This is a genomic window from Amycolatopsis pittospori, from assembly GCF_013870525.1.
GTDB classification, from domain to species: domain Bacteria; phylum Actinomycetota; class Actinomycetes; order Mycobacteriales; family Pseudonocardiaceae; genus Amycolatopsis; species Amycolatopsis pittospori.
In genome coordinates this window covers 56,972-151,400 of record NZ_JACBXD010000007.1, presented here as the reverse complement: position 1 = coordinate 151,400, position 94,429 = coordinate 56,972, and the positions used below count along the sequence as shown (strand labels likewise).

General features: G+C 69.3%; 84 protein-coding genes, 1 pseudogene and 1 riboswitch (1 of these 86 only partly in view). Of the genes and pseudogenes, 38 read left to right on the top strand and 47 right to left on the bottom strand.

The features are described 5' to 3' along the window. On the bottom strand, positions 1 to 2,224 hold a 2,224-nt coding region (locus H5J31_RS06180), incomplete at its 3' end, for a Tex family protein (RefSeq protein ID WP_181771482.1). A gap of 162 nt (positions 2,225 to 2,386) precedes the next feature. On the opposite strand from H5J31_RS06180, the gene H5J31_RS06175 reads away from it, so the two are divergent. Next, entirely contained in the window at positions 2,387 to 3,883 is a 1,497-nt protein-coding gene (locus H5J31_RS06175) for a chitinase (protein WP_181771481.1), read from the top strand. A 142-nt stretch (positions 3,884 to 4,025) separates the two neighbouring features. Here the strand turns inward: H5J31_RS06175 and H5J31_RS06170 are convergent, their stop codons facing one another. The 3 genes from H5J31_RS06170 to H5J31_RS06160 all read right to left on the bottom strand — a co-directional run bounded on the left by H5J31_RS06170 (position 4,026) and on the right by H5J31_RS06160 (position 8,340). After that, positions 4,026 to 5,693 (bottom strand): GMC oxidoreductase, encoded by a 1,668-nt coding sequence (locus H5J31_RS06170; RefSeq protein WP_181771480.1) that lies wholly within the window; start codon positions 5,691 to 5,693, stop codon positions 4,026 to 4,028. Beyond that, complete coding sequence (locus H5J31_RS06165; RefSeq protein ID WP_181771479.1) at positions 5,690 to 7,159, bottom strand: flavin-containing monooxygenase; 1,470 nt, start codon at positions 7,157 to 7,159, stop codon at positions 5,690 to 5,692. The genes H5J31_RS06170 and H5J31_RS06165 overlap by 4 nt, the downstream gene beginning before the upstream one ends. 77 nt (positions 7,160 to 7,236) lie before the next feature. Then, positions 7,237 to 8,340 (bottom strand): winged helix DNA-binding domain-containing protein, encoded by a 1,104-nt coding sequence (locus tag H5J31_RS06160; RefSeq protein ID WP_181771478.1) that lies wholly within the window; start codon positions 8,338 to 8,340, stop codon positions 7,237 to 7,239. A gap of 77 nt (positions 8,341 to 8,417) precedes the next feature. Here H5J31_RS06160 and H5J31_RS06155 point away from each other — a divergent pair, with 77 nt between their 5' ends. After that, positions 8,418 to 9,446 carry an AraC family transcriptional regulator gene (locus tag H5J31_RS06155; protein ID WP_181771477.1) on the top strand — a complete coding sequence of 343 codons (1,029 nt, stop codon included), beginning with the start codon at positions 8,418 to 8,420 and terminating at the stop codon, positions 9,444 to 9,446. On the opposite strand, the gene H5J31_RS06150 is transcribed toward H5J31_RS06155, so the two are convergent. After that, positions 9,373 to 10,038 (bottom strand): TetR/AcrR family transcriptional regulator, encoded by a 666-nt coding sequence (locus H5J31_RS06150; protein ID WP_181771476.1) that lies wholly within the window; start codon positions 10,036 to 10,038, stop codon positions 9,373 to 9,375. The genes H5J31_RS06155 and H5J31_RS06150 overlap by 74 nt on opposite strands. Before the next feature lie 124 nt (positions 10,039 to 10,162). Between H5J31_RS06150 and H5J31_RS06145 the strand changes: the two genes are divergently transcribed. Then, entirely contained in the window at positions 10,163 to 10,441 is a 279-nt protein-coding gene (locus H5J31_RS06145; RefSeq protein WP_181771475.1) for a hypothetical protein, read from the top strand. Positions 10,442 to 10,445: 4 nt separating this feature from the next. Here the strand turns inward: H5J31_RS06145 and H5J31_RS06140 are convergent, their stop codons facing one another. Genes H5J31_RS06140 through H5J31_RS06130 form a run of 3 tightly spaced genes read right to left on the bottom strand, consistent with a single transcriptional unit; the run spans position 10,446 to position 12,744 of the window. Beyond that, a complete protein-coding gene (locus H5J31_RS06140) occupies positions 10,446 to 11,039 on the bottom strand; it encodes a TetR/AcrR family transcriptional regulator (RefSeq protein WP_181771474.1) in 594 nt (197 codons plus the stop codon). Beyond that, on the bottom strand, positions 11,036 to 12,319 hold the full coding sequence (paaK, locus tag H5J31_RS06135) for a phenylacetate--CoA ligase PaaK (protein ID WP_181771473.1): 1,284 nt from the start codon (positions 12,317 to 12,319) through the stop codon (positions 11,036 to 11,038). The genes H5J31_RS06140 and paaK overlap by 4 nt, the downstream gene beginning before the upstream one ends. A gap of 2 nt (positions 12,320 to 12,321) precedes the next feature. Next, positions 12,322 to 12,744, bottom strand: coding sequence for a hotdog fold thioesterase (locus H5J31_RS06130; RefSeq protein ID WP_181771489.1), 423 nt, complete (start codon positions 12,742 to 12,744; stop codon positions 12,322 to 12,324). Between the two features lie 204 nt (positions 12,745 to 12,948). On the opposite strand from H5J31_RS06130, the gene paaZ reads away from it, so the two are divergent. The 6 genes from paaZ to paaE are packed head-to-tail and all read left to right on the top strand — an operon-like array spanning position 12,949 to position 18,614. Further along, positions 12,949 to 14,979, top strand: coding sequence for a phenylacetic acid degradation bifunctional protein PaaZ (gene paaZ, locus H5J31_RS06125; protein WP_181771472.1), 2,031 nt, complete (start codon positions 12,949 to 12,951; stop codon positions 14,977 to 14,979). Beyond that, positions 14,976 to 15,920, top strand: coding sequence for a 1,2-phenylacetyl-CoA epoxidase subunit PaaA (gene paaA / locus H5J31_RS06120; protein ID WP_181771471.1), 945 nt, complete (start codon positions 14,976 to 14,978; stop codon positions 15,918 to 15,920). Before paaZ ends, paaA begins: the two co-directional genes overlap by 4 nt. Continuing rightward, complete coding sequence (gene paaB / locus H5J31_RS06115) at positions 15,917 to 16,201, top strand: 1,2-phenylacetyl-CoA epoxidase subunit PaaB (RefSeq protein ID WP_005168080.1); 285 nt, start codon at positions 15,917 to 15,919, stop codon at positions 16,199 to 16,201. The genes paaA and paaB overlap by 4 nt, the downstream gene beginning before the upstream one ends. Before the next feature lies 1 nt (position 16,202). Then, positions 16,203 to 17,060, top strand: a complete 858-nt coding sequence (gene paaC / locus H5J31_RS06110; RefSeq protein WP_181771470.1) for a 1,2-phenylacetyl-CoA epoxidase subunit PaaC — start codon at positions 16,203 to 16,205, stop codon at positions 17,058 to 17,060. After that, positions 17,054 to 17,542 (top strand): 1,2-phenylacetyl-CoA epoxidase subunit PaaD, encoded by a 489-nt coding sequence (paaD, locus tag H5J31_RS06105; RefSeq protein WP_181771469.1) that lies wholly within the window; start codon positions 17,054 to 17,056, stop codon positions 17,540 to 17,542. Before paaC ends, paaD begins: the two co-directional genes overlap by 7 nt. A 1-nt stretch (position 17,543) precedes the next feature. Further along, the gene (gene paaE / locus H5J31_RS06100; RefSeq protein WP_181771468.1) at positions 17,544 to 18,614 is read left to right on the top strand and encodes a 1,2-phenylacetyl-CoA epoxidase subunit PaaE; all 1,071 of its coding nucleotides are present in this window, start codon (positions 17,544 to 17,546) and stop codon (positions 18,612 to 18,614) included. A gap of 61 nt (positions 18,615 to 18,675) precedes the next feature. Here the strand turns inward: paaE and H5J31_RS06095 are convergent, their stop codons facing one another. After that, positions 18,676 to 20,247 carry an ABC-F family ATP-binding cassette domain-containing protein gene (locus H5J31_RS06095; protein WP_181771467.1) on the bottom strand — a complete coding sequence of 524 codons (1,572 nt, stop codon included), beginning with the start codon at positions 20,245 to 20,247 and terminating at the stop codon, positions 18,676 to 18,678. Between the two features lie 127 nt (positions 20,248 to 20,374). Here H5J31_RS06095 and H5J31_RS06090 point away from each other — a divergent pair, with 127 nt between their 5' ends. Continuing rightward, on the top strand, positions 20,375 to 21,463 hold the full coding sequence (locus H5J31_RS06090; protein ID WP_181771466.1) for a dihydrofolate reductase family protein: 1,089 nt from the start codon (positions 20,375 to 20,377) through the stop codon (positions 21,461 to 21,463). A 201-nt stretch (positions 21,464 to 21,664) separates the two neighbouring features. On the opposite strand, the gene cobN is transcribed toward H5J31_RS06090, so the two are convergent. Continuing rightward, the gene (gene cobN / locus H5J31_RS06085) at positions 21,665 to 25,285 is read right to left on the bottom strand and encodes a cobaltochelatase subunit CobN (RefSeq protein WP_181771465.1); all 3,621 of its coding nucleotides are present in this window, start codon (positions 25,283 to 25,285) and stop codon (positions 21,665 to 21,667) included. Between the two features lie 53 nt (positions 25,286 to 25,338). Continuing rightward, a riboswitch (cobalamin riboswitch) is annotated at positions 25,339 to 25,414 on the bottom strand. A 550-nt stretch (positions 25,415 to 25,964) separates the two neighbouring features. Here cobN and H5J31_RS06080 point away from each other — a divergent pair. Next, positions 25,965 to 26,605 (top strand): annotated as a pseudogene (locus tag H5J31_RS06080) (IS5 family transposase); the annotation flags it as partial. A 114-nt stretch (positions 26,606 to 26,719) separates the two neighbouring features. On the opposite strand, the gene H5J31_RS06075 reads toward H5J31_RS06080, so the two are convergent. From H5J31_RS06075 to H5J31_RS06055, 5 genes are all read right to left on the bottom strand, one after another. Further along, on the bottom strand, positions 26,720 to 27,988 hold the full coding sequence (locus H5J31_RS06075; protein WP_181771464.1) for an HNH endonuclease signature motif containing protein: 1,269 nt from the start codon (positions 27,986 to 27,988) through the stop codon (positions 26,720 to 26,722). 441 nt (positions 27,989 to 28,429) lie between these two features. Continuing rightward, positions 28,430 to 29,098 (bottom strand): hypothetical protein, encoded by a 669-nt coding sequence (locus H5J31_RS06070; RefSeq protein ID WP_181771463.1) that lies wholly within the window; start codon positions 29,096 to 29,098, stop codon positions 28,430 to 28,432. Next, complete coding sequence (locus H5J31_RS06065; protein WP_181771462.1) at positions 29,095 to 29,337, bottom strand: helix-turn-helix transcriptional regulator; 243 nt, start codon at positions 29,335 to 29,337, stop codon at positions 29,095 to 29,097. Before H5J31_RS06065 ends, H5J31_RS06070 begins: the two co-directional genes overlap by 4 nt. A 3-nt stretch (positions 29,338 to 29,340) precedes the next feature. Further along, on the bottom strand, positions 29,341 to 30,192 hold the full coding sequence (locus tag H5J31_RS06060) for an ABC transporter permease (protein ID WP_181771461.1): 852 nt from the start codon (positions 30,190 to 30,192) through the stop codon (positions 29,341 to 29,343). After that, positions 30,189 to 31,094 carry an ABC transporter ATP-binding protein gene (locus H5J31_RS06055; RefSeq protein ID WP_181771460.1) on the bottom strand — a complete coding sequence of 302 codons (906 nt, stop codon included), beginning with the start codon at positions 31,092 to 31,094 and terminating at the stop codon, positions 30,189 to 30,191. Before H5J31_RS06055 ends, H5J31_RS06060 begins: the two co-directional genes overlap by 4 nt. Before the next feature lie 99 nt (positions 31,095 to 31,193). Between H5J31_RS06055 and H5J31_RS06050 the strand changes: the two genes are divergently transcribed. The 4 genes from H5J31_RS06050 to helR all read left to right on the top strand — a co-directional run bounded on the left by H5J31_RS06050 (position 31,194) and on the right by helR (position 36,686). After that, positions 31,194 to 32,273 carry a precorrin-3B synthase gene (locus tag H5J31_RS06050; RefSeq protein ID WP_181771459.1) on the top strand — a complete coding sequence of 360 codons (1,080 nt, stop codon included), beginning with the start codon at positions 31,194 to 31,196 and terminating at the stop codon, positions 32,271 to 32,273. Further along, positions 32,270 to 32,893, top strand: a complete 624-nt coding sequence (locus H5J31_RS06045; RefSeq protein WP_181771458.1) for a precorrin-8X methylmutase — start codon at positions 32,270 to 32,272, stop codon at positions 32,891 to 32,893. The genes H5J31_RS06050 and H5J31_RS06045 overlap by 4 nt, the downstream gene beginning before the upstream one ends. Then, positions 32,890 to 34,395 carry a precorrin-2 C(20)-methyltransferase gene (locus H5J31_RS06040; protein WP_181771457.1) on the top strand — a complete coding sequence of 502 codons (1,506 nt, stop codon included), beginning with the start codon at positions 32,890 to 32,892 and terminating at the stop codon, positions 34,393 to 34,395. Before H5J31_RS06045 ends, H5J31_RS06040 begins: the two co-directional genes overlap by 4 nt. A gap of 116 nt (positions 34,396 to 34,511) precedes the next feature. After that, positions 34,512 to 36,686 carry an RNA polymerase recycling motor ATPase HelR gene (helR, locus tag H5J31_RS06035; RefSeq protein WP_181771456.1) on the top strand — a complete coding sequence of 725 codons (2,175 nt, stop codon included), beginning with the start codon at positions 34,512 to 34,514 and terminating at the stop codon, positions 36,684 to 36,686. A gap of 325 nt (positions 36,687 to 37,011) precedes the next feature. On the opposite strand, the gene H5J31_RS06030 is transcribed toward helR, so the two are convergent. Genes H5J31_RS06030 through cbiE form a run of 5 tightly spaced genes read right to left on the bottom strand, consistent with a single transcriptional unit; the run spans position 37,012 to position 43,800 of the window. Further along, positions 37,012 to 40,131, bottom strand: coding sequence for an arabinosyltransferase domain-containing protein (locus tag H5J31_RS06030; protein WP_181771455.1), 3,120 nt, complete (start codon positions 40,129 to 40,131; stop codon positions 37,012 to 37,014). Positions 40,132 to 40,164: 33 nt separating this feature from the next. Beyond that, entirely contained in the window at positions 40,165 to 40,908 is a 744-nt protein-coding gene (locus H5J31_RS06025; RefSeq protein WP_181771454.1) for a cobalt-precorrin-6A reductase, read from the bottom strand. Next, on the bottom strand, positions 40,905 to 41,900 hold the full coding sequence (locus H5J31_RS06020; RefSeq protein ID WP_181771453.1) for a Gfo/Idh/MocA family protein: 996 nt from the start codon (positions 41,898 to 41,900) through the stop codon (positions 40,905 to 40,907). The genes H5J31_RS06025 and H5J31_RS06020 overlap by 4 nt, the downstream gene beginning before the upstream one ends. Further along, positions 41,897 to 42,658: a precorrin-4 C(11)-methyltransferase gene (cobM, locus tag H5J31_RS06015; protein ID WP_181771452.1), complete on the bottom strand. Its 762-nt coding sequence runs from the start codon at positions 42,656 to 42,658 to the stop codon at positions 41,897 to 41,899. Before cobM ends, H5J31_RS06020 begins: the two co-directional genes overlap by 4 nt. Further along, positions 42,655 to 43,800, bottom strand: a complete 1,146-nt coding sequence (gene cbiE, locus H5J31_RS06010; protein ID WP_181771451.1) for a precorrin-6y C5,15-methyltransferase (decarboxylating) subunit CbiE — start codon at positions 43,798 to 43,800, stop codon at positions 42,655 to 42,657. Before cbiE ends, cobM begins: the two co-directional genes overlap by 4 nt. A 61-nt stretch (positions 43,801 to 43,861) precedes the next feature. Between cbiE and H5J31_RS06005 the strand changes: the two genes are divergently transcribed. The 5 genes from H5J31_RS06005 (at position 43,862) to H5J31_RS05985 (ending at position 49,543) form a co-directional block, all read left to right on the top strand. After that, positions 43,862 to 45,835 (top strand): putative cobaltochelatase, encoded by a 1,974-nt coding sequence (locus H5J31_RS06005; protein ID WP_181771450.1) that lies wholly within the window; start codon positions 43,862 to 43,864, stop codon positions 45,833 to 45,835. Then, positions 45,835 to 46,449: a cob(I)yrinic acid a,c-diamide adenosyltransferase gene (gene cobO, locus H5J31_RS06000; protein WP_181771449.1), complete on the top strand. Its 615-nt coding sequence runs from the start codon at positions 45,835 to 45,837 to the stop codon at positions 46,447 to 46,449. Before H5J31_RS06005 ends, cobO begins: the two co-directional genes overlap by 1 nt. Continuing rightward, a complete protein-coding gene (locus tag H5J31_RS05995; protein ID WP_181771448.1) occupies positions 46,443 to 47,777 on the top strand; it encodes a cobyrinate a,c-diamide synthase in 1,335 nt (444 codons plus the stop codon). The genes cobO and H5J31_RS05995 overlap by 7 nt, the downstream gene beginning before the upstream one ends. Beyond that, positions 47,770 to 48,777, top strand: coding sequence for an Rv2231c family pyridoxal phosphate-dependent protein CobC (cobC, locus tag H5J31_RS05990; RefSeq protein ID WP_181771447.1), 1,008 nt, complete (start codon positions 47,770 to 47,772; stop codon positions 48,775 to 48,777). The genes H5J31_RS05995 and cobC overlap by 8 nt, the downstream gene beginning before the upstream one ends. 133 nt (positions 48,778 to 48,910) lie before the next feature. After that, entirely contained in the window at positions 48,911 to 49,543 is a 633-nt protein-coding gene (locus tag H5J31_RS05985; protein WP_181771446.1) for a hypothetical protein, read from the top strand. Here H5J31_RS05985 and H5J31_RS05980 read toward each other — a convergent pair. From H5J31_RS05980 to H5J31_RS05965, 4 genes are read right to left on the bottom strand one after another with little or no spacing between them, the layout of a single operon-like run. Next, positions 49,524 to 49,886 (bottom strand): hypothetical protein, encoded by a 363-nt coding sequence (locus H5J31_RS05980; RefSeq protein ID WP_181771445.1) that lies wholly within the window; start codon positions 49,884 to 49,886, stop codon positions 49,524 to 49,526. The genes H5J31_RS05985 and H5J31_RS05980 overlap by 20 nt on opposite strands. A 52-nt stretch (positions 49,887 to 49,938) precedes the next feature. After that, positions 49,939 to 50,685, bottom strand: coding sequence for an adenosylcobinamide-GDP ribazoletransferase (locus H5J31_RS05975; RefSeq protein ID WP_236004741.1), 747 nt, complete (start codon positions 50,683 to 50,685; stop codon positions 49,939 to 49,941). Continuing rightward, a complete protein-coding gene (gene cobT / locus H5J31_RS05970; RefSeq protein ID WP_181771444.1) occupies positions 50,682 to 51,701 on the bottom strand; it encodes a nicotinate-nucleotide--dimethylbenzimidazole phosphoribosyltransferase in 1,020 nt (339 codons plus the stop codon). The genes H5J31_RS05975 and cobT overlap by 4 nt, the downstream gene beginning before the upstream one ends. Positions 51,702 to 51,710: 9 nt before the next feature. Beyond that, a complete protein-coding gene (locus H5J31_RS05965) occupies positions 51,711 to 52,316 on the bottom strand; it encodes a bifunctional adenosylcobinamide kinase/adenosylcobinamide-phosphate guanylyltransferase (RefSeq protein ID WP_181771443.1) in 606 nt (201 codons plus the stop codon). 36 nt (positions 52,317 to 52,352) lie between these two features. On the opposite strand from H5J31_RS05965, the gene H5J31_RS05960 reads away from it, so the two are divergent. Together H5J31_RS05960 and H5J31_RS05955 are read left to right on the top strand one after the other, a co-directional pair. Then, positions 52,353 to 53,285: a cobalamin biosynthesis protein gene (locus H5J31_RS05960; protein WP_181771442.1), complete on the top strand. Its 933-nt coding sequence runs from the start codon at positions 52,353 to 52,355 to the stop codon at positions 53,283 to 53,285. After that, complete coding sequence (locus H5J31_RS05955) at positions 53,282 to 54,739, top strand: cobyric acid synthase (protein ID WP_181771441.1); 1,458 nt, start codon at positions 53,282 to 53,284, stop codon at positions 54,737 to 54,739. The genes H5J31_RS05960 and H5J31_RS05955 overlap by 4 nt, the downstream gene beginning before the upstream one ends. Positions 54,740 to 54,806: 67 nt before the next feature. On the opposite strand, the gene H5J31_RS05950 is transcribed toward H5J31_RS05955, so the two are convergent. Together H5J31_RS05950 and H5J31_RS05945 are read right to left on the bottom strand one after the other, a co-directional pair. Beyond that, on the bottom strand, positions 54,807 to 55,574 hold the full coding sequence (locus H5J31_RS05950) for a CbtA family protein (RefSeq protein ID WP_181771440.1): 768 nt from the start codon (positions 55,572 to 55,574) through the stop codon (positions 54,807 to 54,809). A 15-nt stretch (positions 55,575 to 55,589) separates the two neighbouring features. Beyond that, the gene (locus H5J31_RS05945) at positions 55,590 to 55,799 is read right to left on the bottom strand and encodes a CbtB domain-containing protein (protein WP_181771439.1); all 210 of its coding nucleotides are present in this window, start codon (positions 55,797 to 55,799) and stop codon (positions 55,590 to 55,592) included. A 342-nt stretch (positions 55,800 to 56,141) separates the two neighbouring features. Here H5J31_RS05945 and H5J31_RS05940 point away from each other — a divergent pair, with 342 nt between their 5' ends. The 5 genes from H5J31_RS05940 to H5J31_RS05920 are packed head-to-tail and all read left to right on the top strand — an operon-like array spanning position 56,142 to position 60,652. After that, complete coding sequence (locus tag H5J31_RS05940) at positions 56,142 to 57,050, top strand: ABC transporter ATP-binding protein (protein WP_181771438.1); 909 nt, start codon at positions 56,142 to 56,144, stop codon at positions 57,048 to 57,050. Between the two features lie 10 nt (positions 57,051 to 57,060). Continuing rightward, entirely contained in the window at positions 57,061 to 57,801 is a 741-nt protein-coding gene (locus tag H5J31_RS05935; protein WP_181771437.1) for an ABC transporter permease, read from the top strand. A gap of 3 nt (positions 57,802 to 57,804) precedes the next feature. Next, positions 57,805 to 59,088 (top strand): sensor histidine kinase, encoded by a 1,284-nt coding sequence (locus tag H5J31_RS05930; protein ID WP_181771436.1) that lies wholly within the window; start codon positions 57,805 to 57,807, stop codon positions 59,086 to 59,088. After that, positions 59,085 to 59,714, top strand: coding sequence for a response regulator (locus H5J31_RS05925; protein ID WP_181771435.1), 630 nt, complete (start codon positions 59,085 to 59,087; stop codon positions 59,712 to 59,714). The genes H5J31_RS05930 and H5J31_RS05925 overlap by 4 nt, the downstream gene beginning before the upstream one ends. A 44-nt stretch (positions 59,715 to 59,758) precedes the next feature. Next, positions 59,759 to 60,652 (top strand): ROK family protein, encoded by an 894-nt coding sequence (locus H5J31_RS05920; RefSeq protein ID WP_181771487.1) that lies wholly within the window; start codon positions 59,759 to 59,761, stop codon positions 60,650 to 60,652. On the opposite strand, the gene H5J31_RS05915 is transcribed toward H5J31_RS05920, so the two are convergent. The 4 genes from H5J31_RS05915 to gltB form a co-directional block, all read right to left on the bottom strand. Continuing rightward, positions 60,642 to 61,427 (bottom strand): DeoR/GlpR family DNA-binding transcription regulator, encoded by a 786-nt coding sequence (locus H5J31_RS05915; protein ID WP_181771434.1) that lies wholly within the window; start codon positions 61,425 to 61,427, stop codon positions 60,642 to 60,644. The two genes, H5J31_RS05920 and H5J31_RS05915, sit on opposite strands and share 11 nt — an antisense overlap. Before the next feature lie 309 nt (positions 61,428 to 61,736). Continuing rightward, the gene (locus H5J31_RS05910) at positions 61,737 to 63,140 is read right to left on the bottom strand and encodes a Dyp-type peroxidase (RefSeq protein WP_181771433.1); all 1,404 of its coding nucleotides are present in this window, start codon (positions 63,138 to 63,140) and stop codon (positions 61,737 to 61,739) included. 258 nt (positions 63,141 to 63,398) lie between these two features. After that, complete coding sequence (locus tag H5J31_RS05905; protein WP_181771432.1) at positions 63,399 to 64,850, bottom strand: glutamate synthase subunit beta; 1,452 nt, start codon at positions 64,848 to 64,850, stop codon at positions 63,399 to 63,401. Continuing rightward, the gene (gene gltB / locus H5J31_RS05900) at positions 64,843 to 69,399 is read right to left on the bottom strand and encodes a glutamate synthase large subunit (RefSeq protein ID WP_181771431.1); all 4,557 of its coding nucleotides are present in this window, start codon (positions 69,397 to 69,399) and stop codon (positions 64,843 to 64,845) included. The genes H5J31_RS05905 and gltB overlap by 8 nt, the downstream gene beginning before the upstream one ends. A 550-nt stretch (positions 69,400 to 69,949) precedes the next feature. Here gltB and H5J31_RS05895 point away from each other — a divergent pair. After that, entirely contained in the window at positions 69,950 to 70,585 is a 636-nt protein-coding gene (locus tag H5J31_RS05895; RefSeq protein WP_181771430.1) for a YigZ family protein, read from the top strand. A gap of 22 nt (positions 70,586 to 70,607) precedes the next feature. Here the strand turns inward: H5J31_RS05895 and H5J31_RS05890 are convergent, their stop codons facing one another. The 3 genes from H5J31_RS05890 to H5J31_RS05880 all read right to left on the bottom strand — a co-directional run bounded on the left by H5J31_RS05890 (position 70,608) and on the right by H5J31_RS05880 (position 72,111). Continuing rightward, a complete protein-coding gene (locus H5J31_RS05890) occupies positions 70,608 to 71,174 on the bottom strand; it encodes a GNAT family N-acetyltransferase (RefSeq protein ID WP_181771429.1) in 567 nt (188 codons plus the stop codon). Positions 71,175 to 71,215: 41 nt separating this feature from the next. Further along, positions 71,216 to 71,500, bottom strand: a complete 285-nt coding sequence (locus tag H5J31_RS05885) for a hypothetical protein (RefSeq protein ID WP_181771428.1) — start codon at positions 71,498 to 71,500, stop codon at positions 71,216 to 71,218. A 131-nt stretch (positions 71,501 to 71,631) separates the two neighbouring features. Further along, positions 71,632 to 72,111: an Lrp/AsnC family transcriptional regulator gene (locus H5J31_RS05880; protein ID WP_181771427.1), complete on the bottom strand. Its 480-nt coding sequence runs from the start codon at positions 72,109 to 72,111 to the stop codon at positions 71,632 to 71,634. A 111-nt stretch (positions 72,112 to 72,222) separates the two neighbouring features. On the opposite strand from H5J31_RS05880, the gene H5J31_RS05875 reads away from it, so the two are divergent. Then, entirely contained in the window at positions 72,223 to 73,281 is a 1,059-nt protein-coding gene (locus tag H5J31_RS05875; protein ID WP_181771426.1) for a Glu/Leu/Phe/Val dehydrogenase, read from the top strand. Here the strand turns inward: H5J31_RS05875 and H5J31_RS05870 are convergent. From H5J31_RS05870 to H5J31_RS05835, 8 genes are all read right to left on the bottom strand, one after another. Next, positions 73,223 to 74,473 carry an ABC transporter substrate-binding protein gene (locus tag H5J31_RS05870; protein WP_181771425.1) on the bottom strand — a complete coding sequence of 417 codons (1,251 nt, stop codon included), beginning with the start codon at positions 74,471 to 74,473 and terminating at the stop codon, positions 73,223 to 73,225. The two genes, H5J31_RS05875 and H5J31_RS05870, sit on opposite strands and share 59 nt — an antisense overlap. Beyond that, a complete protein-coding gene (locus H5J31_RS05865; RefSeq protein WP_181771424.1) occupies positions 74,470 to 75,627 on the bottom strand; it encodes a branched-chain amino acid ABC transporter permease in 1,158 nt (385 codons plus the stop codon). The genes H5J31_RS05870 and H5J31_RS05865 overlap by 4 nt, the downstream gene beginning before the upstream one ends. Continuing rightward, a complete protein-coding gene (locus tag H5J31_RS05860) occupies positions 75,620 to 76,498 on the bottom strand; it encodes a branched-chain amino acid ABC transporter permease (protein WP_181771423.1) in 879 nt (292 codons plus the stop codon). The genes H5J31_RS05865 and H5J31_RS05860 overlap by 8 nt, the downstream gene beginning before the upstream one ends. Further along, positions 76,495 to 77,271 carry an ABC transporter ATP-binding protein gene (locus H5J31_RS05855; protein WP_181771422.1) on the bottom strand — a complete coding sequence of 259 codons (777 nt, stop codon included), beginning with the start codon at positions 77,269 to 77,271 and terminating at the stop codon, positions 76,495 to 76,497. Before H5J31_RS05855 ends, H5J31_RS05860 begins: the two co-directional genes overlap by 4 nt. Continuing rightward, complete coding sequence (locus H5J31_RS05850) at positions 77,268 to 78,077, bottom strand: ABC transporter ATP-binding protein (RefSeq protein WP_181771421.1); 810 nt, start codon at positions 78,075 to 78,077, stop codon at positions 77,268 to 77,270. The genes H5J31_RS05855 and H5J31_RS05850 overlap by 4 nt, the downstream gene beginning before the upstream one ends. Before the next feature lie 556 nt (positions 78,078 to 78,633). Further along, on the bottom strand, positions 78,634 to 79,392 hold the full coding sequence (locus tag H5J31_RS05845; protein ID WP_181771420.1) for a lytic polysaccharide monooxygenase auxiliary activity family 9 protein: 759 nt from the start codon (positions 79,390 to 79,392) through the stop codon (positions 78,634 to 78,636). A 31-nt stretch (positions 79,393 to 79,423) separates the two neighbouring features. Continuing rightward, positions 79,424 to 80,050, bottom strand: coding sequence for a response regulator transcription factor (locus tag H5J31_RS05840; RefSeq protein WP_328701389.1), 627 nt, complete (start codon positions 80,048 to 80,050; stop codon positions 79,424 to 79,426). Then, complete coding sequence (locus tag H5J31_RS05835; protein ID WP_181771419.1) at positions 80,035 to 81,213, bottom strand: GAF domain-containing sensor histidine kinase; 1,179 nt, start codon at positions 81,211 to 81,213, stop codon at positions 80,035 to 80,037. The genes H5J31_RS05840 and H5J31_RS05835 overlap by 16 nt, the downstream gene beginning before the upstream one ends. 95 nt (positions 81,214 to 81,308) lie before the next feature. Here H5J31_RS05835 and H5J31_RS05830 point away from each other — a divergent pair, with 95 nt between their 5' ends. Further along, positions 81,309 to 84,074 carry an FAD-binding and (Fe-S)-binding domain-containing protein gene (locus tag H5J31_RS05830; RefSeq protein WP_181771418.1) on the top strand — a complete coding sequence of 922 codons (2,766 nt, stop codon included), beginning with the start codon at positions 81,309 to 81,311 and terminating at the stop codon, positions 84,072 to 84,074. On the opposite strand, the gene H5J31_RS05825 is transcribed toward H5J31_RS05830, so the two are convergent. Further along, positions 84,054 to 84,602 carry a hypothetical protein gene (locus H5J31_RS05825; protein ID WP_181771417.1) on the bottom strand — a complete coding sequence of 183 codons (549 nt, stop codon included), beginning with the start codon at positions 84,600 to 84,602 and terminating at the stop codon, positions 84,054 to 84,056. The genes H5J31_RS05830 and H5J31_RS05825 overlap by 21 nt on opposite strands. A gap of 52 nt (positions 84,603 to 84,654) precedes the next feature. Here H5J31_RS05825 and H5J31_RS05820 point away from each other — a divergent pair, with 52 nt between their 5' ends. Then, the gene (locus H5J31_RS05820; protein WP_181771416.1) at positions 84,655 to 85,215 is read left to right on the top strand and encodes a TetR/AcrR family transcriptional regulator; all 561 of its coding nucleotides are present in this window, start codon (positions 84,655 to 84,657) and stop codon (positions 85,213 to 85,215) included. A 109-nt stretch (positions 85,216 to 85,324) separates the two neighbouring features. Here the strand turns inward: H5J31_RS05820 and H5J31_RS05815 are convergent, their stop codons facing one another. Both H5J31_RS05815 and H5J31_RS05810 read right to left on the bottom strand, forming a co-directional pair. After that, on the bottom strand, positions 85,325 to 86,242 hold the full coding sequence (locus H5J31_RS05815; RefSeq protein WP_181771415.1) for an aminoglycoside phosphotransferase family protein: 918 nt from the start codon (positions 86,240 to 86,242) through the stop codon (positions 85,325 to 85,327). A gap of 40 nt (positions 86,243 to 86,282) precedes the next feature. Continuing rightward, positions 86,283 to 86,849: a TetR/AcrR family transcriptional regulator gene (locus H5J31_RS05810; RefSeq protein ID WP_181771414.1), complete on the bottom strand. Its 567-nt coding sequence runs from the start codon at positions 86,847 to 86,849 to the stop codon at positions 86,283 to 86,285. A 112-nt stretch (positions 86,850 to 86,961) separates the two neighbouring features. Between H5J31_RS05810 and H5J31_RS05805 the strand changes: the two genes are divergently transcribed. Genes H5J31_RS05805 through H5J31_RS05795 form a run of 3 tightly spaced genes read left to right on the top strand, consistent with a single transcriptional unit; the run spans position 86,962 to position 89,644 of the window. Beyond that, positions 86,962 to 88,152, top strand: a complete 1,191-nt coding sequence (locus tag H5J31_RS05805) for a cytochrome P450 (RefSeq protein WP_181771413.1) — start codon at positions 86,962 to 86,964, stop codon at positions 88,150 to 88,152. A 2-nt stretch (positions 88,153 to 88,154) separates the two neighbouring features. Beyond that, on the top strand, positions 88,155 to 88,370 hold the full coding sequence (locus tag H5J31_RS05800) for a ferredoxin (protein WP_181771412.1): 216 nt from the start codon (positions 88,155 to 88,157) through the stop codon (positions 88,368 to 88,370). A 53-nt stretch (positions 88,371 to 88,423) separates the two neighbouring features. Then, positions 88,424 to 89,644: a GNAT family N-acetyltransferase gene (locus tag H5J31_RS05795; protein WP_181771411.1), complete on the top strand. Its 1,221-nt coding sequence runs from the start codon at positions 88,424 to 88,426 to the stop codon at positions 89,642 to 89,644. On the opposite strand, the gene mtnA is transcribed toward H5J31_RS05795, so the two are convergent. After that, the gene (gene mtnA / locus H5J31_RS05790) at positions 89,641 to 90,606 is read right to left on the bottom strand and encodes an S-methyl-5-thioribose-1-phosphate isomerase (RefSeq protein ID WP_181771410.1); all 966 of its coding nucleotides are present in this window, start codon (positions 90,604 to 90,606) and stop codon (positions 89,641 to 89,643) included. The two genes, H5J31_RS05795 and mtnA, sit on opposite strands and share 4 nt — an antisense overlap. Before the next feature lie 62 nt (positions 90,607 to 90,668). Between mtnA and H5J31_RS05785 the strand changes: the two genes are divergently transcribed. After that, positions 90,669 to 91,067 (top strand): RidA family protein, encoded by a 399-nt coding sequence (locus tag H5J31_RS05785; RefSeq protein WP_037346722.1) that lies wholly within the window; start codon positions 90,669 to 90,671, stop codon positions 91,065 to 91,067. Between the two features lie 53 nt (positions 91,068 to 91,120). On the opposite strand, the gene H5J31_RS05780 is transcribed toward H5J31_RS05785, so the two are convergent. After that, the gene (locus H5J31_RS05780) at positions 91,121 to 91,579 is read right to left on the bottom strand and encodes a YfbM family protein (RefSeq protein WP_236004737.1); all 459 of its coding nucleotides are present in this window, start codon (positions 91,577 to 91,579) and stop codon (positions 91,121 to 91,123) included. A 9-nt stretch (positions 91,580 to 91,588) separates the two neighbouring features. Next, positions 91,589 to 92,386 (bottom strand): PIG-L family deacetylase, encoded by a 798-nt coding sequence (locus H5J31_RS05775; protein ID WP_181771408.1) that lies wholly within the window; start codon positions 92,384 to 92,386, stop codon positions 91,589 to 91,591. Positions 92,387 to 92,742: 356 nt separating this feature from the next. On the opposite strand from H5J31_RS05775, the gene H5J31_RS05770 reads away from it, so the two are divergent. From H5J31_RS05770 to H5J31_RS05760, 3 genes are all read left to right on the top strand, one after another. Further along, positions 92,743 to 93,960: an ROK family transcriptional regulator gene (locus H5J31_RS05770; protein ID WP_181771407.1), complete on the top strand. Its 1,218-nt coding sequence runs from the start codon at positions 92,743 to 92,745 to the stop codon at positions 93,958 to 93,960. Positions 93,961 to 94,223: 263 nt separating this feature from the next. Next, positions 94,224 to 94,409 carry a lasso RiPP family leader peptide-containing protein gene (locus H5J31_RS05765; protein WP_181771406.1) on the top strand — a complete coding sequence of 62 codons (186 nt, stop codon included), beginning with the start codon at positions 94,224 to 94,226 and terminating at the stop codon, positions 94,407 to 94,409. Between the two features lie 5 nt (positions 94,410 to 94,414). Beyond that, positions 94,415 to 94,429: the 5' end (the start) of an albusnodin/ikarugamycin family macrolactam cyclase gene (locus tag H5J31_RS05760; protein WP_181771405.1), read on the top strand. Its footprint extends 1,806 nt past the window's final position; only the first 15 of its 1,821 coding nucleotides appear in the window; its start codon is at positions 94,415 to 94,417; the stop codon falls past the right edge of the window.

The following is a 94,429-nucleotide window of genomic DNA, read 5'->3' as shown; positions in this document are numbered from 1 at the left end:
CGCCGCCGCCCTGTTCGCGGGCGGGACGGCCGGGCTCGTCGTCCAGGCGCAACGTCAGCGAGATCCGCTTGCGCGGCACGTCGACTTCCAGCACCTTCACCTTGACGATGTCGCCGGGCTTCACGACCTCACGCGGGTCCTTGACGAAGTTCTTCGACAGCGCCGAGACGTGCGCGAGGCCGTCCTGGTGCACGCCGACGTCGATGAACGCGCCGAACGCGGCCACGTTCGTCACGACGCCTTCCAGGCGCATCCCCGGCTTCAGGTCGCCGATCTTGTCGACGCCCTCGGCGAAGGTCGCGGTCTTGAACGCCGGACGCGGGTCTCGGCCCGGCTTGTCGAGTTCGGCGAGGATGTCGGTGACCGTCGGCAGACCGAAGGTGTCGTCGACGAACTCCGACGGCTTCAGCGCCTGCAGGGTCCGCGAGTTGCCGATCAGCGAGCGGATGTCGGTGCCGGTGGAGGTCAGGATCCGCCGCACGACGGGGTAGGCCTCCGGGTGCACGGAGGACGAGTCGAGCGGGTCGTCGCCGTCCGGGATCCGGAGGAAGCCCGCGCACTGCTCGAAGGCCTTGGGGCCGAGCCGCGCGACCTCCTTCAGCCCGGAGCGCGTCTTGAACGGCCCGTTCTCGTCGCGGTGCGCCACGATGTTCTCCGCCAGCCCGGTCGTGATGCCGGAGACGCGGGTCAGCAGCGGCGCCGACGCGGTGTTGACGTCCACGCCGACCGCGTTCACACAGTCTTCGACCACCGCGTCGAGCGAACGCGACAGCGAGATCTCCGACAGGTCGTGCTGGTACTGCCCGACGCCGATCGACTTCGGGTCGATCTTCACCAGTTCCGCCAGCGGGTCCTGCAGCCGCCGCGCGATGGAGACCGCGCCGCGCAGCGACACGTCCATCCCCGGCAGTTCCTGCGAGGCGAACGCCGACGCCGAGTACACCGACGCGCCGGCCTCGGAGACGACGGCCTTGGTCAGCTTCAGTTCCGGGTGCTTCTTGATGAGCTCGCCGGCGAGTTTGTCGGTCTCCCGCGACGCGGTGCCGTTGCCGATCGAGATCAGGTCGACCTTGTGCCGGGCGCACAGCGCGGCCAGTTCGGCGATCGACTGATCCCATTTGTTGGCGGGCTGGTGCGGGTAGATCACATGCGTCCCGACGACCTTCCCGGTCGCGTCGACCACGGCGACCTTGACGCCGGTGCGGAAACCCGGGTCGAGGCCCATCGTGGCGCGGGTGCCCGCCGGGGCGGCGAGCAGCAGGTCGCGCAGGTTCGAGGCGAACACGCGGACGGCGTCGTCCTCGGCCGACTGGCGCAGCCGCATCCGCAGGTCGATGCCCAGGTGCAGCAGGATCTTGGTACGCCACGCCCAGCGGACGGTGTCGCCGAGCCATTTGTCGGCCGGGCGGCCCTCGTTCTTGATGCCGAACTTGTGCGCGATGCGGGTCTCGTACTCGGTCGGCCCGGTCTTCGGCTCCTCAGAAGGCTCCTCGGACTCCATCGTGAGGTCGAGGATCTCTTCCTTCTCGCCGCGCAGCATCGCGAGGATCCGGTGCGAGGGGAGCTTGGTGTAGGGCTCGGAGAAGTCGAAGTAGTCGGAGAACTTCGCGCCCTCGTCGGCCTTGCCGTCCCGCACCTTCGCGGCCAGACGGCCCTGCGACCACATCTTCTCGCGCAGTTCGCCGATCAGGTCGGCGTCCTCGGCGAAGCGTTCGACGAGGATCGCGCGGGCGCCGTCGAGCGCGGCCTGCGCGTCCGCGACACCCTTGTCGGCGTCGACGAACACCGCGGCGGCCGCGTGCGGGTCGGTGTTCGGGTCGCTCATGAGCCCGTCGGCGAGCGGTTCGAGACCGGCCTCGCGGGCGATCATCGCCTTCGTGCGCCGCTTCGGCTTGTACGGCAGGTAGATGTCCTCGAGGCGGGACTTGGTGTCGGCCGCCATGATCGACGCTTCGAGCGCCTCGTCCAGCTTGCCCTGGCCGCGGATCGACTCCAGCACCGCGACCCGGCGCTCGTTGAGTTCCCGCAGGTAGCGGAGGCGTTCTTCGAGGGTGCGGAGCTGGGCGTCGTCCAGCATCCCGGTGACCTCTTTGCGGTACCGGGCGATGAACGGCACGGTGGATCCGCCGTCCAGCAGGTCGACGGCCGCCTTGACCTGCCCCTCGCGCACGCCGAGTTCTTCGGCGATCTTCTGCTCGACTGTCTGCAGGCCCTGCACGCTCACTCCCACGCTCCTGAAATCCGCCCTCGGGTGCTCTCGGACCCTGCATTCTGCCGCTCGCGCCGAGCCGACTTTCGTATGGCCTCCCCTAACCGAACCCTTGACAGTTGTATTGGTCTAGTCCATTTTGATGTGGCCGACATCACCCGTTCGTGGAGGCCACCTGTGAAAGTCAAGCCGAAACACGCGTTCCTCGCCCTGCTGTCGTCACTGGCCGTGTGCCTGGGGGTGACTTTCGCGGTCTCGGGCAGCGCCTCGGCCGCCAACATCCTGACCAACCCGGGCTTCGAACTCGGGACCACGAGCGGCTGGACCTGCTCCGGCACGTCCGCGGTGGTCACGACGCCGGTCCACTCGGGGAGCCGCGCGCTCAGCGCCACCCCGGCGGGTCAGGACAACGCCCGCTGCTCGCAGAGCGTGCCGGTGAAGGCCAACACGGCGTACACGCTGTCGGCCTGGGTACAGGGCAGCTACACCTACCTCGGCGTCACCGGCACCGGGACGGGGGACAAGAACACCTGGACCCCGGGCGGCGCCAGCTGGTCCCAGCTCTCGCTGAGCTTCACCACCGGCGCGTCCACCACCAGCGTCACCATCTACCTGCACGGCTGGTACGGCCAGCCCGCGTACTTCGCGGACGACGTCAACCTCGACGGTCCCGGCGGCTCGCCCACCACGACGCCGACGACTCCGACCACGAGCAACCCGCCGACGACGACCACCACGTCGAACCCGCCGACGACCACCACGACGACCAACCCGAACCCGGGCGACCTGCCCAAGCACGTGATCACCGGGTACTGGCAGAACTTCTACAACGGCGCGAAGGCGCTCAAGCTCGCCGACGTCCCGACGAAGTACAACATCATCGCGGTGTCCTTCGCCGACGCGACGGCCACGCCGGGCGCGGTCACCTTCACCCTCGACTCGGGTCTGTCCAGCCAGCTCGGCGGCTACACCGACGCGCAGTTCAAGGCCGACATCAAGACGGCGCAGGCGCGTGGGCAGAAGGTCATCCTGTCCGTCGGCGGCGAGAAGGGCACGATCCGCGTCGACTCCTCGGCCGCGGCGACGAACTTCTCCAACAGCATGAAGTCGCTCATCGCCACCTACGGTTTCGACGGCGTCGACATCGACCTGGAGAACGGCGTCAACGCGACCTACATGGCGCAGGCGCTGCGGTCCATCCACGCGGCGGGCGGCACCGTCATCACCATGGCGCCGCAGACGATCGACATGCAGAGCACCGGCGCCGAGTACTTCAAGCTGGCGCTGAACGTCAAGGACATCCTGACGATCGTCAACATGCAGTACTACAACAGCGGTTCGATGCTCGGCTGCGACCAGAAGGTGTACTCGCAGGGCACGGTCGACTTCCTCACCGCGCTGGCCTGCATCCAGCTGCAGAGCGGTCTGCGCGCCGACCAGGTCGGCCTCGGCCTGCCCGCGTCGGGCTCGGCGGCCGGTGGCGGTTACCAGGCGCCCGGCAACACCGTGAACGCGCTGAACTGCCTGGCGAAGGGCACGGGCTGCGGTTCGTTCAAGCCGACGGCGACCTATCCCACGATCAGGGGCGCGATGACCTGGTCGATCAACTGGGACGCGTCGCAGAACTACTCGTGGTCGAACACGGTGAGCGCGGGCCTGGCCGGCCTCCCGTGATGATCCGCTAGACCGGGGCGGGTGCCGGCGTCGCGCGGGCGACGGCACCCGCCCCTTCCACTTCTTCCCCCTCATGCGTTTAGTCCTCTGGATGCGGTAGTTGGCAGGGCGAACTACCGCATCCAGAGGACTAAACGCGGGGTCAGAGGGGCGTGAGGGGGAGGCGCAGGGCGGCGGGGGCCTCCGGAGGGACGACGGGCTTGAGCGGGGCGACCGGGGTGAGCCGCCGGTAGGCGGAGCCGAGCGGCGGGCGCGGATCGGTCTCGCCCTTGTTGGGCCACAACGACATCGCGCGTTCGGCCTGCGCGGTGATGGTCAGCGACGGGTTCACACCGAGGTTCGCGGAGATCGCCGAGCCGTCGGCGATGTGCAGGCCGGGGTAGCTGTGCACCCGCTGGTACGGATCGACGACGCCGGTCTCGGGGCCGTCGCCGATCGCGCAGCCACCGATGAAATGGCCGGTGATCGGGATGTTCGCCAGATCCGTCCAGGCGCCCTGGGCGAGTCCGCCGATCTTGTCCGCCACCCGGCGGGTGACCTCGTGCCCGGCGGGGATCCACTCGGGGTTGGGGTCGCCGATGCCCTGTTTCGTGGTCATATGCCTGCCGAAGAGCCCGCGTTTCGTATACGTGGTCACGGAATTGTTCAGCGTCTGCATCACCAGCAGGCCGACCATCCGCTCCGACCAGTGCCGCGGGTTGTGCAGCCGCACCAGATGCCGCCAGTTGCGCCGCAGTTCACGCAGGCCCAGCACCCACCGGCGTCGACCCGGTTCGCCGTCGACGAGCACCGTCGTCAGCAGGCCCATGAAGTTGCTGCCCTTGCCGTAGCGCACCGGTTCGACGTGGGTGACCGCGTCCGGGTGGATCGACGACGTGATCGCGACGCCGCGGGTGAAGTCGGTGTCCTCGCGCAGGGAACGGGCGGCGAGGACGGCCTCGGAGTTCGTCCGGGCGAGCAGACCCAGGCGTGGCGACAGCTCCGGCAAGGTTCCCGAGTCCTTCAGCGAATGCAGAAGCCGTTGCGTGCCCAGGGAAGCGGCGGCGAACACGACCTGCTCGGCGGTGAACGTCCGCTTGCGCCTGCGCACCCACCGTCCTGTTCGGACGGTATCGACCGCGTAACCGCCGTCGATCGGCCGTACTGACACCGCGGTGGTCAGCGGATGGACCTCGGTGCCCGCTTTTTCCGCCAGGTACAGGTAGTTCTTGACGGTCGTGTTCTTCGCGCCGACCCGGCAGCCGGTCATGCATTCGCCGCAGTGCGTGCACGGCGTCCGCCGCGGTCCTTCGCCGCCGAAGAACGGGTCGACATCGCGCTTGCCGAAGTAGACGCCGACCTGCGTCGGCCGGTAGGTGTCCGCGATGCCCATGTCGTCCGCGACCTCGCGCAGCACGCGGTCGGCCGGCGTGACCAGCGGGTTCTCCGTCACGCCCAGCATCCGCTTCGCCTGGTCGTAATGCGGGGCGAGTTCGGACTTCCAGTCGGTGATGTGCGCCCACTGCGGGTCGTCGTAGAAGGTGTCCGGGGGTTCGTAGAGCGTGTTCGCGTAGACCAGCGAGCCACCGCCGACACCCGCTCCGCTGAGCACGAAGGTGTTCTTCAGCAGGGTCAAGCGCTGGATGCCGTAGCAGCCCAGTTTCGGGGCCCACAGGTACTTCCGCAGCCGCCACGACGTCTTCGCGAACTCGTCGTCGGCGAACCGGCGCCCGGTTTCCAGCACGCCGACGCGGTAGCCCTTCTCGGTCAGCCGCAACGCGGTCACACTGCCGCCGAATCCGGAGCCGATCACCAGCACGTCGTAGTTCATCGCGGTCCCGCCGTCCGGTAGTCGCCGAGGTCGAGTGCCTTCGTGCGGCGGTCGTATTCGGTCACCAGGCCGGGCCAGTTGGTGGTCACGCGGCCGTCGTCCTGGCGGTACCAGCTCGCACAGGTCGACCAGACGCTGTTCCCGAGCCGCTCCTGGACTTCCTTGTCGTAGCGCTCTTCCACCTCGGGAAGGACGTCCATATAGGACACTTCGGGACGGCTGAGGTGTTCGACGGCCTGCCGGATGTAGCGGGCCTGGCGTTCGATCATGTAGATGATGGAGCCCGCGCCGAGGTTGGTGTTGGGCCCGTAGACGCAGAACAGGTTCGGGAAACCCGGCACGGTCATCCCGAGGAACGCCCGCGCGCCGCCGGACCACGCTTCGGACAGCGACCGGCCGCCGAGGCCCTGGACCTTGAGCTCGCCGAGGAAGTCCGTCGCCGCGAATCCGGTGCCGTAGATCAGGACGTCGGCCTCGTGTTCGACGCCGTCCTCGGTGAGCACCCCGGTCGGCGTGATCTCGCTGATGCGGCGGGTCTCGACGGCGACGTTGTGCTGCGCCAGCGCGGGCAGGTAGTCGTTGGTGAACAGGATCCGCTTGCAGCCCAGCGGGTAGTCCGGGGTGAGCTTCTCGCGCAGTGCCCGGTCCTTGATGTGACGGCGGCGCAACTGGGCCGTGCGCAGCTCGAAGACCTTCGCCAGCGCTGGATGTTTCGTCATCGCGTAGGTCGCGTACTCGGCGAGGAGGAAGATCCGGAGCCTGCCGAGCAGTTGCGTGGCCGGCAGGTGCCGGAACAGCCGCTGCTGCCAGCGCCGGTAGCGGGTGTCCTTCTTCGCCATGATGTAGGGCGCGGTGCGCTGGAACACCGTCAGTTCGCCCGCCTGACGCTGGAGTTCGGGCACGAACTGGATCGCGCTCGCGCCGGTGCCGATCACGGCGACCTTCTTGCCGCGCAGGTCGACGTCGTGTTCCCACCGGGCGGAGTGGAAACTGGGGCCCTCGAAGGAGTCCTGGCCCGGGATGTCCGGCCACACCGGCCGCGAGAGCTGTCCGACGGCCGGCACGAAAACGTTCGCTTCGTACGTCTCGCCGCCCGCGGTCTCCACCCGCCAGAGCCCGCGCTCCTCGTCGAACGCCGCGCCGGTGACCCGGGTGCCGAACCGGATGTGCGGTTCGAGCCCGTACCGGCGCACCACGCGTTTGAGGTACTCGTGGATGTCGGGCTGCAGCGAGAACCGCTTCGGCCAGTCGGGATTGGGCTCGTAGGAGAACGAGTACAGCGGCGACGGGATGTCGCACCCCGCGCCGGGGTAGGTGTTCTCCCGCCAGACGCCGCCCGGTTCGGAGGCGCTCTCCAGGATGGTGAAGTCGTCGAAGCCGGCGCGTTTGAGCTCGATCGCCGTACCGACCCCGCCGAAGCCGGTGCCGACGATCACGACCGACGTCCTCGCTGACCCAGTGCTCATGCCGATCGAAGTTACCCAGCGGTCAGCCCAGCCGGAAGACACGACCGGCCACTCAATCGAGATTTTCGGCCACGCATTCAGAGGACTAATTGCACCGAATGGGTTTCTGCCTTCGGGTGGGCCCAGCTCAGGAGGCGGTGAGCGGAGCTTTCGAGGGCGTCCAGGTCGCGCTTCGGGATGCGCTCGAACGGCGTGACGACGACCGAAGCGGCCTTCTTCGCCGCCTTGATCTCCCACCAGCCCTTGACGGACCCGTCGACCAGGACGGTGCCTTTGACCAGTCCGTTCTGGGTGATGACGACCTTGCGGTACTCGTCGCTGATCACCCGGGTTCGATCGGCGTAGGAGAGGATGGTCTGGTCGAACGGCCCCAGCAGCCGCGGCGGGGCGGGGGTGTCCGGGTCGGGGCGCGGCGCGTCGGGCAGGTCGAACAGTTCGCGCCCGTTCTCGTCGCGGAAGGTCCGCAGTTCCGGTCGCAGGCGCTCGGCGACGTCGCCGAGCTTCGTGATCCCCGCCCACGCCTGCGCGTCCTGGACCGTGGCGGGCCCGAACGCGGCCAGATAGCGCCGGAACATCCGCTCCGGTGACGGCGCCGGGTCCGGTTCGGCGCCGAGCCAGTCCTCGGCGGTCAGATAGGTCGGCTGCCCGGACTTGCCCCAGACGCCGCGCGGCGGGATCTGCACCAGCGGCAACAGGGCCCGCGCGACGTGCACGAGAGCCGACGGACTCGTGCCCTCCCAGTGCTTCGCGAGTTCCGCGCCGAGTTCGGCCGACGAAAGCGGCCGTTCGCCGAGCAGTTTGCGGGCGGTACGGGCGATCTCCTGGTGGTCGAGGTCCTTGATGTCAGGGCCGAACTGGGTGTTGCCGGTCATCGAGCGGTCGTAGAGGGGCTGCACGATGGGCCGCCAGCCCAGCGCGTCGGACGGCGTCACCAGATGCACCGTGCCGCGCATCAGCGCGATCCGGACGACGCTCTTGTCCAGCAGCAGCTTCGCCAGATCGTCCTGGCGGAAACCGTGCAGCCGCGTCCACAGCGCGAAGTACGGCGGGTTCGGCGCCTGCGCCTGCAGCCCGGCGAGGTGCTCGACCGCTTCGAGCGCGGTCATCTTCGAACGCCGGAGCAGCAGCTGCCGGTCCAGCATGGCGCGGTTCAGCGCGCGCCTGCTCAACGTGTCGGACATGCGGTCAGCCTAATCGGAGTCGAGGACAGTTACGGTCCTCAATGCGGGAAGTCCGGCCGGGATCCATAATCCCGGCCATGGAACTACCGCCGCCGGTGATCCGCGACTGGGACTACCCACGCGGCACGGCGAGCATCGTGCTCATGGCCCGCTTCGCCGCCGAGCACGGTGTCGAGAACCTGGAGCCCTACAAGAACGCCCCCGTGGACGGTCAGGTCGAAGCGCGCGAGGAACTCGCGGTGATCCGCGAGCTGATCCGCGGCCTCGGTGGCGGGGACGACGTCGCGCTCCGGCTGAGCAGGCGCTACCGCGTCAGCGCGTTCGGCATCTTCGGCTTCGCGTGCATCAGCAGCCCGACCCTCGGCGACGCGATGCGTTTCGCGCTGCGATACCTGGACCTGAGTTTCACCTTCTGCATCCCGCACGTGACCGTCGAGGCCGGGCGGCTCGCGCTCACCATGGACGACAGCCGCGTGCCCGACGACGTCGCGCGCTTCCTGGTGCTGCGGGACCTCGGTGCCATCCACACGGTCATGCGCGACATCCTGCCGGACATCTCCCTGAACTCCTTGGCGTTCCGGCACGACCGTCCGTCCACTGTGGATGAATACGTCCGGACGTTCGGTTTGGCGCCGTCGTTTTCCGCACCCGCGCACACCGCCACCCTGGACCCGCTGTTCCTGGAACAGCCGCTGCCGCAGGCCAACGACCAGACGGTCGCGGTCTGCGCGGCGCAATGCGATCTGCTGGTTTCCCGCAAACGCGAACGGTCCGGGATCGCCCAGCAGGTCCGGGAACGGCTGGTGCGGCTCGGCGGGGTCGACGCCGGGATGGACGAGGTCGCGCGGCGGCTCGCGCTCAGCCCGCGCACGCTGCGACGGCGTCTTTCCGAGGCCGGGACCGGGTACCGCGCGCTGCTGGACGAGGTCCGTCAGGCGCTGGCGGAGGAGATGCTCGACACCGGAGCGCTCAGCGTCGAGGACGTCGCGCTGCGGCTGGGCTACGCCGAGGCGTCGAGTTTCATCTACGCCTTCAAACGTTGGAAGGGGATGACGCCGGCGGCCTACGCCCGTCGGAACGCGTCGCGAGCACGGCCGGGTAGGTGACCCGCAGCAGGTGCAGGATCGAATCGGTGAGGAAGACCCGCAGCTCCTCGCGGCCGAGCGTGCCGCGGATCAGCCATTCGCGTGACGCGGCGCGCAGCATCCCGCCATACGACCGGATCATCGCGCGGAGTTCCTCGCGACCCTCGGTGACGTCGCTCATCAGCGCGGCCGCGAGCACCCTGTCGGCGGCGATCTCGTCCGCCTCCAGCATGATCCGCTCGATGTCCGGGTCGTGCCCCACCGCCTCGTGGCCGATCGCGGTCAGCCAGGCCTGCTCGTTGCGCTCGACGACCTCGATCCAATGCCGGACGCTGATCGCGAGCCGGTCCTCCGCGGTGGTGTCGGGCAGGTTCTCGATGACCGGCGCCGGGACGATCATCATCTGCCGGACGACTTCCAGATACAGCTCGCGTTTCCCGCCGAAGTAGTGGTTGATCAACGGCCTCGCCACACCGGCGGCCTTCGCGATGTCCGAGGTCGATACCGAGGCGTAGGTGCCCGCGCCGAACAGACGCCGTGCCGCGGCCAGGATCTCGGCCCGCCGCGCGGCCGGTTCGAGGCGACGCCGCCGGATCTCCGGATCGGTGCTCATGGGCCGAGCGTAACCGTTTCAGGTGACCGTTTGCCGTTACTGAACCGGAACAACCCGCCGGTAACCCCGGAGCCCCCTCGGGCGACGTTGGGGGCGGGGGGACCGGCGGCATGGGTAGGGACGAATGGCCACTGCTGAGCGCGAACCGGTCCGGCGTGCCGGCCGCTGGGTCAGTGTGCGGCTGCAGCACCGTGACGTCCGCATCGAGAGTGACGTCGACGACGAATGCGTCTCGTACGCGGGGATAGTGATCACCAGTTTCGAGAACGGCACCAAGGTCGGGGAGCGGTGGATCCCGCTCGGCGTCGACCCGTCGGAGGCCGACGACGAACAGCTCATCCAGCAGTTGCGGGACGCGCTGATCTGGCAGGCGCGACGTCCGCCGAAGGCCGCGGGGGAGTAGCCCGTTACTGCGTCCGCAAACCGTCGAAGGCGATCTTGCAGACCGCGTCGGCCAGTTCCGTGCCCGCCGAACCCCGCCGCGGCCGATACCACTCGATGAGCGAGTTGACCATGCCGTACAGCAGCCGCGCGGTGACCGCGGGATCGATGTCGGGCCGCACGTCGCCCTCGGTTTCGGCCTGTTTCACCAGATCCGTCACCAGCCGGTCGAATTCGCGCCGCCGTGCCAGCGCCGCCCGCTCGACCTTGGTGTTGCCCCGCACGCGCAGCAGCAGCGTCACGAACGGCAACTGGTCGATCAGGACGAGGACACTGCCCCGCACCAGATGCTCCAGCTTCTCGATCGCCTTGCCCTCGAAGGACTCGGTCTCGGCGGCGACGGCGAACAGGCCGTTCAGCGCGCGGTCGACCGACAGCCGCAGCAGTTCCTCCTTGCTCGGCACGTGGTGGTAGATCGCGGACTTCGTGATGCCGAGTTTGCGGGAGAGGTCCTCCATGCTCGTGCCGTCGTAGCCGCGTTCGTTGAACAGCTTGACGGCGACCTGCAGCAGCGACTCGAGGTCGTAACCGGGGCGCCCTCGGCGGGCGGGGGTGGTCACCCGCGGTCCCGCTCGTCGAGTACGCGGCGCATCTTGCCCAGCGACCGCTCCAGCGTGTCCGGGTCGACGACCTCGACGCCGACGCTCACGCCGACCCCGTCCTTGACCCCGGCGATCAGCCGGGCGGCGGCCTGTTCGCGCTGTTCGGCGGTCGCGTCCGGACGGGCCTCGACGCGGACCGTCAGCTGGTCCAGCCGGCCCTTGGTGGACCGGATCAGCTGGAAATGCGGAGCGAGTGCGGGGGTCACCAGCACGACTTCCTCGATCTGCGTGGGGAAGACGTTGACGCCACGCAGGATGATCATGTCATCGCTGCGCCCGGTCACCTTCTCCATCCGCCGGTACGCCGGCCGCGCGGTGCCCGGCAGGAGCCGGGTGAGGTCGCGGGTGCGGTACCGGATGATCGGCAGCGCCTGTTTGGTGAGCGAGGTGAACAGCAGTTCGCCGGTGTCGTCGATGGGCTTCTCGGTGAACGGGTCGATCACCTCGGGGTAGAAGTGGTCCTCCCAGATGTGCAGCCCGTCCTTGGTCTCCACGCATTCCTGCGCGACGCCGGGGCCCATCACCTCGGACAGCCCGTAGATGTCGACGGCGTCGATGCCGACGCGTTCCTCGATCTCCGTGCGCATCTGCTCGGTCCACGGCTCCGCGCCGAAGATGCCGACCTTGAGCGAACTCGCCTGCGGGTCGATGCCCTGGCGTTCGAATTCGTCGAGCAGCGTGAGCATGTACGACGGGGTGACCATGATGATCTCGGGTTTGAAGTCGGTGATGATCTGCACCTGGCGCGCGGTCATGCCGCCGGACGCCGGGATCACCGTGCAGCCCAGTTTTTCGGCGCCGTAGTGCGCGCCGAGTCCGCCGGTGAACAACCCGTATCCGTAGGCCACATGGACCTTGTCGCCCGGCCGTCCGCCCGCCGCGCGGATCGACCGCGCCATCACCGTCGCCCAGGTGTCGATGTCGTCGGCGGTGTAGCCGACGACGGTCGGTTTCCCGGTGGTGCCACTGGACGCGTGGATCCGGCTCACCTGCGACTCCGGTACGGCGAACATGCCGAAGGGGTAGTTGTCGCGCAGATCCTGTTTGGTGGTGAAGGGGAATTTCGCCAGGTCTTCCAGTGCCTTGCAGTCGTCCGGGTGGACGCCGGCCTCGTCGAATTTCCTGGTGTAGAACGGCACGTTGTCGTAGGCGTGCCGCAGTGTCCACCGCAGGCGCGTGAGCTGCAGCGCCTTGAGTTCGTCGATGGTCAGGTTTTCGGCGTCATCGCTGAAAGTCATCGTCACGCCTTCTCGATGGTGCGGCTGCGGCCGCGGAATTCGGCGACGACCTCCGGCCCCTCGGGGGTCTCCCGGTGCACGGTGACGTCGTAGATGCCGTTGCGGCCGTAACGGGTCCGCTCGGTGGCGGTGGCGATGAGCTGGTCGCCGAGCTTGCCGGCGGCGACGAAGGAGATCTCCGCGCCGGACGCGACGGTGACGGGGCCGTGCCGTCGCGAGGTACTTTCTCCCGCCGAGGACGCGTGGACAGAGTTGCAGGCGCAGGCGAACGCCGTGTCGGCGAGCAGGAAGACGTACCCGCCGTGCGCGATGTCGTGGCCGTTCACCATCGTCTCGGTGATCTTCATGGTGGCGACGGCGCGCCCGTCGGCGGCCTCGACCAGCTCGATGCCCAGCGCGTTCGACGCCAGATCGTCGGCGAACATCGCGTGCGCGGCGTTGACGCTCAAGTCACGACCCCTGAGTTACTGACCGAATGGACGGTTGTTAAAGGTGTTCGCCAGTAAAGGCTCGGCTCCGGGTAGATGTCAAGGGTCCACCGCCGTCCGGGGGTTTGCAAGCGCCCGGACGGGAGCTACAGTGAATTACTGAACGGACGGTCTGTTAATCCCACCATGAAGGGTCGCCCCATGGCATTGCTGCGCAGCTACGTCTCCGGCGGATGGCACACGGCGGAAAAAGAAGGCGTACCGCTGCACGACGCCTCGACCGGCGAGGAGGTCGCCCGGGTCTCGTCCGACGGCATCGACTTCGCCGCCGCGCTGGAGTACGGCCGCCGCACCGGCGGCCCCGCGCTGCGTGAGCTGACCTTCCACCAGCGCGCCGCGCTGCTGAAGGCGCTGGCCTCCCACCTGCGAGAACACCGCGACGAGCTGTACGCGCTGTCGGCCAGGACGGGTGCGACCAAGGGCGATTCGATGGTCGACATCGACGGCGGCATCGGCGTCCTGTTCGCCTACTCCAGCAAGGGCAAGCGGGAGCTGCCGAACGACACCGTCTACGTCGACGGCAACGTCGAGCCGCTGAGCAAGGGCGGCACCTTCCTCGCCCAGCACATCGCCGTCCCGCTGCGCGGCGTCGCCGTCCAGATCAACGCCTTCAACTTCCCGGTCTGGGGTCCGCTGGAGAAGTTCGCGCCCGCGTTCCTCGCCGGCGTGCCGAGCCTGATCAAGCCGGCCAGCCAGACCGCGTACCTCACCGCGCGGCTGATCGAGATCATCATCGAGTCCGGCATCCTGCCCGAGGGCACGCTGCAGTTCGTCGCGGGCAGTGTCGGTGACCTGCTCGACCACGTCACCGCGCAGGACCTCGTCTCGTTCACCGGCTCCGCGTCCACCGCGCAGAAGCTCCGCGCGCACCCGGCGATCGTGCGCAACTCCGTCCGCTTCAACGCCGAGGCCGACTCGCTGAACCTGTCGATCCTCGGGCCGGACGCCAAACCCGGCACCACCGAGTTCGACCTCTTCGTCAAGCAGCTGACCACCGAAATGACGGTCAAGGCGGGCCAGAAGTGCACCGCCATCCGCCGTGCGTTCGTGCCCGCCGAGCTGCTGGACGACGTCGCCGAGGCGGCGAGCGCGCGGCTGGCGAAGACCACCGTCGGCAACCCCACGGCCGAGGGTGTCCGCATGGGCGCGCTGGCCAGCCTGGAGCAGCGTGAGGAGGTCCGGCGGTCGCTCAAGGCGCTGCTGGACGCCGGAACGGTCGTGTTCGGCGACCCGGAGCAGGTCGACGTCGTCGGCGCGGACGCCGAGCGCGGCGCCTTCATCTCGCCGGTGCTGCTGAAGGCCGACCCGGAGCGTTCCGAGCCGCATGAGGTCGAGGCGTTCGGCCCGGTGTCGACGCTGCTGCCCTACACCTCCACCGAGCAGGTCATCGAGCTCGCCGCACGCGGCGGCGGCAGCCTGGTCGGCTCGATCGTCACCGCCGACGCCGAGTTCGCCCGCGAGGTCGTCCTCGGTGTCGCGCCGTATCACGGCCGACTGCTGGTGCTCGACGCCGACGACGCCAAGGAATCGACGGGTCACGGCTCGCCGATGCCGCAGCTGGTCCACGGTGGCCCCGGCCGCGCCGGTGGCGGCGAGGAGATGGGCGGTGTCCGCGGCGTGCTGCACCATATGCAGCGCACGGCGGTCCAGGGCAGCCCGAAGGTGCTCAGCACGGTCACCGGCCGCTGGGTCACCGGCGCGCCGCGCACCGAAGGCGACGTCCACCCGTTCCGGAAGTCGTTGGCGGAACTGAAGATCGGCGATTCCGTGGTCGCGGGACCGCGCACGGTCCTGCAGTCCGACGTCGACCACTTCGCCGAGTTCACCGGCGACACCTTCTACGCCCACACCGACCCCGAAGCGGCCGCGGCGAACCCGCTGTTCGGCGGGATCGTGGCGCACGGGTACCTCGTGGTGTCCTTCGCCGCCGGCCTGTTCGTGTCCCCGGAGCCCGGCCCGGTGCTGGCCAACTACGGGTTGGAGAACCTGCGGTTCCTCACCCCGGTCAAGGTCGACGACACCCTCACGGTGACCCTGACCGCGAAGCAGATCACCCCGCGGATCGACCAGGAATACGGCGAGGTCCGCTGGGACGCCGACGTGACCAACCAGGATGGCGACTCGGTCGCGAAGTACGACGTGCTGACCCTGGTGTCGAAGGAGCAGTCATGACGGCCACGTTGCCCGAGGAAGACCTCGAACGGCACTTCGAGCACACCATCGAGCGCGACCAGCGCATCGAACCGCGCGACTGGGTGCCCGAGGGCTACCGCAAGACGATGATCCGGCAGATCGCGCAGCACGCGCATTCGGAGATCATCGGCATGCAGCCCGAGGGCAACTGGATCACCCGCGCGCCTTCCTTGCGGCGTAAGGCGATCTTGCTCGCGAAGGTGCAGGACGAGGCCGGGCACGGCCTGTACCTGTACTCGGCGGCGGCCACCCTCGGCGCCGACCGCGCGGATCTGACCGACAAGCTGATCAACGGCAAGCAGAAGTACTCGTCGATCTTCAACTACCCGACGCTGACCTTCGCCGACGTCGGCGTGGTCGGCTGGCTGGTCGACGGCGCGGCGATCTGCAACCAGGTCCCGTTGTGCCGCAGCTCGTACGGGCCGTACGCGCGAGCGATGATCCGCATCTGCAAGGAGGAATCCTTCCACCAGCGGCAGGGCTTCGAACTGCTGATGACCATGATGCGCGGCACCGAGAAGCAGCGCGCGATGGTGCAGGAGGCGGTGAACCGCTGGTGGTGGCCGTCGCTGATGATGTTCGGCCCGCCGGACGCGGATTCGCCGAACACCGCGCAGTCGATGGCGTGGAAGGTCAAGCGCCACACCAACGACGAGCTGCGCCAGCGGTTCGTCGACATGTCCATCCCGCAGGCCGAGGCGCTGGGCGTCACCTTCCCGGATCCGGACCTGAAGTGGAACGCCGAACGCGGGCACTACGACTTCGGCGCCGTCGACTGGGACGAGTTCAAGAACGTGTTGAAGGGCAACGGCCCCTGCAACGCCCAGCGCATCGCGCACCGGCGGCGGGCCCAGGAAGACGGCGCGTGGGTGCGGGAAGCCGCGGCCGCCCACGCCGCCAAGAAAGGGGCTTCGGTATGAAGCACGACTGGCCGTTGTACGAGGTGTTCGTCCGGGGCAAGCGCGGCCTGAACCACGTGCACGTGGGTTCGCTGCACGCGGCGGACGACGACATGGCACTGCACCACGCCCGGGATCTGTACACGCGCCGCAACGAGGGCGTGTCGATCTGGGTCGTGCGCGCGTCGGACATCACGGCGTCCTCGCCGGACGAGAAGGACCCGTTCTTCGCGCCCAGCGGCGACAAGGTGTACCGGCACCCGACGTTCTACGACATCCCCGACAACGTTCCCCACATCTGACATGAGCTTCGACAACGCCTACGAGGCGATCACCGAGGAGAACGACTCCCGCTGGGCCTTCGGCACCGGCTTCGAGGATCCGCTGTCCGGTGTGGACACCACGGTCCCGTCCGGTGTGGACGGTGCGCGGCTCGCGGCCTACTGCCTGATGCTCGGCGACGACGCGCTGATCTTCTCGCACCGGCTGCAGGAATGGTGCACGAACGCTCCCGAACTCGAAGACGAGGTCGCGATCGCCAACATCGCGCTCGACCTGCTCGGGCAGGCACGCCTGCTGCTCGCCCGCGCGGGCAAGGCCGACGGGAGCGAGCGCTCGGAGGACTCCTACGCGTTCTTCCGGAGCGAGCAGGAGTACCGCAACGTCCGGCTCGCCGAACTAGAAGGCGGGCACTTCGGGCACCTGGTCGCCCGGCTGCTGGTGTTCTCCATCTGGCGGCTCGCCTTGTTGCAGCAGCTGCAGTCCTCTGTGGACCCCGTACTCGCGGCGATCGCGGACAAGGGCGTCAAGGAAGTCGCCTACCACCGCGACTACGCCGCGCAGTGGGCCGTCCGGCTCGGCGACGGAACCGAGTTGTCCCATGAGCGCATGCAGGAAGGCCTGGACTCGGTCTGGCCTTATGTGGGTGAGCTCTTCACCGCGCACGAGGTCGAGTTCGTCGAGTCGCCCTCGCTGCGGCCCGAGTTCGACGCGATCCTCGACCAGGTGCTGGCCGCCGCCCGGTTGACACGGCCCGACGTCGGCGCGCTCGCCGGAGTCTCCGGCCGGATGGGCCGCGACGGTGTGCACACCGAGCGGATGGGCTTCCTGCTGGCGGAACTGCAGAGTGTCGCCAGGGAACACCCGGACGCGACATGGTGACCGCGTACGCCGTGGCGGCCACCGTGACCGATCCGGAACTGCCGATGCTCACCCTCGCCGACCTCGGCGTGCTGCGCGAAGTGTCCGAATCCGATGGCCGGGTGGTCGTCGCGATCACCCCGACCTACACCGGCTGCCCGGCAATGGACACCATGCGCGACGACCTCGTGCACGCGCTCACCGGCGCGGGTTACGGCGAGGTCGAGGTCCGCACGGTCCTGCAGCCGGCCTGGTCCACCGACTGGATCACCGAAGACGGCAAACGGAAACTGGCGGAAGCCGGTATCGCGCCGCCGGGTGCCGCACCGCGACGGACCGGCCCGATCCCGCTCACGTTGAGCGCGCCGGTGTCGTCGGTCCGTTGTCCCCATTGTGGTTCCGCGGACACCGAAGAGCAGTCCCGGTTCAGCGCGACGGCGTGCAAAGCGCTGCGCCGCTGCCGCTTCTGTCTCGAACCGTTCGAACACGTCAAGGAGATCTAGCGTGACCGCCACCCTGCGCCGCACGGGATTCCACACCTTGACGGTGTCCGACGTCCAGCGTCTGTGCGACGACGCCGTCGCGGTCACCTTCGACGTGCCCGAAGACCTCGCCGACGTCTTCGACTTCAAGGCCGGTCAGTCGCTGACCCTGCGCCGCGAGATCGACGGCCGCGACGAGCGCCGGTCGTACTCGATCTGCGCGCCCGCCGGCGCGGCACCGCGAGTCGGCGTCCGCGAGGTGCCGGGCGGACTGTTCTCGTCGTGGCTGGTGCGCGACGTGCGCCCCGGCGACGAGATCGAGGTCGCGGCACCGACCGGGCACTTCACCCCCGATCTGGAAGCCGCCGGGCACCACGTCCTGGTCGCGGCCGGATCCGGTATCACGCCGGTGCTGTCGATCGCGTCGTCGCTGCTCGGCGACTCCGACGCGACGGTGACCGTGCTCTACGGCAACCGCCGCACGGACACCGTCATGTTCGCCGACGACCTCGCGGATCTGAAGGACCGTTACCCGGCACGGCTCGAGCTCGTCCACGTGCTCTCCCGTGAGCCACGCGAAGCCGAACTGTTCACCGGACGCCTCGACGTCGAGAAGCTGCGGCGCCTGTGCACCGTGCTGATCCCGGTCTCCGACGTCGCGCACTGGTGGCTGTGCGGGCCGTTCGAGATGGTGACCGGCGCGCAGGAACTGCTGCGCTCACTGGACGTCCCCGACGAGAACATCCACCAGGAACTGTTCTATGTGGACACTCCGCCGGAGCCGGTGCGTCACGTCGATCCGGCCGTCGTGGGGTCCTCCAGCGAGGTCACGCTGGTCCTCGACGGCCGGTCGACGACGATGACGCTGCCGCGGAACTCCTCCCTGCTGGACGGCGCGCAGAAGTACCGTCCGGACCTGCCGTTCGCCTGCAAGGGCGGGGTGTGCGGCACCTGCCGGGCGAAGATCTGCGACGGCAAGGTGGACATGCGGCGCAACTTCGCCCTGGAGAAGGCCGAAGTCGACGCCGGTTTCGTGCTCACCTGCCAATCCGTGCCGATTTCCGAGGCCGTCACCGTGGACTTCGACGCCTAGACCTCCCGCGTTTAGTCCTCTGGATGCGGTACTTGCGTGCGCAACTACCGCATTCAGAGGACTAAACGCGGAGCTCCACCCACCGGGTGATGCCGATGTCCTTCAGGAACGGGCGGTCGTGGCTCGCCACGATCAGCGCGCCCCGGTAGGCCCTCAACGCCTCGGTGAGCCGGCGGACACTCGCCAGGTCGAGGTTGTTCGTCGGCTCGTCGAGCAGCAGGAGTTTCGGCGTCGGTTCGGTGAGCAGCAACGCCGCCAGCGAAGCGCGGAACCGTTCCCCGCCGGACAACGACGCCACTTCGCGGTCGGCCTTCGCTCCCCGGAACAGGAACCGCGCTAGCCTCGCGCGGATCTGGTTGTCCGTCTGTGACGGCGCGACGAGACGAACGTTGTCCACAATGGACAACCTGTCGTCGAGGACGTCGAGCCGCTGGGGGAGCAGCCGGGCGGGGACGAACAGCCCGGCCTCGCCCGATCGTGGCGGGAGTTCGCCGGTGATCGTGCGGAGCAGGGTGGTCTTCCCCGACCCGTTCGGGCCGACGAGCGCGATCCGTTCGGGACCCATGACATGAAGATTCGCCGGCGGGCCGAAGCGGGGCACGGCGTCGATCCGGAGCACGTCGGTTCCCGGTGGGACCAGGGTTTCCGGGAGTTCGACGCGGATCTCGGCGTCCTCACGCACGAGCTCCTCGGCGGCCTTCAGCGTCTCGACGGCGTCCTCCAGCCTGTCCGTATGCAGGATCCGGTACTTGCCCGCGGCGATCTGCGCGTCCTCCTGGCGTTTGCGCATCCGTACCTTGGGTTCGCGCTTCTGTTCCCACATCCTCTGGCCGTAGCGGGCGCGCCGGGCGAGTTTCATCCCCGCCTCGATCAACTCCCGCTTCTGACGTTTGACATCGGATTCGGCGGCCCGGACGTGCCGCCGCGCGGCCTCTTGCGCCACCTCGACGGCCTGCTCGTAGTCCACGAGGTTGCCGCCGTAGAGGGTGACTTCGCCGTCGCGGACCTCGGCGATGCGGTCGACCGACTGGAGTAGTTCGCGATCGTGCGAGACGACCACGAGGATCCCCTTCCAGCTCTCCACCTCACGGTGCACGAGTGCCCGTGCCCGCAGGTCGAGGTTGTTCGTCGGCTCGTCGAGCAGCAGCACGGCGGGACGGCGCAGGAGCAGCGCGCCCAGCCCGAGCAGTGTGATTTCGCCGCCGGACAGTTCACCCGCCCGCTGGTCCAGGCGTAGGGCGCCCAGGCCTAGCCTGTCGAGGATCGCGCGGGTGCGTTCCTCGACGTCCCAGTTGTCGCCGATGGTGGCGAAGTGCGCTTCGGTGGTGTCGCCACTCTCGACGGCCTTCAACGCCGTGCGGATCGCGGTGACGCCCAGCACGTCGTCGACGCGGCGTCCGGTGTCCAGCACCAGGTTCTGCGGTAGATAGCCGATTTCACCCGGTGCGGTGATCGAGCCGGACTCGGGCCGAAGCCCGCCCGCGAGCAGTCTGAGCAGCGTGGACTTACCGGAACCGTTGGTGCCGACCAGACCGGTGCGGTCGGTGGGGACGGTGAGCGAGAGGTGTTCGAAGACCGGAGCGCCGTCCGGCCAGGTGAAGGTGACGTCGGACAGCGTCAGAGAAGAAGACATGAGACTCCCTGCGAAGGAGGTGGGATGAGGGCGCAGGTTCGTCTCAGAGGATCATGGGACCAGGCTAAACGACCGCCACGGACTAATGCAACTGATTTTGCGTTAGGTTTCGGGGCATACTGGCGACGTGATCGAACGCCCGCACGTCCTGCTCTCCGCCGCGGTCTCGCTGGACGGCTACCTCGACGACGCGACCGACACCCGGCTGGTGCTGTCCAACGAGGACGACTGGGCCCGGGTCGACGGCCTGCGCGCGACCTCGGACGCGATCCTGGTCGGGGCCAACACGGTGCGCGCCGACAATCCCCGGTTGCTGGTCCGCTCGCCGGAGCTCGTCGCCGAGCGCGTCGCCGCGGGGCGGCCGGAACAACCCGTCAAGGTGACTTTGACCCGGAGCGGGACACTCGATCCGGCGGCCCAGTTCTTCACCGTCGGTGACGCCGAGAAGCTGGTTTACGCGCCTCCCGGCGTCGTCTCGGGCGTGAAGGCGACCGTCGTCGAACTGGTCGGCCTTCGCGCGCTGCTGGCCGATCTCCACGCACGTGGCGTGCGGCGGCTGATGGTCGAGGGCGGCGGCGCGATCCACACGCAGTTCCTCACCGAAGGCCTCGTCGACGAACTGCACCTGGCCGTCGCGCCGTTCTTCGTCGGCGACCCGCGTGCGCCGCGTTTCACCGGACCCGGCGCGTTCCCGCGCGGGCTGACACTCACCGGCACCACGCGACTCGGCGACATCGCCGTGCTGGAATACCATGCGACGCCGGAACCGTCCGAAGTGGACATTCTGCGCTTGCGTGAGGCCATCGCGCTGGCCGAGAACGGCCCGCCGCGCACGTTCCGCGTCGGCGCGGTCATCACCGGCGCCGACGGCGAAGTGATCTCGACCGGCTACTCGGGCGACGGCGATCCCGACAACCACGCGGAGGAAGCCGCGCTCGCGAAACTCGAACCGGGAGATCCGAGGCTGGCGAGCGCGACGATGTACACCTCGCTGGAGCCGTGCAGCTCCCGGACCTCACATCCGAGGAGCTGCACCCAGCTCATCCTCGACGCCGGTATCCCGCGCGTCGTGTTCGCCTGGCGCGAGCCGTCGGTGTTCGTCGACTGCGTCGGCGCCGAAACGCTGGAGGCGGCCGGACGCCGGGTGATCGAGGTGCCGGCCCTCGCCGCCGACGTCCGCCGCGCGAACACCCATATCGCGGGTGTCCGCCCCTGAGCTACTTACAGGCGCTGCAGCAGCCGCAGCCCTGACCCGTGCACGCCGAGCAGCAACCGTGGCGAAGCACGACCTTCAACAGACGCTTGATCATCGCTGTCCTCCCGATCATTGACGTCCCACCGCCCCTGTCACGCTAAGTTCTGCGCATACGACAGTGGTACCGCCGGGAGGGCCAAGGGGCTGCTCCAGCGGGTGACGTCAGGATTCGAGGTCGCCCTCCAACGAGAGGTAGACCTCGCGCAGCTGAGCCAAAAGGTCGGCGTCCGGCTCCGCCCAGAGCCCCCGATCGGCCGCTTCGTTCAGCCGCTCGATGATGCCGCGCAGTGCCCACGGATTGGCCTGGCGAAGGAACTCCTGGTTGACCTCGTCGAGGACGTAGGACTCGGTGAGCTTTTCGTACATCCAGTCGCCCACGACCCCGGCGGTGGCGTCGAAACCGAAGAGGTAGTCGACCGTCGCCGCCAGCTCGAACGCGCCCTTGTAGCCGTGTTTGCGCATCGCGGCCAGCCAGCGCGGATTGACCACACGGGCGCGGAAGACGCGGGCGGTCTCCTCGCCGAGGGTGCGGGTGCGGACGGCGTCCGGGGTGGTGCTGTCGCCGACGTAGGACGCCGGAGCGGTCCCGGTCAGTGCGCGGACCGTCGCGATCATCCCGCCGTGGTACTGGAAGTAGTCGTCGGAGTCGGCGATGTCATGCTCGCGGGTGTCGGTGTTCTTGGCCGCGACCACGATCCGCTTGTACGAGTTCTCCATGTCCTCGCGTGCGGGCCTGCCGTCGAGGTCGCGGCCGTAGGCGAACCCGCCCCACACGGCGTAGACCTCGGCGAGATCCTTGTCGTCACGCCAGTTCCCGGAATCCATCAGCGGCAACAGGCCCGCGCCGTACGCACCCGGCTTGGAGCCGAAGATCCGCGTGGTGGCACGGCGTTCGTCGCCGTGCGCGGCCAGATCCGCCCGGGAATGGGCGCGGACGAAGTTCTGCTCGTCCGGTTCGTCCAGGTTCGCCACGAGCCGGACGGCGTCGTCCATCAGGGTGATCACATGCGGGAAGGCGTCGCGGAAGAACCCGCTGATCCGCACGGTGACGTCGATCCGGGGACGGCCGAGTTCGGCGAGCGGGATCGCCTCGATCCCGGTGACCCGGCGCGACGCCTCGTCCCAGACCGGCTGGACACCCAGCAGGGCCAGGACTTCCGCGGCGTCGTCACCCGAGGTGCGCATGGCCGATGTTCCCCAGACCGACAGGCCGACCGACCGCGGCCAGTCGCCACGGGGGGTGGGATCCTCGGAGAGGGGGGCGGGAGAAACACTGTCGTCTTTGTAGCGGCGGAGAAGCGAGTCGGCGAGCGCCTGCCCGGTCTCCCAGGCGAGACGGCTCGGGATGGCCTTCGGGTCGACGGTGTAGAAGTTGCGGCCGGTCGGCAGGACGTTGATCAGGCCGCGCAGGGGAGACCCGCTGGGGCCGGCCGGGATGTAACCGCCGTCGAGGGCGTGCAGCACGGCGTCGAGTTCGCCGCTGGTGCCCGCCAGACGCGGCACGATCTCCGTGGCGGCGAAGGTCAGCACGCGGGCGACGTCCTGGTGTTCCGGCACGTCGGCGACGACCTCGGCGACGGCGGCGGGGGACCAGTCCCTGGCCTCCATCGCCTCCACGAGCGAGCGGGCGTTCTGCTCGATCGCGTCCACTTCGGACAGTGGAGCGTCGCTGTTCTCCTTCAGCCCCAAGGCCGAACGCAGACCCGGGACGGCCCCCTGCTTGCCGCCCCACATCTGCTGGGCGCGCAGCATCGCGAGCACGAGGTTGATCCGCGCCTCGCCTTCCGGTGCCGCGCCGAGGATGTGCAGGCCGTCGCGGATCTGGGCGTCCTTGACCTCGCACAGCCAGCCGTCGATATGCAGGAGGAAGTCGTCGAACTCCGCGTCGTGCGGACGTTCCTCGACGCCGAGGTCGTGGTCGAGCTTCGCGGCCTGGATCAGCGTCCAGATCTGCGCGCGGACCGCGGGCAGCTTCGCCGGGTCCATCGCGGCGATGTTGGCGTGCTCGTCGAGAAGCTGTTCCAGGCGGGCCATGTCGCCGTAGCTCTCGGCGCGGGCCATCGGCGGGATCAGGTGGTCGACGATCGTGGCGTGCGCGCGCCGTTTCGCCTGCGCGCCCTCGCCCGGGTCGTTGATCAGGAACGGGTAGATCAGCGGAAGGTTCCCGAGGACCGCGTCCGGCGCACAGGAATCCGAGAGGCCCGCGGTCTTGCCGGGAAGCCATTCGAGCGAACCGTGTTTGCCCAGGTGGACGACGGCGTGCGCGCCGAACTCCTGCTCCAGCCAGCGGTAGGCGGCCAGATAATGGTGGCTCGGCGGGAGGTCCGGGTTGTGGTAGATCGCCACCGGGTTCTCGCCGAACCCGCGGGGCGGCTGGATCATCAGGATGACGTTGCCCGACTGCAGGGACGCCAGGACGATGTCGCCGTTGTCGACGTAGAGCTCGCCGGGGGCGGGACCCCAGTGCTCCTCCATCCCCTCGCGCAGCTCCGCGGGCAGCTCGGCGAACCACTCCCGGTACTGGGCGGTGCTGACGCGGATCGGGTTGCCGGACAGCTGTTCCTCGGTCAGCCACTCCGGGTCCTGCCCGCCCGCCGCGATGAGCGCGTGGATCAGCGCGTCGCCGTCGGGCTGGTCGGTGCCGGTGGGCTCGACGCCGGGGAACGGTTCCTCGCCGAGGTCGTAGCCCCTGTCGCGCATGAGGCGCAGCAACTCGATCGCGGACGCCGGGGTGTCGAGACCGACGGCGTTGCCGACGCGGGAGTGCTTCGTCGGGTACGCCGACAGCATCAGCGCGATCTTGCGCTCATGGGGCGGCGTGTGCCGCAGACGCGCGTGAGCGAGCGCGATCTTGGCGACCCTCGACGCGCGCTCGGCGTCGGGTACGTACTTCGGGAGGCCGTCGTCGTCGATCTCCTTGAACGAGAACGGGACGGTGATCAGGCGGCCGTCGAACTCGGGGACGGCCATCTGGTTGCCCGCGTCGAGCGGGGAGAGGCCGTCGTCGTTCCCCGACCACGTCTCGCGATCGCTGGTGAGGCAGAGCGCCTGCAGGATCGGGATGTCGAGCGCCGCCATTTCGGCGACGTCCCACGCCTCGTCGTCCCCGCCCGCGCCGGCCCCGGACGGTTTGGTGCCACCGGCCGCCAGGACGGTGACGAGCAGCGCGTCGGCCCTGGCGAGCTCGGCCATCATCTCCGGCTCACGCGTGCGCAGGGACGCGCAGTGGATCGGGAGCGCGCGGCCCCCGGCGTCCTCGATCGCGTCGGAAAGGGCGTGGACGAACTCGGTGTTCCCGGACAGGTGATGCGCGCGGTAGTAAAGGATCGCGATGACCGGACCCTCGTTGCGCGAGGGGTCGCGTTCGAGGACCCCCCACAACGGCTGCACCGCGGGCGGCTCGAAGCCGTCACCCGTGAGCAGCACCGTGTCGCTCAGGAAGCGATGCAGCTGCGTGAGGTTTTCCGGCCCGCCCTGCGCGAGATACGCGTGGGCCTCCGCCGCCGTACCCGCCGGGACCGTGGACAGCTTCATGAGCTGCGCGTCCGGCGTCTGCTCGCCGCCGAGGACGACCACGTGCGCGCCACTCGCGCGGACCGTGTCGAGGCCTTCCTGCCAGCTGCGCTCCGACCCGAGGATCCGGACGACGACGATCTGGGCGCCGTCGAGCAGCCCGGGCAGTTCGCCCAGGTCGAGCCGGGCGGGGTTGGCCAGCCGGTAATCGACCTCACTGGCACGTGCGCTGAGCAGGTCGGTGTCCGATGTGGACAGAAGCAGGATCACGGCAGTCCTCACTCGGGGTGTCCGCGCCCCGGGTCGTGCGGTCGCGCCGGCCGGAGTTCCTGGCTTCCCCTCTTTCGGCTGCGAGGGGTGACAGTGGCGGGACCGCCCCGGACTCTCACCGGGTTCCTCCCTCTGCCGACGCGTGGGTTCCCGCTCACTCTCCGGTGCGGTCCGGCGGGAGTCAAGGTGATGTTCGGTGCGGTGCGGCCGGAGCCGTCGACGTCCGCGTGGCGGGTGCGTAGATTCGGCGACAACGGGCCCGCGTGCGGTGGCGCGAGTACCGCCGACAGCCGGAGCGGATCCCGGGACGGCCGAGGCGAACACCGCCGCCGGCGTGCCCCATCTGTCGTCCAGCGACATCAGGACCCACGCGCCCACGGCCAGGACGATCGTGCCTCGCCGGCCTGGTCCGTCGGATAGCAGAGCGGCGCCCAGCGCGGTGCCGGTGGTGGCCGCTATGAGGCAGGTTCGGGGTGGTCGGGTCGCTCGGGTCGTGGAGCTGTAGCCGGTTACGAGGATCAGCTTGTGGCGCGCTCCGCAACCGTCTGTCAAGGGCGGCTGAGAAGGCTTTCACGGAACACGGTCCCGACCCGGCCACCGTAGGTTCTGAACACCTCTTCGCCTAGGGCGTGGGCGGTGATCGCGCCGTTGCTGCCTGCGGAGACGGGGCAGCGGGGTAGCCGGTGCGCCGTGGCGTGATCTGCCGGAACGCTATGGGCAGTGGAAGACTGCGCATGAGCGATTGCGGAAGTGGACCGCGGACGGGACATGGGACCGGATCCTCAGCGCGCGGCCTGCGCCCGGAAAAAAGGGGGCTGCGCGGACTGGATCGAAGACCTCGTCATCGACGGGGAATACCTCGGACGCTCCCGAGGCGGACTGACAAGCAAGATCCACCTCGCCGTCGACGCCGCGGGGCTGCCGTTGGCGGTGATCCTCACCCCGGGACAACCCGCAGCCGCTGCCGCTGCTGGACGAGATTCGGGACCTCGACGTGGACGGGCGGAGAGTGCGGGTCGGGCGGGTGCTGGCCGACAAGGCCTACACCCACCCCACAGCACCCGCACTGCGCTACGGGAACGCCGGATCAACGCCACCATCCCCGAACGCGCCGACCAGGTCGCCCGCCGCAACGCCAGAGGCAGCGCGGGTGGCAGGCCACCGGCCTTCGACCCCGACCTCTACAAGCTCCGCAACGTGGTCGAGCGATGCTTCAACTGGCTCAAACAATTCCGTGGCCTGGCCACCAGGTTCGCGAAACGAGCCGCCTACCACCGCGCCGAGATCATCCTCGCCTGCATCGTCCTCCACCTCCGATGAAGATCCACAGGACACGCCTAACCCGAATCGCCGCTCACGACCTGCGAGGCCCGGTGCGGTGAGGTGGGCATGCCGAAGGGCCCGTCGCCGACGGGCTCTTCGGGTCGTGCGGGGTCATGCTGCGGCGCGGTGGAGGGTGTTGCGCCGGGGACTTCGTAGCGGGTCCCGGTACTGGGGTGGGATGAACTCGGGTAGCCCGTCGGCCGCCATGCGGACTTCCCATTCGCCGTGGTGGATCAGGCGGTGGTGGAAGCTGCAGAGTAGGACGAGGTTGCGGAGGTCGGTCCGTCCGCCGTCTGCCCAGTGGTGGATGTGGTGTGCGTGACAGCCCTTCGGCCGTCGGTGGCAGCCCGGGAAGGCGCAGCCGCCGTCGCGGATGTTCAGGGCACGTCGTTGGCCGGGTGTGACGAAGCGTCTGAGCCGTCCCACATCGAGGGGCTCTCCGGCGGCGTTGAGGACGACGGGGAGCATGAGGCAGTCGCAGGCGGCCATGCGGGCGTCGCGGGCGGTCATCTCCCCGACGAAATCGAGGCAGGCGGTCCCAAGCCCGGTTTTGAGCTCCTCAAGTCCGATGGTGACGTGCACCAGGGTCCGGTAACCGTTGGTCCCGGGCTGATCCGGGCAAGCGATCGCCAGATCCAGCAGATCAGCGAACGCGTCACCTTGACGTTCGGGCTTGGTCCGCCAATCGGCCTCGCCGAACTCGTCGGTCGGGCGGGGTTTGGAGTAGGCCTCGATGAACGCTGCTGTGCGGGCGCCGAGTTCATCGTCCAACAGGCCTTTGAGGTTCCAGAAGCCGTCTTTGCGGCGCTCCACAGTGAGTTCGCGGCGCGGCTGGGCAGGTTCGGGATCCTTCGGCTCTTTGCCGTCGGGGTCGAGCCACGCCAGCATCTGCTTCGCACATTTCGCGATCTCCGAGGGCCCGGCGTCACGGCCGAGATTCGCGAGCTGGTTCTCCGCACACGCCCGATCCTCCACCGAGGTTTCGGCCGGGATCTGCTGCAGTGCCTTCAGAATCTGATCGATCCGCTCGTCACCGACCAGCCCCTCGGCCGCGACAGCCGCAGTGGCAGGCGCGAATGGCGGGACTTCGGTGCCATCAAGCGCACGCGTCGGATTCAACGCGACCGCACGCTTCACCACATCCCCCGCCTCACCACGGGTCAGACCCGCGAGATCAGCGAACCACGCCTCCGTAGTCCCATAACCGTACAAATCCTTCGCGCCCCGAGACTCGATCTCCGCCAAGAACCGCCCCAGTCCGGCGGCGGCGACCCGCATCACTTGCAGGAAGTGTCGCGCCCCATGGGCAAGCTCCAGTTTCCCGGCACGCCACAACTCCTGCGGCAGCTCAGGAAGAACGGGAACCTCGGTCTCGGACACCCCTCAATAATACCACGCCTCGATCGAACACGTGTTCGTAATTTTACGCAACCGAGAAATGGTGCGGATACCACTGAAGGGTGATCCGGTCATCGCGATTCGACTACCGTGCGAAGGCATCGCATTTAGTCGACTAAATGCGGTGGGTGTGGCCTGTGTCCGAGCTGGCGCTCCGGCTTCTGGGTGGCGCGGAGGACCCGTTTCCTTGCAGCGAGCACGACGGCCGCCACCGATCGCGAGTCGATCCCCGCGATTCGACCACCCTGCGGAGGTATGGCATTTAGTCGGCTAAATGCGGCGGGTGTGGCTTGTGTCGGAACGGGTGCTTCGGCTTCTGGGTGGCGCGGAGGACCGTTTCCTTGCGGTGAGCACGACGGCCACCACCGATCGCGAGTCGACCACCCTTGCGGAGGCATGGCATTTAGTCGACTAAATGCGAAATCAGGAGAGCTCGAGCTGCGCCCGAAGCGCCGCGACCTCGTCCCGCAAAGCGACGACCGCTTCCGCGAGGTCCACCGGATCGACGGACATGGCCCACTCCCGGACGAGCCCGGATCGCACGCGGAGAACCTCCCTTTCCGCGTCGCGCACGGCGGCCGCCTGGGTGAAGTCCTGCGTTCCGATGGCGGCTTCCTTGCGTCGCCGGTGCTCGGCGATCTCCTCGCTGAGCAGGTCGATGTCGGCGGGCGGATCCGCACTCGTCGAACGCGTGATGGTCCGGCTGCCCCAGTTGCGGCCATCGTCGAAGCGGGCCTGGATCCGATCGTGGGTTTCCTGGGCCAGCGCGGGTGTCACACCGTGTTCGCCCAGCACGCGCGCCACGCCACCGCCGGCCGACAGCAAGGCGATGAGTGTCTCGGCGGGGCCGGATGAGGAACTAAGGACGTCGAGGGCTTCGGCGGTGACCGCGTGGTCCTCGAAGGAACCGGAAGCCGGAAGCACGTCGAGTTTCGACAACTGCCACACCAGGACGTCCTGCGAGATTCCCAGGCCGATCAGGACGAGGTGGCCGATGGCGGTGTCCAGTACGGCGAGCAGGAGTTCCTCTCCGCCGATCCGGTCCCGCCCCAGCCGGACCGCGTGCGCGTGCGCCCGCTCCAGCATCGTCATGCCGAACGCTCCGAAGAATCGCCGATCCGCGGGAAGGGCGCGGTGGAGAAGATGATCTCCACCGCGACCTCGAAGAACGTCGCGATCCGCAGGGCGAGGTAGAGGCTCGGGCTGTACTCGCCGCGCTCGAGGTAGCCGATGGTCTGGTAGTGCACGCCCAGCGCATCGGCGAGCTCGCGGCGGGAGATGCCCCGTTCCGCCCGCAACATCGCGATCCGGTTGTAAACGACCTCGCTCATGAGCTAGCCAATTCGCTGCATCGCCTTTTCCCGTCGTGCCGCCACCGAGGACCCGGATTCGCGCCGCGCCATGCGCCGCAGGACCACCGGGGCCAAGGTCAATCCGATCACGGCCCACGCGGTCAGCACGCCGAGGGTCTCCCACGGCCGCCAGGACTGCCCGATCTCGATGATCACGGTCGAGTCCGGAAGCAGCGACGAACGCATGCCGAGGCCGAGCCAGTACATCGGGAACACCTGCGCGATGCCCTGCAGCCATTCCGGCAGTGCGGTGATCGGGTAGAAGATCCCGGAGATCGCGCCGAGACCCAGGGTGGGCAGCATGATCAGGCCGATGCTGCGCGCGTTCGTGGTCAGCGAACCGAAGATCGCGCCGATCGGCATGGTGGCGAGCAGGCCGAGCACCAGCACCCACAGCAGGCCCAGCCACGACGTCAGCCCGCCGGGGGCGATGCCGTCGAACAGGATCAGGCTGGGGATCAGCACCAGCAGGATCCCGATGACCGTGCTGAGCGAAGTCGTGAACACCTTCCCGACGAGGTAGCCGACCATGCCGTTCGGCGTCGCCTTGGCGCGCAGGAGGGTGCCGTCCTCACGTTCGACGGCGAGGACGCCCGCCATCCCGAGCATGCCGTTGAACACGATCGACGCACCCAGCACGCTCGGCACGGTGGCGGCGCCGAGCGAGAACTCCATGCCGGGCAGTTTCGAGTCGCGCATGAAGAACATGACGATCACGAAGATGACCGGGAAGAGGAAGAGGTTGATCAGGTCTTCGCGGCTGACCATCATCTGGCGTGTTTCGAGCCAGCCGCGTTCGACGCCCAGCCGGACGCTGTGCTGAACCGGGTTCATCGCACACCCACCTCCACCGCGGCCTCGGCCTTGCGGACCAGGGTCATGTACGTGTCTTCCAGGGATGCCCGCCGGACTTCGAGGTCGCCGATGGCGTCACCGTGCTGCTTGAACAGTTCGTGCACGTACTTCGTCGATTCCGTGGTCGAGTGCACGAACCGCTGGCCGTCCAGTGTCCAGCGCACCTCGGCCTCGCCGGCGATCTGCCTGCTCAGCGCGTCGGCGGAACCGTCGGCGACGATCCGGCCGTGGTTCAGGATCAGGATCCGGTCGGCCAGTTTCTCGGCCTCGTCGAGGTCGTGGGTGGTCAGCAGGATCGTCGTGTCGTCGTCATCGGTCAGCCGGTGCACGAGTTCGTGGAACTCGCGCCGCGCCTCCGGGTCGAGTCCGGCGGTCGGCTCGTCGAGGAACAGCAGCTCCGGGCGGCCGACGATGCCGATCGCGACATCCAGCCTGCGTCGCTGGCCGCCCGAAAGCATCCGGATCCGTTTGTTCGCGTGCTCGGTCAGCCCGACCGCGGCGACCAGTTCGTCCGGATCCCACGGCCTTTTGATGTGCTCCGTGGAGTACGGCGCGTAGTAGCCGCCGAGGTGCTCCAGCAGTTCCCGTACCCGCCATTTCGCGTGGTCGCGCCAGGCCTGCAGGACGACCCCCAGCCGCGCTCTCCAGTTCTCGTCCGCGTGCGCCGGGTCGATGCCCAGCACGCTGACCTCGCCCTCCGACCGCATCCGGAAGCCTTCGAGGATCTCGATCGTGGTGGTCTTGCCCGCCCCGTTCGGTCCCAGCAGGCAGATCACCTCGCCCCGGTGCGCGGTGAAGTCCACGCCGTGGAGGACGTCGGTCGTCCCGTACCGCATCCGAAGATCTTTGACCGAGATCATCAGGTCGTCTGGATCTCTCATTGGGTCACCCCCATCTCAGTGCTGCGATCGAATGTAGCACGTCTACTACATATGATCCGAGGGGTACTAACGTCGAAATGAGGCATCTACAGTGAGCGCATGTCCACGAGCGCGCGTGTCCGAGCCGACGCGTGCCCCGGCGTTTTCGCCACGCACGACGCCGCGGACGGTCCGCTCGCGCGGGTCCGGCTGCCCGGCGGTGCCATCACGAAAGACCAGCTCAGGGTCCTCGCGGACGCCGCCGACGACCTCGGGGACGGCGCCCTCCACCTGACCTCGCGTGGCAATGTCCAACTGCGCGGTGTCACCCGTCCCGGTCTCGCGAGCAGGCTTTCCGCGGCCGGTCTCCTGCCCTCGCCGTCGCACGAACGCGTCCGCAACATCCTCGCGTCGCCGCTGAGCGAGGTCGCCCAACGTCTCGCTCCGGCGCTCGACAAGGCCCTGTGCGCCGTTCCCGAGCTGGCCGAACTCCCCGGACGGTTCCTCTTCGCCTTCGACGGCGGACGCGGCGACGTCGCCGGCGAAGGCGCCGACGTCTGCTGGCGTGACGGCGCACTGCTGCTCGACGGCACGGACACCGGGCTCCGGATCACCACTGAAAACGCCGTCGAGGCGCTGATCTCCGTCGCGCGAAACTTCCTCCGGGTCAGGGGAACGGCCTGGCGGATCAGCGAACTCCCCGCCACGGAACCTCTTCTTCGTGACATACCCGGCGAAACGGTGAAGCCACAGACCTTCGCCACGAAGCCGGGCCTGCCGATCGGTCCTCTCGGCGACGCCATCGGGGTCGCTCCGGTTTTCGGCCGCCTGACGTCCGGGCAGGCGCGCCAGATCGCGAAGGCCGGAGACGCCGTGGTGACGCCGTGGCGGTCGATCCTCGTCCGCGGAAAGCTCGAATCCCGGACGGGCCTGATCACCGATCCGCAGGAGCCCGCGCTCGGCGTCAGCGCCTGCATCGGACGGCCCGGCTGCGCGAAGTCGCTCGCCGACGTCCGCGCCGACGCCGCGCGGATCGGGCGCACACCCAGGGCTCATGTCGCCGGATGTGAGCGGCGGTGCGGGAAACCCGCGCACGAGCACGTCGACGTGCTCGCGACGGAGGACGGATATCTGGTCGACGGGGCGTGGGTCCCGGTCGGCGAGCTGGCGAAGACGTTGGCAGAGAAGGGAACGCAGTGATCGACTACATCCGCGACGGGGCCGAGATCTACCGGCATTCGTTCGCCACCATCCGCGAGGAGGCGGATCTCGCGATCCTGCCCGACGACGTCGCGGTGCTGGCCGTGCGGATGATCCACGCCTGCGGGATGGTCGACCTGGTCGACGACCTCCGCTACAGCCTCGACGTGGTGGAGTCCGGCCGTGCCGCGCTGGAGGCCGGCGCGCCGATCCTCTGTGACGCCACCATGATCGCCTCCGGCGTGACCCGCAAACGCCTGCCCTCGGCCAACGAAGTGCTGTGCACGCTGACCGATCCGAAGGTGCCCGGACTGGCCGAGCGGATGGGCACCACCCGGTCCGCGGCCGCGCTGGAACTCTGGCGCGACAAGCTGCCCGGTTCCGTGGTGGCGATCGGCAACGCGCCCACCGCCCTGTTCCGGTTGCTGGAAATGCTGGACGAGGGGGTCGGCGCGCCCGCCGCGATCATCGGTGTCCCGGTGGGCTTCGTCGGCGCGGCGGAGTCCAAAGTGGAGCTCGCGCACCGCGCTCCCGCGCCGTATCTGGTGGTGCACGGACGCCGTGGTGGCAGCGCGATGGCCGTCGCCGCGATCAACGCGATGGCGAGTGAGGTCGAATGAGCGCGCTCGGGAAACTCTGGGGTGTCGGACTCGGCCCGGGCGATCCGGAACTGATGACGGTCAAGGCCGCGCGGCTGATCGGCGAGGCCGACGTCGTCGCCTATCACAGCGCGCGGCACGGCCGGAGCATCGCGCGGTCGGTCGCCGAGCCGTATCTGCGGGACGGCCAGATCGAGGAGAAGCTGGTCTACCCGGTCACCACCGAGACCACCGACCATCCCGGCGGCTACGAGGGCGCGATCGCCGATTTCTACGAGCTGAGCGCGAAACGGCTCGCCGAGCACCTCGACGCCGGACGTGACGTGGTCGTCCTCTGCGAAGGCGACCCGTTCTTCTACGGCTCCTACATGTACATGCACGAACGGCTCGCCGACCGCTACGAGGCGACCGTGGTGCCCGGCGTGACGTCGGTGAGCGCTGCGGCGTCGGTGCTCGGCCGCCCGCTGGTGCAGCGCGACGAGGTCCTCACCGTGCTGCCCGGAACCCTGCCCGCGCCGGAACTCGCGCGACGGCTGGCCGACACGCAGGCGGCCGCGGTACTGAAGCTCGGACGCACCTTCGGGAACGTCCGGGAGGCGCTGGCCGAGGCCGGGAAGCTGGACGACGCCTTCTACATCGAGCGCGCGACCTGGGAGGCGCAGCGCGTCGAGCCGCTCGCGGACGTCGACCCGGAATCGGTGCCGTACTTCTCGCTGGCGCTGCTGCCCAGCCCGGCCTACGCGTCGCGGCTCGCTGGGGAGCCGGAGCCGTCCAAGCCCGCGGAGACGCACACCGGCGGCGAGGTCGTGGTCGTCGGTCTCGGGCCGGCCGGCCCGGGCTGGCTGACCCCGGAAGCGGCCGAGGAACTCGCGGCCGCCGAGCACATCGTCGGCTATGGCCCTTATGTCGCGCGGGTCCCGCAGCGCGCGGGTCAGCAGCGGCACGCGTCGGGCAACCGCGTCGAGGCCGAACGCGCCGTCGAGGCACTGGAACTGGCCGACGGCGGCGCCAAGGTCGCGGTGGTGTCCTCGGGTGACCCGGGCGTGTTCGCGATGGCGTCGGCCGTGCTGGAACAGGTCTCGGCCGGGCACGGCACGGGTACGCGGGTGCGGATCGTGCCGGGGGTGACCGCGGCGCAGGCGGCCGCGTCCCGGGTCGGCGCCCCGCTCGGGCACGACTACTGCGTGCTCTCGCTGTCCGATCGCCTCAAGCCGTGGGAGATCATCGAACGACGGCTCGACGCGGCGGGTGCCGCGGATCTCGTGCTCGCGCTGTACAACCCGGCGTCGCGTACGCGGACCACGCAGCTCACGCAGGCTCGCGACGTCCTGCTCCGGCACCGCGCTCCGGAGACACCGGTCGTCGTCGCCCGAGACGTCGGCGGTCCTGAGGAGGACATCCGCGTCGTCACCCTCGCGACCCTGGATCCGGCGACGGTGGACATGCGCTGCCTGCTGATCGTGGGCTCGTCGAAGACCAAGGCCGAAAACGGGGTGGTCTGGACGCCTCGCAGCTACGAATAGAGGGGACGACTACTCCCTCCGTAATAAACATATAGCGCATAGGGGGACTTGCCACAAGCCCCGGGTGATGCCGCAAACTCACTCGCCGTAGCCGAAACCTGCGGAAATGGGAGTCTGTGACCACTCAGGGGTACGAAGAGGAACTGAGCTCCGAACGCGAGTACGTCGCCGGGCTTTACACGCGCCTGGACGCCGAACGCGCGCGAGTGAAGGGGGAGTTCAAGGCCGCGCTGGGGGGAACCGGCGGGACCGTCATGGAGCGGGACGTCGAGGTGCGCTCGCTCGACCGCGAGGCGCGGCGGCTGGACGTGGTGGACAACGGCCTGTGCTTCGGCAGGCTGGACGCCGTTTCGGGGGAGAGTTCCTACATCGGCCGCATCGGCCTGTTCGACGAGGAGAACGACTACGAACCGGTGCTGCTCGACTGGCGGGCACCGGCATCGCGCCCGTTCTACACGGCGACCGGCGCGACTCCGGAGAAGATGCGCCGCCGTCGCCAGTTCCACACGCACGGCCGTGAGGTGACCGGGTTCACCGACGAGGTGTTCGGACGTCCGGGCGGTGACGCGCGGGGTGACGCCGCCCTCCTCGCTGCCGTCAACGCGCCGCGCGGGCAGGGGATGCGCGACATCGTCGCGACCATCCAGTCCGAACAGGACGAGATCATCCGGCACGACCATCCGGGCGTGATGGTGATCGAGGGCGGGCCGGGCACCGGGAAGACGGTGGTGGCGCTGCACCGCGTCGCCTACCTGCTCTACACGCAGCGCGAGCGGATGGAACGGCACGGCGTGCTCGTCGTCGGGCCGAATCCGGCGTTCCTGCACCACATCGGCCGCGTCCTGCCGTCGCTGGGCGAGACCGACGTCGTGTTCATGACCACCGGCGATTTCGTCCCCGGCAAGCACGTCACCGCCGAAGACGGTCCGGAAGTCGCGCGGCTCAAGGGTTCGCTGAAGATGCTGGACGTCCTCGACGCGGCCGTGGCAGACCGGCAGAGCCTGCCGGAGGAACCGGTGTCGATCGAACTCACCGACGTCACGGTCCGGATCGACGCCGCGACCGCGGAATGGGCGAGGGACGAGGCGCGCAAGAGCGGCCTGCCGCACAACGAGGCCCGGCTGGTGTTCACCGACATCGTCACCTACGTGCTCACCGAACGCGCGATCGCGCGGATCGGCCGCGGCTGGCTGAGCCGGGACGACCGCGACGAGTGGGAGCGGCTGCGGAAGGACCTGCTCAAGGAACTGGCGGAAAGCGAGACGTTCACCTCCGCGCTCGACGCGCTCTGGCCGATCCTGACGCCGGAATCCTTGCTGGGAACCCTTTACACGTCCCCGGAACGGCTTCGTGCGGCCGGTGCCGACGAGGCGCTGCTGCGGACCGACGGCGACGCCTGGACGGTGTCGGACATGCCGCTGCTCGACGAACTCGTCGACCTGCTCGGCCGCGACATCGCGGCGGAGAAGGCCGCCGAACAGGCCGTCGAGCGGGAGAAGCAGGCCGAGGCCGAGTACGCCGCCGGGGTGTTCGACACGATGAAGCTGGACCGCGAGGAGATGGACGAGGACGTCCTGCTGTCCGCGGAAAACCTGCTCTACGCCGAGGACCTCGCCGATCGGTTCGTCGAACACGACACCCGGAGCCTCGTCGAACGCGCCTCCGCGGACCGGGACTGGACCTACCGGCACGTCGTCGTCGACGAAGCGCAGGAACTGTCCGAAATGGACTGGCGGGTGCTGATGCGCCGCTGTCCCAACCGGTCGTTCACCGTCGTCGGCGATCTGGCGCAGCGCCGGTCCGAGGCGGGCGCACGGTCGTGGGACGCGATGCTGGAGCCGTACGTGCCGGGCCGCTGGGTCTACCGGTCGCTGACGGTGAACTACCGCACCCCGGCGGAGATCATGGCCGTCGCCGCCGCGGTCCTCGCCGAATTCGCCCCCGACGTCAAACCGCCGGATTCGGTCCGTGCCTGCGGTGTCGAGCCGTGGTCCCGGAAGGTCACCGAAGACTCCTTGGCGGCCGCCATCGAGGAATTCGTCCAGGAGGAGGCCGGCCGCGAAGGCACCAGCATCGTGATCGGACCGCCCGGGACACCGGGCACCGTGCCCGCTTCGGAGACGAAGGGCCTCGAGTTCGACGCCGTCCTCGTCGTGGAGCCCGAGCTGATCCTCGCCGACGGTCCGCGTGGCGCGGCGGAGCTGTACGTCGCGCTGACGCGCGCTACGCAGCGGCTCGGCGTCCTGCACGACGGCCCGTTGCCGTCGGCTTTGGCGGGATTGGCCTCGTGACTCACCTGATCGAACCGTAACTCGCGTGATCAGACGGCGATCTCCCAGCACGGCCTTCACCGAGGTGTTGCGAAAGCCACTTTCGCAACGTTGAGTGTTGTGAAAGTGGCTTTCGCAACACCCGAGGGGCGGTAGGTAAGGGGGTGGGCCCGTTCACCCGGGGTGACTGGGCGCGAAGGCGGGAGTCGCGTGCTGGAGCCCGGATCTCGTGTGCTCGGAGACGTGACTCGCGTGCCTGGCTACCGCACTCGGATGTACGGCGTCCGAGCACGCGAGATCCGTCTTCAGGCACGCGAGTTACGTGCCCAGGCACGCGAGGTCGGCGCTAGCGCGTCGGGTCCTTGCCGTTCGGTTGCCGCGGTCCGGGACCCGGCGACCACCAGCCGGGGACGACCTTCTCGCCGTGGATGATCGTCGGCGCGATCCCCTCGGTGAACGGCTCCACCTGCAGCAGCTGGCCCCACGACTGGCTCGGCTGCCCGATCAGGTAGCTGGGCACCTCGGGTTCGTCGGCGACCTCTTCGAGCCAGCCGATCGGGCCGCCGTTGGTGCTGGAAGCCCAGTTCGCCTCGTCGGCGACGGCGCCGGCGGTGATCCGGTACTCGGGCATCTTCGAGATGCCGTCGTGCGAGGTCACCGGCTGCACGCACGGGTAGACGAACGACGCGGGCCAGTCGACGTACACCGGTTTGCCGGCGATCTTCTCGGTCAGCGTGGTGAACGTCGGCACGCGCGGCGCGGACGCGGCGATCCAGCCGTCCTCGGTGAGGTCGTTGTCGACGATGTTGATCCGCACCGACGTCGTCTCGGCGGGGAGGTCGCGCAGGTTGATCCGGGTGTCGTTCCAGCCGTTCGTCCCCGCGCCCGGCGGGAGCACGAACTGGCTGCGGATGACCTTCACACCTTCGGGGGTGCCCACGCCGTAGTCCAGGCTGACCGACGTCGGCCGCCGTGACGCGCCCGCGGTGGCGACCACGATCTGGCCGTCGGCGGGCTTCTCGGTGAGGGCATACCAGTCGCTGCGAAGCCGTCCGGCGCGTGTCTCGGGGTCGAGGAAGCTGCTCCACATGGGCACTTCTTCGGGTTTGAAGCCGTGCGGCGGTTCGGCGAGCGGGTCCTTGTCGTCGATCGCGCGGGTGTGGAACCCGGTCTGCACGCGGCCGTTGTCCTGTTCGGGATCGGGCAGCGGTGGCGGGGTCTGGCCGGCGGGCGGCTCTTCCTTCTTCACCGGCACAGTGCGCTGCTCCGGCTGGGCGCGCAGGATGCTGGTCGCCGCGTCCCGTTCCACCATCACGTGGTCGGAAAGGTTGCAGCTCTTGCCGGACAGATGCCCGAAGTTCGCGGCACCGAGGCTGTAGGAACCGGCCTGGTTGTGGATCGCCCACGCCATGCTGACGAATTCACCCGTCGCCATCAGACCGCAGACGACCACCAGTGAGAGCGAGCCCAGCCGCAGTGACCGGCTCCGGCCCTCCTGTGGACCGGCGGGTAGCCCTGGCCGGTGCGCGCGGACGTTCTCGACGAACGCGTAGATCCCGGAGATCGCGGCCGCGACCAGCAGGATCGTCGACAGCGGGATCCCGCCGATCGACGGCGCCACCGCCGTCCACTGCACGCCGAGTTTCGAGACGAACCAGAAGGAGTTAGGCCCGGTCGCGGCCAGCGCGCCGACCACGAGCAGCCCGGCCAGGAACGCGGCCCGGTTCCGCCTGGACCGCAGCACCGTCGAACTCGTCGCCAGCGCCGTCAAGGCCGCCATGGCCGCGCCGACGGCGGCGAACGCGCCGAAGTGGTGCGTCCACTTGGTCGGGGTCAGGGCCAGGAGCAGGAAGAACAGTGCGACCGTGCCGATCAGGCGGCGGCTGGGGCCGAGTGCGGCGCCGGGGATCCGGCCGCGGCGCAGCAGCACCACCAGACAGGTCCCGGTGCACAGCAGCACCAGCAGGACGGGGAACCGGCGTGGCGCGGATCCGTCCGGCAGGCTTTCGAAGAGCAACTGGTAGCGCGCGAGTTCCTGGAACCACGACAGGTTCGGGCCGACCTGCGTGCGGATCCGGGTCGCCTCCTGCACGGTGGCGAAGGTCTGGTCGGCGAACACCACGACCAGCACCAGCAAGCCCGCGGCCAGCACCGGCGCGAGCACCGGCAGCCAGCCGTTCTCGGCGCGCTGGCGGACCAGTTTGAACAGCGGGCGGGCGGCGACCAGGAACGGCGCGACCGCGATCAGCCCGGTCGGCGTCGCGGCCAGGGTGAACCCGGCGGCGGTGAGCCCGAGGGCCAGCGGCAGCAGCCGTCGCGTCACCAGCGCGCGCTCGACGGCGCAGATCGCCAGCAGCGAACCCAGCGCGGCGACCGGTTCCGGCCGGACACCGTTGTTGAACGGCATCCACCAGACCAGGAACACCGCGGCGGCGGCCCAGCCCGCCGCGCGGCTCGTCCGGACCTGCGTGCCGAGGCGGGGCATGACCTCTCGGCTGATCAGCAGCCAGCTCAGGACCCCGAGTACGAACGACGGGAGCCGGATCCACGGCGGCACCGTGCTGACGTGCGCCATCAGCTGATACACGTGGTAGAACCAGCCGAACGGCGCCTCGGCGACGCCGAACCAGCGGTGATAGTTGGTCAGGTAGCCGGTGTCCTCGGCCACTCTCGACATCGTGAGGATGTAGCCGTCGTCCGAGGTGACCGGGCCGATGAAGACCCACGCGCCGAGCGCCACGATCACCGTCGCGTCGCGGGCGGTCAGCCGCCACCAGCCGACCGGCGCCCAGCGCGGCGCGCGGCGGGCGAAGCCCGAGTCCATCCGCCACACCGCGATCAGGCAGCCGATGAAGGCGAGTGCCGCGATCACCCCGATGATGGATTTCAGCAGTGTCGGCGAGGTCTGGTAGCGGGTGTCCGGGACGACCGAGACGTGCAGGCCGGTGATCGGGTCCTTACCGGAGTTGATCGAGGAGTAGATCCCGACCAGCCGCGGCCGGACGTCGCCCTCGGCGTGGAACACCACGGTGTCGGCGACGGACAGCGTCATCTGGTTGGCGTCCGCGACCAGCTTGACGTCGCAGTTGTGCTGCGGCGTCGACTGCGGAGGCAGCGGCTGCTGCACGATCTGCTGGCCCTGGCTGGAGGCGAGGAGGACACCGTTGTCGATGCGCAGCTGAAGGCCGACGCCCTTGCCCGCGCGCGGGTCGGTGCGGCCGTCGGGCACGGTGGAGAACAACAGGGCCTGCCCCTGCGAACGCGCGTCCAGCGAACGGACGGTCGTGCACGGGAGGTCGACGCGCAGATCCTGGGCCCAGTACCCGGTCAAGGGCGCGTTGACGGAGCGGGTGTCGCCGCCCGTTGGCCAGACGACCTCCGCTGTGTCCTGCACCACCGGCAGGAAGGGGAAAGCCAACGCGCACAAGGCGGACAGCAACCCCAGCGTGACAGCGATCAAACGCATCGGCGCAACGCTAACGGGTCTGGTCCGAACGGCTTACGCAGGGCTGCCCTTGGTCGTGACGCTCAGCCAGGTTAAGGCGTCCTGAACTGTCGTTACGCTGGCCGTTTCAGGTCGCAGGGGTCGCCGGACGACGACCACCGGGAGGTCGAGTTCCCGGGCCGCGGTGAGCTTCGCCGCGGTCATCCCGCCGCCGCTGTCCTTGGTGACGAGCACCTGCACACGGTGCTGTTCCATCAGCGCGCGTTCCTTCGCGGGCTCGTACGGGCCTCGGTCCAGCAGGACTTCGTGACGACGGGGGAGCGGTGCCTCGGGCGGATCGACGCAGCGGATCAGGAACCAGAGGTCCAGCCCGGCGAAGGCGGCGAGGCCCTGACGCCCGCTGGTGAGGAACACGCGATCGCCGAGTCCGGGGAGCAGGCGCGCGGCGTGGCCGAGGTCGTCGGCCCACTGCCAGTCGTCGCCGGGCTGTTCGGTCCATCCCGGCCTCGCGAGCCTGAGCAGCGGTGTGTTCGTTTCCCGCGCCGCGGTGGCCGCGTTGGCGCCGATCTGCTCGGCGAAGGGGTGCGTCGCGTCGATGACCGCTTCGACGTCGTTCTCGGTCAGCCAGCGCGCGAGACCTTCTGGACCGCCGAAGCCGCCGACGCGGACTTCGCCGTCGGGCAGCTTCGGCCGTGCGACGCGGCCGGCCAGGGACGAGACGACGTGCTCGCCACCGGCGACCAGTTCCTTCGCCAGGTCCCGGGCTTCGCCGGTGCCGCCCAGGATCAGCAGCGTCATCGGGCCACGGCGGCGCGCCACCGTTCCAGGGTGCGCAGGTTGGCGAGCGTCTCCGCCCAGGTGAGCTCGGGGGCCTGACGGTCGGCGAGGTGCGTGGCGACATGGTCGGCTTCGCGAGCGAAGAGGCCCTGCGTCGCTTCGACCTCGATCACCTCGGGCTCGCCGTCTTCCGGCGTGAGGATGATCTGCGACGTCTTCGGTTTGCGCATCTCGTGGATCCACGCGGGCTTCGGCACGTATAGCTGTCCTCGCGAGCCGTAGACGCGGATGTGGTCGTCCTGGGTGAGCTGGAACCCGCAGGCCACCTGCGCGACGATCCCGCCGGGCAGTCGCAGCAGGCCGAACGCGACCTCGTCGACGCCGTTCTCGTCGAGCCTCGCCATCCCGAGGACCTCTTCGGGCTCCACGACGTCCTGCCCGGTAGCCGCCTGCGAGACCAGCCGCGCGAGCGACGTGCAGTAACAGCCGACGTCGAAGATCCCGCCGCCGCCGAGCGCCGGATCGGTCAGCCGGGGGACGGCGAAGTTGTAGCTGAAGGCGACGTCGACCGCGCGGACCTCGCCGATGGCGCCGCAGGAGATCAGCTCGGCCAGCCGCCGGATCTGCGGATGCAGCCGGTACATGAACGCCTCCATGAGGAAGACGTCGTTCAAGCGGGCCGCTTCGATGACCTTCTCGGCTTCGCCGACGTCGACGGTCAGCGGTTTCTCGCACAGGATGTGCTTGCCGGCCTCGGCCGCGCGGATCGCCCATTCGCCGTGCAGCGGATGCGGCGTCGAGATGTAGACCGCGTCGACGTCCGGATCGGCGAGCAGGTCTTCGTAGGAGCCGTAGCATTTCGGGATCTCGAATCGGCTCGCGAACTCGGCCGCCCGGTCGCCGGAGCGCGCGGCGACGGCTTCGAGCACGCCGTGCTTGCTCTCCTCGACGCCCGCCGCGAACTCGGCGGCGATGTTCCCGGCGGCCAGCAGGCCCCAGCGCACGTTCTTCACAGTGACTCCGGTTGGCTAGCTCGATCACGGGTGGCCGAGTAGAGAAAACTATCGGGAAACCCTTCGGCCGCAAGGACTTCTCCGACGAAGATCATCGCCGCGCGGCTGATCCCGGCTTCGCGGGACTGGGCCGCGATGGTGCCGAGCGTTCCCCTCAGCACCTGTTCACCCGGCTGGCTCGCGAGCGCGACCACGGCCGCAGGGCAGTCGTCGGTGTAGAACGGCAGCAATTCGTCGACTACTTGCTCGATGCGGTTGATCGCCAGGTGCAGCGCGAGCGTGGTGCCGGTGCGGGCGAAGTTCGCCAGCGTCTCACCCGGCGGCATGGCGGTGGACCGCGCCTGCGCCCGCGTGACGACCAGGCTCTGGCCCACCTCGGGCACGGTCAGTTCGCGTTTGAGCAGTGCGGCCGCGGCGGCGAACGCGGGCACGCCGGGAGTGACGTCGTAGGGGACGCCGGCGGCGTCGAGGCGGCGCATCTGCTCGGCGACCGCGCTGTAGATCGACGGATCCCCGGAGCAGAGCCGCGCGATCTCGTGGCCGTTCCGGTGGGCCTCGACCATGCGCTCGACGATCGCGGGGAGGTCGAGGTTCGCGGTGTCGACGAGGTCCGCGTCATCCGGGCAATAGGCGAGCAGATCCGTCGGCGTCATGCTGCCGGGGTACAGGCAGGTTCGGCAGCGGCCGAGGAGGTCGCGGCCCCGCACGGTGATGAGGTCGGCCGCGCCGGGGCCGGCGCCGATGAAATGGACTGTCACGTTTCGCTCCGGAAATTCCACTGTGTGACGACCCGCGCGGGGGTCCAGCCGGTGAATCCACCCAGCGGCGTGGCCTGTTCGACGCCGATCCTGCTCAGTTCGCCGCCGTGTTCGGTGTACGCGCGGGCCAGGACCTGCTCGGATTCCAGGGTCACGCCGTGCGCGACGAGCCGTGCGCCGGTCGCCAGGCAGGCGTCGAGGACACCGGGCACGGTCAGTCCGCCGCCGACGAAGATCGCTTGCGGTTTGGTCAGTCCTTCGAGTGCTTCCGGCGCCGCGCCGATCACCACTTCGAGTTCCGGAACCCCGAGCGCGTGCGCGTTCCGGGTGATCCGGGCGGCCCGCTCCGGCGACCGCTCGATCGCGACCGCCCGGTTCAGTGGATGCACCCGGGACCACTCGATCCCGACGCTGCCCGCTCCGGCGCCGACGTCCCACAGCAGTTCGCCGGGTGACGGCGCGAGCCTGGCCAGCGCGGACGCGCGGACGTCGCGTTTGGTGAGCTGGCCGTCGTGCTCGAAGGCGTCGTCCGGAAGGCCGGTCAGCGGCAGCGCGGGACCGTCGGCCTCGACGGCGAACACGGTCAGCGCGCCTGGACCGACCCGCTCGTCCGGGCCGCCGAGGTCGGACAGCGCGGTGACGCGGCTTCGTCCGTAACCGCGGGCTTTCAGCAGGTCACGCAGGTCTTCGGCGTTCGCTCCGAGGACGAGGATCCGGCGGCCCGGCGCCAGCGCCCGGCTCACCCGGCCGATCGCGCGGCCGACGACGGTGACCACCTCGGTCTCCTCCGCCGACCAGCCGAGCCTCGCGCGAGCGAGCGTCACGGACGAGAGCGCGGGCAGGATCTCGACGTCGTAGCCGCGCTGGATCAGCGTGGTGCCGATGCCGGACAGCAGGGGATCGCCGCTGGCCAGTACACAGACGCGGCCTCGCCCCGCCAGGAAGTCGTCCAGGGTGGGGAGCAGCGGGCTGGGCCACGGCTCGGTTTTCACGTCTTCGGGGAGGTAGGCGAGTTGTCGCGGCGAGCCCACGACCACGTCGGCGCGCGACACCGCTTCCCGTGCCTGGTCGGACAGGCCGGGCCAGCCGTCGGCCCCGATCCCGACGACGGTCAGGGGTGATTTTTCGCGCACGCCGGTCACGCTAGACGACGGTTTTCCTGTGCGATGATCGGCCAGAGGTCGTCGACGATGAGGGAGAGCTGTGAAGCCGTACCCGTTCACCGCCGTTGTGGGGATGCCGGATCTGCGCCTGGCGCTGGTGCTTTCCTCCATCTCGCCCGCTATCGGCGGAGTGCTGGTGCGCGGGGAGAAGGGCACGGCGAAGTCGACGATGGTGCGGGCGCTCGCCGGTCTGCTGCCCGGCGTCGACGTCGTGGACACGTGCCGGTTCTCCTGCGATCCGGTCGAACCCGACCCGGCCTGCCCGGACGGCCCGCACGCCGAGGGCTCGCCCGCGCACCGCCGTCCCGCGCGGCTGGTGGAACTGCCGGTCGGCGCGGCCGAAGACCGCGTGATCGGCTCGCTGAACCTGGAACGCGCGCTGGCCGACGGCGTCACCGACTTCCAGCCCGGCCTGCTGGCCGCCGCGCATCGCGGGCTGCTGTACGTCGACGAGGTCAACCTCCTGCACGACCACCTGGTCGACACGCTGCTCGACGCCGCCGCCATGGGCCGCGCGACCGTCGAGCGCGAAGGCGTCTCGGTGTCGCACGCCGCCCGGTTCGTCCTGATCGGCACGATGAACCCGGAGGAAGGCGAACTGCGCCCGCAGTTGCTGGACCGCTTCGGGCTCACCGTCGAGGTCGCTTCCAGCCGTGATCCCGAACTGCGCGTCGAGGTCGTCCGTCGCCGGCTCGCCTACGAGGCGGATCCCGACGGTTTCGCCGGCCAGTACGCCGCGGCCGACGCCGAACTGGCGGCGGAGGTCGAGGCGGCGCAACGGCTTCTGCCGTCGGTGAAGCTGCCGGACGACGCGCTCCGGCAGATCGCCGAGGTCTGCGCGTCCTTCGAGGTCGACGGGATGCGCGCGGACATCGTGACCGCGCGGACCGCGGTCGCGCACGCCGCCTGGGCCGGGCGCACCGAGGTGACCACCGAGGACATCCGGGTCGCGGCCCGGCTCGCGCTGCCGCACCGCCGTCGCCGCAATCCCTTCGACGCGCCCGGGATCTCCGAGGAGCAGCTGGAGCAGGCGTTGCAGGACGCCGAACCCGACGGCCCGGAACCCGAGGGGCCCGACGACGACGGCCCCGGCTCGGGAACCCCGCCGCCTTCGGAAGGCGGCACGGACGACGCGCCGCAGTCGCGGAGTGAGCCTTCGCCGGGTGGCGGTCAGAGCGGTGACCAGAAGCCGGTCCGCGCCGGGGAAGCGTTTCGCGCCAAGCGTTTCGAGGTGAAGGGCACCGGTGAGGGCGCCGCCGGGCGACGGTCCCGGGCGATCACCGACAACGGCCGCACGATCGGCGTCCAGCCCGCCGGGGTCAAGGATGGGCATCCGCATCTGCTGGCCACCGTGCGCGCGGCCGCGCCACATCAGCGTTCCCGGGGTCGCAGCGGCGCGGGGCTCGTGATGCGGGCACAGGATCTGCGGTTCGCGCGGCGGGAAGGGCGCGAGGGCAACCTGGTGCTGTTCTGCGTCGACGCGTCCGGCTCGATGGGCGCGCGGCAGCGGATGCGCGAGGTCAAGACCGCCGTGCTGTCGTTGCTGCTGGACGCCTACCAGCGCCGGGACAAGGTCGGCCTGGTCACCTTCCGCGCTTCGGGCGCCGAACTCGCCCTGCCGCCGACGAACAGCGTCGACGCCGCGGCGTCCCGTTTGGACGGTCTCGCGACCGGAGGGCGGACCCCGCTGGCGGAAGGACTCCTCGAGGCGGCACGGGTGCTGCGGATCGAGGCGGTCCGGGATCCGCAACGCCGTCCGCTGCTCGTCGTCGTCACCGACGGCCGCGCGACCAGCGGCGCCGACGCCGTCGACCGGGCGCAGCGGGCGGCCGGGTTGCTGGCCGGGAACGTGACGTCGGTCGTGATGGACTGCGAGAGCGGGAAGATGCGCCTCGGGCTCGCCGCGGAACTGGCCGGACATCTGGGCGCGGAACACGTTCCGGTCGCCGACGTCGGCACCGCTGACACGCTCGCCGGCGTCGTCCGCGCCCGGACCTCGGGGAGGGCCGCGTAATGCCCCAGGGCAAACCGGAAACCGTGCCGGACGACGGGCTCACCACCCGCCAGCGACGGAACCGCCCGCTGCTCGCCGTGCACACCGGCGAGATGAAGGGGAAGTCCACGGCCGCGTTCGGGATGGCGTTGCGTGCCTGGAACCAGGGCTGGTCGATCGGCGTGTTCCAGTTCGTCAAGTCGGCGAAATGGCGCGTCGGGGAGGAAGCCGCGTTCCGCGCGCTCGGCAAGCTGCACGACGACACCGGCCAGGGCGGGAAGGTCGAATGGCACAAGATGGGTGAGGGCTGGAGCTGGGCGCGCAAGTCCGGATCCGAGGAGGATCACGCCGTCAACGCGCGCGAAGGCTGGGCCGAGATCAAACGCCGTCTCGCCGCGGAAACCCACGACTTCTACGTCCTCGACGAGTTCAGCTACCTGCTCAAATGGGGCTGGCTCGAAGTGGAGGACGTCGTCTCCACGCTGACTTCGCGGCCGGGCCACCAGCACGTGGTGATCACCGGACGGTACGCGCCGCCGGAGCTGATCGAGGCCGCCGACCTGGTCACCGAGATGACCAAGGTGAAGCATCCGATGGACGCCGGGCAAAAGGGCCAGCGGGGGATCGAGTGGTAGCTCGCGTGGTCATCGCCGCGCCCGGATCCGGGCACGGGAAGACCACGATCGCCGCGGGGCTGATGGCGGCGCTGCGCGCGCGGGGACTGAAGGTGTCCGGGCACAAGGTCGGTCCGGACTTCATCGACCCGAGCTATCACGCCCTCGCGACCGGGCGCCCGGCCCGGAACCTGGACCCGTTCCTGCAGGGCGAAGAACAGCTGATCCCGTTGCTGCTGCACGGTTCCGCCGGGGCGGACCTCGCGATCATCGAAGGCGTGATGGGCCTGTTCGACGGCGCTCTCGGCACCGAGGGCTACGCGTCGACGGCGCATGTCGCTCGGCTTCTGGACGCTCCGGTCGTGCTCGTCGTGGACGCTTCGGCCGCGTCGCGCAGCGTCGCGGCGACCGTGCTCGGGTTCGCGCAGTACGACACCCGCGTCCGGCTGGCCGGCGTGATCCTCAACAAACTGGGCTCGCAGCGGCACGCGGACGAGATCGTCACGGCGCTCGAAGCGACCGGCGTCCCGCTGCTCGGAACGTTGTACCGCAACGAAGAGATCCACGCGCCGAGCCGTCACCTCGGCCTCGTACCCGCGGCGGAACGGGCGAGCGAGTCCGAGCGACTGCTGCCGGAACTGGCCGGGTGGATCAGCGAAGGCGTCGATCTCGGCGCCGTCGTGCAGGTCGCGCGAGCGGCTTCCCGGCTTTCGGGTGAGCCTTGGCGGCCGCCGCTTTCGCACGATGGCCCGCGTACGGTGGTCGCCGCCGCGGCCGGTCCCGCGTTCACCTTCCGCTACACCGAGGCCGTGGAGTTGCTCGCCGCCGCCGGCGTCGACGTCGTCGATGTGGATCCCTTGCAGGACAAGGAACTCCCCGAGGGGTGCGCCGGACTGTACTTCGGCGGCGGGTTCCCCGAGGTGCACGCCGAGGAGCTGTCGGCGAACGTCCCGCTGCGGACCGCGGTCGCGCGGGCCATCGGCGACGGGATGCCCGTGGTGGCGGAATGCGCCGGGCTGCTCTACCTGTGCCAGGACATCGACGGGCTGCCGATGACCGGCGTCCTCGACGCTTCGGCCTCGATGACCAAACGCGGGAAACTGGGCTACCGCAAGGCCTTCTCACCTGCCGACACCGTGCTGACCGTCGCCGGGCAGCGCGTCACCGGGCACGAGTTCCACCGCACGGTCGTCGAACCCGGCAGCGGGCCGACGCCGGCCTGGGGCTGGGACCGCACGCCGGACGGATTCGCGTCGGCGTCACTGCACGCCTCCTACCTGCACGTCCATTGGGCCGGATATCCGGAACTCGCCGAGCGGTTCGCCGCCGCGGTGCACGCCCATGGCTGACTACGACCTCGGGCATCACGGCGATCGCGAGGTCGGCGAGGGGCTCGTCGATCTGGCCGTCAACGTCCGGCTGCCGGTCCCGCCCGCCTGGCTGCGCGCCGAACTGGCGGCCGCGCTCGACGATCTGGCCGCGTACCCGGACGTCACCGCGGCGACCGAGGCAGTGGCCTCCCGGCATTCCCTGCCGGTGTCCCGAGTGCTGGTGACCTCGGGGGCCGCCGAGGCTTTCACGTTGCTGGCCACGGCTCTGCGGCCCGCTCATGCCGTCGTCGTGCATCCGCAGTTCACCGAGCCCGAAGCCGCTTTGCGCGCGGCCGGTCATCCCGTGGATCGCGTGGTGCTGACGCCCGACGACGGCTTCCGGCTGAGCGAGATTCCCGACGACGCCGACCTGGTCTTCGTCGGGAATCCCACGAACCCGACCTCGGTGCTCCATCCGGCCGCGGACCTGCTCGCCCTGGGACGTCCGGGCCGGTTGGTCGTCGTCGACGAGGCCTTCCTCGACGCCGTCCCCGGCGAGACCGAAAGCGTTGCGGGGCAACCGGGTTTCGCCGTCCTTCGGAGCCTCACCAAGACTTGGGGCATCGCCGGACTCCGCGCCGGCTACGTCCTGGCGGAAGAGTCCGTTGTGGACACTCTGCGCTCGGTGCAGCCACCTTGGTCGGTGTCTTCGCTCGCCGCCGTCGCCGTGGTGGCCTGCTGCCGCCCGGAGGCGTTGGAGGAAGCGGAAAAGCTGGCCGTCGCGGCGGAGTCGGACCGGGAGTACCTGGTTTCCGGCCTGGCGTCGCTGGGAGTCGAAGTGCCGGGGGAGCCGCGGGGCCCGTTCGTGCTCGTGCGGCTGCCCGGTGCGGACGGCGTCCGGGAACGTTTGCGGGACAAGGGTTACGCCGTCCGGCGTGGGGACACCTTCCCGGGGCTGGACGCGCGGTACCTGCGGATCGCCGTCCGGGACCGGGAGACGGTGGACGGCTTCCTGGCGGCACTCGCTTCCACGCTCTGAGGTCGTGAGTGGGTGAGGCCTGCCGGGGTGTTGCGAAAGCCACTTTCGCAACGTTGAAGGTTGCGAAAGTGGCTTTCGCAACGTTGATGTCCGCACGACCCCATCGAGGCGGGCGAAGTGGTTGGATGAGCCGGTGAACTTCGCGATCGGCGTCTTCGACCTCTTCGCCTACACCATTCCCGGTGCCCTGTACGTGGCGTTCTTCGGCTATCTCGGGGCGAAACTCCACATCCTGACGGCGGCGACCGTCGGCGGCGTGCCCACGGTCGTCATGGTCGTGGTGATCGTGGTGCTGAGTTTCCTGCTGGGCTATCTGGCCTATCCGCTCGGCGAAGCGCTGGAGCGGATCGTGCCGCGCAGGCGGAACCGGAACCCCGCAGAGGAGTTCGTCCGCCGGATGCCGTCGGCCGAGGGGCGCGCGTTCCTGAAAGAGAGCCCGCATCTCCTGGTGGGTGCCCTGCAGTTGCACGACAAGGACCTCGCGGTCGACGTCGCGCGGCTGCGCGCGTCGGGTCTGATGGTCCGCAACTGTGCGCCACCCCTGCTGTTCGGCGCGATCGCCGCCATCGTCGAGATCTTCGCGGGCAAACATCCGTTCATCGCCGCCGGCATGGCGGTGCTGCTCCTGTTCGCGTCGCTCACGCTGGTTTCGCAGGGCCGCAAACTCGGCCTCTGGGCCGGCTTGAAGACGCTGGAGTTGTGCTTCTGGCTCCCCGAAATCGACGAGAAACTGGCGGCGGCCGAGGCTATTCGCAAATCCGCTTGAAACCGGTCGCCCCCGGCCGGGCGTGGAAGACGACCTCGTGCCCGAGGGAATCCCGGAACACCGCCCGACCCGGCTTCGGCAAGGTCATCGTGCCTTGCTGGTAGGGATTGCCCCATTCGGGAGGCGGACCGGCCAGCGGCAGGTCGGCTTCGAAGTAGACGCCTTCGACGAGGGCTTCGTCGACACCGCAATGCGTGTACAGCTCGAACGGGAAGGACCTCTCGGCGGGGAAGACCGCGACCGGGAGGTGCTCCGGCAAGACTTCCGAGCGTGGCAGCGCCGTCAGGACGCCGACCGTGGCCAGCGCGGCGAGCGCCGCCGAGATCCACAGAACAGTGCGCATCGGACCCTCCCGTTCACCGCGTCCACGCGTGAACGGCCCGGAAGGTTGCCCGTCAGAACGACAAGGCCAGCAAGGCGACGGCGACGGCGACCTCGACGCAGCCTCCGAGTACGTCCCCGGTGACACCGCCCAGCCGCTGGACGCACCTGGCCAGCAACGCCGACGCGGCGGCATAGGCCAGCGTCACCGCGAGCAGCCCTTGCCACCAGGGAACGGTCAGCGCCGCCGCACCGGCGAGTACGGCGAACACCACCGCGGCCACCCACACCGGCACCGAACCGGCGACGGTCGCGCCGAGCCCTTCGGGCCGTGCCGACGGGACGCCGCGCGCGCAGCACAGGGAGAGCACCCCGCGTCCGGCGAAGACCGCGATCGCCGCGGCCGCGATCCCGTGCCCCGCCGAGATCGCTCCCGAAAGGGCGCCGACCTGCACCAGCAGGACCAGCACCAGCGTCGCGATCCCGGTCGGCCCGGAATCCCCGCGGCGCATGACCTCCAGCGCCCGCGCGCGGTCGTAGGAGGCACCGAGTCCGTCGGCGGTGTCGGAGAGACCGTCGAGATGCAGTCCGCGACTGCCCAGCGCCACCGCGCCCAGCGCCAGCGCCGCCGACGCGAACGCGGGCAGACCGATCAGCTCGCCGAGGAAGACGATCGACGAAGCGACGGCGGCGAGCGGGACGACGGCCAGTGGGGCGAGCACCATCGCGCCCCCGGCCACGCGCCGGTCGATCACTTCCGGCGCCGGCACCCGGACCGTGGTCAGGGTGCCGACCGCCATCTTGAGCGCGTCCGAGATCAAGCGAGGTCCGCCAGCAGGCCCATGTCCGCGAGGATCGCGCGCGCCGCCCGCAGCGTCGGGACGGCCTGGACGGCGCCGCTGCCCTCACCGAGCCGCAGCCCGAGGTCGAGGATCGGCTCCAGTTCGAGCGCCTTCAACGCGTACGCCTGCGACGGCTCGGTCGACCGGTGCCCGGCCAGCCACCACTGCTCGGCGCCCGGCGCGATCTCGCGGGCGACGAGCGCCGCGGCCCCGGAGAACACGCCGTCGAGCAGCACCGGCACCCCGCGAACCGCGGCCTGCACGAGGAAGCCCGCTGTCGCGGCGAGGCAAGCGCTGCCGAGCGTGGTCAGCAACGTGAAAGGGTCTTTCACCGCATCGGCCCTGATCAACGCGGCCTCGACGACAGCGAGCTTCCGAGCCCGCCCCTCCTCGTCGATCCCGGTGCCCGTACCGACGACGTCTTCCGGGAAAAGGCCGAGCAGCGAGGCGACCACGGCCGCGCAGACCGTCGTGTTGCCGATCCCCATGTCACCGGGGATGAGCAGATCCGCGCCGCCGTCGATCTCCTCGTCCGCGATCGCCAGCCCGTGCTCGAACGCCGTCCGCGCCTCGCCATCGGACAGCGCGTCCTCGACGTCGATCGGGCCGGAACCCCGCCGGACCTTGTGCGCGACGACCTCGGCTGGCACGTCCGCGCCGTCCCAGTCCACGGCGATGTCCAGCACCCGCACCTTCGCCCCGGCCAGTCCGGCGAGCACGCTGACGCCGCTCTTGCCCGCCAGGAACACCCGGACCATCGCGGCGGTGACCTCCCGCGGATACGCCGACATCCCGGAAACACCGTGGTCCCCGGCGAACACCACCACCCGGACGTCGTCGAGCGGCCGCGGCGGGACGACCCCGTGCGCGGCGCTGAGCCACGCGGCGAGGTCTTCGAGACGGCCGAGCGACCCCAGCGGCTTGACCAGACCGTCCAGCCTGGTCCGCGCGGCGGCGCCGGCCTCGGCGTCCGGGGTGGCGATGGCGAAACGCATGGCGGCTCCCTAAGGCAGGTCGAGCATCCGCCCGGCGACGACCAGTACGGTCCGGTCGGATTCGGCGGACACCCGGTTGTTCAGTGCGCCCAGCACATCACGGAACACCCGTCCGGACACCGTCGCGGGCACCACACCGCTGCCGACCTCGTTGCTGACCGCGATCACCGGCACGTCGGCCTGCGCCCACGCCGCCAGGAAGTCTTCGAGCCGTTCGTCGAGCCGCCGTTCCCAGCCTCCGCGCTGGTCCCAGGCGCCGACCTCGTCGAGTACGCGGCTGATCCAGGTGCCGAGACAGTCGATGAGCAGTGGATGCGTCGCCGTCCGCAGCACGGTGGCCAGATCGGTGGTCTCGATCGTCTTCCAGGTGCTCGGCCGCCGCGCGCGATGCGCGGCCACCCGAGCGGCCCACTCGGGATCGTCGTCGCTCGGCGGCAACCCGGGCGCCACATAGGTCAGGTGCGGGTGACGGGACGCGAGCCGCTCGGCGTGGTGTGACTTCCCAGAACGGACGCCGCCCAGTATCAGCACCTTGCCGTCGTCGCGCGAGTAGCGGCGAAGTGCCCGCGCGAGGGTCTCCAGATACCTCGCGAGGCGATGCGTCAGCTTGGTCATACCCCGCATTCTCGTGCACGCGCTACCGTTCGCCACGTGCCACTCCGACAAGCCGCCACCGCAGCCGGACTCGTTACCGGTTACGTCGCCGACGCCGTCTTCGGAGATCCACGTCGAGGGCATCCGGTCGCCGGCTTCGGACGCGCCGCGCAAGCCGTTGAGCAGCGGGTTTGGGCAGATTCGAAGGTGCGGGGCACGGCGTACACCGCGGTCTGCGCGGGTGCCGTCACCGGATTGGGGGTCGCCGCCCAGATCTCGACCCGGAAACACCCGTTCGCGCGGTTCGCCCTCACGGCCGCGTCCACCTGGGTGGTTCTCGGCGGTCGCGGTCTCGCGGCCGAGGGCACGAGGATGGCCCGGCTGCTCGACGACGGCGATCTGCCCGGCGCGCGGCGGCGGCTCTCGCACCTCTGCGCCCGCGACGCCACCGGGCTGGACACGGAACAACTCGCCCGCGCCACCACCGAATCCATCGCCGAGAACACCTCGGACGCCGTCGTCGCACCGCTGCTGTGGGGAGCGGTCGCCGGGATCCCCGGCCTGCTGGGCTACCGCGCGCTCAACACCCTCGACGCGATGGTCGGCTACCGGTCGCCGAAGTACGCCAACTTCGGCTGGGCCTCGGCCCGGGCGGACGATCTGGCGAATCTGGTGCCCTCCCGGGTCGGCGCGGCGCTGACAGTGGCTTCGGCGCCGCTGGCGGGCGGTTTCGCCAAACCCGCGTTCCGGGTCTGGCGCCGCGACGGGAAACACCACCCGAGTCCCAACGCCGGGCAGGTCGAGGCCGCTTTCGCGGGCGCGCTCGGGATCCGGCTCGGCGGGACGAACAGCTACGGCGGCCGTACCGAACGCCGCGGCGTCCTCGGTGACGGCCGCGAGCCCGAACCGGTGGACGTACGCCGCGCTGTCCGGCTTTCGAAGGTCGTCGGCCTCGCCGCGCTCGCCGTCGCGGTGGCGGTCACGAGGTGAGCGGGCTGCTCGTCGCGGGGACGACGTCGGACGCGGGCAAGAGCCTGGTGACCGCGGCGCTCTGCCGGTGGCTCGCGCGCCAAGGGGTGCGGGTCGCGCCCTTCAAGTCGCAGAACATGTCGAACAACTCGATGGTGTGCTCCGATGGCGCCGAGATCGGCCGCGCGCAATGGCTCCAGGCACGGGCCGCCCGGGTCGAGCCCGAAGCCGCGATGAACCCGGTGCTGCTGAAACCGGGTAGCGACCGGCGCAGTCACGTCGTCGCGCTCGGGAAACCGTTCGGCACGTTGGAGGCGGGGGAGTACGCGACCGGTCGCGCCGGGCTCGCCGAGATCGCCTTCGACACCTTCTCTTCCTTGCGGGAGAGGTTCGACGTCGTGCTCTGTGAGGGCGCGGGCAGTCCGGCCGAGATCAACCTGCGCTCCGGCGACTACGTCAACATGGGGCTGGCGCGGCGGTTCGGCCTGCCGGTGGTGGTCGTCGGCGACATCGACCGCGGCGGCGTGATGGCCGCGATGTTCGGCACCCTCGCCCTGCTTTCGGCCGAGGACCAGGCCTTGGTCTCGGGCTGGCTGGTCAACAAGTTCCGCGGCGACGTCGGCCTGCTCCGGCCCGGCCTGGCGACGCTGGAGAAGCTCACCGGCCGCGAGGTCTTCGGCGTCCTGCCGTGGCTGGACCAGGTGTGGATCGACTCCGAGGACGCCTTGGCCGCGGCGGGCTGGGGCGCCGGTGGCGGTTCCCTGCGCGTCGCGGTCGTGCGTTTCCCCCGCGCCTCCAACGCGACCGACGTCGACGCGCTCGCCGCCGAGCCCGGCGTCTCGGTCATGCTGACGGCCGATCCGGACACGGTCCTTTCCGCCGACGTGGTGATCCTGCCCGGTTCCCGCGCGACGGTGGACGATCTGGAATGGCTGCGCGCCCGCGGCCTGGCCGACGCGGTCCGCACGCGGGCCGAGGCCGGCCGTCCGGTGCTGGGGATCTGTGGCGGCTACCAGATGCTGGCCGCGGAGATCGAGGACGACGTCGAATCCGGTGCCGGAACCGTGCCCGGCCTTGGCCTGCTGCCGACCCGGGTCTCCTTCAGCGCAGACAAGGTGCTGGCACGTCCAACGGGTGAATGGCGCGGCCAACCGGTGGAGGCGTACGAGATCCACCACGGTGCCGTATCGGCCACCGGCCCCGCCGAGTCCTTTTTGGACGGATATCGGCGAGGTCCGATCTGGGGCACGATGTGGCACGGCGCCTTCGAGAACGACGGCTTCCGCCGCGCCTGGCTGGGCGAGGTCGCGGACTGGTCACCGGCCGACGGCGCGCCCGGATTCGGGCGGCTCCGGGAAAGCATGCTGGACCGTCTCGCCGACGCCGTCGAAGAGCACGCCGACACGGCGGGACTCCTGCGGCTGCTCGAAACCGGTGCGCCCGCCGACCTGCCTTTCGTGCCGCCGGGGGCCTGAGCCGGGTCGCAAGTCCGTGAAGGCCTCCTTGAGGGACTCTGGGTCCCTTAAGGAGGCCTTCACGGACCTAAGCGATCGCTCGGGCGACTTCCTTGCGTGCCAAGGCCTTCTCGACCAGAGCGCCGAAGGTGAGGCCGAGCACCGTCCACAGCACCAGCTGGGTGCCGACAGAGGCCAGCCGGAAGGTCCACAGGGTGGAACCGGGGAACTCGGCGGGGACCTCGTCGATCGACGGCAGCAGCGCCGCCGCCACCGCGATCAGCACGACGTACCCGCCCGCGGCGAGCAGCCCGCCGCGCCAGGCGCCGAGTTTGTCGGCCAGCTTCCGGCCGAACGCCGCGGCGAGGATGGCGACCAGCAGCGAGAGCGCTACGAAGCCGAAGTACAGCGACGTCCGGCTCCCGATGGTGCCCGCCTGTCCGACGGCGGGCGGATTCGCCGGGTACTTCAGGAACGGCACCAGGAACACGACCACGAACGCGCCACCGGTGAGCAGGGCCGCGGTCACCCGCGGCCGCAGCGTGCCGAGCCGTCCGTAGACGAAGGCGAACGCCAGCGAGAACAGGCCGCCGACGGCGACGCCGTACAGCCCGACGCCGGTCAGCAGCCCCACGGTGCTCTGCACACCGCGCGTGACCAGCTCTTCCTCTTCGGGCTCAGCGCCGGCGGGAGGGTGTTCGTGCGCCTCGGGGGAACTGTGGGAATGGGCGGCGGTGCCTTCGAGACCGATGGCGGTCTCGACCGAAGGCTCACCGAAGAAGTAGGCGAACAGGGTCGCCAAGACACCAGCGATCAGGCCCGCGAGCATGCCGCGGACCAGCAAGGTCCTCATCATGGGGCGTGCGCCCGCCTAGTGGCAGGGGAAGGCCAGCAGGTGCCGGCCGTCGTGGACGAACTCGTGGACGTACGAGTTCGCGAACACCGACACCGCACCCTGCTCGGCGCTGATGAAGTACAGGGTGATCAGCGAAAGGAGGATGACGAGCACCGCCCACGGCAGGATCTCGCGGACCGGGATCCGGATCGGGACGGGAACTGCGGTTACCGCTTGAGACGACATGCGGTGGGACCTCCTCGGGCTAGCGCGGCCTCTTCAGGGGTGACACGACGGCGCCGGGTCTGGCTTCCCCGAACCGTGTGGTTCGGGGTCACAGTGGCGCGACCGCGCGGAATTTCACCGCGTTCCGGATACCGTCGTCTGGCCGGACGAGCGTAGGTCGCCGCAAACCTTCCGGTCAATGTGACCGAACCCAATCGCCGCGGGCCCGTTACGCCGTGGTCCGGCCGCCGCGCCGACCCCTGCCATCCACCGATCGGTTGATGGTGGGCTCCACCGCGGTCGCCGTCGGTCCTGGCCGCACGGTCGATTCGGCCCACCGGGGTCCGGCGGCAGGCTTCGAGTATGGCAATCATCGAGGTAGACGGCCTCGTCAAACGCTACGGCGACCACACCGCGGTGAACGGGGTCGGTTTCACCGTCGAGCGGGGCGAGATCTTCGGCATCCTGGGCCCCAACGGGGCGGGCAAGACCACGACCGTCGAGTGTGTCGAGGGGCTGCGCACCCCGGACGGCGGAACCATCCGGGTCTGTGGGATCGACCCGCGACGCGACACCGGCGAACTGCGGCAGCTGCTCGGCGCGCAGCTGCAGGAAAGCGAGCTTCCGGACAAGCTCGAGGTCGGCGAGGTGATGGAGCTGTACAGCTCCTTCTACCGCGAACCGGCCGACTGGCGGGAACTGCTCGGCACCCTCGACCTGACCGACAAGGTCGGCACCCAGTTCCGCAGGCTGTCCGGTGGGCAGAAGCAGCGGCTGTCGATCGCGCTCGCGCTGATCGGCGACCCGAAGGTCGCGGTGCTCGACGAGCTCACCACCGGCCTCGACCCGCAGGCACGCCGCGACGCGTGGGATCTGATCGAGGCCGTCCGCGACCGCGGGGTCACGATCCTGCTGGTCACCCATTTCATGGAAGAAGCGGAACGACTGTGCGACAGGCTCGCGGTGATCGACTCCGGCCGGGTCGTCGCCCTCGACACCCCGGCAGGGCTGATCTCCGGCGTCGACGATCGGCAGCGCATCCGGTTCCGGCCGTCCGCGCCGCTGGACCACGCCGTGCTGGCCGCGTTGCCCGAGGTCGTCTCGGTCGAGCGGGCGGGTGACCGGCTCGTGGTGACCGGTACCGGGAACCTGCTGCTCGCCGTGACCACCGTGCTCGCCCGTCACCAGGTCACCGCCGCGGACCTGCGCGTCGAGCAGACCTCGCTGGACGACGCGTTCGTCGCGCTCACCGGCCGCCCCATCGACTCCTGAGGAGACCGTCATGTCCGCTCTGGCCCGGCTCACCGCCACCGAGACCAAACTCTTCTTCCGCGAGCCGATGCTCGTTTTCTTCGCGCTCGCCTTTCCCCCGATCCTGCTCGTCGTCCTCGGCCTCGTCCCCGCCATGCGGGAACCCAGCGCGGACCTCGGCGGCGCGCGGGCGATCACCTTGTACGTACCGATCATCGTCGTGATGGGCCTCGCCCTGTTCTCGCTCAACAGCCTGTCCCAGCTGTTCGCCACCTACCGGGAGAAGGGCGTGCTGCGCCGGATGCGGACCACCCCGGTCGAACCGCGGGTCATGCTCGGCGCGCAACTGCTGATGTCCACGATCCTGTCCCTGGTGACGATGGTGGTCGTGCTGGCCATCGGCGCTCTGGCCTTCGACGTGAGCCCGCCTGGACAGCTGCCCGCCTACCTGATCGCCTACCTCTTGGCGGCGGTGTCGATGTTCGCGATCGGCCTGCTGGTCGCCTCGCTCGCGCCGACCGGCAAGAGCGCCGGCGCGATCGGGACCCTGCTGTTCTTCCCGCTCGTGTTCTTCGCCGGTCTCTGGGTACCGCGCGCCGAGATGAACGACGTCCTGCGGAAGATCAGCGACTTCACCCCGCTGGGCGCCGGCGTGCAATCATTGCAGGACGCCACCGCCGGTCACTGGCCGCAACCGCTGCATCTGGCCGTCATGCTGGGGTGGACGATCGTGGCCGGTGGGCTGGCCGCCCGGTACTTCCGCTGGGAGTGAGTCGTGAGCATCGAGGCGGAGCTGCGGTCGGAGTTCGACCGGCTGGAACGCCGGGAGACGACCGTTTTCAAGGTCCTCCCGTACTTCCTCCTGGCGATCAGCACCCTGGTCACGGTGCTGCTGCCGCTCTGGGACGTGCCGGTGCGCTTGCCAGCGGTGCTCGCGCTTTCGATCGCGGCCTCGGTCTGGGTGCTCTGGTTCCACACCCTCCACCCGGAATGGCATCCGAACCGCCCGTTGATGGGCCTGTACTACACCGGCCTGATGGTGCTCGCCGCCGGTCTGGTGGCGATGGCGCCCTGGTACGGGCTCTTCGTCTTCGTCGGCTATCCGCAGGCGTTCCAGTATCTGACGGGGCGGTGGCGGTATGCCGGGGTCGCCGCCACGGCGGTGATCTCGGCGGCGGCGTACCTGGGCGGGATCGACAACATCAGGACCGGCGACCTGTGGTGGGCGTGGCTGGGCATCGGCGTGGTCTCCACGATGCTGGCCAGCGCGTTCTCCTACTTCGCCGAGATGTCCGATCAGCGCATCGACAAGCAGCGGCGGGCGCTGGCCGAACTGCACAAGGCGAACGTCAAGCTGGAGGCCGCACTGGAGGAGAACGCCGGTCTGCACGCCCAGTTGCTCGTCCAGGCGCGCGAGGCCGGGGTGCTGGACGAGCGGCAGCGGATGGCGCGGGAGATCCACGACACCCTGGCCCAGGGACTGGCGGGAATCCTCACCCAGCTCCAGGCCGCCGAGCAGACGCTGGACGAGCCTCCGGTGCTGCATCGCCACGTGACGAACGCGATGAACCTGGCGAGGGAAAGCCTGACCGAGGCCCGCCGGACGGTGCACGCCGTGCAGCCGGAGGCGCTCGCCGAGGGCAGGCTCCAGGACGCGATCGGCGAAGTGACCAGGCGCTGGGCCGGCGTGCACCACATCGAGGCGGTGCTGACCACCACCGGCGACCCCCGGCCGATGCACGCCGACGTCGAGGTGACCCTGCTCCGCGCCGCGCAGGAAGCACTCGCCAACGTCGCCAAACACGCGAACGCCCGCCGCGTCGGCCTGACCCTGTCGTACATGGAGGACCTGGTGACACTGGACGTGCGTGACGACGGCGTGGGCTTCGAGCCGAAAGCCAAGCGTGCCAACGGTTCCGCCGACGGCGGGTTCGGGCTGGCCGGGATGCGGCAGCGGGTGCGGCGCCTCGCGGGACGGCTCGCCATCGAGTCGGAGCCGGGTGGCGGCACCGCGATCTCGGTTTCCGTGCCGTCTATCCCGGCCGGGGGTGAGCGATGATCTCGCTGCTGATCGTCGACGACCATCCGGTGGTGCGGGACGGACTGCGGGGCATGTTCAGCGCCGACCCGCGGTTCGAGGTGGTCGGTGAGGCGGGGGACGGCGAGGAGGCCATCGCCGCCGGCACGAAGCTCCGGCCGGACGTGATCCTGATGGATCTGCGGATGCCCCGGACCGACGGTGTCACCGCCATCGAGGAGCTGGCGAAACGCGGGGTGCCCTCGCGGGTGCTCGTACTCACCACATATGACACCGACAGCGACGTGCTGCCCGCCATCCAGGCAGGGGCCACCGGCTACCTCCTCAAGGACGCGCCGAGGGAGGAACTGTTCCGTGCGGTGGAGGCGGCCTCGCGGGGGCAGGCCATGCTGTCTCCCGCCGTCGCGACCCGGCTGATGGGGCAGATGCGGCAACCGGCCTCGGGGCCGCTCTCGCAGCGTGAACTGGAGGTCCTGGAGCTGATCGCCAAGGGCTCGACGAACCGCGAGGCGGCGAAGCGGCTGTTCATCAGCGAAGCGACGGTCAAGACACACCTGCTGCACGTCTACGCGAAACTCGGCGTCAACGACCGTGCGGCCGCCGTGGCCGCGGCGTTCTCCCAGGGCTACCTGACACCGCGCGGCTAACGGCGGCGTCCCGGGCGTGTCAAAATCCAGCTATGACACCTGCGGTGGCGGCACTCGATGTCGGCGGTACGTCCATCAAGGCGGCCTTGTACGACGCGGATCTGAAGGACCTGGCCAGTTTGCGCGAACCGACCGCGCGCGGGGCGGACGGCGAGGCACTCGCGGATCAGGTCGCGCGGATCGTGGAAACACTGGGCAAGCAGGCGGGCACCGGTAAACCGGACGCGGTCGGCGTGGTCATCCCGGGCATCGTCGACGAGGTCGAAAGGGTGGCCACGTTCTCGGCGAACCTCGACTTCCGGAACGTCCCGTTCGGCGAGATGCTCGACAGCAGGCTGGGGCTGCCGTTCGCGTTCGGGCACGACGTCCGCGCGGGCGGGCTGGCGGAGTTCCGCGTCGGCGCGGGCAAGGGCTGCACGGACGCCGCGTTCATCCCGGTCGGCACCGGGATCGCGGCCGCGCTCCAGCTCGACGGCAAGCTGTACGCAGCGGGCGGCCTGGGCGGCGAGATCGGCCATATCGACGTCGGCCACCGGCTGCCGTGCGGATGTGGCGCGACGGGCTGTCTCGAGGCGATCTCCTCGGCGTCGGCCATCGCGCGCCGGTACAGCGAGCACACCGGGCGGCCGGACGAAGGCGCCGAGCAGGTGGTCGACGCCGCGCGGCACGGCGACGAGGCCGCGATCTCCGTCGTGAACGACGCGCTCGACGGTCTCGGCCACGGCATCAAGACCTTGGTCACCTTGCTCGCGCCCGAGGTCGTCGTGCTCGGCGGCGGCCTGTTCAGCGCCGGCGACTACGTGCTGGAACCGGTCCGTGCCTGGCTGGCGGCGAACCTGCAGTTCCAGCGGATGCCGGAACTGCGGATCGCGCAGCTCGGCGACGAGGCGGGCAGGCTCGGCGCGGCCCTGCTGGCGCTGGACCGGCTCAAGCCTTGACCACGCGCACGCCTTCGCCTTCGAAGGCGTGCACTCGCTCGGGATCCGCGCGGCCATCGGTGATGAGGACGTCGACATCGGTGGTCGCGCAGATCTTCGCGAAGGCGTGGCCGCCGAGTTTCGCGCTGTCCGCGAGGACCACCACCTGTCTGGCACGGGCGGCCATCAGCCGGTTCGTGCTCGCGTCGCCCTCGTGGTGTGCCTGTGCCCCGTGCACCGGGTCGAACGCGTCCACCCCGAGGAACACCAGATCCAGCGAGATCTGATCGAGGAACAGATGCGACAGCGGGCCGGACAGGTCGAACGACTGCTGCCGCGCGACCCCGCCGGTCACCACGATCTTGATATTCGGCCGCACCGCGAGTTCGTGGGCGATGTTGAGCGCGTTCGTCACCACGGTCAGCACCGGTGAGCCGCTCGGTTCGCCCATATCCGGTCTGGTGGCGAGCGCGCGGCCCACTTCGGTGCTCGCGGTGCCGCCGTTGAGACCGACCACCATGCCGGGGTCGACCATTTTCGACGCGGCCGCGGAGATCCGTTGCTGTTCCGGCGCGTTGCGCGCGGCCTTGTGCCGCAACGGAAGGTCGTAGGCGACGTTGCTCGCGACGGCGCCACCGCGAGTCCGGACCACGAGATTGCGGCCCGCCAGATGATCGAGATCCCGGCGGATCGTCGCGGGGGAGACACCGAGTTCGCCCGCCGCGACTTCGACGTCGACTTTTTCCCGCTCTCCCACCATGTCCAATAAGGCCGTCAGCCGTTCATGCCGATTCATTCGAGCTCCCTCCCCGAAGCGCGATCGTCGCTTACCGCACCGGACAAAGTACTACGCGTTGCGATACGGGCGGAGAGAAGCGGCTGCTTTGGGACTTCGAGAGGAAAAGTAACGAGCGGGCGCCGGCCACCCCCAGTGTGACCGGCGCCCGCCGCGTGACCGGTACGCCCAGGACCGGCCCACCTCGCACGCTATCGCCGCCGGCTCCGGACCGATATCCGCTTTGCGTCCGTTCCGGTGACGTTTACTGGATAAACCGCCATCGGTTCACCGGAAACGGCCACAGCGCGTGAGATTCGTGCCGCCCGGTTAGGCCAATTGGCGCAGGAAGGCCAGCGACGGCATGAAGAAGTAGTCACCGCCCTTGAGGGTCACCGCCTGCGGGATCGGGTCCGCGGTCTCCTTCTCGGTGCCCGCCCAGTCCTTGGTGTAGACGGATTCCGGACGCGGGCCCTGGCCGATGACCGGGTCGAGACCCGGCGGTTTGAACCCATCGGGCGGGATCGGGAACGACGCGTTGTTCGCCCAGGCCGCCTGGGTGAACTCGAACTGGTCGCCCAGCGCCGAGTTGAACGCCATGAACAGCAGCCCGACCCCGCCGCTCGGCCGAGCGGACGGCGGTAGGTCGGCGTTCGGGTCGTCGGCCCGCTCGCCGTAGGGCACGCCGCGTCGCGCCATCAGGTGCAGACGCTCCGCGGGCGGCTCCTCGGCGCCGCCGCTTCCGCGTGGGTTCGTCTTCCGGATATGCGCCTGGAAGGGGCATTTCGCGCCGGCCGCGTCACTTCCGTAGCTGAAGTTGTTGGGTACCGGGCTTTCCGCGCCGTCTTCCCGTTGCGCGGTCAGCGGCGTGCCGTCCTCGAATCGGCCGACGATCATCGCTCCCGCGCGTTCCCGATCCTCGCCGACAAGGCCGAGTTCGTCCGCCAGGGCCTCCTCGGCCTGCTTGAAACGCCGCACATTCTGTTCCAGTTTGCGGAAAACGAAGTAGCTGCCGAAATGCACGGCCGGATCGGGAGCCGCGCAATCCGCGACGAGTACCTGGCTCAACGGAGCAGTCGGATCCCAGGTGGTGATTCCGTCCGTTTCGGCCTCTTCCGCGCGGATGTCCTCGATCAGGAAAAGCGGCTGACTCCGGCCGTCGACATAACCGAAATGCTCGATACCTTCGCCCTGGGAATTCACTCGGCCGAGTCCGGTTTCCTCGGCGACCACGGTGACGGTCGACGGAATCAGCGTGAGAACCTCGTTCCGGCGCGCGGTCATCGGGGCGTCGGCCGCGTCGCCGACGATGACGACGGCGTGGATCTCGTCGTGGTATCCACTGTCGAAGGTGGAGCGAGGCGGGTCGCTCAGCTTCTCCCTGGTCTCCTGCGTGCGCATGCCGAGCAGGAACGATTCATCTTGCGGTGCCTGGATTTCCAGGAACCGGTAGCCCGCCGCGGTCAGTCCTGTCCCGACGTACGGCGAACCCTTCGTTCCCTCGGTCTTGAACCGCTCCACCTCGGTCAGATGCGTTTTCGCGGACTTCATCAGCGGGACGAGTGAGGCAAGGAACGCCTTCGCGCTCGTTACTTCCGAAAAGCGTAGGAAAAGCGCGGAGAAATGGTCGCGGGCGTGTGCCTTGAGGATGTTCGGCTGCAGTTCTTCGAGCATCCTCGCGGCGTCGCCGCTCGCTTGCTTCCATTCCAAGGGCGTGGTCAAGTCGATGGTCATGTCAAGGAACCCCCTCCCCGGGAACCCGCTCGGCGGCCCCGGCAGGTCTTGCCGGTTCCCACCGCCGCGCGAGTCGTACTCCCCTGATACAACCGATACCGAAAGGCGGCCGTCTTCACCCGCAAGTACCCTCTTTTGGGCGCTTTATCACCCGAAAGAACCAGTCCCGCCGGTCACCTAACGCAATTAGTCCTCTCCTTGCGATAGTTGCCTGCGCAACCACCGCAAGGAGAGGACCAAAGGCGGGTCTCCCGGGTCTTAGGTGAGGGGCCGGTCGGTCGGGGCGATCGGGGCGGGCAGGACGTCGCGACCGGTGAGGAAGGCATCGACCCCGGCCGCGGCGGAGCGGCCTTCGGCGATCGCCCACACGATGAGCGACTGGCCGCGGCCCATGTCACCCGCCACGAACACGTTGTCGACGCTGGTCTTGAACGCCTTGTCGCGGGCGACGTTGCCGCGCTGGTCCAGCTCGACGTCGAGCGCCTCCAGCAGGCCTTCCCGCTCCGGGCCGACGAAGCCCATCGCGAGCAGCACCAGCTGCGCCGGAAGTTCCTTCTCGGTGCCTTCGACCGGGACGAACTTGCCGCCCTCGTTGCGCACCTCGACCAGCTTCAGCGCCCGGACGCGGCCGTCGGCGTCGGCCAGGAACTCCTGGGTGTTGACCGAGTACAGCCGCTCGCCGCCCTCTTCGTGCGCGGACGAGACGCGGTAGATCATCGGGTACGTCGGCCACGGATGCGCGTCGGCGCGCGAAAGCGGCGGCTTCGGCATGATCTCCAGCTGCGTCACCGACTTCGCGCCCTGGCGGTGCGAAGTGCCGACGCAGTCCGCGCCGGTGTCGCCGCCGCCGATGACGACGACGTCGAGGCCTTCGGCACTGATCGGCGAGACGTCCAGTTCACCGGCCGCGACGCGGTTGGCCGGCGGCAGGAACTCCATCGCCTGGTGGATGCCGTCGTGCCCACGGCCGTCGATCGGCAGATCGCGCCACGCGGTGGCTCCACCCGCGAGGACCACGGCGTCGTACGAGGACTTGAGCTCCTCGACCGTGAGGTCGACGCCGACGTTCACCGACGTCCGGAACTCCGTGCCTTCCGCGCGCATCTGGTCCAGACGGCGGTCGAGACGGTGCTTCTCCATCTTGAACTCGGGGATGCCGTAGCGCAGCAGCCCGCCGATCTTGTCGGCCCGCTCGAAGACCACGACACTGTGGCCCGCTCGCGTGAGCTGCTGCGCCGCGGCGAGTCCCGACGGCCCGGATCCGACCACCGCCACCTTCTTGCCGGTCCTGACGACCGGCGATTCAGGCGTGACCCAGCCTTCTTCGAAGGCCCGGTCGATGATCGAGATCTCGACCCGCTTGATGGTGACGGGATCGTCGTTGATCCCGAGCACACACGCCGTCTCGCACGGCGCCGGGCAGAGGGTCCCGGTGAACTCCGGGAAATTGTTGGTCGCGTGCAGCCGGTCGGCCGCTTCGCGCCAATCGTCGCGCCAGGTCAGGGTGTTCCACTCGGGGATGAGGTTCCCGAGCGGACAGCCCTGGTGACAGAACGGGATGCCGCAGTCCATGCAGCGCCCGGCCTGCTTCTGCAGTTTCGACGTCGCGAAGTCCTCGTACACCTCGCGCCAGTCCATCAGGCGCAGGTCGACGGGACGGCTCTTCGGCGTCTCGCGCGTGGTGGTCAGAAAGCCCTTGGGGTCAGCCATGTGCGGCCTCCATGATCGCCTCGTTCACGTCGCGCCCTTCCCGCTCGGCGTCCGCCTGAGCCGCGAGCACACGCTTGTAGTCCTTCGGCATGACCTTGCCGAACCGGTCGACGGCGGCGTCCCAGTCGGCGAGCAGCACACGCGCGACCGCGGACTCCGTTTCGTCGTAATGCTTTTCGAGCGCCTCGCGCAGGAAGTCCACATCGGACGAATCCAGCGGGTCGACGTCGACCATCTCCGGGTTGATCCGGTGCGCGGGCAGGTCCAGCACGTAGGCGATACCGCCCGACATCCCGGCCGCGAAGTTGCGGCCCACACTGCCGAGCACGACCACCTTGCCGCCGGTCATGTACTCGCAGCCGTGGTCGCCGACGCCTTCGACGACGGCCAGCGCGCCCGAGTTGCGCACGCAGAACCGCTCGCCGACCTTGCCGCGGATGAAGATCTCGCCGCTGGTCGCGCCGTAGCCGATCACGTTGCCGGCGATGATGTGCTCTTCGGCGTTGTACCGCGCCACCTCGGGCGGCCGCACGATGAGCCGTCCGCCGGAGAGGCCCTTGCCGACGTAGTCGTTGCCGTCGCCGTAGAGCCGCAGCGTGATGCCCTTGGGCACGAACGCGCCGAACGACTGACCGGCGGTACCGGTGAAGGTGACGTCGATCGTGTTGTCCGGCAGGCCCTCGCCGCCCCACCGCTTGGTGAGCTCGTGGCCGAGCATGGTGCCGACGGTCCGGTTCACGTTGCGGACCGGCAGTTCCAGCCGCACCTTGTCGCCGGACGACAGCGCGCCCTCGGCCAGCTGGATCAGCGTGTTGTCGAGGGCCTTCTCCAGTCCGTGGTCCTGCACCGTCTGCTGGTGACGCAGACCGGCCGGGGCCATGTCGGGCACGTGGAAGATCGGCGAAAGGTCGAGCCCGGCGGCCTTCCAGTGGTCGATCGCCTTGCGCTTGTCGAGCATCTCCGCGTGCCCGACGGCCTCGGCGATGGACCGGAAACCCAGCTCCGCCAGGTATTCCCGGACCTCCTGGGCGATGAACTCGAAGAAGTTCACCACGTACTCGGCCTTGCCGCTGAACTTCTCGCGCAGCTTCGGGTTCTGCGTCGCGACGCCGACCGGGCAGGTGTCCAGGTGACACACGCGCATCATGATGCAACCGGACACCACCAGCGGCGCCGTCGCGAAACCGAACTCCTCGGCGCCGAGCAGCGCGGCGATGACGACGTCACGGCCGGTCTTGAGCTGGCCGTCGGTCTGCACCACGATCCGGTCGCGCAACCGGTTGGCCAGCAACGTCTGCTGGGTCTCGGCGAGCCCGAGTTCCCACGGGCCACCCGCGTGCTTGATGGACGAAAGCGGGGAAGCGCCGGTGCCGCCGTCGTGCCCGGAGATGAGCACGACGTCCGCGTGGGCCTTGGAAACGCCCGCCGCGACCGTGCCGACGCCGACCTCGGAAACGAGCTTCACGTGGATGCGCGCGGCCGGGTTGGCGTTCTTGAGGTCGTGGATCAGCTGGGCCAGATCCTCGATCGAGTAGATGTCGTGGTGCGGCGGCGGGGAGATCAGCCCGACACCCGGCGTGGAGTGCCGCGTCTTCGCGATCCACGGGTAGACCTTCGCGCCGGGCAGCTGACCGCCCTCGCCGGGCTTCGCGCCCTGCGCCATCTTGATCTGGATGTCGTCCGCGTTGACCAGGTACTCGCTGGTGACGCCGAACCGTCCACTCGCGACCTGCTTGACCGCGCTGCGACGCTCGGGGTCGTAGAGCCGTTCCGGATCCTCGCCGCCCTCACCGGTGTTCGACTTGCCACCGAGGCGGTTCATCGCGATGGCCAGCGTTTCGTGCATCTCCGCGGAAATCGAACCGTAGGAGATCGCGCCGGTGGCGAACCGCTTGACGATCTCGGAGACCGGCTCGACCTCTTCGACCGGCACCGGGGGCCGCGTGCCGAACTTGAAGTCGAACAGCCCGCGCAGCGTGTACAGCTTCTGCGCCTGGTCGTCGACGGCGCGCGTGTACTCCTTGAAGACGTCGTACTTCCCGGCGCGGGTGGAGTGCTGCAGCTTGAACACCGTCTGCGGGTTGAACAGATGCGGTTCGCCCTCGCGGCGCCACTGGTAGTCGGCGCCGGTCTCCAGCTCGCGGTGGTTCGCGCGGAAGCCGTCGGCGGGGAACGCCCGGCGGTGCCGCTCGGCGACTTCCAGCGACAGCGTGTCGAAGCCGACGCCGCCGAGGCGGGACGTGGTGCCGGTGAAGCAGTTCTCGATGACCTCGTCGCCGAGCCCGACCGCTTCGAAGATCTGCGCGCCGGTGTAGGAGGCCACTGTGGACACTCCCATCTTCGACATCGTCTTGCGGACGCCCTTGCCCAGCGCCTTGATCAGGTTCGCGGTCGCCTGCTTGCCGGTGACCCCGGCGATCAGGCCCTGATCGGCCATCTCCTCGACGGTCGCCATCGCCAGGTACGGGTTCACCGCGGCGACGCCGTAGCCGATCAGCAGCGCGATGTGGTGGACCTCGCGCGCGTCGCCGGCCTCGACGATGAGGCCGACCTGAGTGCGGGTCTTCTCGCGAACCAGGTGGTGGTGCACCGCGCCGGTGAGGAGCAGCGACGGGATACCCGCGTGGTCTTCGTCGATCCCGCGGTCGGACAGCACGATCAGCCGCGCGCCCTCGGCGATGGCCGCGGACACCTCGGCGCGGATCTCGTCGAGCCGCCGCACGAGCGCCTCGCCGCCGCCGTGGACGTCGTAGGTGCCCTGCACGGTGACGGCCTGGAACTCGGGGAGGTCGCCGTCGTCGTTGACGTGCACCAGTTTCGCGAGCTCGTCGTTGTCCAGCACCGGGAACGGCAGGACGATCCGGCGGCACGACTTCGCGTCGGAGACGAGCAGGTTCGGCTCCGCGCCCAGCTGGGTGCCGAGCGAAGTGACCAGTTCCTCGCGGATGGCGTCCAGCGGCGGGTTGGTCACCTGGGCGAAGAGCTGGATGAAGTAGTCGAAGATCAGCCGCGGGCGGCTCGACAGCGACGCGATGGGGGAGTCGTTGCCCATTGAGCCGATCGGTTCCGCGCCGGTGCGGGCCATCGGTTCGAGCAGGACGTCGAGTTCCTCTTCGGTGTAGCCGAAGGCCTGCTGACGGCGCACGAGCGCGGCGTGCGGCGGGATCTCGCGTTCGCGTTCGGGGAGCCCGTCGAGCGGGAGCAGACCGTCTTCGACCCACTCGTCGTACGGGTGCTCGGTGGCGAGCCGGTCCTTGATCTCCTCGTCCTCGACGATCCGGCCGGCCGCGGTGTCCACGAGGAACATACGGCCCGGCTCCAACCGTCCCTTGCGGACGATGGTGGCCTGGTCCAGCTCCAGCACGCCGACCTCGCTGGCGAGGACGACGAGGCCGTCTTCGGTGACCCAGTAGCGGGCGGGGCGCAGGCCGTTGCGGTCGAGCACCGCGCCGATCTGGGTGCCGTCGGTGAATGACACCAGCGCGGGGCCGTCCCACGGCTCCATCAGCGTCGAGTGGAACTCGTAGAAGGCGCGGCGCGCGGGGTCCATCTCCTGATGGTTCTCCCAGGCCTCCGGGATCATCATCAGCACCGCGTGCGGCAGCGACCGGCCGCCGAGGTGGAGCAGCTCCAGCACCTCGTCGAAGGACGCCGAGTCGCTCGCCCCGCGCGTGATGACGGGGTAGATCCGCTTGAGGTCACCGGGGATCAGATCGGATTCGAGCAGCGCCTCACGCGCGTCCATCCAGTTCCGGTTGCCGCGCAGGGTGTTGATCTCGCCGTTGTGGGCGACGTACCGGTACGGGTGCGCCAGCGGCCACGACGGGAAGGTGTTGGTGGAGAAACGGGAGTGCACCAGGCCGATGGCGCTGGTGACGCGCTCGTCGGTGAGGTCGGCGAAGAACTTCTCGACCTGCGGCTCGGTGAGCATTCCTTTGTAGACGATCGTCCGCGACGACAGGCTGGGGAAGTAGACAGCGTCTTCCCCGTCTTCCCCGCCCTCGGCCAGTTCGTGCTCGGCGCGTTTACGCACCACGAAGGCGGCACGTTCCAGGGCCAGGCCTTCCAGTGCGTCCTGTCCTGCCAGGAACAGCTGGCTGAAATGCGGCATGGTCTCGGCCGCGCCGGTCCCGACGTGTTCGGTGTGGACCGGAAGGTCGCGCCAGCCGAGCACGCGCATGCCTTCTTCGGCGGCGACGCGCTCGATGGTCGTCATCGCCCGGCCGCGTGCTTTTTCGTCCTGCGGCAGGAAAGCCGTGCCGACGGCGTACGCGCCCGGTTCGGGCAGCGCGAAGTCGACGACGTCGCGATAGAACTCGTCGGGGACCTGGATCAGGATCCCGGCGCCGTCGCCGGTCTCCGGGTCGGCGCCGCGGGCCCCGCGATGTTCCAGGTTCCGCAGCGCGATCAGTGCTTTGGCGACGATGCCGTGATCGCGTTTTCCGGAGAGATCGGCGACGAACGCGACACCACAGGCGTCGTGTTCGAACTCCGGGTCATACAGGCCTTCGGGGGCCTTGCTGCCCTTGTAGCTGGCATGGTGGGTCACGGCTGGCCGCCTCCCAAGGCGTCGGCGCGACCGGTACCACTCCGTTCGGGTGGTTCGGTAGTGAACCGGTTAACGGAATGGTCCGGGACCGCGATGGTCAGTCGAGAGGGAACGAACACGCCCGCGAAACGGGGGCAGGGTTCGTAGAGCCGCACTGCATTGGGCGGCCGATGCGCTTATCGGTACTGCGGTGCGCCGCGTGCCGCCAGGCCGTTGTGGTGGATGGCAGGCGGGGCGCACGTGTTACTCCCGGGTTCGCCGGTCTTATGACGATAGTGTGAAATCGCTGTTATCGACATACGTCGGTTGGTCGGGGTGGGAAATGCCACGCGAGCGTTGACTTCAAACATCATCTGCCCACTGGCTGGAATGACATGTCCACTGAGTGGGGCACTAGCCCGCTGACCTGCGTGAACGATCGCTCACGTCCCTCGTTGGTGTGACCTGGATCGCGCGTTCAGGTGGGTATCGCGGGTGTTTCGGTGACCTGACGTGACCACGGGATCGCCCGAACGGCAGAGTGGATCGCCCGGTTTGAGAGGCTGTGCCGATGGCGGATCGTTATCTCACCGTGGCGGGCACCGGGGTCCACGAGATCGAAATCCGGCGTTCGCGCTTCCTGTGCGCCCTCGCGCCGGTCGCCTCGGAAGACGCCGCCCGAGCGGTGATCGCCGCCCGGAAGAAGGCCGATCCGGCCGCCCGGCACCACTGCCACGCCTTCGTTCTCGGCGCCGACGGCCGGGCCCAGCGCTCCAGTGACGACGGCGAGCCCGCGGGCACGGCGGGCACCCCGATGCTCGAGGTCCTCCGCCGTCGCGAACTGACCGACACCGTCGCGGTGGTGACCCGCTACTTCGGCGGGGTCCTGCTCGGCGCCGGCGGCCTGATCCGCGCGTACGGCCAGGCGGTGTCCGAAGCCGTCGACGTCGTCGGCGTCCGGGAGTACCGGCGGCTGCGACTGGTGGAGGTCGTCGTCGACTACGACCGCGCCGGCCGCCTGGAGAACGACATCCGCTCGTCGCCCTACCTACTGCACGCGACCCGGTTCGAAGACGTCGCGCACTTCGACGTCGGCGTCGCGCCGGACCAGGGGGACACGTTCCACGCCTGGCTGGCCGACCTGACCGGCGGCGAGGCCATCACCGCCGAAACCGGCGAAACCTGGCTCCCCACGTCCCGCCTTTAGTCGACTAAGTGCGGGAGGACACTCACCCGGTCAGGCGGGCCCGCCACTCCTCCAGGGTGATGGCGTACTCGACTTCGCCCTCTTCGGTGCCGGGGATCGGGTCGTCGAACTCTTCGTGAAAGGTCCGGATGTGCCGCATCCCGATCTTCTCCATCACCCGCCGCGAGCCCAGGTTCACCGCCATCGTCCCTGCCCAGACCCGCTGGGCCCCGAGTTCGGTGAAGCCCTTCTCCAGCAGCGCGAGCGAACCTTCGGTCGCGTAGCCCTTGCCCCAGGAAGACCGGTTCAGCCGATAACCCAGTTCGGGATCATCCGTCCGGTGACCGCGTAGCGGCCGGAAATGAAACCACCCCAGAAACGCCCCGGTCGTTTTCTCGATCGCGGCCCAGAACCCGTAACCGGGGAAACGCTCGTAGTAACCGAGAAAGGCGGGAAGGTCGTGTCCGATGATCTCGGCCCGGTTCGCCGGTTTACCCCCATTGAGGAACCGCATGACCTCGGGATCGTCGTAGAGCGCGAACAGGTCGTCGACGTCGGCCTCGGTGAACTGCCGAAGGAGGAGCCGTTCGGTCTCGAGAAACACACGCATCAGCAGATCGTGGCGCCCCCGGCGCACCTCGGCAAACGCTTTTAGGCGGCGGCCAGCCCGGGTGTGGCGAGCGCCGGTACGGCGACCCCCAAAGCCCGCGCCCCGGCCTCCGTGAGCAGGGCGGGAACGCGTTCGCCCCGCCGTCCGCCCCGGGCGGGTGCCACCAGGCCGAGGTGGGCCAGGCGGTGCGCGGTGTGCTGGTCGCAGCAGGCGAGGCCGTCGACGAACAGGTCCGGCTCGCAACTGCAGCTGATTTCCGCGTGACCTTCGGCCACGGCTCTCAGGGTGGCCCGCTCACGATGGTTCAGCTCTGTCCGAACGTCCATGGCGCGCCTCCTTTCTGTTCCGCTTCGAACAGTCAAACCCATACCCCCGACAGTTTCCGTCTTCTCCGGTGCGAAGTCTCGGATTTCGGGCGGACTTAGGGGTGGTGTGTCGGGTAATCAAGGGTGAATACCTAGGGGTTGTCACCTGGTATTCGCAGCGGAAGCGGTTCCAGCTCGGTCTTGCGCAGATGGCGGAAAATGATCGAACTCCGGAACCCGACGATCTCCTTGCGTTTCGACAAGCGATCCACCAAGAAGGAGTGGAGCTGATCGACGTCCTGCGCGGCGACGTGGATCAGGAAATCATCGCTACCGGCGGTGACGAACACCGAAAGGACTTCGGGTAATTCCGCGACCGAACGCTGGAAGGAGTCGATCACCTCCCGGCTCAGCGGCCGCACCTGCGCCGAGACCATCGCCTGCACGCCGCGGTTGAGGCTCCGCAGGTCGATGTCGGCGTGATAGCCGCGGATGACGCCGCGCTCCCGCAGCAGCCGCGTGCGTTCGAGGCAGGTCGACGGCGCGACGCCGACCTTGCGGGCGATGTCGCGGTTCGACTGCCGCGCATCCGCCTGGAGTTCCCGGATGATCGCCGAATCAAGTTCGTCCACGCCGATCCCTTCCCCGGTGCTGCCGAATATCGTTCGGCAGACGCTCTGAACACTTGCCGATCAGCCTAACTTCAGCGCAAGTAGCCGACTAATTGCGCGAAGGGGAGCCAAATGTCTGTACAGGAACTGGTCGTCCGGCGGGGGCGCCGGTCCGGGGTGACCACGATGGTCGCGGTGCACTCCCGAACGCGAGGCCCGGCCGTCGGCGGTTGCCGTTTCAAGGTCTACCCGGCGGTGATCGACGCCATCGACGACGTCCTGCGCCTGTCCGCGGCGATGACCCGCAAATGCGCGGTCGCGGGCCTGGACTTCGGCGGCGGCAAGAGCGTCGTCGCGCTCGACACGGTGCCGACGCCCGCGCAGCGGCGCGACATCCTGCTTGACCACGCCGACCTGATCGCGTCACTCGACGGTGCGTATCTCGCCGGTCCGGACGTCGGCACCGGCCCGGACGACATGCTCGTCCTGCGCGAGGGGACACCGCACGTGTTCTGTCTGCCCGAGGAGCACGGCGGCACCGGTTCGTCGAGCGAACCGACGGCGGTCGGAGTGCTCGCCGCGCTGCGAGCCGGGGCGAAGGCCGTCTTCGGCGACGACGGGATGAAGGGCCGCCGGGTGGTCATCAGCGGGTACGGCTCGGTCGGCGCGCACCTCGCCGCCGATCTGGTCAGGCAAGGGGCGGAGGTGATCGTGTCCGATGTGGACGAACGGCGGCTGACGGCCGCCGAGGAGCGGGGACTGAGCTGGGTCCGGCCGGCACAAGTGCTCGGAATCGAAGCCGACGTCCTGATCCCGGCCGCGGTCGGGGGAGTCTTCGGTCCCGCCACGGAGGTCGAAGCGCCGCTCGTCGTCGGCCCGGCCAACAACCAGCTCACCGAGGACGCGGTGGCGGACGACCTCGCCGCCCGGGGAATCGTCTGGATTCCGGATTTCGTCGCCGGCGCCGGGGGAGTCGTCTACACGCTCGGCCGCGAAGCCGAAAACCTGACGCACACCGAGGCGATCGCCCGCGTCGAAACACTCGAAGCGACCACGCGGCGGATCCTGGACGCCGCTTCGGCCAACGGCACCACGCCGTTGGCCGAAGCGGACGCACTCGCCGAAGCGAGGCTCACTTCTGGTGCGGAGCCACGTACTCCTTCGCCTCGGGAGCCTCGAACAGCGGCTTGACGTAGCGGACGCCGCCCTCGGCCGACGCGTCCGGTGTCGCCGCGTACACCTGGCGCGTCGCCGGGGTGCCCGCCTTCGAGAAGTCCAGTGCCGCCACCAGATCCCCGGTGCTCGCCGACGTCGTCTGCTTCAGCGCCGCGGCGATGCCGTCCCGGGTGAGGTCCTTGTTCTCGCAAGCCTTCTTGAGCACGGCGCCCCACACCTCGCCGACCGCGTAGCCGTAGGGGATCCCGCCGTTCGGGGTCTCCTTGTACGCCGCCTTGTACTTCGTCGCGACGTCCTTGGCCTTGGGGATGTCGGCGGAGAACGGGACGCTGCTGGCGACGATCGTCAGCTTGTCCAGCGCGTTCGCGGCCGGGCTCTTCAGCAGCACCGGGTCGAACACCGGGTTGTTGCCCAGCACCGGCACGTTCAGCCCGAGCGCCTTGTTCGCCGCCAGCGCGGAACCGGTCTGCGCCGGCGTGGTGGTCAGGACGATGGCCTTCACCCCGTCACCCTTGAGCCCGGTGACGATGTTCGTGAGGTCGTTGTCGGTGGAGGTGATCTTGACCTCCTTGACCGTCAGATTGTGCTTCTTCGCGTAGAACTGCGAACCGCGCAGGCCGTTCTTGCCGTATTCACCGTCGATGTAGACGTGCCCGATCGTGTCGCCGTCCTTCACCAGACCCTGTTCCTGGAAGTAGGAAAGGCCGTCGATGATCTCCAGGTCGTACGTCGTCCCGACGATCATCACGTACGGGTTGTCGAGCAGTTCCGAAGACCACGACGCGGGCGCGGCGACGGTCTTGTCCGAGGCGATGTTCTGCTTCAGCGCGGCGACGACCGGGGAGCCCAGCAGTTGCACGAACCCGAGCACCTTCGGCTCGATCTGCGGATACAGCGTCTTCGCCGTGTCCGCCTTGTAGCCGTGGTCGACGGTCTCCAGTTTCACCTGCCGGCCGCACGCCCCGCCCGCGGCGTTGAAGTCCTTGGCCCACAACTCGTTCCCCTGTGTGATGCCGAGCCCGAGGTTCTTGAACACCCCGGTCTTGTCGGTCATCACGCCGAGGGTGATCTCCGAGGCGGTCACGCCCTTGTCGGCCTTGACGCCCGAGCCGTCCGCCCCCGAGGACCCCGAGTCGCCCGCTTTCGTGCTGCACGCCGAGAGGGCGAGGACCGCCGCCAGCGCGACGGCCGGATATCTGCGCTTCATCTGCCTTGCTCCTCCGGGATTCGCGGTTTCTTAGAGGGTGTGATCCGCCGGCCGATCGCGGCGAGCCCGCCCGGTTCGAAGAGCACCACGAGGATGATCGCGGCGCCGTAGACGAACGAGCTGACCAGGATCGGGGTCAGTGCGCCGTCCCCGGTTCCGGAGAACCAGCCGAGATCGGCGGAGTACAGCGAAAGCACCTGCGGCAGCCCGTTGACGATCAGCGCGCCCACCAGCGCGCCGGGCACCGAGCCGAGTCCCCCGATGATCACCATGGCCAGGAACGCGATGGAGATGTTGATGCCGTACGTGCCGAATTCGCTCTCGTCGGGTTTGAGGATGTCGAACCACAGCACGGTCATCGCACCCGCGAGCCCCGCGTACGCCGAGGAGACCGCGAACGCGCCCGCCTTGGCCCTGGTGACGCTGACGCCCATCACCGACGCGGCGGCCTCGTTGTCCCGCACCGCCCGCCACGAACGGCCGACCCGGCTGCGGACGGCGGCGCGGGCGACGACGTACGCGAGCACGGTCAGCAGCAGGAACAGGTACCAGGTCCGTTCCGCCTGCCGGATCGGGACGCCCATCAGCTCGATCGCGGGGCCGTCGTTGGTGAACGGGAACCCGAACAGCGAGAACGGCGCGGGCGCGCGACCGGTCGACGTCCCGCCGGTCAGCGTCTCCGCCGACTGTCCCAAGTAGAGTCCGAGGAACACCAGGGAGAGCGACGCGACGCCGAGGTAGATCCCGCGCAGCCGTCCGGAGACCGGCGCGAACGCCAGCCCCAGCAAGGCCGCGATGACCACCGCGCCGACCAGGGAAAGGCCGGGATCGAGACCGAAACCGAACACCCGCTCGTCGTCGGTCGGTCCGGAAAGGACGGTGTACCCGGTCGCGCCGGCGAGCAGGAAGAACGCGTGCGCCAACGACAACTGCCCGGCTTGGCCGACCAGTAGCGTCAGCCCGATCGCGCCGACGCCGCCGATCATCATGTACTGCCCGGCCTTCAGCCAGGCGGCGTCGAGGTACAGCGGGATCGCCAGCAGGACGACGAGCAGCGCGACCCAGGCCAGCGCCTTGACCAGCCGTCCGCGATCGCGTTTCGCGGGCGGCGTCGGCGGAGCGGCGGCGGGGGTTTTCACGGCGGTGTCAGACACGTGTGCTCTCCCTCGTCCCGAACAACCCCGAGGGCCGCACCACCAGGACCACGAGCATCACCAGGAAGACCGCGCTCTTGGAGAAGTCGAACGACACGTACTGCGCGGAAAGCGCCTCGACGAGCCCGACGACCAGCCCGCCCACCACCGCGCCCGCGGTCGAGTCGAGCCCGCCGAGGATGGCCGCGGGGAACGCCGCGAGCGCGATGGAGTGCGTGCCGCGGGAGAGTCCCGCGCCGGAGAAGTCCTGTGTGGCGATGAAGAGCACCGCGACCCCGGCGAGGAGACCGGCCACGATCCACGCCGTCGCCGTCACCCGGGAACTGCGGATGCCCATCAGCGCGGCGGCCTCACGGTTCTCGGCCTGCGCCCGCATCGCGACACCCCAGTTCGAGTACTTGAACGCGAGGGTGAACGCGGTGATCAGGATGGCCGCGACGACCAGCGCGACCAGCTGAGTCCGGAACAACGTGATCCCGCCGACCTGGAACGGCCGCGCGTCCCAGGCGTCGCCGAGGAACGGCAGGGTGACGCCGAGCCGCCGCACGATCTCCTCGGTGATGATCACGTCGACGCCGATGGTCAGCAGCGCCAGGCTGTTCGCGTCCGCGTTCCGCGAGCGCGAGAGCAGGAACCGTTCCAGCAGAAGGGCGAGCAGACCCGCCGACACGATGCCGACGAGCGAGGCGCCCGCCCAGCCGAGCGATTCCCGGGTCACGACGACCAGGTAGCCGCCGAACAGCACGAGCGAGCCGTGCGCGAAGTTGACCACCTCGGTGGCCTTGAAGATGATCACGAAACCCAGCGCCAGCAACGCGAACACCGCGCCCTTGCCGAGTCCGTTCACCACGAGTTGCAGGAAAGTGTTCACGCCGTGGCCTCCGTGCCGAGGTATGCCCTGATCACGTCCGGATCCGACTGGACCCCGGCCGGTGTCCCGTCGGCGATGCGCTTGCCGAAATCGAGGACGGTGACGCGGTCCGCGATGCCCATCACCAGGCCCATGTCGTGTTCCACGAGCAGGATCGAGATGCCGAGTTCGTCGCGGACGTCGCGGATCGTCCCGGCCAGTTCGGCGGTTTCGGTCGCGTTCATCCCGGCCGCGGGTTCGTCGAGCAGCAGCAGGACGGGTTCGACGGCGAGCGCGCGGGCGAGGTCGACGCGTTTCACCGCGCCGTACGGCAGTGCCCCGACCGGGAGGTCGACGAGCGCGCCGATCCCGAGGAAATCGCAGATCTCCCTGGCGCGCGCGGAATGCCGCCGTTCGGCGCGGGTCGTCCACGGCATCCGGAGACCGCAGGCGAGGAAGCCGCCCTTGGTGAGCGCGTGGCGGCCGAGCATGACGTTGTCGAGCACGGTCGAACCGGGGGAGAGGGCCGCGTTCTGGAACGACCGGCCGACGCCGAGACCGGCCAGGCGATGCGGTTTGAGTCCGGTGAGGACGGTGTCGCCGAGCCGGACGCTCCCGCTGTCCGCCTGATACAGCCCGCTGATCACGTTGAAACAGCTGGACTTCCCGGCGCCGTTCGGCCCGATGAGCGCGTGCAGCGAACCGGAACCGACGGTGAACGAGACGTCGTCCAGCGCGCGGATCCCGCCGAAGCGCAGGGTCACGTTCTCGACGTGCAACTCGGGTGGCGTCATCCGGCCCACCTCGAAAGGGTCCGGCCCGCACGGTGCTTGCGGGCGTCTTCGGCCTCGGCTTCGGCGGCGGCCTGCGATTCGGCGTGGCCGCCGAGGTAGAGCCGCTGGACTTCCTCGCTCGCGGCGAGTTCGGCCGTCGTACCTGCCAGCGCTACCCGCCCGACTTCGAGGACGATCGCGTGATCCGCCACCCGCAACGCCATCACGGCGTTCTGTTCGACCAGGACCACGGCGGTGCCCTGTTCGTGGATCTCGCGGATGATCGCGCCGATCCGCTCGACGATCTTCGGCGCGAGGCCGAGCGAGGGTTCGTCGAGCAGCAGCAGACGCGGGCCGGACATCAGCGCACGGCCGATCGCGAGCATCTGCTGCTCGCCGCCGGACAGCAGGCCGGCGCGCTGTTTGGCGCGTTCGGACAGGACCGGGAAGAGCTCGTCGACGCGTTTCCTCGCGGCGGCGCGCTGCTCGGGTGAGCGCGCGCCGATCCCGCCCGCGCGCAGGTTCTCCTCGACCGTCATCCTCGCGAAGATCTGACGTCCTTCGGGGACGCCGACCACGCCAAGACCGACGATGCGGGCCGGGTCGAGTCTGGCCAGCGGTTTACCGTCGTAACGCACTTCACCTGCGGAAATGGCGCCTCGATGCATCCGCAGCGTCCCGGAGATGGTCCGCAGCAGGGTCGATTTCCCGGCGCCGTTGCTGCCCAGGACGGCCAGTACCCCATCGGGTGAGACGTCGAGGTCGACCCCGTGCAGTCCGGCCACCGATCGGCCGTACCGCACCTGAAGATCACGGACACTGAGCAAGCCGCCTCCTCCGTTCGTGTGACGCGAGTCACGATCGGTGGCGGTCATCCTGCGTGGGCACCCTCCGTCGCGTTACCCCCACCTGGAGACCCACACGGCTACAAAACGGACACAGCGCGGTCGGTCAGGGGCAAGTCAAAGGTGGCGTGGCCGGGTTGGGTCGTGAGTGTTTAGGAGGGTTAGAACCCTCCTTGCCACTCACGACCCCCTTGTGGAAAGGCGCAAAAATTCCAATTCGGTCATCTATGCTGCGAAAAGTGTCCTTTGTGGATAGACGACACGAATCGCCACTACGACCCCTGGTCGAGATCGTGACCTCGGCGGCGCGACACCGCACTCGCGTGCTCGGACCCGGATCTCACGTGCTCGGACCCGGATCTCGTGTGCTCGGACGCCGTACACCGAGTGCGGCATCCAGGCACGCGAGTCACGCCGTCGGGCACGCGAGTTCCGTGCCTGAACACGCGAGTCACGCCGTCGAAACCCGCGGCCGACCTCGCGCGCACTTAGTCCTCTGAATGCGGTAGTTGCGCGTGCATGTATCGCATTCAGAGGACTAAGTGCGGCGCCGCAGGCGGAGGACGAAGAAGAGCGCGACGGCGCCGGCGAGCAGGGCGGCCGCGCCCCCGGCCAGGGGAAGGACGTCGTCGGGCTCGGGCGCCGAGGATGTCGAGGACGCCGAGGGCGCCGGCGCCGCGGCGACGGCCTGGGGAGTGACGGTCGCCCGCGGGGCCGAGGGGAGAGCGGACTCGGTTTCCGCGACGCCGAAGTCCACATCGGAGCAGGAGTAGTAGGTGTCCGGCGTGTCCGAGTTCTGCCAGATCGTGTAGATCAGGTGACGGCCGGTCTTCGACGCCGGGAGCTTGCCCTCCAGCACGTACGAGCGGTCCCGCGACGCCGGATCGGTGACCGACAGGAAGGGGCGGGTCTCCAGGTCGGCCCACGTCAAAGTGCGCGCCGGGTCGTAGCCGTCCTTCGTGACGTACAGCCGGAAGGTGCCCTTGTGCGGGATGGTCTCCCGGTACTTGAACGTGTACTCGGCCCCGGCCGAAAGCGTCGTCGCCGGACCGTCCGCCTCCGGGACGTCCAGGCTGCCGAACTCCGCGATGCCCGCACTGCACAGCCGGCCGTCCGGGATCCGCTGCCGGTCCTTGCCGCGTACGTTCGCGACCCGCACGTTGTCCCAGTCGTCGATCCCCCTGGTCACCGCCCGGCTCGCCGGACTGTCCATCGAGCCGTGCGCGGCGGCGGGCGTCACGAACACGACCAGGAGCGGGATCACCGGGAGCAGGGTCAGTTTGCGGAAGGAGACCATGCTTCAGGCACGGACGCGGCCGTGACCCGGTTCAGAGAAGACCGGCTTCGCTCGCCTTCCCGATGGCTTCGACGCGGTTGCGGGCACCGAGTTTGTGCAGCGCGGACTGCAGGTACGTCTTCACCGTGTTCCGCGCCAGGCCGGTCGACTCGGCGATCTCCGGATTCGTCTGGCCCTGGGCGGCCAGCCGCAGCACCTCGTACTCGCGCCGCGTCAGGCCGCTGCGGGCCAGCGCGTCGGATCGCTGGCCGTCGTCGGGGAAGATGCGCGGGTCGACGACGCGTTCGCCCTTCAGCACCTGCCGCAACGCCGCCACCAGGTTCGTCCCGGCGACGTCCTTGAGCAGGCAGCCGTGCGCGCCGGAGTCCAGCGCCGCCCGCACGCCCTGGTGGTCGCCGTGCGCGGTGAACACCACGATCCGCCCGGCCGGGTGCACCTGCCGGAGTTCGGCGATGACCTCGGGCGCGAGCATGTCCGGCAGCCGCAGGTCCAGCAGGATCAACGCCGGCTTCAGTTCGCCCGCCCGCTGGATCGCGGCCCGGCCGGTCTCGGCCGAACCGATCACGGTCATCGCCGAGTCGTACCGCAGCAGCAGGCTCACCCCGTCGCGGACCACCGGATGGTCGTCCACGACGAGCACGGTCACCGGCGGCGGCACGGTTCCGGCACCCAGGCGCGCAGCGTGCAGCCGTCGTCCTCGTCGCGGACCAGGCTGACCCGGCCGCCGAGCCTCGCGGCGCGTTCGGCCAGCGCGCGCAGTCCCATCCCGGTGCCGGGTTCGGGATCTCCCGCGTCCTCGGCGCGATGACCGGTCCCGTCGTCGGCGACGACCACCTGCACTCCTTCCTCGCTGGGCAGCAGGCTGACCACGACCGACAGCGCGTCGGCGTGTTTCTCGACGTTGAGCAGGCCTTCCCGGACGGCCGCGACCAGCAGTCCGGCGCGTTCGGCGTCCAATTGCGGCACCTGGGCGAGCTGGACGAACCGCGCGGGGACCCCGCAGCGGGCCTGGAACGAGCGGCAGTGTTCGGCCAGTTCCACCGGAAGCGCGCGTTCCGGGCTCGCCTCCGACAGCGCCAGCAGCGACTCGCGCAGCGCCCTGGACGCGGCGGAGACATCACCCTCCAGCCGCTTCAGCCGTGATTCGAGCGCCGGGTTGTCGCTGATGTCCTCGTGCAGGTTCCGGACCTGGACGCCGATGGAGAACAGCAGCGCGCCGACCGAATCGTGCAGCGCGCTCTGCATGCGGAGCCGTTCGGCGGACAGCGCGGTCTCGCGGTCGGACTCGGCGACCGTCGCGAGTTTCAGGGCCCGGCCCGCCTCACTCGCGATGTCTTCGAGGGACTTCACGGCGTCGTCGCCGAAGTCGCGAGGCTCGCGCATGGCGGCGTAGGCGATGGCGACGGTCTCGGTCCCGTTGAGGATCGGGACCGCGATCATCGCCGCCAGTCCCTCGCCGCGGACCTGCGCGTCGAACTGGTGGGTGATACTCGGCGAGCTGACGTAGTCGTTGACCCGGACCGGCCTGCCCAGTGCGAGCACGCGGCCGCCGATGCCCTGGCCGATCGGGACGGCGAGGTCCTGGAGCGCGTCCGTGCGGGTGCCCGACATCCAGCGGATCACCGCCTGTTCGGGTCCCGTCAGCTCGGCGACGAACCCGGAATGCGTGCCGATCGACTCGCGGATCAGCCGCGCGGTGCCGTTGAGCGCCGCGACCCGGTCGAGGGTGGCGAGCAGCTCCTCGCGCTCACGCAGAAGCCCGCCGAGTACCGCGCTGTGCTCGGCGGCGAGGTCTTCCGCGACGTGCCGTTTCGCCGTCACGCGCTCACGATCGCATACCGGGACGGCTTTCGGACATACCCGACCGGAGAGGGTGCCCGCTATGCATCCGGGGCCGAGTTGTCTTGAATGGACCCGTGGAGATCCTGGCCGACGCCGCGACGCTGGCGCTGTATACGACCGACGCCTCCAACTACCGGCACGTCCCCCAGGGCGTCGTCCTGCCGCGGAACACCGGCGAGGTGATCGAGGCCGTCGCCGCCTGCCGGGAGGCCGGGCTGCCGGTGATCGCCCGTGGCGGTGGCACCAGCGTCGCCGGCAACTCGTGCGGGCCGGGCGTCGTGATCGACACGTCCCGGCACCTCGGCGGTGTGCTCGACCTCGACCCGGCGTCGAAGACGGCGAGGGTGGCGCCCGGGACCGTCCTCGACGACCTCCAGGCACTCGCGGCTCCGCACGGGCTCCGGTTCGGCCCCGACCCGTCGACGCATTCGCGGTGCACGATCGGCGGGATGATCGGCAACAACGCCTGCGGATCGCACTCGGTCGCCTGGGGACGCACGGTCGACGTCGTCCGCGAGCTGGACGTGCTGCTCTACGACGGCACCCGGCTCACCGTCGGCCCGACCACACCGTCCGAAGTGGACGCCCGGGCGGCCGTGCCCGGTACCGAAGGCCGGGTCTTCTCGGAACTGCGCGCGCTCGTCCACGAAAACTTGGCGTTGCTGCGCACCGAGCTGTCCGGCTTCAGCAGGCGGGTGTCCGGCTACGGGCTGGAACACCTGTTGCCGGAGAACGGTTTCGACGTCGCCAAGGCTCTCGTCGGCAGCGAGGGCACCTGCGTGACCGTGCTCGAAGCGACCGTCTCGCTGGCCGAGGTACCGAAGCGCAAGGTGCTCGCGGTGCTCGGTTTCGAGTCCGACATCGCCGCGGCCGACGCCGTCCCGGCGATCCTGCCGTGGTCGCCGCTGACCGTGGAAGGCGTCGACGCGGACCTCGTCGCGCTGCTGGAACCCGGCCGTGCCGACGGCCTCCCGCCCGGTGGTGCCTGGCTGTTCGTCGAGATGACCGACCCGGACCGCGCGCGTGGGCTGATCGCCGACCTGCGCGGCGCGCTGACCGGATCCGCGCTGCTCGACGACGCGGCCGCGCAGAAGCGGCTCTGGCGCATCCGAGAGGAAGGCGCCGGACTCGCGACGCGGCTGGCCGGCGGCGAGGAGGCCTGGCCAGGGTGGGAAGACGCCGCCGTGCCCCCCGAACGGCTGGGCGCCTACCTGCGCGAGTTCAAGGAGCTGATGCGGAGGCACGGCCGCAAGAGCGTGGTCTACGGGCACTACGGCGAGGGCTGCCTGCATCTGCGGCTGGACTTCGATCTCCTTTCCCCGCAGGGGATCGCCGGGTTCCGGTCGTTCCTCGAAGAGTCCGCGGACCTGGTCGCGGCACACGGCGGCTCGCTGTCCGGCGAGCACGGTGACGGCCAGGCCCGTTCCGAACTACTGCCCAGGATGTACAGCCCCGAGATCCTCGCGCTTTTCGAGCGATTCAAGGGGATCTTCGATCCGGCGGGCATGATGAACCCCGGCATCCTGGTCGATCCGAGGGCGGTCGACGCCGATCTGCGGGTGCGTCGCGCGTCGCTGGAACTCGAAGACGTCACCGCGCTCGCGTATCCGGAGGACGAGGGGAGCTTCGGGCAGGCGATGCGGCGCTGCGTCGGCGTCGGGAAATGCCGCAACACCACCGGTCCCGGCGTGATGTGCCCGAGTTACCGCGCCACCCGCGAGGAGAAGCACTCGACGCGGGGCCGCGCGCATCTGCTGGCCGAAATGGTGAACGGCGAGCTGATCACCGACGGCTGGCGTTCGGAAGAGGTCGCCGAAGCACTGGATCTCTGCCTGTCGTGCAAGGGATGCCTGTCCGACTGCCCGGTCGATGTCGACATGGCGACCTACAAGGCGGAATTCCTGCACCAGCACCACAAGGGACGACTGCGCCCGGCGTCGCACTATTCGATGGGCTGGCTCCCGGTGTGGCTGCGCGCCGCCGCTCTCGCGCCGCGGCTGGCGAACACGGTGTCGCGGCGGTTCTCCGGCCTGCTGAAACGCCTCGGCGGGATCGCGCCGGAACGCGAGCTGCCGACGTTCGCGCGGACCCCGTTCACCCGGCGCCGCGAGGATCTCCGGCGATGGGCGACCGGTGACCGGCGCGTGGTGCTGTGGCCGGACTCGTTCAACAACTACCTCACTCCGGACGTTCTCGACGCCGCGGCCGAGGTGCTGACCGCGGCCGGGTACGACGTCGTCCTGCCCGATCGCGGGGTCTGCTGCGGGCTCACCTGGATCTCCACCGGCCAGCTCGACGTCGCGAAGAACGTCTTGCGCCGCACAGTTTCCGTCCTCGAACCGTATCTGCGGGCGGGATACCAGGTGGCCGGGCTGGAACCGAGTTGCACGGCGTTGTTCCGCGGCGATCTCCCGGCCCTGCTGCCGGACGATCCGATCGCGAAACTGCTCTCGGAGCAGACCCGGACGTTCGCCGAACTCATCGAGGAGTCGCCGCTCGAATTCCGTTCGCTGGACGTCGAAGCGCTCAGCCAGGTCCACTGTCATCAGCACGCCGTCCTCGGGTTCGGCGCCGACGAGGCCGCGATGCGCGCCGCGGGAATCCGGAATTCCACAATGGACTCCGGCTGCTGTGGACTGGCGGGCAACTTCGGTTTCGAGCGCGGGCACTACGACGTCTCGGTGGCCTGTGCCGAGGACCGGATGCTGCCCGCGATCCGCGCCGCGGCCGACGGAACGGAAGTGGTCGCGGACGGGTTCAGCTGCCGGACACAGATCGAGCAACTCGACGGACGCAAGGCCTTGCACCTGGCGGAACTGTTACGGCGCGCCCTTCCTTAGCCGGTGGTCGCGCTCGGCGTACTTCTTCAGCGTCAGCAGCTGTTTCCGCATCATGATCAGGTCGCCCCAGCCGAGCAGGAACTCCTTGAGACGGCCTGGGAATCCCTTCGAGGTCACGACTATGCGGCACAGCATCCGGCAGCTGTCCGCGTCGATCGGCTCCACCGAGTAGGTGGCGGCCACCGGGCCGAACAGTTTCTCCGACCCGCCGAAGGTCCGGCCGGTCAGGCTGTGCCCGGCGTCGACCTCGGTCAGGAGGAACACGATCAGCGTGTCACCTGGAGCGAGTTCGTCGGCGCCGGGCGTGAGTTCGCGCGGACTGCGGTGCCCCCGGTTGTCGAGCAGGTCGTAGCTGTAGGGCGCGACCGAGATCTGGCAGAGCCAGCGGTAGGCGAGCGCGGCGGGCGCGTGCACGGTGACCGCGCGGTCGAACCGCGCGATGGTGCCGTCCAGCAGGGTGTCCGCCGGTTGCTCGCGGCGGCGTTCTTCCGGGGTCGCGCCCCAGTTCGCGGGTGATCCGAAGGGCATGGCCACCTCCCGTACGGTGCCGTATGGTTTTCCGTACGGTAGCGTATGCCCTGTGGTCGGGAAAAGGAAGCTCGCCCGGGAGGACTGGGCGGACGCCGCGCTCGAGGCGCTCTGCGACGGCGGGGTCGCCGCGATCGCCGTCGAGCCCATCGCGGCGAAACTCGGAACGACGAAAGGCAGTTTCTACTGGCATTTCGCGAACCGGGACGCGCTGGTCGAGGCCGCCGTGCGCCGGTGGGCCGAACAGGACACCGAGGCGCTGATCGCGTTGCTGGACGGCATCGCCGACCCGGCGCGGCGGCTGAACGACCTCTTCGGGCTCGTCTTCGGGGCGAAGGACGACGACCTGGCCGAACTGGCCCTGCTCGCGCACGCCGGCGACCCGGTGATCGGCCCGCTGCTGGCCGAGGTCACCGCCCGGCGCGTCGAGTTCATCGTCCGGTGCTTCCGGGAAATGGGCTGTCCGGAAACCGAGGCGAACCACCGCGGACTGTTGGCCTACACGGCTTTCATCGGGCTGATCCAGGCGCAGCGGGCGAGCGGCGGGGTGCTGCTGGGCGCGGCGGAGCGGCCGGGGTATCTGGAGTTCCTGCGGGGGATCATCACGAGCTGAACGACCACCCGCGCCGACCGGCCGGAGGGTTGCGAAAGCCACTTTCGCAACCCTCAACGTTGCGAAAGTGGCTTTCGCGAAATCAAGCGCTTCCGGTCCCCATCGCCACTCACGACCACCAAGCGCGGGCGAGGCTTTCCAGTGTCGGCTCCTCGGGCGCCGGAAGCACCTTCAGATACCAGGTGAAGTTGCTGTAGACGTGCAAAAGCGCGTACGCCAGGCAGCGTCGCGGAAACTCCTCAGCGGGGCGTGAGCCGTACCCGGTGAGGAAGCGGCGCAGGAAGTCCTTGTCCCCACTGGAAACGAACAGTCCGACGGCGACGAAGTCGTACTCCGCCGCACCGCGCATCGCCGGTTCGAAGTCGAAGACCCCGGTCAGCCGCGGGCGTTCGCCGTCGCGGGTGATCATGACGTGGTCGCGCATGAATTCGGTGTGCAACGGGACGACAGGAGGCCTGCCCAGGTCGACGGAGTCGAGGAACGCCGGGATCTGCGCGATCCAGCTCTCGTCGAGGCCGGTCCGGCGGTGGTGCTCGACGACGTTCGCGCGTTGTTCGGCGAGGAACGCGGCCCAGTCCGGCGGATCGAGGGCGTCCAGGCGGGGATCGCGCAGCGAATGCAGGGCGGCCAGTGCCTCGCCGAGTTCGGGGGCGAGCAGCTCTTTGTCCTCTGTGGACAGTTTCGGCCAGGCGTCCTTCAGCGTCTCGCCGCGCAGGCGTTCCATGAGCACGTAACCCCAGCCGTCCCGCTCGCCGACGGCGTGCACACCGGGCGTCGGGATCGGCAGTTTCCCGTGCAGGACTTCGAGCATCGTCCGCTCGGTGGCGAGTTCGTCGAGGTGTACCGGCGGGAACAGCTTGAGCACCAGGTCTTCGCCGACGGCGTACACCGGGAGCGAGCCTTCGGTGAACGCGACGACCTCGCCGAGGCCGAGCGACGCGGTCAGCGACGTCACCGCCGGAAGCAGGTCTTGCCTGGTCAGCGTGTCGAACTCGGCTTCGGTGCCGGCGGGTGGGAACGAGGTCACGAGCCGACCGTAGAGCAGCGGCCCCGGCGGTGGCGACCGATTACCCGCTGCGCTCCAGCAGTGTCCGGGCCGCGCCGAGCACCAGACGGCAGACGTCGTCGGGATCCGCGCTGGCCAGGGGTTCCTTGCCGGTGATCTCGCGGACGAGGCCGATCCCGAGCAGCCAGGCCAGGATGAGGTCGGCCCGCAGGTCGGCGTCGTCGGCGTCCGTGAGGGTCGCCAGGACCTTCGCGTACTCCTCGCCGAGTTGCCGCCGCACCGCGGCCGCGGCGCTGTCGTGCCCGGTCGAGCGCAGATAGGCGTCCAGGGTGCGGTCGCGGCCGCTGTCGGACTCCAGCATGCTCCGCAACGCCGTCCTGAGCAGGTCGGTCGGGGGAGTGCTGGCGATCAGTTCGCGCCCGCCGCGCGCCAGGACCTCTTCGAAAAGCGCGTCCTTCGAGCCGAAGTAGCGGAACAGCAGCGCCTGGTTGGCGCCGGCGAGTTTCGCGATGTCGCGGACCGTGGTCCGGTCGAAGCCGCGCTCGCCGAACAGGACCGCCGCCGCGTCGAGCAGCGCCGCCCTGGTGGCGGCCGCGTCGCGCTTGCGGACCTGCGGTTCTTCCGTCATCGGGGACAGGCTAGCCGGACGTCGCACGGTAGGCGCATTGACGCTCACCGTGATCATGGCTAGCGTTGTAAGCAGTTGCTTACAAACCCGATATCGGGGGGTTTCCGGACAAATGACCACCACCCATACCGAACCCGTCGCCTATCCGTTCAACGAAGACGCGGGTCTCGACCTCAACGAGGCCTACGCCGCCGCCCGCGACGCCGAGGGCATGATCCGCGTGCGTCTCCCGCACGGCGAGCCCGCCTGGCTCGCGACCCGGTACGCCGACGCGCGTTTCGTGCTGGGCGACCGGCGGTTCTCCCGCGCCATGGCCGTGGACAAGGACGAGCCGCGGATGGCGCCGGGCAGGCGGCCCGGCGGGATCCTGAGCATGGACCCGCCCGATCACACCCGGCTCCGCACGCTGGTCGCGAAGGCGTTCACCATGCGCCGTGTCGAACTGCTGCGGCCGCGGGTCGCGGATCTCGCGGCCGGCCTGATCGAGGACATGAAGGCCGCCGGGCAGCCCGCCGACCTGGTCGAGGACTACGCGCTGCCGATCCCGGTCGCGGTCATCTGCGAACTGCTCGGCGTGCCCGTCGAGGACCGGCCGAAGTTCCGCGTGTGGAGCGACGCCGCGCTGTCGACCAGCCCGCTGACCACCGAACAGATGATGGCCAACCAGGACGAACTGCGGGCGTACATGCACGTGCTCGTCGAAGAGCACCGCGCCAACCCGCAGGACGACCTGATGACCGCGCTGATCGAAGCGCGCGACGTCCGGGACAGGCTGAGCGAGCTGGAACTGGTCGACATGTGCATCGGCATCCTGATCGCCGGGCACGAGACCACCGCGAGCCAGATCCCCAACTTCGTCTACGCGCTGCTCGAACAGCCTGATCAGCTGGCCCGCCTGCGCGAGAACCCGGACCTCATCCCGGCCGCGGTCGAGGAATTGCTGCGGTTCATTCCTTTGGGTGCAGGAGCCGGGTTCGCTCGCTACGCCAGCGAAGACGTCCAGGTGGGTGACGTGCTGGTCAAGGAAGGCGAGCCGGTGATGGTCGCGATCGGCGCCGCCAACCGGGACGCGCTCCAGTTCACGTCGGCCGAGACCCTCGAATTCGGCCGGGACGCCAACCCCCACCTCGGATTCGGTCACGGCGTGCACCACTGTCTCGGCGCGCCGCTGGCCCGGCTGGAACTTCAGGAGGCGTTGCGGGCCCTGTTGCGCGATCTCCCCGGACTGCACCTCGCCGGGGATATCGTGTGGAAGACGCAGATGCTGGTGCGGGGGCCCCGCTCGATGCCGATCGGATGGTGACGATGAGCTGGAATGTCGAGGTCGATGGAGGAACATGCATCGGCTCGGGGATGTGCGCTTCGCTGGTGCCGGAGGTCTTCGAACTCGAAGGCGCCACGGCGACCGTGGTCGCGGGTGAGGTGAAGCCGGACGAGACCGTTCTCGACGCGGCGGATTCCTGCCCCGCGATGGCGATCGAGGTCAAGGAAATGGGTGAGGTCATCGGGCCCCGGCCCTGACCGTCTCCCTTTAATACGTGGCGGTCGTCGGTGAACAGGGGTAGGACGGCTGGGTGAGCGATGACAGCTTGACCATCCGCACTCTGACCACCGACGACCTACCCGCGTTCTCGGAAATGCTGGCTCGCGCCTTCCTCACCAACCCGACGGAGGAGCTGAAGCACCGCGAAGAGCTGGTGTTCGAGCCGGAGCGTTCCCACGGCGTCTTCGACGGCGATGAACTGATCGGGGCCGGGGAACTGCTCACCCGCGAGATCACCGTGCCCGGGGCCGGGCAGACACCGCTCGCGGCGGTGACCTCGGTCGGCGTGGCACCGGACCACCGCAGGCGTGGTGTGCTCACCCGCGTCATGCGGGCCCAGTTGCACGGCCTGCACGAAGACGGCGGCGAGGCGATCACCGCGCTGTGGGCGTCGGAATCCGTCATCTACCCCCGCTTCGGTTACGGCCTGGGGGCGCAGTTCTATCGCGCGACCGTTCAAGCGAAGGCGGCGTTCCGGCCGGGCGTCGAACTCGAAACCGAGCGGGTGCGGGAAACCGGGCTCGAGAAGGCGATCCCGCTGATCAAGGCGATCTACGAAAGGGAGGCGCCGCTGCGGGTCGGCGCGCTCGGCCGGACCGAGTCGACGTGGGAGTTCCTCCTCGACGACCCGGAATACCGCCGTCAGGGGTTCACGGCGTTGAAATTCGCCGTGCTGTCTGACGGCTACGCGATTTTCCGCGTGAAGAGCGACTGGAGCGAAGAAGGGCCGCGCGGAACGCTGAAAGTGGTGGAACTGGTCGCCACGACGCCGCAGGCGTACGCGACTCTGTACCGCTACCTGCTCGACTATGACCTGACGACCACGATCGAGGCGAACGCCGCGCTCGACGAGCCGCTCATCCACATGCTCGCCGATCCTCGCAAGATGTCCCGGTCCGCCGGTGACTCGCTGTGGGTCCGGCTGGTCGACGTCGATCGCGCGCTGAAGACCCGCCGCTACACCACCCCGGTGGATCTCGTATTCGGCGTCGAGGACGCCTTTTGCCCTTGGAACACCGGGAACTGGCGGCTCGTCGCCGACGCGGACGGGAACGCCGAGGTGACGCGGGTGGAGGACGCGCCCGATCTCGAACTGGACGTCATCGACCTCGGCGCGATCTTCCTCGGCGGGACCCGGCCGAGCACCCTGGCCGCGGCCGGGCGGATCCGCGAGCGGACCGCCGGGGCGGTGTCGCGGGCGACGGCGGCGTTCGCCACCGACCGTGAGCCGTCCTGCCTGGAATCCTTCTAGCCGCCCAGGACGCCGTGCTCGGTGACCACCGCGGTGACCAGTTCGAACGGCGTCACGTCGAAGGCCGGGTTGAACACTTCCGCACCTTCGGGGGCCACCCTCGTCCCGCCGAAGTGCAGGACTTCGCCGGGATCGCGTTCTTCGATCGCGATCCCGGTGCCGTCCGCCATCGCGGTGTCCACAGTGGACGACGGGGCGACGACCACGAACGGGATCCCGTGGTGCTTGGCCGCGATCGCGAGGCCGTAGGTGCCGATCTTGTTGGCGACGTCGCCGTTGGCGGCGATCCGGTCGGCGCCGACGAGTACGGCGTCCACCTGGCCGCGCGCCATCGCGGCGGCGGCCGCGCCGTCGGGCTGGATCCGGTACGGGACACCGGCCTCGGCCAGTTCCCACGCGGTCAGCCGGGCGCCCTGCAGCAACGGCCGGGTCTCGTCGACCAGAACCGATTCGACCAGGCCGCGGGCGTGCAGATGCCAGACGACGCCGAGCGCGCTGCCCCAGGCGACCGTCGCGAGACGCCCGGCGTTGCAGTGGCTGAGCAGGCGCAACGGGCGTCGCTCGCAGTGTTCGAGCACCACGTCGGCCGCCAGCCGGGAGGCCTCGTGATTGATGCGCTCGTCCTCGTCGAGGATCTCCAGCGCCTCGGCGAGGACGGCGTCCGGCCCTTCCGGGAGTTTCGCGAGCGCGCGGGAGACGCCCCAGCTCAGGTTGACCGCGGTCGGCCGGGCCTTCGCGACACGTTCCGCTTCCGCCTCGACGTCACCGCCCGCCCGGGTCGCGAGTACCACCCCGAGCGCGCCCGCCGCGCCGAGCGCCGGTGCGCCGCGGACCGCGAGCCGTCGGATGGCGTCCACGAGCTCGCCGACCGTCCGCAGTTCGAGCACGCGATGTTCGGCGGGGAGGGCGGTCTGGTCGATGATCGCGACGGCGTCGCCGGTCCAGTCGATCGTCCTGCGCATGGTTCGGATCCCCCGGGATTATCCAGTTGTCCGGCCGGGCCGGTTCGGTGAGGATGCGGCTCGTGACCATTGAACGCCACCATCCGCCCGGTCTGCACCCGACGCCCACCTACCACCACGTCACCATCGTCGAAGGACGGCGGGACGTTCACCTCGCCGGCCAGTGCCCGCTCGCCGAAGACGGCAAGGTCGTCGAGGGCGACGTGCTCGCCCAGGTCGACCAGGTCGTCGCGAACACCGCGGCCGCGCTCGCCTTCGCCAAGGCCACCCCGGCCGACGTCGTGCGCACGGTGATCTACGTGGTGACGCCGGACGCCGACGTGCTTTCGGCGGTGTGGGACCGGTTCGTCGAGTCGGAGATCGGCGAAGCCTTCACGACCGCGAGCACCCTGCTCGGCGTCGCGCAGCTCGGCTATCCCGGGCAGCTCGTCGAACTCGACGTCACCGCCGCCACGGCCTGACGCCCCTCGCCGCGATTCGGCACCTGAATCGCGATCAGGTGCCGGATCGCGATTCAGGTGACGATGGTGACCACCTGGTCACCGGCCTTCGCGGCGCCGGCGAAGAAGGTCACGAGGTCGTCGTAGCCCGCGCGTACGTAGTCCAGCGCGTCGGGCTCGTCCCAGATCTGCGGGTAGATCCCGTTGGCGTCCAGTTCCGCGAGCTCGACACCGCTGGAGAGCTGATCGAACCCGGTCCGCGACAGCTCCGCCGAGATCGTCTCGACTTCGGCCGCGGTGAAGTACCGCGGCGGCCCGTCACTGTCGGCTTCCCCCAGCAGCGCCCCGCCCAGTACGAAGTCGACCTCGAACCCGGCCTTGCCGATCAGGTACCACAGCGCGTGCCAGGCCTTGTCGACATCCGCCGCCCGCTCGGTGTCCCGGGCCTTGTCGGCGTACTCCCAGTACCGCTCGGGTTTCTCGCGCAGCTCACGGAGTTCTTCGGACGTGACCCGCAGATAAGCACCGCACATCCCCATCGGCTACAGACCCGCCATGATGTCGGTCTCGGTGATACCCGGCCCCTGACCGGCGCGGATGAACCACTCGACGCCGAACGCCTGCGCGAAAGCCTCGTCGGGCATCGCGAGGAAGAACGAATCCTCGCTGATCTGGCTGGCGTGCGCGCGCATCGCGGCCCGCTTCTGCGGCAGGTACGCCTTGACGTCGACCCGCGCCGTCAAGATCGCTTCCGGCTTGCCGAACTCGGCGCCGCCCTCGTCGAAATCGGGGAGGTCCTCGGCCTTCATCTGCCCGGTCCGCACCGCCTCTTCCATGCCGCGGCGCATTTCGTCACTGTTGCTCGTCGCCTCGTAGACCCGCGGCGTGCCGGCCAGTTCGGCCGCGCGCATCCCGACGCGGTGCACCTGGATGTGGTCCGGATGCCCGTAACCGCCGTTGTCGTCGTAGACGGTCAGGACGTCTGCCTCCTCCTCGCGCAGGATCTCCGCGAGACGCTGGGCGGCCTCCTCGACATCGGCCTGCCAGAACGTGCCCGGCACGTCGTTGCGCGGCTCACCCATCATGCCGGAATCGGTGTACCCCAGGAACTCCACGCGTTTGGCCCCCAGCACCTCGGCCGAAGCATGCGTCTCCTCGACGCGGCGCTGCCACAACTCCTCTCCGTCGTCGAGGAACCCGTCCGGCACCTCGCCGACCTCACCCCTGGTCGCGACGACGAGCACGACACGGTGACCTTCCTCGAAGGCCTTGCGCATGACGCCGCCCGCGACGATGCACTCGTCGTCGGGGTGGGCGTGAAAACTCACCAATGTGGCCATGCTGGGGAAACTACCGGGAGGCACCGACATATTCCGGCGGCGGGAGGATCGTCCGAGCCGCCCCTCGCCACGCTTTCGTCAGCGGGCAGGGGTGCCGACGACGGATCGGCGTGGTGGGCTCCGGCTGCCTCATCAGGCATTCGGACTATCCGAAAGAACGCGCAGACTTTCGCCGGCCTACGACCAAAGTCGGGATTTTGTGGCGACCGTGTACTTTTCGGCGGATCGCCAATAGGCGGGTTCCGGTCGGCTTGCGTGAATCGTTAAGACGCGGCTCCTTAAACTTGAAGGTCCCTCTGTTAGCGTGCCTTGATCCGGCTTAAGTTTTGGGTCGTGCGGCAAGGAAGAGGGGTCCGATGCTTGAGGCGCGGGAACTGCTCGGTCCAGCGGTCGGGACGAAGGAGCAGAACCGCCGGAAGCTGATCATCGAAATCATGATCAAAGCGGACCAGCAGTCGATCCTCGCCCGGCGGCTCGGGATTTCGGGGGCCTCGGTTTCCACCGCCGTCGCTGAACTGGTGAAGAAAGGGATCGTCGAGGTCGAACACCGGCAGAAGGGCGATCCTGTCCGGTTGGCCACGACCAGGGGCGTCGCGCTGGGAATCGATCTCGGCTTCCGGCGGATGGCGGTGATCGCCAGGCCGGTCGATGGGGCCTTCGAAACGATCCAGTCCGCGATCGAGATCGAAGGCGCCAACCGCGGGTTCACTCAGTTGCTTCCTCGGTTGATGGGCCTGATCCGGACCGTGGTGGACGGGACGGGACAGGAAATGGGCGACGTCGTTTCGGCTGGACTGGCCGTGCCGAGGATGATCGATCCCCGCAGCGGGCGGTTCACCACTCCGGTCCTGCCCCCCTGGTCCGAGACCGACGACCCCGCCGCCAGCTTGGAGAAGTTGCTCGGCGTACGCGTGGCGGTGGACAACGACGCGAACTTGGGCGCGATGGCCGAGCAGACCTACGGCCTGGAGAAACCCCTGGAAACGGTGGTGTACATCAAGGCTTCGACGGGCGTCGGCGCGGGGATCATGATCGGCGACAAGCTGGTGCGCGGCGAGCGGGGGATGGCAGGCGAGATCGGTCATCTGACCGTCGACCGGGACGGCCTGGTGTGCTTGTGCGGCGGACGGGGCTGCCTCGACACCCTCGTCGGCGCCGAAGCCTTGATCAGTCAGGTGCGTCAAGCGGGACGGCGTGACTATCGCCTGCCCAACGACCTGCGCGCACTGATCGATGCGGCGCAGAAAGGTGATGCCGCGTGCCGTCGGATCGTCACCGACGCCGGCCGGATGCTGGGTTTCGCGCTGGCTCAGCTGTGCAATCTGGTGAACCCGCGCCTGGTGGTGATCGGCGGGGAACTGGCCGCCGCGCGGGAACTCGTCGTCGATCCCTGTCGTCAGGAGCTTCAGCGCTATGCCCTGGGCGGGGCGGTCGCGGACGACGGACGGTTCGAGCTGCGGACCAGTCAGCTGAACGCGCTCGCCGAGGCGCATGGCGCGCTGATCCTGGGACTGCGCGCACACCAGCAGGAGAACCCTGGCGAGGGCGCCTCCGGTGGCGTTGTTTCGAATTGAACAAAAGGCGGGCGAATGGTTCTGTTCGTCGTTAAAATCGGCACTCGGCGATGATGGAAAGAGCGGTTCACTCGGTCGTGTGATTATTTGCGGTGAGGCGAGCCGCTTTCTTCTCCGCTGCCCGAATTCCGCAGGGTCTTCCGGTAGGCCTGCCAAAGGGCCACAATTGACCCCCCGTTACGATCCTGCCTTCCCTATGGTCTAACAGGGAGATGCGCGTTCTCCTGTCGCTCAGGAGATACCTAGACTCGAAGGTGCCGACCATGAACCTGCTTCCCGTGTCCCACTCGTCGCCGGCCGGTGATCTCTCCGCCCCGGGCACCGAGGCGCCCGCCGAGGCCGTCGGCTACGAACCGCCGCTGCTCTTCGATCTCGGGCACGTGCGGGAACTGACGCTGGGCAGTTCGTCCAGTGGGAGCGCCGACTCCAACTCGCAGTACTACTGGTGAGTCCCGTGACCACCGAGGTG

What these genes read in the sequence shown, in the direction of transcription:
- H5J31_RS05875 (WP_181771426.1), top strand. Translation starts at nt 72,223, where the DNA reads ATGTCTGTACAGGAACTGGTCGTCCGGCGGGGGCGCCGGTCCGGGGTG.
- H5J31_RS06060 (WP_181771461.1), bottom strand. Translation starts at nt 30,192, where the DNA reads ATGAACCCGGTTCAGCACAGCGTCCGGCTGGGCGTCGAACGCGGCTGG.
- H5J31_RS05885 (WP_181771428.1), bottom strand. Translation starts at nt 71,500, where the DNA reads ATGGACGTTCGGACAGAGCTGAACCATCGTGAGCGGGCCACCCTGAGA.
- H5J31_RS05895 (WP_181771430.1), top strand. Translation starts at nt 69,950, where the DNA reads ATGGCGGATCGTTATCTCACCGTGGCGGGCACCGGGGTCCACGAGATC.
- H5J31_RS05805 (WP_181771413.1), top strand. Translation starts at nt 86,962, where the DNA reads ATGACCACCACCCATACCGAACCCGTCGCCTATCCGTTCAACGAAGAC.
- paaK (WP_181771473.1), bottom strand. Translation starts at nt 12,319, where the DNA reads ATGACTTTCAGCGATGACGCCGAAAACCTGACCATCGACGAACTCAAG.
- H5J31_RS06150 (WP_181771476.1), bottom strand. Translation starts at nt 10,038, where the DNA reads ATGAGCACCGATCCGGAGATCCGGCGGCGTCGCCTCGAACCGGCCGCG.
- H5J31_RS06025 (WP_181771454.1), bottom strand. Translation starts at nt 40,908, where the DNA reads ATGACGCTGCTGATCCTGGGCGGCACCGGCGAAGCCCGGGACCTGGCG.
- H5J31_RS06095 (WP_181771467.1), bottom strand. Translation starts at nt 20,247, where the DNA reads ATGTCTTCTTCTCTGACGCTGTCCGACGTCACCTTCACCTGGCCGGAC.
- H5J31_RS05965 (WP_181771443.1), bottom strand. Translation starts at nt 52,316, where the DNA reads ATGACCAAGCTGACGCATCGCCTCGCGAGGTATCTGGAGACCCTCGCG.
- paaC (WP_181771470.1), top strand. Translation starts at nt 16,203, where the DNA reads ATGAGCTTCGACAACGCCTACGAGGCGATCACCGAGGAGAACGACTCC.
- H5J31_RS05845 (WP_181771420.1), bottom strand. Translation starts at nt 79,392, where the DNA reads ATGGTCTCCTTCCGCAAACTGACCCTGCTCCCGGTGATCCCGCTCCTG.
- H5J31_RS05910 (WP_181771433.1), bottom strand. Translation starts at nt 63,140, where the DNA reads ATGACCATCGACTTGACCACGCCCTTGGAATGGAAGCAAGCGAGCGGC.
- H5J31_RS05855 (WP_181771422.1), bottom strand. Translation starts at nt 77,271, where the DNA reads ATGACGCCACCCGAGTTGCACGTCGAGAACGTGACCCTGCGCTTCGGC.
- H5J31_RS05935 (WP_181771437.1), top strand. Translation starts at nt 57,061, where the DNA reads ATGTCCGCTCTGGCCCGGCTCACCGCCACCGAGACCAAACTCTTCTTC.
- H5J31_RS05770 (WP_181771407.1), top strand. Translation starts at nt 92,743, where the DNA reads ATGCTTGAGGCGCGGGAACTGCTCGGTCCAGCGGTCGGGACGAAGGAG.
- H5J31_RS05870 (WP_181771425.1), bottom strand. Translation starts at nt 74,473, where the DNA reads ATGAAGCGCAGATATCCGGCCGTCGCGCTGGCGGCGGTCCTCGCCCTC.
- H5J31_RS06145 (WP_181771475.1), top strand. Translation starts at nt 10,163, where the DNA reads ATGGCCACTGCTGAGCGCGAACCGGTCCGGCGTGCCGGCCGCTGGGTC.
- paaB (WP_005168080.1), top strand. Translation starts at nt 15,917, where the DNA reads ATGAAGCACGACTGGCCGTTGTACGAGGTGTTCGTCCGGGGCAAGCGC.
- cobC (WP_181771447.1), top strand. Translation starts at nt 47,770, where the DNA reads ATGGCTGACTACGACCTCGGGCATCACGGCGATCGCGAGGTCGGCGAG.
- H5J31_RS05825 (WP_181771417.1), bottom strand. Translation starts at nt 84,602, where the DNA reads ATGCCCTTCGGATCACCCGCGAACTGGGGCGCGACCCCGGAAGAACGC.
- paaA (WP_181771471.1), top strand. Translation starts at nt 14,976, where the DNA reads ATGACGGCCACGTTGCCCGAGGAAGACCTCGAACGGCACTTCGAGCAC.
- H5J31_RS05905 (WP_181771432.1), bottom strand. Translation starts at nt 64,850, where the DNA reads ATGGCTGACCCCAAGGGCTTTCTGACCACCACGCGCGAGACGCCGAAG.
- H5J31_RS06030 (WP_181771455.1), bottom strand. Translation starts at nt 40,131, where the DNA reads ATGCGTTTGATCGCTGTCACGCTGGGGTTGCTGTCCGCCTTGTGCGCG.
- H5J31_RS06155 (WP_181771477.1), top strand. Translation starts at nt 8,418, where the DNA reads ATGGAACTACCGCCGCCGGTGATCCGCGACTGGGACTACCCACGCGGC.
- H5J31_RS06070 (WP_181771463.1), bottom strand. Translation starts at nt 29,098, where the DNA reads ATGACGATGCTGGAGCGGGCGCACGCGCACGCGGTCCGGCTGGGGCGG.
- H5J31_RS05810 (WP_181771414.1), bottom strand. Translation starts at nt 86,849, where the DNA reads ATGACGGAAGAACCGCAGGTCCGCAAGCGCGACGCGGCCGCCACCAGG.
- H5J31_RS05950 (WP_181771440.1), bottom strand. Translation starts at nt 55,574, where the DNA reads ATGATGAGGACCTTGCTGGTCCGCGGCATGCTCGCGGGCCTGATCGCT.
- H5J31_RS05780 (WP_236004737.1), bottom strand. Translation starts at nt 91,579, where the DNA reads ATGTGCGGTGCTTATCTGCGGGTCACGTCCGAAGAACTCCGTGAGCTG.
- H5J31_RS05915 (WP_181771434.1), bottom strand. Translation starts at nt 61,427, where the DNA reads ATGAATCGGCATGAACGGCTGACGGCCTTATTGGACATGGTGGGAGAG.
- H5J31_RS06160 (WP_181771478.1), bottom strand. Translation starts at nt 8,340, where the DNA reads ATGTCCGACACGTTGAGCAGGCGCGCGCTGAACCGCGCCATGCTGGAC.
- paaD (WP_181771469.1), top strand. Translation starts at nt 17,054, where the DNA reads ATGGTGACCGCGTACGCCGTGGCGGCCACCGTGACCGATCCGGAACTG.
- H5J31_RS05890 (WP_181771429.1), bottom strand. Translation starts at nt 71,174, where the DNA reads ATGCGTGTGTTTCTCGAGACCGAACGGCTCCTCCTTCGGCAGTTCACC.
- cobT (WP_181771444.1), bottom strand. Translation starts at nt 51,701, where the DNA reads ATGCGTTTCGCCATCGCCACCCCGGACGCCGAGGCCGGCGCCGCCGCG.
- H5J31_RS05765 (WP_181771406.1), top strand. Translation starts at nt 94,224, where the DNA reads ATGAACCTGCTTCCCGTGTCCCACTCGTCGCCGGCCGGTGATCTCTCC.
- paaZ (WP_181771472.1), top strand. Translation starts at nt 12,949, where the DNA reads ATGGCATTGCTGCGCAGCTACGTCTCCGGCGGATGGCACACGGCGGAA.
- H5J31_RS05925 (WP_181771435.1), top strand. Translation starts at nt 59,085, where the DNA reads ATGATCTCGCTGCTGATCGTCGACGACCATCCGGTGGTGCGGGACGGA.
- H5J31_RS05940 (WP_181771438.1), top strand. Translation starts at nt 56,142, where the DNA reads ATGGCAATCATCGAGGTAGACGGCCTCGTCAAACGCTACGGCGACCAC.
- H5J31_RS06130 (WP_181771489.1), bottom strand. Translation starts at nt 12,744, where the DNA reads ATGTTCGCCGACGATCTGGCGTCGAACGCGCTGGGCATCGAGCTGGTC.
- H5J31_RS05980 (WP_181771445.1), bottom strand. Translation starts at nt 49,886, where the DNA reads ATGCGCACTGTTCTGTGGATCTCGGCGGCGCTCGCCGCGCTGGCCACG.
- H5J31_RS06165 (WP_181771479.1), bottom strand. Translation starts at nt 7,159, where the DNA reads ATGAGCACTGGGTCAGCGAGGACGTCGGTCGTGATCGTCGGCACCGGC.
- H5J31_RS06065 (WP_181771462.1), bottom strand. Translation starts at nt 29,337, where the DNA reads ATGAGCGAGGTCGTTTACAACCGGATCGCGATGTTGCGGGCGGAACGG.
- H5J31_RS05775 (WP_181771408.1), bottom strand. Translation starts at nt 92,386, where the DNA reads ATGGCCACATTGGTGAGTTTTCACGCCCACCCCGACGACGAGTGCATC.
- H5J31_RS06055 (WP_181771460.1), bottom strand. Translation starts at nt 31,094, where the DNA reads ATGAGAGATCCAGACGACCTGATGATCTCGGTCAAAGATCTTCGGATG.
- H5J31_RS06040 (WP_181771457.1), top strand. Translation starts at nt 32,890, where the DNA reads ATGAGCGCGCTCGGGAAACTCTGGGGTGTCGGACTCGGCCCGGGCGAT.
- cobO (WP_181771449.1), top strand. Translation starts at nt 45,835, where the DNA reads ATGCCCCAGGGCAAACCGGAAACCGTGCCGGACGACGGGCTCACCACC.
- H5J31_RS06170 (WP_181771480.1), bottom strand. Translation starts at nt 5,693, where the DNA reads ATGAACTACGACGTGCTGGTGATCGGCTCCGGATTCGGCGGCAGTGTG.
- H5J31_RS05800 (WP_181771412.1), top strand. Translation starts at nt 88,155, where the DNA reads ATGAGCTGGAATGTCGAGGTCGATGGAGGAACATGCATCGGCTCGGGG.
- H5J31_RS06050 (WP_181771459.1), top strand. Translation starts at nt 31,194, where the DNA reads ATGTCCACGAGCGCGCGTGTCCGAGCCGACGCGTGCCCCGGCGTTTTC.
- mtnA (WP_181771410.1), bottom strand. Translation starts at nt 90,606, where the DNA reads ATGCGCAGGACGATCGACTGGACCGGCGACGCCGTCGCGATCATCGAC.
- H5J31_RS05945 (WP_181771439.1), bottom strand. Translation starts at nt 55,799, where the DNA reads ATGTCGTCTCAAGCGGTAACCGCAGTTCCCGTCCCGATCCGGATCCCG.